Raw genomic sequence first — 110,785 nt, forward strand, 5'->3', positions numbered from 1 at the left:
CAACAGCAAGATCATCATGATGCCGCTGGAAGCAGGCAGCCTGATTGGCTCTGTGGCTGGCATGGCCGAGCTGTTCAACAAAGATGGCAAGGGCAGCAAGTCATGACAGCCCTGTTAGAGGGGCTGACCCACTGGCACTGGCTGGGACTCGGCTTCATTCTGCTGGCCATCGAGGTGCTCGGCTCGGTGGGCTTTTTGCTCTGGACCGGCATCGCCGCGCTGGAAGTGGGGCTACTGCTGCTGATCTGGCCCTTTGGTTGGCAGGCACAGTTGCTTCTGTTTGCGGTGCAATCCCTGCTCACCACCTGGGCCTGGTGGCGCTGGCAGCACCAGCGCGACAACTCGGGTCAGGATGCCGCCAGCACCATCAACGAGCGGATGCAGAGCTATATGGGCCGCGAGCTGACCCTGCTGGATGATGTCACCCAGGGCACCAGCCGGGTGCATCTGGACGATACGGTCTGGACGGTGCGCTGCGACGAGTCGCTGCCTGCGGGCAGCAAGGTCAGGGTAGTGGGGGCCGACTCCCACATCCTGCTGGTTGAACCCCGCAACTGACGCAACTCTGCCGTCGAGTCATAAAAAAGCCCGCGATCGCTCGCGGGCTTTTGTCTCTCTGGCTGCCACTCAGGTACGCAGCCGATCGAGCTGACTGGCGAGCGCCGTGGCCGCTTGCTCCAGCGCCTCGCTCAGTTGATGGCTGGAGCTGGCCTCCTGCCCAATCACGTTGGCGGTATCACCGATCCGCATCAAATTCTTGTTGATATCGTCACTGACGGCGCTCTGCTGCTCGGCGGCGGTAGCCACCTGACTGATGTGGTCGTGGATCTGCTGGATCTGCGCCACCACCCGATTGAGCGCCTCGAACGCCTGCTCGGTGCCCTGCACCGTGGTGGTGGAGCGCTCGATGCCGGTATTCATCAGACGTTGACTGCTGCTCACCTCTGTTTGCAGGCTACCAATCAGCTGGCCGATCTCGTCGGTCGATTCACGGGTCTTGTTGGCCAGCGCCCTTACCTCATCCGCCACCACAGCAAAGCCACGGCCCATATCACCCGCACGTGCCGCTTCGATGGCGGCATTGAGGGCCAGCAGATTGGTCTGCTCGGCAATGGCACGGATCACATCGAGGATCCGGCTGATATTGGTGCTGCGCTGGGCCACCAGCGCCACCGCTTTATCCGCCTCATGCATATCGCCGACCAGAGTATGGATCTCGTTGCGAGCATTGCTGAGGGTCTGCTGGGCGGTATTGATGTGGTGGGTCGCCGCTTCCGACTCCTGCGCCGCCTGCTCGGCATAACCCGCCACGCTGACTGCCGTGGTGCTCATCTGATGCATGGCGCTCACCACGCTCTCCAGCTCCAGATTCTGCTCGTCCAGACTACTGCGCATGGTGTCGGCGGTATGTTTCATCTCCCGCGCCTGCTGGTAGACCTGCTGACCAATCCCCTTGCTCATTTGCACCATGCCCCGCAGCTTGCCGAGGAAGGCATTGAGCTGAGAACCCAGATCGATCAGCTCCTGATGGGTGTCGATCTCCATCTGCTGGGTCAGGTCCCCCTCGTTGCTGGAGAGATGGCCCACATGGCGGCTGATAAGAGAAAGTGGCGCTGTGATGGTCTGGATAAACCAGACCAGCAGCCCCAGCACCAACAGGGTAATCCCGCCCATGGCGATGATCTGCTGCCGCTGGGCATCCACCAGCAGGGTGCCCAGTTCATTGCTGATGGCGTGAGCCTTGCCGAGCGCCAGCGCCTTGGGCACCTTGATCATCAACCACCACTGGGTATTGGCTGCCTCAACCCGGATGGGCTGATGAAGAATGAAGTCACTGTCGCTGCTGACCGGCTGACCGTCAGGCAGGGTCAGGCCCACCTCCTTGAGTGGACGGCCCAGCTTGTCGGCATAGCGGTTGCTGCCCACAATCAGCCCCATCTTGCTGACCAGAGTCACATCCGCCTTGTTGTCATAGAGGCTCTTGCCAAGGTTTTCAGCTAGTTGCTGGAAGATGGGCAGGTTCATATCCACTCCGGCCAGCCCGACAAACTTGCCGTCACGCAGCACGGGCACCGTCAGGCTGGTCATCAGCATCTTGTTGCCCGGGCTGATTTCGTAGAGGTAGGGCTCCATCAGGCAGGGCTGGCGGGTATCGCGGCCACAGAGATACCACTCGCTGTTGCGAATGCCGAACTCGTTGAGGGAGGTATCAAACTTGGCCTCGCTGGCAGCGGCGTCCACCGCTTGCTGGGCGACGGCCCCTCCCTGATCCTTGGTGAAATAGACCTCCAGACTCCCCTTGCTTGCCACCGAGTGGCTGGCCCCGCCCAGCCAGTTGCCATCCTCGCCATCATAGCCATCCGGTTCAAACTGGGCATAAATGGAGCTGATCCCGCTCGCCTGCTGCAGGCTGCTGCCGAGCAGAGACTCCACTTGGGGCCGCGACAAGCGCAGTTCCGGTTTGACCATCCCGGCTTCAATCTGGGCGGTCACGGTCAGGGGGATCTGATAGGAGTTCTGCATCAGCGAGGCAATCTGGATGGCATAGCGCTCTGCCTGATACTGCAGGCTGCGGGAGACCTCCTCTTCCAGTGCATCGCTGGTCTGGGTCATCACCATGTTGCGAAGGGAGCTGAAAGAGGCCGATTGCAACAGGGTCATGGCCAGCCCGGTCAGCAGAAAGAGCCCCATGGTAAGGCACAACAACTTGAACTTGAGGGAACGTTGCTTCATGCGACAACTCCTTATGGCAGAATAACAACGAATTACTTGAGTATATTCGCCCACTTGCGCTTCACCCGATTTGTTGATGGGTTTGTGGCAGGCTTCTGGTTATAATTTTTGCCTTCCCGAGCGTTGATGGAACAGTCGCAATGAGCAATGCACTGAGCAGTGTCCCGCCGGTAGTCGCGATGGACTACCCCTTTCCGGCCAAACCTCTTCCCCTGAGTGCCGAGCAGAGAACGACCTTGACCACAGAAATCAAGGCGCTGCTCAAGGAGCGCAAAGCGGTACTGGTCGCCCACTACTACACGGATCCCGAGATCCAGGCGCTGGCCGAAGCCACCGGCGGTTTCGTCGGTGACTCGCTGGAGATGGCCCGCTTTGGTCGCGATCACGAGGCGCAGACCCTGATCGTCGCCGGGGTACGTTTCATGGGCGAGACCTCCAAGATCCTGAGCCCCCACAAGCGGGTGCTGATGCCGACTCTGGAGGCCGAATGCTCCCTCGATCTGGGCTGTCCCATCGAACAGTTCTCCGCCTTCTGCGATGCCAATCCCGACCATACCGTGGTGGTCTACGCCAATACATCGGCTGCGGTCAAAGCGCGGGCTGACTGGGTGGTGACCTCCAGCATTGCGCTGGAGATCGTCGAACACCTCGACAGTCTGGGTCACAAGATCATCTGGGGCCCGGATCGCCATCTGGGCGCCTATATCGAGAAGAAGACCGGGGCGCAGATGCTGCGCTGGCAGGGCCACTGCATCGTCCACGACGAGTTCAAGGCCCGTGCCCTGCGCGAGCTGAAAGAGCAGAATCCGGACGCCGCCGTGCTGGTTCATCCGGAATCCCCCGCCTCGGTGATCGAGCTGGCCGATGCGGTGGGCTCCACTAGCCAGCTGATCAAGGCGGCCAAAGAGCTGCCCCAGCAGAAGCTGATCGTGGCGACCGATCGGGGCATCTTCTACAAGATGCAGCAGGCCTGTCCGGAGAAAGAGATGGTGGAAGCACCGACCGGTGGCGATGGCGCTACCTGCCGCAGCTGCGCCCACTGCCCCTGGATGGCGATGAACGGTCTGGTGGCGATCAAGGAGGCGCTCACCGACGGTGCCGAGCGCCACGAGATCCATGTCGATGAAGCGCTGCGGGTAAAGGCCCTCATTCCGCTCGACCGAATGCTCAATTTCGCAGCCGAACTCAAGCTCAAGACCCAGGGCAACGCCTGATTGCCACCGTCACGAGATGCAAAGAGGGCTCCCGCGGGAGCCCTCTTTATTTATCTGAACCTCATCCTGCTCAGATGATCACGGTGGAGAGGCTGTGCTCTTCATCCGGCGCAACGGTCACACCCGCCTCGCCAGCGATTGCTGCTTCGACGCAGAGCATGGTGCGATAGCCATCGTCGCTCATGTCGGCCATGGCGGTGGCCCCTTCCAGCCAGGGGGTCCAGACCACCACGCTGTCGTGGTTGCCACTGACAACCCGGATCTCGCGCTCACCATCCTGCACGCTCACCAGCGCCTCTGGCTGCCAGTAGACCCGATCCAGCGGCCCGCTCAGGGTCAATGCCCCCTGCTGCTTGGCATCCTGTCCGGTCAGCTTGTCGGCATAGGGCTCGCCCAGGCCGGTGACGCTTACCGCCTCTGGTGCGCTGATCTGCAAATAGGTGTGCAGCGCACCGCTATAGGTCAATGGCTGAGCACCTGTGTTGCGAGTGGTCAGCACCAGCGAAAGCTCTTTGCCCACCAGCACGTCCAGTTCCAGCTCGAAGGGGTGATCCCACAGGGCGCGGGTTGCATCGCTGTCGCGCAGGGAAAGATGAACAAGCGTGCCGTCAGCGTGATCGGAGACCCCGTCCAGCATCCAGAGGGTGGTACGGGCAAAACCGTGGGAGGGCTTGCCGCTACCGACGCGGGCGGGCGCCGGGCCAAACCAGGGCCAGCAGATCGGGATACCACCACGAACAGGCTTGCTGCCATCCAGCACCGCTTTGTCGCTCAGCCAGATAGAGGCCGACTCGCCATGACGCTGATAGCTCAGCACATGGGCGCCAAACAGGCTGATCTCGGCCTTGGCATAGTCGTTATTAATGGTGAGAACCGGCAGACCGGCCGCATTGTTGGCAAGCTTGCAATTGGCTGTCAGGGGACGAATGGATTGCATGTGGACTCCTGTCATCAGGGGAAACCGAAAAACAAAAAGGCGGCCAATGGCCGCCTTTTTCAAGCTACGCGATTGCGCATCCCAAATTACTTGGAGATGTGAGCGATCAGGTCCAGAACTTTGCTGGAGTAGCCCATTTCGTTGTCGTACCAGGATACAACTTTAACGAATTTGTCGTTCAGCTGGATACCAGCCTTGGCGTCGAATACGGAGGTCTGACGCTCACCCAGGAAGTCGGTAGATACAACTTCGTCTTCGGTGTAGCCCAGAACGCCTTTCATAGCGCCTTCGGAAGCAGCTTTCATCGCTTCGCAGATTTCTGCGTAGGTGGCAGCTTTCTTCAGGTTAACGGTCAGGTCAACAACAGACACGTCCGGAGTCGGAACACGGAAAGCCATACCGGTCAGCTTGCCTTTCAGTTCCGGGATAACTACGCCAACAGCTTTGGCTGCACCGGTAGAGGACGGGATGATGTTCTGAGCCGCACCGCGGCCACCGCGCCAGTCTTTGGCAGACGGACCATCAACGGTCTTCTGGGTAGCAGTGGTAGCGTGAACGGTGGTCATCAGGCCAGACTCGATACCGAAGGTATCGTTCAGAACCTTGGCGATCGGTGCCAGGCAGTTGGTGGTGCAGGAAGCGTTGGAAACGATGTCCTGGCCAGCGTAGGTAGAGTCGTTAACACCCATTACGAACATCGGGGTGGCGTCTTTGGACGGGCCAGTCAGAACAACTTTCTTGGCACCAGCAGCGATGTGCTTACGAGCAGTCTCGTCGGTCAGGAACAGACCGGTAGCTTCAGCAACAACGTCAACACCGATTTCGCCCCACTTCAGGTTGGCCGGGTCACGCTCAGCGGTAACACGTACGGTTTTGCCGTTTACAACCAGGTTGCCGTCTTTAACTTCAACGGTACCGTTGAAACGACCGTGAGTTGAATCGTACTTCAGCATGTAAGCCATGTAGTCAACATCGATCAGGTCGTTGATACCAACAACTTCGATGTCTGCACGCTCGCAAGCCAGACGGAATACGAAACGACCGATACGGCCAAAACCGTTAATACCTACTTTGATAGTCATATTTAGTTACCTAACTGTTCAGTAGTCAAAGAAAATTCCGCTTGTAAATTTACTAGAACTCTCCGGTGAGTCAACCAACATTCTGTCTGAAATTGCGCTATATCATGAAAAACTGTGAAATTAATTTTCTGTTTATGTAACTGATTACCACGTTTTGACGAAAAAAGTGCCAGTTCGTGGCATCGCGCAGATATCAACAATAGTGCCTACTCGGTCACACAACCATTCACAGAGATATGTAAAAATGTGCGCGGTTTAGCATGGCCAAAGAGCCACTGTTCAAGTACCACCCCATAAAAATCAAACAAAATAGTATAGATAGAATCCACAGCGGGAATTCTCAAACTATGACCACCCTGATTGAACAGCTGGCTGCCGCAAAAGGTATCGCCAGCGAGTATGTCGATGCCTGGGGCCACCCGGCCCAGGTATCAGAAGAGAGCAAGGCCGCCATGCTGGGCGCCATGGGCTACCGCGTCGATGACGAGGCCGCACTGGTGCAGCAGCTGGAAGAGGAGCATCGCCAGCACTGGCTGCGGGCGCTGGATCCTGTGATGGTGGTTCGCACCGGCGACGCCGTTACCCTTGAGGTTCGCCTCCCCATCGAATTCGTCAACGACGCCCTCACCTGGCAGCTCCAGCAGGAGCAGGGTGCAGTGCTGTCCGGTCAATTCACCCCCATCGAGGGTGAGCTGGTCGGCGTGGCCGAATTTGAAGAGATGGAGTGCCAGGCCTATCGCGTCACGCTGGATATGGCCCCGGAGCTGGGTTATCACCAGCTGGTGTTGCTGGAAGAGGGCAATGACGAGCCGCTGGCCACCATGCGCCTCATCGTTGCCCCCAAGGCCTGCTACAAGCAGGCGCCGATTGCCGATGGCCGCAAGGTATGGGGTCCGAGCGTGCAGCTTTACTGCCTGCGCAGCCGCCATAACTGGGGTATCGGTGACTTCAGCGATCTGGGCCAGCTGGTTGAGAAAGCCGCCGCCTGGGGTGCCCACTTCGTCGGCCTCAACCCTATCCACGCCCTCTATCCGGCCAATCCGGAGAGCGCCAGTCCCTACAGCCCCTCTTCCCGTCGCTGGCTCAACGTAGCCTATATCAATGTGGAAGCGGTGCCCGAATTCCAGCAGAACGATCGCCTGAAAGCGGAAGTGGCAAGTCCTGCCTTCCAGCAGCATCTGGCCGATCTGCGCGCCAAAGAGAACGTCGATTACACCGGCGTCATCGAGACCAAGATCGGCATGCTGCGTCAGGTGTTCGACGATGCCACCCTGAGCGCCGAACGTCAGGCCGCCTTCGATGCCTTCGTCGCCGCCGGTGGCGACAGCCTGCAACAGCAGGCTGCATTTGATGCCCTGCAGGCCCACTTCTATGCCAAAGGCGAAAATGCCTGGGGCTGGCCGGTATGGCCGCAGGAGCTGCGCGATTACCACAACCCTGCCGTTGCCGCCTGGATGGCCGAGCACCCGCAAGATGTAAACTTCTATCTCTATCTGCAGTTCCTGGCTGATGAGCAATTGGCGCAAGCCGATGCCCGTGCCAAAGCTGCCGGCATGGTGATGGGTATCTACCGGGATCTGGCGGTGGGCGTCTCCGAAGGCTCCACCGAGATCTGGGCAAACCAGGATCTCTACTGCCCGAAAGCCTCTGTCGGTGCGCCGCCCGATATCCTCGGCCCGCTCGGTCAGAACTGGGGCCTGCCCCCGATGAACCCGAACAAGCTGTTTGAAGCGGCCTACCAGCCGATGGTGGACTTGTTCCGTGCCAACATGCGCTCCTGCGGCGCACTGCGCATCGACCACGTGATGGCACTGCTGCGCCTGTGGTGGGTACCGCCCGGAGCGTCCGCCGCCAAGGGCGCCTACATCTACTATCCGGTCAACGATCTGCTGGGCATTCTGGCTCTCGAATCCCACCGCAATCAGTGCCTGCTGATCGGCGAGGATCTGGGCACCGTGCCGGAGGGGATCGACGTGACTCTGAAAGAGAACGGCGTCCACTCCTACAAGGTGTTCTTCTTCGAGCGCTCCAAGGAAGATGGCGGCTTTATCTCCCCGGCGCACTACACCGAGCAGGCGATGTCAGCCCTGACCACCCACGACATGCCGACTCTCAAGGGCTTCTGGCACTGCGATGATCTGGCGCTCGGCCGTCAACTGGGTCTGTATCCGGATGAAGATGTGCTGAAGACTCTGTATGCTGATCGCCACCAGGCCAAACAGCGGATCCTCGACAGCCTGCATGCCCACAAGGTCATCTCTGACAACATCAGTCATGACGTGAACTGGGTCGGCATGAACACCGAACTCAACCACGGTCTGCAGATCCATATGTCCCGCGGCAGCTGTGCCCTGTTCAGTACCCAGCTGGAAGACTGGCTGGAGATGGACAAGCCGGTCAACGTACCGGGCACCAGTTACGAATACCCCAACTGGCGCCGCAAGCTTTCCGCTGATCTGGAAGATATTTTTGCCAATGAGGCACTCAAGGCACTGGCTGGCAAGATGAGCCAAGCCCGTGATGAGGCCAGTCGTTGAGACGCTGTCTCCCACAGCGCTCTCACCTAAATCCACTCCGGCTTCGGCCGGAGTGGATGCTCTGTCATGAAAGGAAATCTCGATGCTCGTTGAACGTTTGGTTGCTGCCCGCTGTTCCGATCCCTTCTCTCACTTAGGCCTGCAGGCCAATCCGGATGGGCCCGGCCTCAAACTGACCGCCTGGTTGCCTGATGCCCTCGAAGTTCGCGTCAAGGATCTCAAGTCGGGCAAAGTCGTTGCCACCCTGGCGCCCACCGATGAATCGGGTCTTTTTGAAACTGTTTTCACCCGCCGCAAAAACTCCTTCCCCTATCAGCTGCTCGCCAGCTACCAAGATGCCACCACCGAGGTCATCGACCCCTATCAGTTTCAGGATGCCGCCTGGGCAGGCCTGGCCGAACTGACCGCCCAGCCGGAAAACCTCTATCACACCCTTGGCGCCCAGCTGCGCACCGTGGAGCATCTTGGCCAGCAGGTGGAAGGGGTGCGTTTTGCGGTCTATGCGCCGAGCGCCACCGCCGTGAGCCTCATCGGCGATTTCAACTTCTGGGATGGCCGCCGCCACCCGATGCAGCGCAGCCTCTGCGGTCACTGGGTGCTGTTTGTGCCGGGCCTCAAGGCCGGGGATCGCTACAAGTTTGAGCTCAAAGACCCCATGGGCAACCGGCTGCCCCACAAGAGCGATCCGGTCGGCTTTTACTGCGAGCAGTATCCGTCGTTCGCCTCCGTGGTCTATGACCACGCCCAGTACCAGTGGCAGGATGCCGAGTGGATTGCCAGCCAGCACAACGACAAACGCGAGCAGCCGCTCTCCATCTATGAGCTGCACGTCGGCTCCTGGAAACGCCACCCCAACGGCGACAGCCTGAGCTGGCGTGAACTGGCAGTGGAGCTGGTCGCCTACGTCAAGGAGATGGAGTACACCCACATCGAGCTGCTGCCGGTCTCCGAGCACCCCTTCAGCGGCTCCTGGGGCTACCAGCCGGTGGGCATGTTCTCCCCCACCAGCCGCTACGGCACCGCTGATGATTTCAAATACTTCGTCGACCAGTGCCACCAGGCCGGGATCGGCATCATTCTGGACTGGGTGCCCGCCCACTTCCCGTCCGATGCCCACGGCCTGGCCCGTTTCGATGGCACCCCGCTCTACGAATATGAAGATCCGCGCCGTGGCTGGCACCCGGACTGGAACTCCTACATCTACGACTTTGGCCGCGACACAGTGCGCCAGTTCCTGGTGGCGAGCGCCCTGTTCTGGCTCGACAAGTTCCACATCGACGGACTGCGGGTGGATGCGGTCGCCTCCATGCTCTATCTGGACTACTCCCGCAACGCCGGTGAGTGGGTACCGAACGTCGATGGCGGCAACCACAACTACGAGGCGATCAGCCTGCTCAAGTGGACCAACGAGGAGGTCTACGGCAAGTATCCCCACGCCATGACCATAGCCGAAGAGTCCACCGCCTTTGCCGGGGTATCCCGCCCCACCTTCCTCGGCGGCCTCGGCTTTGGCTTCAAGTGGAATATGGGCTGGATGCACGACACCCTTACCTATATGCAGAAAGAGCCGATCCACCGTCGCTACCACCACAACGACATGACCTTCTCCATGGTTTACCACTATGACGAGAACTTCATCCTGTCGCTCTCCCACGACGAGGTGGTGCACGGCAAGCACTCCATGCTCTACAAGATGCCGGGCGACGAGTGGCAGCAAGCCGCCAACTTGCGAGCCTACATGGGCTTTATGTACGCCCACCCGGGCAAGAAGCTCAATTTCATGGGCACCGAACTGGCCCAAAGCAACGAGTGGAACCACGATGCCCAACTGCCCTGGCACCTGCTGCAATATCCCAAGCATGCCGGTCAGCAGCGGCTGATCCACGATCTCAACCACCTCTACCGTCATGAGCCTGCCTTGTATCAGGCCGATTATGAGCAGACCGGCTTCCGCTGGCTGGATCACAACGATGCCGACAACAGCATCTTTGCCTGGCTGCGGGCGGACAAAGAGGGCAAGCAGGCTATTGTGGTGGCTTGCAACTTCACCCCGGTGCCCCGTATCGAATATCGGATCGGCGTCCCTGCGGCAGGCCACTATCGGGTGGTGCTCAACACCGACAGCGAGTATTACTGGGGCAGTAACTATGATGTAGGTCTGGTGTTCGCTGCCGAGCCGACCCCCTGGCAGGGGATGGCACACAGCATAGTGCTGGATCTGCCGCCGCTGGCGACCTTGTTTATCAAACAGGAGTCTTGATGCTTGTAATGGAAAAAGGGGTGGGCCACCCGCTGGGGGCCCGCCTTGACGAGAACGGTTGCCACTTCTGCGTCTGGGCCCCCCAGTCGGACAAGGTGGAGATCTGCCTGTACGACGAGCAGGAGCATGAGCTGATGCGGCTGGAGTTGCCCGGCCGCCGTGGCCAGTATCGCTTTGGCTACGTGCGCGGCGTAAAGGCCGGTCAGCGCTACGGCTATCGGGTCTATGGCACCCCGCAGGAGGGGATGCTGTTCGATCCGCAAAAACTGCTCATTGACCCCTACGCCAAGGCGCTCAGTCGTCCCACCTACTGGGATGAAGCCCTCTATCAGGGTGATAGTGCCGGGATGATTGCCAAGTCGGTGGTAGTGGATGACAGTTTTGACTGGCAAGGGGTTGGCAAACCCGGGATCAGTCCGGCCCGCACCATTATCTACGAGACCCACGTCAAGGGCTTTACCAAGCAGCACCCGGGGATCCCCAAAGCGCTGCAGGGCACCTATCTTGGCATCTGTCACCCGCTGGTTATCGAGCACATGAAGAGCCTCGGTATCACCTCGGTGCAACTGATGCCGGTGGCCGCCTTCATGTCGGAACCGCGACTGGAGCAGTTGGGACTGACCAACTACTGGGGCTACAACCCCATTGCCTTCTTCGCCCCGGAGCCACGCTACAGCACCAGGGCCGACGAGGCGGTGACCGAGTTCAAGACCATGGTGCGCGAGCTGCACCGGGCCGGGCTCGAGGTGATCCTGGATGTGGTCTACAACCACACTGCCGCCTCGGGCTTCGACGGCCCTACCCTCTCGTTCAAGGGCTTTGACAACGCCGGTTACTACGCCTTCGAAGCGGGCCCCCACGGCCCGGACTACACCCGTCACGCCAACGTGACCGGCTGTGGCAACAGCGTCAATCTGGATCACCCCAACACCCTGCGACTGGTGCTCGATGCCCTGCGCTACTGGGTTACCGAGATGCAGGTGGATGGCTTCCGTTTCGATCTGGCGGTGACGCTGGCGCGGGAAGCGGGGGAGTTCGAGCCCATGGGCGCCTTCTTCAAGGCCGTGATGGCCGACCCTGTGCTGTCACAGGTCAAGCTCATCGCCGAACCCTGGGATATCGGCCCCTTCGGCTACCGGCTGGGTCAATTCCCGAGCCAGTGGCAGGAGATCAACGACCGCTACCGCGACACGGTGCGCGCCTTCTGGCGCGGTGATGCGGGCAAGATGGGGGACTTTGCCACCCGCTTGGTAGGCTCGCGGGATATTTTCCCGAAGAACTGGCGCTCCCCCCACACCAGCGTCAACTACCTCTGCTATCACGACGGTTTCACCCTGGAGGATCTGGTCTCCTACAACCAGCGCCACAATCAGGCCAACGGTGAAGACAATCGGGATGGTCACGGCAACAACCTCTCCTATAACCATGGGGTAGAGGGGCCAACCCTGGATCCGCGGGTCAACAGCCTGCGCCAGCAGCAGAAGCGCAATCTGATTGCCACCCTGCTGCTGTCGCAAGGGACCCCGCACTTCCTCGCCGGGGACGAGATGGGCCGCAGCCAGCTTGGCAACAACAACGCCTACTGTCAGGACAACCAGATCAGCTGGGTCAACTGGCAGTGGCGACCGGAGGATGAACGGCTGTTCGCCTTCACCCAGCAGATGATGGCGCTGCGGGCGGAGTCGTGCGTCTTCTCCAACCTGCAACTGAGCGACGACAGCTGGAATGGCACCCCGTCCAGCTGCCATCAGGTCAACTGGTATCACCCGGACGGCCACCAGCTCACCGATCAGGATTGGCACGCCCCCATGGGGCAGGCGTTCGCCATGGATATCGGCATGATCAACTGTGTCGGCGAGCGCTGGTACGTGCTGTTCAACGCCAGCGACTACGATATCCAGTTCCGCCTGCCCCCGCCGGGGGAAGGGCTGGAGTGGATCCAGACCATCGACACCGCCACTAACGATGGGCTGCCCTTCCTGCCCGATGACATCAAACGGCAGGTGGCGGTCGGCCGGGCCCACTCCCTCAAACTGCTGGAGCGGGTGGCGCTGGCCAGCACGGCGGAGGATGCCCAGCCACCGCAGCAGGAAATTCTCCCTGCATCCGGTGAGGAGATGGTTGCCACCTCGATCACAGATACAGGCAAAGCATAAGAGGCATGCTGGAGTCAGCTTTACGGAGCCGCTATGCTGGGCTCCGGTATGGATGGCAAGGAGTCGGTATGAGCAGTAACAATCCGGAACAGTGGCGCAGCAAACTGACCCCCGAGCAGTTTCACGTTTGCTGGGAGAAGGGCACCGAGCGCCCCTACAGCGGCGCCCTGCTCCACAATCGCAAGAGCGGCGACTACCTCTGTGTCTGCTGCAAGAGCGTGCTGTTTCACTCAGGAGCCAAGTTTGATTCCGGCTGCGGCTGGCCCTCGTTCGACAAGGCCATCGAGGGGACGGTGGAGTACACCGAAGACAACAGCCACGGCATGAAGCGGGTGGAGATCACCTGCCGCCAGTGCGGCTCTCACCTCGGTCACGTCTTCCCCGACGGACCGACCGAGACAGGCCAGCGCTACTGCGTCAACAGCCTGAGTCTGGATTTCGATCCCGAGGTCTGAACGGCTTACCCATTGCAATAAAAACGGCGCCTCCATCACGGAGGCGCCGTTTTTATCGGGATTTCACCGGCTTCACGCCAGCAGGATAGCAGCCATCACCAACAGGGCCGCGATGGCCGGCACCGGCAACTTCAACACCCGCAGCAGATAAAAGCCGATGGCCGCCAGCGCCAGATCGGTCGGCGCCAGCACCGCACTCTGCCACACCGGCTGATAGAGGGCCGCCAGCAACAAGCCCACTACGGCAGCATTGATGCCGGTGACAGCCCCCGCCAGACGGGGCCGGGCCAGCCACTGTTGCCAGCAGGGGCCCACCGCCCAGAGCAGCAGAAAGCCGGGTGCAAAGAGCGCCAGGGTCGCCAACAGGGCCCCGATCATCGGCATCTCGGGCTGCAACTGGGCGCCAAGATAGGTGGCAAGGGTAAACATGGGGCCCGGCACCAACTGGGCCAGGCTGTAACCGGTCAGAAACTGCTGCTCGTTGAGAGTGTGGCCCACGCTCTCTTGCAGCAGCGGCAGCACCACATGGCCACCGCCAAACACCAGACTACCGGCGCGATAGAAGTCGGCAACCAGCTGGCCAATCGGGCTACCGAGCAGCGGCAGACCGATAAAAAGGATGCCAAACAGCAGCAGGGTCGGCCAATGAGGCTGACTGCTGGCGGCAGAAGGCTGCTCGGCGGAGGCTGGCACACTGCCCGCCCCGCGCTGGCTGCGGGCGCAGATCAGCGCCGCTCCCGCCAGCATCAACAGTTGAGTCAGCAGACTGGGCTGCCACCAGAGTGCAGCAGCGGTCACCACCATAATCCCTTGGGTCATTCCCGTGGCACAGAACTGACGACTCATGGTGAGCACCGCATCGGCCACCACGATAAGCGCCAGCAGTTTAAGGCCATGCAGCGCCGCATCGAGCCACAGATTGCTGCCCAGCTGGCCGATGCCGATCGCAGCCGCCAGTAGCAGAAGAAATGAGGGCAGCGTGAAGCCAATAAAAGCAGAGAGCGCCCCACCCAGACCGGCGCGATGACGACCGATGGCGAAACCAAGCTGGCTGGAGGCAGGCCCTGGCAGCAGTTGGCACAGCGCCAGCAGGCGGGCAAATTCGGCCTGTGTCAGCCAGCCGAGCCGCTGGACGAAGGTGCGCTGGAAATAGCCGATATGAGCGGCCGGGCCGCCAAAACTGATGCATCCCAGCCATAAAAACTGAATAAATACCTGTCCCACGCTCTTCTCCCTCATCCCTATTCTCCCGATGGAGAGGGGATATTATGACAGCGCGATGATCGTTTTATGACAATCAGACTGATTCGGCCGACACCATGGGCACATCACCCGGCAGATAGCAGCGTCCCGCCAGCCAGCAGGCGATGGATTGGCGGCTGGCGTCGAAATGGGGCTCGGGCAACTCGCACGGATCGCACCAGACCCAGCCTTCGCACTTCTCCGGCTCCAGCAGTTGCGGTTCGCCATCGGCCCGGGCGTACAGTGTCACCGAGATATAGTGCAACCCGCTCTCGCGCCAGGTATCCAGATTGTTGGTCACCGCCACGACCTCGGGCCCTTGGATCTCAAGTCCGGTCTCCTCGGCTACCTCGCGGATCGCCGCCGACTCGAAGCTCTCCCCCAATTCCAGATGACCACCCGGGATCGACCAGTAGGGGGCATGGCTCCCTTTGCGTTTGCCAAGCAGCACCTGGCCTTGGGCGTTGGTCAGGATGACGCCGACCCCGACGCGGGGATAGAGAGTGGACATGAAAACGCTCCTTCAATAAGGCAGTAAAACGGCCCCACCTTAGGCCCAAGAAGGGCACAGGGCAAGCCCCGGCTGCACGGTACCTGCACCTGTCGGTGGCCCCTCCCCTTGCCCCTTAACCGGTTATCACTGATGCTGGGGAGTGAAGCCCGGATGGAGAGGTCATCCCAATCCTCTCGGTCCCCCATCACCCCGAGGAGTCCGCCATGAAAAAATTGCTCCCCCTGTGCGCTCTGCTGCTCACGGCTTGCCAAACCACGCCGCCCCCCAACTCGCTCGCCATCGATGATGCCGACGCCTGGCAGGCCATTTGCAAAGATGGCACCCGGGTTCGCGCCGTGGTGGCAGAGGGGATCTGTGGGGATCATCGCGGGGTAGCCATGTGGACGAATAAGCCAAGAGCTGAACGGATGGCAGAAGAAGCCGCCAAATAGTGTGATCCAGACACCATAAAATGACTCTACTGGCCAATTGGCCGGATTTTTTCGCGATCTCGCCAGCACTTTGCCACCTTGTTCATGGTGCGCTCAGTTTTCTGTTCCCATACTGGCCCTACAGTTCCAAAAGAGGAGAGACAAGATGCAAACATCCATCGTCGGGCTCTCCATTCTGTGGGGGCTAGCCAGTTTTGGTGTTCAGGGGGATTTCATCGAGAGCCGTGATTCCGTTGCGCCATCCTGGCAAGCCGAGTCCAGAGTGGAGATGGAAGGTTATCTGATTGAATCGCTTGGCGAAGATCGCTGGCTGTTCGACAACGGCAGCGAGAGCCTGCTGGTCTCCCTGCCCGAGGGGCAGTGGGTGCCGACCGGCGAGCGGCTGCGGGTCAGCGGCGAACCGCAGCAGGAGCAGAGCGGCTGGCTGCTGCAGGTGGAAGACATCAGCCAGGTCAGCGTCTGACAGCGGCAGTCGCCCCGTCACCGCGACAGCTAATCCAGACCCGATAACCACTACCGAATAACCAAGAGCGAATAGCAAAAGAGGAGGCCACTGGCCTCCTCTTTCTGTTTCTATAAGCGGCTTGCGCGGGCTCACCCCAGATGGTTGAGCGGCAGCGCCGTCTTGTGCTTGATGCGGCGCAGCACGAAGCTGGAGCGCACTCCGGTCACCCCCGGAATATGGGTCAGCTTGTCCAGCAAGAAGTGCTGATAGTGCTCCATGTCGCGCACCACCACCTTGAGTTGGTAGTCGGCATCATTGCCGGTGATGAGGTCACACTCCAGCACTTCGGGCAGTTCGCTGATGGCGCGATCGAAGTTTTCGAACCGCTCGGGCGTGTGTCTGTCCATGGAAATGTGAATGTAGGCGGTGAGGGTGAGGCCAAGCTGGCGGGCGTTGAGCAGAGTAACGTGGGTGTCGATGAGACCGGCATCCTCCAGCGCCTTGACCCGGCGGGAGCAGGGGGACGGCGAGAGCCCGACCAACTCGGCCAGTTCCAGATTGCTGATGCGGCCATTCTCCTGCATCAGCTCGAGAATATGTCTGTCTATGCGATCAAGTTTCAGCATTTACCCTTCCTCGTTGCAATGACTAATCCACTTTTCCTAGATTAAGGGTGAACTATTGCAAAAACAACCGAAATAAGTGGTTACTTTGCAACCACTCACCGGCACGGGAGGGATACTATGGTTACATCTTCCGGTGGCAAAGCAGATACCTGACCGGGTCTCTGCGGTGAAGGACCTTACCGGGTCAAGAGCCCCATCAGCCGTCTTACCTTATCGGGAAACGACGGGCTGGAACGAGAGAACCTCCTCCCCGAAGGCAACAAAGCAGGCATCCCGGCGCCTGCTTTGTTGTTTTTGGGCGTTTGACGAAATCAGAGCGCGGGCGGCGTGATGCGATAGAGGCAGCGATGCGCCCCCTCCAGCAAATATTGCTCCCGCTCCACCGTCGCCGGCGCCAGCAGCTGGCGAAACAGCGCCAGTTCGCTGCGACAGAAACCGCGGCAGGTGCGCGCCGCCGCACAGATGGGACAGTGGCTCTCCCACAGCAGCCAGCTGCCATCCTCTTCGCGGCGGATCTCCGCCATATAGCCCTCGCGGCTGCGCAGCTCCTTGAGCGCCGCCAACCGGCCAGAGAGGCCATGGGACCCCAGCGCCTCCTGATAGCGAGCAAGCATCTGCAGCTCCCGCTGCTGGATCAGCCGCTCCATCCCCTCCTCGCCAAACAGCTCGCGCACGTTGTCGATCAGCTGCACGGTCAGGTCGCTATGGCTATCGGGGAAGCGCTGCCAGGCCTGCTCGGTGAGCTGCCACAGCCGCACGGGACGACCGCGCCCGCGCGCCTCGTCGCTGAATGTGACCCACCCCTCCTGCTCCAGTGCGAGCAGGTGCTGGCGGGCGCCCATGGAGGTCATCTGCAACTGCTCCCCCAGCGCGGCGGCGCTCTGCGGGCCATGGCTCTTGAGCAGAAACAGGATCTTGTCGGTGCTTGCGTTCATGATCTCATTATGGGGAGCGCCCTTTATTAAATCAACAATTCACTTTACTTAATCCCGTCTATGAATCAGCATAAATAAACAAATAACTTTACTTAATGGGTGCAACATGGAGAAACACGGGCACAAAAATCCCCTCTGGGTGCTGGTCATGACGGTCACGCTGGCAGTTGCAGGCTTCAGTCTCCCCTCCCCGGTGTTGGCACCTTTGCTGCTGGATCCGGCGCAGGGGATGCTGACGCCGGAAGCCTCCGACTGGAGCCGCAAGGTGTGGCTGGGGGTCATCATGGGGCTCTATCCCCTGTTCCAGCTGGTGGGCAATCCCTGGCTCGGTCGCCTCTCCGACCGCTATGGCCGCAAGCCACTGCTGTTGCTCTCGCTGGCGGGGGTTCTGGCAGGCTATGCCCTGATGGCACTCGGTATCGCCTGGCGCTCCCTCCCCCTGCTGCTGCTCAGCCGGATTGTGGAGGGGCTGTGCAACGGCAACATCGCCATCGTGCAGGCGATGGCGGCGGATCTCGCCGGCAAGGAGCACAAGGCGCGCAGCTTCGCCTGGATCAACATCGGCATGAATCTGGGCTGGGTCGTGGGGCCGATGATCGGGGGCTACGCCGCGGTGATCTCGGGGGATTACAGTCTGGCCGCCTGGCTGGCGGTAGGAATGACCCTGCTCAACCTGCTACTGGTCTACTGGCTGATCCCCTATCGTCCGCCGGTGGCGGCCACCCTTCAGGCCGCGACTCTCTCCAGCCGCCAGCTGTTGCTGCAACCGGCCCTGCTCCCCTACTTCGCACTCACCCTGATCAGCTATGGCGCCGTGCAGCTCTATTTCACCTACTTCAACATCTGGCTGGTAGAGCGGCTGGCCTGGGATCCGGCCCAGCTGGCGCAGGCGGCGGTGCTGGTGAGCCTGCCCATGATGGCGGGCTCCTGGCTCGGCTCCCGCATCGCCCGCCACTGGCGCGGCAGCTCCCTCGGGATTGTCGGCCATCTGGTGATGGCGAGCGGCATGCTGCTCTTTATCCTGCCTGTGCACTGGTGGGGGCTGGCACTCACCTTCGTTCCCGCTGGTATCGGCATGAGTCTGGGGGAGCTGGCCACCTCGGTGGCGATCTCCAACCGCAGTCACCCGGAGCAACAGGGGCAGGCGATGGGGCTCTACCGCGCCCTCGCCGTAGGCAGCGAGATCCTGGCGGTGCTGCTCGGCAGTCTGGTGCTGCTGGCCGGTACCGAGTGGCCCTTCTATCTCGCCACCCTCTGCTCCCTTGCCAGTGCCGCCGGTTTCTATCTGCTGCGCCGCCGTGCCGACCGTCGTCAACAGCTGGCCAGCTGCACCTGAGCCACGAAGGGATCACAGTTCGGCGCTTCGGCTGCGGGCAAAACTTGCATCGGGGCGCCGGGTCTGGGACGGTAAGGCTCTTTGCGGATTTGTTCGATGCTGGAGGAGCTATGAGTGAGTACAAGGCCATCGCGCTCGATATGGATGGCACCCTGCTGACCCGGGATCACAAGATCTCGTCGGCCACCCGGGCAGCCCTGGCGCAAGCCCGCGCCCACGGCATCAAGGTGCTGCTGGTCACGGGGCGCCACTACATGACGGCGCGTCCCTTCCACCACGAGCTGGCCCTCGATACCCCCCTCATCTGCAGCAATGGCGCCTATCTCTATGATCCGGTGCAGAACCGGATCATCAGCGGCGACCCGCTGGCGGCTGCCCCGCTTACCGAGCTGCTGGCCGCGGTCGAGGCACAGCAGATGGGCGCCCTGTTCCATCTGAGCGAGGGGATCGGCTACATCGGCTGTGAAGAGCATGTCACCCGCATCCGCCACTGGTCGGCCAATCAGCCGGACCACCTCAAGATCGCCATCCATCCGGTTGAGGAGCTGGCAGGCTGGCTCGACAACCCGGTCTGGAAACTGGAGCTGTTCAATCAGGATCCGGCGCGCCTGCACACCTTTATGGGCGAGGTGGTCGAGCAGATGCCCTTTACCCGCGACTGGGCGGCCCCCTATGCGGTGGAGCTGGTACAGCCCGGTTGCAGCAAGGGCAACCGGCTTGCCCAGTGGGCCGCCAGCGAAGGGATTGAGATGGATCAGGTGGTGGCGTTTGGTGACAACAACAACGACATCAGCATGTTCGAGCAGGTGGGGCTGGCGGTGGCCATGGGCAATGCGGCCCCGCAGATCCAGAGCCATGCCCATCGGGTCACGGCCGACCACAACGAAGATGGTATCGCACTGGCGCTACAGCGCTGGGTACTGCCCTGAGCTGACAAGATGCAACATGGCCAGCACGCGGGCTGGCCATGAAGAGAGGGATTAACCGCCGAAGGAGAACTGGATCACCCGATCCGGATAACGCAGACGGTTGTACTCCCGGCGCAGGGATTCGTAGTGGCGAATGGCCCGATCGCGCTTGGCGCGGTAATAGTCACGCTGCTCCGTGTTGGTTTCGTTGCGGATGCTGCGCTCCAGCGTATCGATATCACGCTCGGTACGCTCCAGCTCGTCGCTGATCTCCCGCAGGCGGGCAGCCAGTTTGTACTCTTCGTAGCCACGCTGATACTGCTTGAGGAAGCTGGCGTCATTGGGGCATACCCCCAGATAGGCCTGCCCCTCCTTGCCCTTGCTGTAAGCCAGCTCGGGAATGCAGTAGAGCTCCAGCCCCTTGTCGTAGCCCCGTTTCCACTCGGCTTCATCCACTTTGAGGCCATATTCGCTGCAAGACGAAACGTAATCGCGGGTCGCCTGACGGGTTTTGCCTTCCGATCCATCCTGATAACCCAGGTTGTACCAGCTCATGGTGCGGCACTCATCTTCTGACAGGGCACTGCATCCCGCCAGCAATACCGGCAGGGTCAGCAACAGGATTTTGGGGGACATGAACAGACTCCGGAAAAGATAGTGACCGGCATTCTAGAGAGGATAAAAGGCCATAACAAGGGATGCGCTCCCGTGCGGTCTGGCGCGGTTTATTTGATGTTTTTGTCACTATTAAACGCCGTGCCAGACGGGCGGCCAACCCGCTTTCCTTGTTATCAGGCGCAAGGTAAACTGCCCCATCTTTTAACTGGCGCGCAACAAAAACAATGAAAGTCCTGACCGTCGATTACCGCTCACCCGATGCGGCCCAACGCTTCACCGAATCCCTGCGAACCACCGGCTTTGGCGTGCTGACCAACCACCCCATCCCGAAAGAGCTGGTGCAGTCCATCTACGACAACTGGTATCGCTTCTTCATGAGCGAGCAGAAGCAGGATTTCCTGTTCAACCGCGAAACCCAGGATGGCTACTTCCCGCCGTCGGTCTCCGAGGTGGCCAAGGGCCATAGCCAGAAAGACATCAAGGAGTACTTCCACATCTACCCCTGGGGCCAGATGCCGGAAGAGCTGAAAGAGCAGGCGATGGAGTACTATCGCCTCGCCAACGGTCTGGCCGCAGAGCTGCTGAGCTGGGTCGAGCAGTACACCCCGGCCGATATTGCCGCCAACTACAGCTGCCCGCTCTCCTCGATGATCGAAGAGAGCCAGAAGACCCTGCTGCGGGTGCTGCACTATCCGCCGTTCGATGGCACCGAGGAGCCGGGCGCCATCCGCGCCGCCGCCCACGAGGATATCAACCTGCTCACCATTCTGCCCGCCGCCAACGAGCCGGGGCTGCAGGTGAAGGGCTCCGATGGCGAATGGATGGACGTGCCGTGCGACTTTGGCACCCTCATCATCAACATCGGTGACATGCTGCAGGAGGCCTCTCGCGGCTACTACCCCTCCACCACTCACCGCGTCATCAACCCGACCGGTGGCAGCGCCGCCAAGTCGCGTATCTCCCTGCCGCTGTTCCTCCATCCGCGCCCGGATGTAGTGCTCTCCGAGCGTCATACCGCCCACAGCTACCTGATGGAGCGGCTGCGGGAGCTCGGGGTGATCTAGTCCGCCGACGAGCAGTTGTCAGAGACCAAACCGGAGCAATCTCGCTCCGGTTTTTTATTTGGTGGCAGGATTGGGCTAAAAACAGAATTAAATTAGCCAATCATGCCAATAAATCGCATTTACACCTGATAACCGTCGTAGTGATTGCGTAGTGACCTCCGTAACATGAGCGCCATTCTGCCCTGCCAAGGGGCGCTCGATTGGAGTTCTTATGAAGCAGTCCCAATGGTCATCCCGACTCGGCTACATCCTCGCCGCAGCGGGTTCCGCGGTCGGTATCGGCGCAATCTGGAAATTCCCCTATGTCACCGCCGTCAACGGCGGCGGCGCCTTCCTGCTGGTCTTTCTGCTGTTCAGCTTCACCCTGGGGGTGGCGGTACTGATGGGGGAGACCCTGCTCGGCAGCATGAGTCGCCGCGGGGTAGTCGGAGCCTTCTCCGATCTGCTCGGCAAACAGTGGCGCTGGGTTGGGGTAATGGGAGTGATCTCTACCCTGCTCATCTACTGCTTCTACAGCGTGGTGGGCGGCTGGACGCTCGGTTATACCGGCATGGCCCTCTCCGGTCAGCTCAACCATGGGGATGCGGCTGCTCTCACCGCCCGCTTCAATGACTATGTCAGCGGCGACGTCTGGCCAATCCTCACTCACCTGCTGTTTGCCGCCCTCACCTGGATAGTGGTGCAAGGCGGCATTCAGAAAGGAGTGGAGCGCACCTTGCGCTGGATGATGCCGGCCCTGTTCCTGATGATCCTGATGCTGGTCGCCTTTGGCCTCACCCTGCCCAATGCGATGGCGGGAGTACGTCACTTCCTGATGCCCGACTTCAGCAAGCTGGGGATGTCCGGCGTGCTCGATGCCATGGGGCTGGCCTTCTTCTCCCTCTCCATCGGTCTGGGCATTCACACCACCTACGGCGCCTATCTGCCGACCAGCGAAGGGGTTGGTCGCTCCAGCCTCTGGGTGGTGCTGCTGGCCAGCATGGTGGCGGTACTGGCGGGTTTGATGATTTTCCCGGTGCTGGCCTCGACCGGTATCGACCCGGCCTCCGGCCCCGGCCTCACCTTTATGACCATGCCGGCGGTATTTCAGCTGTTGCCCTTCGGTCAGGTGCTTGAGGTGATCTTCTTCGCCCTGCTGGTCTTTGCGGCACTCTCTTCGGCCATCTCCCTGCTGGAGCATTTGCAGTGCTTCCTGTGCGAGACCTGGGGCTGGTCACGCCGCACGGCCTGCAGCGCCATCACTGGATTCGTCATGGTTAGCGGTGTTCCGGTCAGCCTGTCGTTTGGCCCGCTGCAACACGCCACCCTGTTTGGCAAAACCATCTTCGAGCTGCTGGACTTTGTCACCTCCAACCTGATGATGCCGCTGTTCGGCCTGATGCTGACGCTGCTGCTGGGCTGGAAGCTGGGACGCAAGGCGCTGCCGCAGGGGATTGCCAGCCACTGGCATCACTTGCTGATGAACTGCTGGCGCTGGATTGCCCCCTTGCTGATCGGCGGGATCTTGATTCGCGGTCTGGTGTGACGGTTACTCTTCACGGGCGGGCTCATCGGCCCGCCCCTGGGCGGCTCTGACGGCATCCAGGGCATGCTGCCAGCGGGTGATCTCGGCATCATCCGTTCCCTTGGAAAAGACGATATAGAGACCGGCCTGATGGAGCAGTACCCCACTGCTGACAATGCTGCGCCGGGATAACCCCATCTTGTCGAGGGTGGCCTCCATCACCAGCTCCGCCATCGGCAAGGCATCGATCTTGCCCAGCATCAGCCGCTCTATCGCCTCCCCGACCGTCTTGTAGCGCACCAGATTGGTGTAGCCCTCATGGGTCAGCCGCACATCATCGGCATTGCCCAGCACTACCCCCACTCTGGGCAGATCCCGCAGCTGTGCCAGCGAGGTCAGCGGGTGGCGACTATCCGGCGCCTGATAGATAAAGACCCGATTGATAAAGAGCGGGCCAACCCATTTGAAATGGGACTCCCGCTCCGGGAGCCGCTGTACCACGAACAGTCCATAGCCGGGCTCGACCCGTGCCAGCGCCAGCGCCCGCTTGAGCGGGTAAATCCGCACCGGATAGCGGGTGCCAAGCTCCTCCTGCACCTCATCGATCAGGCGAATGGCAAATCCGTCGAGCTTGCCGTCGCGGTATTCGGTAAAGGGGGGTAAGTCATGACTCAGCAGGGTTAATCCGGGCTGCGCCGACACACTCAGGCTGATCAGTAACCAGGGCAACACCATACATCTCATACGACATCCTGTTTCATTGTTGTTCCCGTCAGCGCCATGTAGCGGTCACTAGTTCCAGAAGAAGCTACGTCGATTATCGCCCAGTAAATAGCCACAAGGTAGAAAAGATACGGCCCGGCAACGCGCTCGCCGATTGAGTTGTACGTAAGTCAGAGTGGTGACAGCGGCACACATAAAAAAATTTTGATTTTATGTGTCAATTATTCTTTCCATGGTTTAGGCTGTTTCCTCATTCATAAGTCAGGTTGCCACCTCATGTCTGCCATCCTCGTGCTGTTTGGTCGATTTTTTAGCTCGCAAGAGAGGTGACCTTGCACGCACAGTTTTTCTGAATGTTCATTGCAAAGGTCGCCTCAGGCGGCCTTTTTTATGGTCTGTCGTTTATTGCTACAGAGGAGTATTGCTTCGATGTCGTGTTACCCGGAGGTTGTATGAGCCAGGTTCAGTGGTCTTCCCGTCTCGGTCATGTGCTGGCCGCAGCAGGCACAGCGATTGGCCTTGGTGCCATCTGGAAGTTTCCCTATGTGACCGCCACCAATGGCGGTGGCGCCTTTCTGCTGGTGTTTCTGCTGTTCAGCTTCACCCTGGGGGTAGCGGTACAGGTCGGCGAAACCCTGCTCGGCAGCCATAGCCAGCGCGGGGTGCTCGGCGCCTTTCGCAAACTGGTGGGGCCGAACTGGCGCTGGATGGGGTATATGGGGATCGCCTGCGGCTTCTTTATATACAGCTTCTACAGCGTGGTCGGTGGCTGGACCGTGGGTTACGCCGCGCTGGCGATGGCTGGCAAGCTCAACCTGAGCGAGGGGAGCGCCCTCACCGCCCTGTTCAACGGCTATGTCAGCAACCCCTGGTGGCCGGTGCTGACCCATCTGATCTTCGCGGGCCTGACCTGGTGGTTCGTGCAGGGGGGGATTCAGAAAGGGGTTGAGCGGGCACTGCGCTGGATGATGCCCGCGCTCTTCATCATGATGCTACTGCTGGTGGGGGTTGGCCTCTCCATGCCCGGCTCCATGGCGGGTGTGCGCCAGCTGCTGCTGCCGGACTTCTCCATGCTGACCGGCCAGAGCGTGCTGGACGCGCTGGGACTGGCCTTCTTCTCCCTCTCCATCGGGCTCGGGGTACACACGACCTATGGCGCCTACCTGCCCAATAGCGAAGGTGTGCTGCGCTCCGGCGTCTGGGTGGTCACTCTGGCAAGCCTTATCTCGGTGCTGGCGGGCTTGATGATCTTCCCGGCGCTGGCCTCTACCGGCATAGACCCCACTGCCGGGCCGGGTCTCACCTTTATGACCATGCCTGCCGTGTTCAGCCATCTGCCGTTCGGTCAGGGACTGGGGGTGGTCTTCTTCCTGTTGCTGCTGGTCGCCGCGCTCTCCTCCTCCATCTCCATGCTGGAGCATCTGGTGCGCTTCACCACCGAGGAGTGGGGTTGGTCGCGCCGTGGCGCCTGCCGGGTGTTGACCCTGCTCATCATGGCCTCCGGCATTCCGGTGAGCCTGTCGTTCGGCCCATGGAGCGATCTGACCCTGTTTGGCAAGACCATCTTCGAGCTGCTCGACTACCTCACCTCCAACCTGATGATGCCGCTGTTTGGTCTGGTACTGACCCTGCTGCTGGGCTGGCGATTGGGTGATGCCATATTGCCTGCGGGCCTGTCACCCGCCCTGCGTCTGGCGCTGCTCTGGTGCTGGCGCGTGGTGGCGCCGCTGCTGATCAGCGGGATCCTGATCCGCGGGATCATGTAGCACCTTGCGCATCTTTGCGGGCAGGCCTTGGCCTGCCCTTTTTATTGCTGGCGTTTGCTTTATTACAGGCGTTCATATGAGCAGCATCACGATGGACAGGAGTGCAGTCGGGCAATCTAGGCAGAGCAGAGTAGAGGATGTGCGAAATGACAGAGTGGCAGAGTGGCAGAGTGGCAGAGTGGCAGAGTGGCAGAGTGGCAGAGTGGCAGAGTGGCACTATAAGAGGTGGAGCTTGGCTCGCCACAACGGCAACAGAAGAAGCTGGAGTACTGAATTGCGGGCAAAAAAAATCCCCATCTGAGTGGGGACTTTCTCTGCAACCGCAGCTGATATCTCAGCCTCGCTTGCGAATATGGTGGTCGTTACTGGGATCGAACCAGTGACCCCCTCCTTGTAAGGGAGGTGCTCTCCCAGCTGAGCTAAACGACCTGGGAATTCTGAAATGATGGTGGGTCGTGCTGGATTCGAACCAGCGACCAATTGATTAAAAGTCAACTGCTCTACCGACTGAGCTAACGACCCATCTAAATCATTTTTACAAACTGGTGGTCGTTACTGGGATCGAACCAGTGACCCCCTCCTTGTAAGGGAGGTGCTCTCCCAGCTGAGCTAAACGACCTGGGAATTCTGAAATGATGGTGGGTCGTGCTGGATTCGAACCAGCGACCAATTGATTAAAAGTCAACTGCTCTACCGACTGAGCTAACGACCCATCTAAATCATTTTTACAAACTGGTGGTCGTTACTGGGATCGAACCAGTGACCCCCTCCTTGTAAGGGAGGTGCTCTCCCAGCTGAGCTAAACGACCTGGGAATTCTGAAATGATGGTGGGTCGTGCTGGATTCGAACCAGCGACCAATTGATTAAAAGTCAACTGCTCTACCGACTGAGCTAACGACCCATCTAAATCATTTTTTACAAACTGGTGGTCGTTACTGGGATCGAACCAGTGACCCCCTCCTTGTAAGGGAGGTGCTCTCCCAGCTGAGCTAAACGACCTGGGAATTCTGAAATGATGGTGGGTCGTGCTGGATTCGAACCAGCGACCAATTGATTAAAAGTCAACTGCTCTACCGACTGAGCTAACGACCCATCTAAATCATTTTTTACAAACTGGTGGTCGTTACTGGGATCGAACCAGTGACCCCCTCCTTGTAAGGGAGGTGCTCTCCCAGCTGAGCTAAACGACCTGGGAATTCTGAAATGATGGTGGGTCGTGCTGGATTCGAACCAGCGACCAATTGATTAAAAGTCAACTGCTCTACCGACTGAGCTAACGACCCATCTAAATCATTTTTTACAAACTGGTGGTCGTTACTGGGATCGAACCAGTGACCCCCTCCTTGTAAGGGAGGTGCTCTCCCAGCTGAGCTAAACGACCTGGGAATTCTGTCTCCACCTGGTGGAGAAAATGGTGGGTCGTGCTGGATTCGAACCAGCGACCAATTGATTAAAAGTCAACTGCTCTACCGACTGAGCTAACGACCCTCACCACGACCAGTTCCGACTGCATTACTGCTTCGGCTCTGACGGCGGCCTATATTACGGATTTAAATTTCCGGTGCAACAGAAAATTCGTAATTTAAATCCGTTTGCTCACTGTACGTACAAATGCAGGCTGTTTTTACAGTAGCGTTACGAAAACAGTGACATACAGCAATGTTACAGCTTGGCCAGACTCTGTTTGGCCAACTGGGCTGGCGAGGTGTTGGGATAGCCCTTGATCACCTGCTCATAGAAGGATTTGGCTTCCGCCTTCTTGCCATCCAGTTGCGCCAGCATACCCAGCTTCAGCAGCGCATCGGCTCGCTTGGGGGATTTGCTGTATTTGTTGGCCACGGTCGAAAACTGGGCCGAGGCTCCGGCTCTGTCACCCTTGTTGAACAGCAGCTGGCCGAGCCAGTAGTGTGCATTGGGAACATAGCCCGAATTGGGGTACTGCTTGATGAAGCCCTGGAAAGCCGGAATGGCTTTGTCGTAGTTCTTCTCTTTGAGCACCATGTTGACCGCTGCGTCGTAGGCCTGATTCTCATCCTGATTGGTTGAGTAATTGGCGGCAGCAGCCGGTGTGGCAGCAGCGGGGGCCGGGGCGGCTGGAGCAGCTTGCTGGCTGCTGGCAACCTTGTCGAGCTCCTGATAGAGCTGGCGCTGGCGCTCTTGCGACTGTTCCATCTGGTAGGTCTGCTGCTCCAGCTGACCACGCAGCTCGGAAACCTCCCCTTGCAGGGAGTCGACCTGTTGCTGCAATTCAGCTTGCAGTCGCAGACGGGCATTGAGGGTGCGCTCCAGCAGGGCAACCCGATCTTCCAGGCTACCGGTGGGCACGATGGCGCCATTGTTGCCGCTAAGGACAACCCCACCACTTGAGTCACCGCCCAGATCGCTGACCGGTGCCGCAGCTTGCGCATTCAGAGCAACCATTACGGCCAGCGCAACGACAGCTTGCTTGTACACAGATTTCATTCGGATCAAACCTTAGCGTTTAGTACAGATAAAACGGCCAGCGCCATCGTCGCTCGCATATGCAGATTTCATTCGGATCAAACCTTGGCGTTTAGTGCAAATAAAACGGCCATCGAAATGGCCGCTTGCATATAAACGAACTTCGTTCGGTTCAAACCTTAGTAAACCAGAACCGCGCGGCGGTTTTTGGCAAAGGCATCCTCGGTGTGGGACAGATCCAGCGGCTTCTCTTCGCCATAGCTGACGATGGAGAGCTGCTCGGCCTGCACACCCAGGGTTTGCAGATACTTGGCAACAGCCTTGGCACGACGCTCGCCCAGGGCGATGTTGTACTCCGGAGTACCGCGCTCATCGGCGTGACCTTCGATCAGGACTTTCACGCTCGGGCGCTCGCGCAGGTAGCTGGCGTGGGCATCCAGCAGATCAGCGTACTGACCCTGGATATCGTAACCGTCGAACGGGAAGTAGATCACGTTGTCACGCTGCAGTGCTTCGAACTTCTGACGCATCTGCTCTTCCGGGGACAACATGCCGTTGGCGCCGCCGGTTTGTACACCGCCCATGCCGTCGGTCATACCTGATTCAGCGCCAGCGGCGTCGGAATCAGAAGAAGAACTACAAGCGGCCAGGGTGAACAGTGGCAGTGCGATGGCCAAACCCTTGAGCAGTTTATTGAGTTGCATGCTATTTCCTTAAACCTTTATAACAAAACAAAAAACAATTGGATTTTTATCAATTCAAGAAGGGCGACCAAGCTGGTGCACGAATTTCACCGCTACTGGTCGGAAGCACAGCCTTGAAGCGACCATCAGTCGACACCAACGCGAGACTCTTACGACCCTGATAGATGGTGGCATAAATGATCATGCTGCCATTGGGAGCCACACTTGGCGACTCATCCAGAGCACTCTGGGTAAGGACCAACAGGGCATTGTTTTCCATGTCCTGACGGGCAATACGATACTGTCCCTGAACACGGGTCACCATCACCATGATTTTGCCATCAGGAGTGATGGATGCACCCTGGTTGGATTCACCTTCCCAAGTCATCCGGCGAGTCATACCAGTCGCCAAATTTACGCTATAAATCTGGGGTTTGCCACCACGTTCAGAGGTGAACAACAAATTTTGCCCATCCGGCATCCAGGAGGGTTCAGTGTCGATCACACGGCTGGTTGTGACGCGGGTCAGCTGCTTGCTAGCGACATCAACCACATAGAGGTTCGGTGAACCATCTTTGGAGAGAACGATAGCCAGACGACGACCATCCGGAGACCACTCCGGCGCCCCGTTGATACCGCGGAAACTGGTGATCAGGCTGCGCTGCTGGGTGTAGATATCCTGCACGTAGATTTCGGACTTCTGGTTCTCGAAGCTCACGTAAGCCAGCTTGCTGCCATCCGGCGACCAAGCTGGAGACATCAAGGGCTCGCGGGAGCGCAGCAGGGTCTTCTCGTTGTAACCGTCGTAGTCAGAAATACGCAGCTGGTACGGGAACTGGGTACCCTGCTGTACGGAGACGTAAGCCAGACGGGTCAGGAAGGCACCGCGCTCGCCAGTCAAACGCTCATAGACGATGTCGGAGATACGGTGGGCAAACTGGCGCATCTGGGCACCCGGGATGGTCGCCATACGGCTATCCAGAATGTAACCGTTGCTCTCGCCACCTTGTGCCTTGGCCAGCTGACCCTTCAGCACATCGACCAGCTCGAAGTTCACCTTGTAGGTGCCGTCACCGACTGCCGAAATGGAACCCACCACCACGGCTTCAACCCCTTGGGAGGCCCAGGGAGCGAAGTTGATCTCGCTGCTGCTGCTCGGGGTCTGCGGCATCTGGCCACGGGCCAGCGGCTTGAACTTGCCGCTGCGCATCAGGTCGTTGGAGACCACTTCCGCGATGTCCTGCGGCAACTGCCCGTTGCCTTCCCACTTGAAGGGGGCGACAGCGATGGGGCGTGCGCTATCAATACCGCCGGTGATGACGATGTCCAGGGCCGCCTGGGCACTCTGGCCCAGCAACAAACAGCCAACCAAAGCAAAAAATACTTTTCTGATCATGGCTTAAATACTCGGTTCCAATAAAGATGAGAGGTTAAATTCCTTTCTCGGCGAGAGGTTGCCAACCGGAGGCAAGCAACCTCGTTTTATCACGCTTAGATACTCGGTTCTAACTTCAGGTTAAATTCCTTCAACATCTCGAATGCCGCAGGATCCTTGGGCACTGGCAGTTGATTGGCTTTCAAGACAGCCGCCTTACCCGAACGACAGACCGCCGGGTCACCCTGGCCGTTATCTACCGATATGACAAAGCCACTGCTCGCAAGACGTACGCCGATAGTACATGTTTTGCCCCGCATGGTGGGATCCAAAATCATATACCGCTCAACAGTGGCCTTGATGAGCGCCGCATACTTGTCGACCTCACCTTGTGCCGCTGCAGAGGCAGCCTGGCTGCGGGCATTGGCTTCAGCCGCCAGCTGCTGCTGCATCATGGCTTCCATCTCTTTTTGCAGTCTGGCCTCCTCGGCCGCTTTGCGTTTGCGTTCTGCCGCGATCTTGGCCTGCTTCTCGGCTTCAGCCTTGGCTTTCTTCTCTGCGTCAGCTTTTGCCTTTTTGGCTGCCTCTTCCTTGGCCTTCTTCTCAGCCTCGGCTTTGGCTTTTTTCTCAGCCTCTGCCTTGGCTTTCTTCTCTGCCTCAGCCTTGGCCTTCTTGTCAGCTTCCGCTTTCTTGGCTTTGGCCTCCTCGGCTTTAGCCTTCTCTTCCGCCTGTTTTTTCTCGAGCTCTTTCTTTTTCTTCAGCGCCAGTGCCTTGGCCTCTTCAGCAGCCTTGCGCTCGGCTTCCGCCTTCTTGGCCTTCTGCTCTTCCAGCTTGCGGGCCTCCTCGGCTTTCTGCGCCTTCTCTTCCGCCCGCTTCTGCTCGGCAACTTTTTTCTGCTTCTCAGCCTCGGCCTTGCGGGTCGCCTCTTCTGCTTCTTTCCGCTTGGCCTCGGCAATACGCAGCCGTTCCTGCTGCTGGGCTAGTTCGCGTTTGGCAAGATCCGTATCTTCCTTATCCTTCTCTTTCTCTACCTTCTGCGGCTTGGGCTGAGCTTTCTGCTGCTGGATCTGCTTGGCCTGCTCGTTGAGGAAGTTCTCATCAAGCATGACGGCATTGACGATCTGCCCCTTCGATTCGGGTCGTTTCGGTTTGCTGAAATCGAGCCCGACAAACAGGATGATGCCGATGATCAGGTGCAGCAGAAACGACGCGATGAGATAACCGGAAATACCACGCTTCACATCCATCTCCGTTAGTTCACCGGATCTGTCATCAGGCCAACCTGAGGCACACCCGCATTCTTGAGGGCCACCATCAACAGGATCACCTCTTCGTAGCGCACGGCCTTGTCACCCGCGACCACCACGGGGGCATTCTGGTTGATCGCCAGATAGCCCATGGCTTTTTCGGTGATGTATTGCTGCATCGCCTCTGGCGTGCCACTTGGCACCGGCTCGTCATCGGCTTCGCCAGCCTTGATGACATACTCGCCTTCGGTATTGACGCTGACGATGAAGGGTGGCTTGGCATCTTCCGGCAACTGCTCGGACTCAGCCTGCGGCAGATCCACCTTGACCCCTTGCGTGATCACCGGCGTGACCGCCATAAAGATGATAAGCAGCACCAGCATGACGTCGATATAGGGAACCACGTTGATCTCGGCCACCTTCTTGCGCCGGATCCGCTGATAGGTTTGCATTACTGATCACCCTGCTGCTGAGCAATTTGACGGTTCAGAATGGTGGTGAACTCGTCCATGAAGTTGGCGTAGGCGTTCTCCAGCCGCTCGACCTTGTTGGAGAAGCGGTTGTAGAAGATTACCGCCGGGATAGCGGCAAACAGACCCATGGCGGTCGCAATCAGCGCTTCCGCGATACCCGGTGCCACCATCTGCAGGGTGGCCTGCTGCACCTGACCCAGGGCGATAAAGGCGTTCATGATCCCCCATACGGTACCGAACAGACCGATGTAGGGGCTGATGGAGCCGATGGTCGCCAGCACCGGCAGGTTGGATTCCAGATCATCCACCGCACGGGAGAGGGAGACGCGCATGGCGCGGTAGGTACCATCCATCACCGCATCCTGACCACGGGCCCCGGCCTTGAGCAGGCGGGCATACTCCTTGAAGCCGGAGTAGAAGATATCTTCCATGCCTTCGATATCATCGCGGCGGGAAGAGGACTCCTGATAGAGGCGATTGAGATCGACCCCTGACCAGAAGCGATCTTCAAACTGTTCCGATGCGAGATTGGCCGCCTTGATCGCCTTGGAACGCTGGATAATCAGCGCCCAGGAGACAATAGACATGCTCATCAGGGTGATCATGACCAGTTTTACCAACAGGCTGGCTTGCCAAAACAGGCCAATAAACGAAATTTCAGCGTGCACTTAACAGCACTCCCTTGATTTTTTCAGGTATAGCTACAGGTTTCATTTGCGGATGACTTACACAGGCTATCTGTACCAAAGCCTGGGTGACGAGTCGTCCATCAGCCGCCAGGATCTGCTGCGAAAAACGCAGGGATGCGCGTTTCACTTCAATCACTTGCGTTAATACATTCAATAGTTCATTAAAACGGGCCGCCGAGCGGAAATCGATCTCAGTTCGGCTCACCACGAAGGCATATCCCTCCTGCAGCCAGACGTCCTGTTCGACCCCTTTGGCACGAAGAAACTCGGTGCGAGCACGTTCCATAAACTTGAGATAATTGGCGTTGTAGACGATGCCCCCGGCGTCGGTGTCTTCGTAGTAGACACGCACCGGAAACTCAAAGACTTCCCCCATAACAATCTGTGATCCATTCGACAGTCAGATGGGGGGCTATCATAGCGCAGGGCTGAATAGGAAAGAAGCAGGGGGAGGCAGGGAAATCCTGCCTCCCCCCGTTTTTTATGAAAGGAAATATGAATGTGTCAGCCAGAGGCCATACAACAAACTGGGCCAGGCGAGCCAGGGGTTGAACAGCACACGTCCGGGCAGGCTTTTCAGATGAAAGCCAAGCCCGTTAAGTACGCCACAACAGACGGCCCACATCAGCCAGGGAGCAAGCCAGAGACCATGCTCGCTGGTGTTGGCCGCGATCAGATTGGGGGCCTGTAAAATAGCGACGGCCAACAAGGCCGCCGCGAGTAACATCAACCCCTGCCACGGCTGCCGCTCCAGTGGAGCGGCCAGCCTGGCGAGTCGATCACTTGTTTTCATCGATCTGACGATCCATGTTCTCGGTGTGTTCCAGCCACAGCGCATTGATGATGCCAAATGCACAGGCCAGCAACAGCCCCAGGATCCAGGTGAAATACCACATTGTCAGCGCACCTCTTAATAGAGAGATTGTTGGTTATCTTCGATGTGCTTGTTGGTTACCCGGCCAAACATCTTGATGTAAGTCCAGATGGTGTAACCCAGCACAATCGGTACGAAGATCGCTGCAGCCACTGTCATCACCTGCAAGGTGTTGAAAGAGGCGGTAGCATCCCACATGGTCAGGCTCAGTGACGGCTCAAGGCTTGAGGGCATCACGAACGGGAACATGGAGAAACCGGCAGTGAGGATGACCCCGGCAATCGCCAGCGAGGAGCTGGTAAACGCCAGCCAGCCGATGTTCATGCGGGCAAACAGCGCAGTCAGCAGGCTCATGGCCAGACCCAGTACAGGAGCAGCCACCATCCACGGATAGAGGGTGTAGTTGTTCATCCAGGCACCAGCCTGCAGCACAACTTCCTTGTTCATCGGGTTGGATACCGCGTCAGTCGCGGCAGCCTTGACGATGACATACCCTTCCATACCGCTTACCCACCAACCCGCGGCAGCAAACAGCACCAGGGTCAGCAGTGAGCAGATCATGGCGGCAGTACGGGAACGTGCCAGCACTTCCCCATCGGTCTTCATCATCAACCAGGTTGCGCCCTGGGTGAGCAGCATGAACAGGCTCACCAGACCAGCCAGAATGCCGAACGGGTTAAGCAGGCCAAAGAAGTTGCCGTGATAGGTCAACATCATGAACTGGTTAAACTCGAACGGAACGCCTTGCAACAGGTTGCCAAAGGCCACGCCGAAAACGATGGGCGGTACGGCGCTACCGGCGAACAGGGCCCAATCCCAGTTGCTGCGCCATTTTGCATCAGCACGCAGCGAGCGGTACTTGAAACCGACCGGACGCAGGAACAGCGCCATCAAGGTCAGGATCATGGCGATGTAGAAGCCGGAGAAGGTCGCGGCATACACCATCGGCCAGGCGGCGAACAAGGCACCACCGGCAGTGACCAGCCAAACCTGGTTACCTTCCCAGTGCGGTCCCATGGTGTTGAGCATCACGCGGCGCTCGACATCTTTCTTGCCAACGAACGGGAGCAGTGCGCCTACCCCCATGTCGAAGCCGTCAGTGATGGCAAAACCGATCAGCAGTACGCCGACCAGAGCCCACCAGATGACACGCAGAGTTTCGTAATCAAACATGGTCGCTCTCCTTATGCCTTGATCTGTTCAAAGTGATACTTGCCAGTCTTCAGGCTGCTGGGGCCAAGACGGGCATACTTGAACATCAGGTACATCTCGATAACCAGAAGTACGGTATAGAACAGGCAGATACCGATCAGAGAGAACCAGATCTCGGCTGCAGGCAGGTTGGATGCAGAGAGGGAAGTCGGCAACACCTCTGCAATGGTCCACGGTTGGCGACCATATTCAGCAACAAACCAGCCAGCTTCGATAGCGATCCACGGCAGCGGGATACCCCACAGCAGACCCTTGAGCAGCCACTTGCGCTTGCCGATCTGGTGACGGGCACTGTCATAGAAGGCCATACCAATCAGCACCAGCATCAGCATGCCGACGGCAACCATGATGCGGAAGGCGAAGAACAGCGGCAGTACCTGCGGGATGGAGTCATCCACGGCGGCCTTGATCTGCTCGTCGGTAGCATCGGTCACGTTGCTGGTGTAGCGCTTGAGCAGCAGACCGTAGCCCAGATCCTGCTTCACTTCGTCGAAGCGAGCGCGGGTCTCGTCAGACTTGTCACCGGATTGCAGCTTGGTCAGCAGATCGTAAGCGGTCATACCGTTACGAACGCGCAGTTCGTGCTCGCTCTTCAGATCCTTCAGACCGGTGACCTGACCGTCCAGAGAACGGGTCGCGATAATACCAAGCGCATAAGGGATCTTGATGGCGTAGTCGGTGCGCATCTCTTCCTGATTCGGAATACCGAACAGGGTAAAGGCGGCCGGAGCAGGTTCAGTTTCCCATTCGGCTTCGATAGCGGCCAGTTTAACCTTCTGCACTTCACCGGTCTCGTAACCGGATTCGTCACCGAGGATCAGCACGGACACGATGGAAGCCATACCGAACGCGGCGGCAATGGCGAAGGAGCGACGGGCAAACGCCACATCACGATTCTTCAGCAGGTAGTAGGAGGAGATACCCAGCACAAACATGGCGCCACAGGTATAGCCAGCCGCCACAGTGTGGACGAACTTGACCTGAGCAACCGGGTTGAGCACCACGTCAGCGAAGCTCATCATCTCCATCCGCATGGATTCAAAGTTGAACTCGGCACCGACCGGGTTTTGCATCCAGCCGTTGGCAACCAGGATCCAGAGGGCGGAGAGGTTGGTACCCAGTGCCATCAACCAGGTGGCAGCCAGATGCTGATGCTTGCTCAGACGATCCCAACCAAAGAAGAACATACCGACGAAGGTGGACTCCAGGAAGAAGGCCATCAGCCCTTCAATGGCCAGCGGGGCCCCGAAGATATCGCCGACATAATGGGAGTAATACGCCCAGTTCGTCCCGAACTGGAACTCCATGGCCAAGCCTGTGGTAACCCCCAGGGCAAAGTTGATACCAAACAACTTACCCCAGAATTTGGTCATATCCCGGTAGATGGTGTTGTTGGTCATCACATAGACGGATTCCATGATCGCCAGGAGAAAAGCCATTCCCAGCGTCAGGGGTACAAACAAAAAGTGATAAAGGGCCGTCGCAGCGAACTGGAACCGCGATAGGTCTACCACATGCTCAGCAATCATGATGTTTCCTCACCGATTATTGGCACGGCTATTTTAAGTTTTAAGGACAAAGCTTCCGTTGGGGGTTATCGAATGGGCCCCATTGAGACGCATCACAACAAAACACTTTCAGTAACCACCAATATTAACAACAAGGCAATACAGGAAAACAAATAAAGCTAATGTTTAACAATTACAAAACAATCAGCTTCAATTTATTCTCGCCCATTATGACCGGGTTTTTATATCACCTTTATTTGATTGAAATCAATGTAAAAGGACCCGAAATACATGGCTTTCAAAGCCATGTTTAATCTATTTCACGATTATTGAAGAGAGCCAGATCACAAAAGATGATAAAGCGTAAAATATTGATTTAAATCAATTTAAGAATTTAACATCCGGCTACCTCGTTTAATTTGAAAAGTGTCGATAACGCGCCTTTTTCCATGTTATCCGGGTCAGTCAATCTGATTCAAAAATCCAATTTAAAACTGCAAATAATGCATACTCATGCGAACCAATTTCATCAAGCGAGGCATTAGATAAACTAATTTGAAGGTTGCAATTTTTCTTGTTTGTCCAGGTCGATTCGAACTCCTACAATGCGCCTCGCAGTGAGGGCATCCCCTTGGATACAGGCCGGTTACTCCGGGTTCACGGTACGTATTCGACCATCAATTTGAACCTGTCTATTGGAATCGAAGATGAAAAAGTTTGTTGCTAAAACCATCCGTTACTACAAGCTTTCCTTTGTGCAGCTCTATCAACTGAACCGACTCTGAGAGCTCGCGACGGCTCACCTGTTTATTTTCCGGTCTGTGTCCAGACGCACTCACTGTCTGTGAACATCCATCCTGAATTGTCTTTGCCCACCGCATCCGCCGTGGGCTTTTTTTGGCCCGCATAACAAAAAACCGCCTTTGACGGCGGTTTCATGTTCAAACGACTGTTTTTACTTCTCATCTGGTCGCTGAAGACCGAAATGAGCGTAGGCTCGTGTGGTCGCAATCCGTCCTCTGGGTGTACGTTGCAGATACCCTTGCTGGATCAGATAAGGCTCCAGCACATCTTCGATAGTATCTTTCTCTTCCCCGATCGCGGCGGCCAGATTATCGAGACCCACCGGCCCCCCCATAAACTTGTCTATCACAGCCAACAATAACTTGCGGTCCATAAAATCAAACCCCTCGTTATCGACATCCAGCATATCCATGGCGCGAGCCGCGATGGGACCATCGATGCGGCCATCGGATTTCACCTGGGCAAAATCGCGCACCCGTCTTAACAAGCGGTTAGCAATCCGCGGAGTACCACGGGAGCGACGAGCGACCTCGATGGCTCCATCCTCTGTCATATCGAGTCCCAGACAACGGGCGCTGCGGGAGACGATATCGGTCAAGTCCTTGACGTTGTAGAACTCAAGACGCTGGACGATACCAAAACGATCTCGCAGCGGGCTGGTGAGTGAACCAGCCCGGGTGGTTGCGCCGATCAGGGTGAAGGGGGGCAAATCCAGCTTGATGGAGCGAGCCGCTGGCCCCTCTCCGATCATGATGTCGAGCTGGTAATCCTCCATTGCCGGATAGAGCACCTCCTCCACCACCGGGCTGAGACGGTGGATCTCGTCGATGAACAATACATCGTTCGGTTCAAGGTTGGTGAGCAATGCAGCCAGATCACCCGCTTTCTCCAGCACCGGGCCGGAAGTGGTCTTGATATTGACCCCCATCTCGTTGGCGACGATGTTGGCGAGGGTGGTCTTGCCCAGACCGGGCGGGCCGAAGATCAGCAGGTGATCAAGCGCTTCACCCCGCTGACGCGCCGCTTCGATAAAGATCTCCATCTGTTCGCAGACGGTATCCTGACCGGTGTAGTCAGCCAGCTTCTTGGGGCGGATGGCCCGATCAATAATGTCATCCTCACGGGCGGCACTGGCCGAGATGAGGCGGTCTGCTTCAATCATCAACTACCTCACACAAGGCTACGAAGAGATTCACGGATGATATCTTCCACCGACATCCCCTCTTTGGCGATCTTGCTGACAATCTGGCTCGCCTGTTGCGGCTTGTAACCAAGGGCAACCAGCGCACTGGCTGCCTCTTCGGTCACACCCGGCGCCCGCAATTCAGGCTCACTGGCTGGCAATGTGACCATGGCGGGGGAGAAGAGATCATGGCTGACCCAGCCCTTTAGACGATCCTTCATCTCGACTACCAGCCGCTCGGCGGTCTTTTTGCCGACCCCCGGCAGTTTGACCAGGGAGCTTATCTCTTCACGTTCGACACTCAGCACAAACTGGGTAGCGGTCATACCGGAGAGAATAGCCAGTGCCAGTTTGGGGCCAACCCCATTGGTCTTGATCAGCTCGCGAAACAGCGCCCGCTCCTGTTTGTGGTTGAAACCATAGAGCAGTTGGGCATCTTCCCGCACCACAAAGTGAGTATGGATGGTCGCTTCCCTGCCGATCTCCGGCAAATCATAGAAGCAGCTCATCGGCATCTGCACCTCATAGCCAACCCCACCCACTTCCAGCAGGACCTCGGGGGGCTGCTTCTCAATGACAATGCCTCTCAAGCGACCAATCACAGCTCTCTCCTCACCAATACAGCTATTCGTAAATTGGCTCATAGCATAAAGAATAACTGGATAAGTATCCAGCACATGGCGGCAACCTCAGAGTAGCCAGAAAGCTTTTTCGCCAATTGGCTACCATGCTTGATCTGGTTCAGCCGGAGTGTACGGGATGTTTCTGCACCGGGCCGGACTCCGAACGGGCATGAACACTACACTAAACTCGTTCGGAACCGAAATTGATGCAATGCAGATACCAAGGAAGGCCATCATATGAAAATTGTTACCACCGCCAATCTGGGTCTTGCCATCTTGCTCGGCTGCACGCTGGGGATGGGAGCCGTGGGCTGGTATGGCAGCCAGCGGCTTGCCGATCTGCTCGCCTATGTGTTGGGAAGCGCCTGGCAGACCGCTGACGGGGCCATGGAGGGCTCCATCGAACTGGGCAATCAACAGTTACAGATTCAGAAGATGCAAAACGGCACCCCGCTCAATCGTGCCGAGCTTGATGCCGCCAAAGCGGCAACCGATGAGGCACTGGCTCGGGTCAGTCAGGGGCAGCTCATTGATGGCGCAGCCCTTTCGTCCATGGAGCAACAGAAGCAGGCCTATCAACAGCAACAAGAGAAGCTGTTGACGCTCTATCACGCCTACACAGAGGCGGATCAGGCCCTGCATCATAACGCCGACCTGATGGCCCGTCTCTCGACGCAGCTGGAGGAGATCGGCGATGGGGCGGTAGAGACGCTGACCCAATCCCCCGACCAGACCATCAGCTGGAACAGTGGCCTCTCTACCCGCTGGGAAGCGGCCGACGGGGGGATGGAGTCCAACATCGGCTTTTTGCGCCAGCTCTATGCGCTGGAGAAGATGCGCAGACAGGGGGTCACGGCGGCGATCAAGGCCGAGCTGAAAGAGGCGACCGATTTCTACCACGGAGCGATCGACAGCATGCTCGGCACCGGACTGTTCGATATCGAGGGCTCCGGGGAATTTGCTGGCAAGACACTGTCCGCAGAGTATCGCGCCCTGCTGACCCGACATCAGCAATTGATGGGGCAGTGGATCGAGGCGCTCGGCAACTATCAGGCCCAGCAGGCTCTCTATGAGGCCAGTGCCGACCAGCTGAAACAACAACTGGTTGCCATCGAGGCGAGCGGTGATGCCACCGTCGAGGATCAGGTCGTCCAACTCAACGGCATCATCAGCCAGACTCGCTCCCTGCTGCTGGGCGGCCTGTTGCTGAGCCTGCTCATGGTCACCCTCTGCGGCTTCTGGCTGACCCGCAAGCTGGTCACCCCGCTGCTGCAGGTGGATAAACGGATGCAGGATATCGCCGCCGGCGAGGGAGATCTCAACGCCCGCATCAACCTGCAACGGGATGACGAGATAGGCTCGCTTGCCAACAGCGTGGATCGCTTCATCGAGAAATTGCAGAAGATGATCAGCTCCACCATGGACAATAATCGGCACTTCAGCGAGCACGTCCACACCTCGGTCAACCGGGTGGAGGCGATCAGCCAGAGCAGCCGCCAGACTGCCGAACATGCGCTGGCCCTGCACCACGACAGCGAACAGATGGTACAGGTAGCGACCACCATATCGGACAACTGCAGCATGGCGGCCCACAATGCCAATGAGGTGCGCCAGCTGACCACCGAGAGCAGCCAGTATGTCGCCTCCGCCAGCGCGGGCATGCAGCGGGTGGTGCAGGAGGTGGGCGAGTGCGCCGTCGCCATCAACGCCCTCAAGGAGCAGGCAGGCCAGATTGGCCAGATCATCTCCACCATCAGCGGCATCTCGGAGCAGACCAACCTGCTGGCCCTCAATGCGGCTATCGAAGCAGCCCGCGCGGGGGAGATGGGACGTGGCTTTGCGGTGGTCGCTGACGAGGTGCGCACCCTGGCCAACCGCACCGCGGCCTCAAGCGCCGAAATTAGCCAGGTGATCAGCAGCATCCAGCAGCAGACCGAGAGCGCCTATCTGATGATGCAGCGCAACCTCAAGACGGTGGAGTCTGGCATGCAAGACTCCGAGAACACCAAGCAGATCCTGTTCAAGGTGGAAGGGGCCATCGACCAGCTGGCCGATATGGTGCAGCAGGTGGCCGTGGCCACCGGGCAACTGTCACACACCCTCAGCCACTCCTCCGACAAGGTCTCGGGGATCAGCCTGCAGGCCAGAACCGGCGAACAGGAGGCGCAGGAGTGCCTGTTGCTGGCCTCCTCTCTCCATCAGGCCAGCCTGCAGCAACAGCGCCTGCTCTCCCAGTTCCGGGTATAGCCTCTGTATCGAGAAGCTGTAAAAACACCAGTCCGTAGAACGGACTGGTGTTTGACACTCAATCGCACGGAGCCTACCCTCGCTATCCGCCAATGAGCGTCACCGACATCACCATGGATACAGTCTGGCGGACTAGCCTCCAAACGCCAGCTTGCCCGCCAGACTCAGCATGATGATGCCGACCAGCAGATCGATCCCCCGCTGTACCCCCCCTCTCGCCAGCCAGGGCGCCAATGCTGCAGCTCCCAGCGCAAGTGAGTAGAACCACACCAGCGAGGCGAGCATGGCACCGGCCGCAAAGGCCGGACGCAGGTGCTCGCTCACCTGACTGCCCAGCGAGCCGAGCAGCATCAGGGTATCGAGATAGACATGGGGATTGAGCAAGGTGACCCCTAGCGTCATGGCCAGTACACTTCTGGCTTTCATCCGTTGCGAAGCGTCGGCCAGTCCTCCCTCCTGCCCATACCACGCGCTGCGCAGGGAGCGCACACCAAACCAGCCGAGAAACAGTACGCCCCCCCAGGTGAGCAATATCATGCCGATCGGGCTGGCGGCCAGCAGATTGGCTCCGCCAAATACCCCTATGGCGATCAGAATTAGGTCGCAAAAGCTGCAGAGTGTGGCGCTCAGCAAATGATGGTTGCGATGGATACCCCTGCTCAGCACAAAGGCATTCTGGGCGCCGATAGGGATGATCATGGCAAGACCTATGGTGAAACCTTGCAGGGTCGTGGTCAGCAGCATCGAAAATTCCGTTCGAAATGATGAATGAACGGCACTATAGCGAGTCCGGCTCCTTCTTAGAAATTCATTGATTTACTGGTTCATTCATTTTGCTAATGATGAAGCGCTTCTATTAAATCCCGTGTCAATTACCGGATCTGACAATTGTGACCCTCAGACAGCAGCAGGAGAATCTGTGGTATCTGAGACTCGGACTACTGAAGCACTCTGGGGAAATTGGTGACCACCACCTGCTCCAGATTGGGCAGCAGCAAGCCGGTTCCCACCCCTTTGGCAATGGCCTGGTAGCGGTTCATGGAGCCGGTTTTGCGGGTGACCTGATTGAGATGGTAATTCACTGTGCGCTCCGTGATGCCGAGAATGCAGGCAATCTCGCTGGAGGTCTTTCCTTCACTGGCCCAGAACAGGCACTCTGTTTCGCGCTCGGTCAGGGGCTCTTTGCCCACACTGTCCATCATGCTGAAACGCACCACCCGGATCGCGGCATCGAAGATGTAGTTGGACATCCATGAGAGGATGGGCGACGACTCCAACAGCAGATCGCTCGAGGCCCGTTCCGAGGTAATGAAGGAGAGAATACCGTTCTCCCCGGCGGCACCGTGCAAGGGGAAGGAGATGCCGTTGCGCAGCCCGAACTCGGCTGCCAGCCCCATCACATCCATGCTTCCCTCTTGCAGAAAGCTTGCTCGCTCATCGAGGCGATTCCAGTAGATGGGCAAGGTCTGCTTGCGCGCCAGCTGGATCACCGGATCACATGCCAGCATGTTGTTTTCGGTATAGGCCTGCACCCAGGAGTCAGGGCAGTGATTGAACAGCACCACCTTGGGTCTTTGCATCGACATCGGCAGGATCAGCGCGAAGCGGTAGTAGTCGTAGCCCATCCCGAGCGTGAAGTGACCGATCAGCTCGGCCAGACGGTTGCCATCCGTCACCGAAGTGAAATGTTCGAGATACTCAAGCAGTTGGTCTCTTTTCATATGAAAGCCCCCTTGGCCAGACATGTGATTATAACGGCGAATAGCAAGACAGAGGGCCCATAATGTTGGTTTTCAAAGGAAAATTGAGAGAGCATCCACGAAATGAGGTAGAGGATGAACTCTATCGCTTTCGAAATCGCGTCTTTTCCGACCGGCTCGGCTGGGATGTAGAGTCCCATCGGGGACTTGAGCGTGACAGTTTTGATACGCCAGACACCCATTGGGTGCTGATCGAGGATAAGCAAGGGCTATGCGGCTGTATTCGCCTGCTCAACTGTGCCGATGCCTATATGCTGCCCACCATCTTCCCCACCGCCCTTGCCGGTGAAAGTGCACCGCGTACCCCCGATGTCTGGGAACTGACCCGTCTTGCCATCGATGCCAGCCGTGCTCCGCGGATGGTCAATGGCGTCAGCGAGCTCACCTGCGTCATCTTTCGCGAAGTCTATGCCTTCGCCCATGCTCACGGGATCCGTGAGCTGGTCGCTGTCGTCAGCCTGCCGGTAGAGCGCATCTTCCGCCGCCTCGGCCTGCCCATCGAGCGCCTCGGCCATCGCCAGGCGGTGGATCTGGGGGCCGTGCGCGGGGTGGGGATCCGCTTCCATCTGGATGAACGCTTCGCCCGTGCCGTTGGCAAACCTCTGCTGGGCCACTATCAAACCAGCCACTCTCTACTGCAGCAACCATCACCGGCGCTGGCAACGCAGCCATAAAAAATCCCGGGAAAACAGACCCGGGATAAACAGATCGCTATGAGCCCGCAGGCTAACCCATGGGTCAGCGGGCAGTATCCTCCCTCAACAACCTGATCACTACTGTCAGAAATCACAGCGTAACGGCCCTGTCGCCACCCATTGTTGTCCCCTGCCGAGTGACGTAGAGTCAGCCCAGAAGCAACGCAAGGGAGGGAAGATGAAAGAGCTGGACTACAAACTGCTGCGGGCACTGGATGCGGTACTGCAGGAGCAGAACTTCGAGCGGGCCGCCAAATCACTGCACATGACCCAGTCCGCCATCTCCCAGCGGATCAAACTACTGGAGCAACAGTTTGCCGAGCCGCTGCTCATCCGCAGCCAGCCGTTGCAGGCGACCCAGCTCGGCCAGAAGCTGCTGGCACACTATCGTCAGGTCCACCAGCTAGAGCTGGAACTGGCTGGTGAGCTGGCTCCCGCCACACCACAAGCACCCATCCGGATCAGTATCGCCGTCAATGCCGACAGCCTGGCCACCTGGTTTCTGCCCTCGATTACTCCCTTGCTTGAGCAGCATCCCATCGAACTCAACCTGCTGGTGGATGACGAGTGCCGCACCCTCGACAAGGTGCGCGAGGGACAGGCCTTCGGCGCGGTCAGCCTGAGCCCCCAACCGCTGGCTGGTTGCTGTGTCGACGAGCTGGGTGAGATGAACTATCTGCTCACCGCCAGCCCGGCCTTTGTGGCTCGCCATTTTCCTCGCGGTCTGACCCGGGAAGCACTGGCCAAGGCACCGGCAGTAGCGTTCGATCAGCGAGATGACATGCATGTAAGCTTTATGAGGGAGCAGTTCGGGCTGGAGCCTGGCGGCTACCCCTGCCATACGGTTCATTCGTCGGAGGCCTTTGTCGCCATGGCCGAACAGGGAGTGGCCTACTGTCTTATCCCGGAATTACAGATCAGGAGACAACTGGAGAGTGGCTCACTGGTCAACCTCAGCCCAGAGCGCATCCTGACGGAGCGACTCTACTGGCACCGTTGGGTACTGGAAAAAGGGGTACACAAACAGCTCTCTTTACGGCTCATCGACTATGCCCGCAGCTCTCTGAAACCACGCTGATCAGGCCATTCACCTTGGCTTTGCAGGGCTAAAAACGTATAGTGCTGGGCGTTTCTTCATCAGGTCTCCACTCAGGTTCCCCATTTATGTTCCAAGACAATCCGCTGCTGGCCCAGCTCAAGCAACAAATCCGCGAAAACATCCCGAAGAAAGAGGGTGTGATCCGCGCCTCGGACCGGGGCTTCGGCTTTCTGGAAGTCGATGAGAAGACCAGCTATTTCGTGCCGCCTCCCTACATGAAGAAGGTGATGCACGGTGACCGGGTGACCGCCCTGATCCGCACCGAAAAAGAGAAGGAAGTGGCCGAGCCGGATACCCTGCTGGAGCAGTCCGTCACCCGCTTCGTGGCCCGGGTCAAGATGTTCCGTGACCGCCTCAACGTGGTTGCCGACCATCCGCTGATCAAGGATGCCATCAAGGCCCGCGTCAAGAAGGGTCTGGATGAGAAAGAGTTCAAGGAAGGTGACTGGGTGGTGGCGACCCTCAAGCGCCATGCGCTGGTCGACGGCAACTTCTCTGCCGAGATTATCCAGAAGATCGCCGCCCAAGAAGATCACAATGTGCCCTGGTGGGTGGTGCTGGCGCGCCACAATCTGGCCCAGGTCGAGCCGGCTGACTTGCCGGAGTGGAAGGTGATCGAAGAGGAAGAGCTGCCCCGTCGCGATCTGACCGCAGTCCCCTTCTTCACCATCGACGGTGCCAAGACCAAGGATATGGACGATGCGCTGGCCATCACCAAGCTGGACAACGGCTGGGAGCTGCTGGTCGCCATCGCTGACCCGACCGCCTATGTGGCCGAAGGGAGCGAGCTGGACAAAGAGGCCGCCCAGCGCGCCTTTACCGTCTACATGCCGGGCCGCAACGTGCCGATGATCCCGCGCACCCTCTCCGACGAGCTCTGCTCCCTGAAAGAGGGCGAGGAGCGCAACACCCTGTGCGCCCGTCTGCTGATCGCCGAAGATGGTCTGCTGCTGGAGGAGACCGAGTTCTTCGCCGCCCGCATCTGCTCCCACGCCCGTCTCAACTATGACGACGTCTCCGACTGGGCTGAGCATGGCAAAGAGCTGGCTATCGACGCAGGTGTGCTGGCCCAGCTGCCGATGATGAAGGCAATGACCGAGGCGCGCATCAAGTGGCGCACCGAGCATGCACTGGTATTCCCGGATCGTCCCGACTACGACTTCGAGCTGGGCGAGAATGGCGAAGTGCTGGCCATCCACGTCGAGCCACGCCGCATCGCCAACCGCATGGTGGAAGAGTCGATGATCGCCGCCAACATCTGCGCCGGTCGCGTACTGGGCAAGAGCGTCGGCTACGGCATCTTCAACGTCCACACAGGCTTTGACGAAGAGTCCCTCGACGGCGCCATCGACCTGCTGAAAAGCGCCGAGGCCCCGTTCGAACGTGACGAGATCGCCAGCCTCTCCGGCTTCTGCGCCCTGCGCCGCTGGATCGACAACCTCGATACCCGCTGGCTGGATGGCAAGATCCGCCGCTTCCAGAGCTATGCACTGATGTCCTCCGAGCCGGGCGCACATTACGGCCTGGGTCTGGATGCCTACGCCACCTGGACCTCACCTATTCGAAAATACGGCGATATGGTCAACCATCGTCTGCTCAAAGCGGTCATCGCGGGCAAAACCCCGGGCGAGCGCCCGAGCACCGAGCTCACCGAGCACCTGACCGCCTGCCGCCGCCTGCACCGCATGGTGGAGCGCGACATCGGCGACTGGCTCTATGTCCGCTACCTCAAGGCCGATGCTGGCACCGACAAGGTGTTCAACGCCGAGATCATCGACGTGATGCGTGCTGGCCTCAAGCTGCGTCTGCAGGAGAACGGCGCCGTGGTCTTCATGCCTGCCCGTCATATCCTCGACAACAAGGATCGGCTGGAGTGCAACTGGGACAACGGTCGCGTCTATCTGGACAAGACCGAGGTGGTCTACGAGCTCGGTCAGATCATTGAGGTCAAGCTGACAGAAGCGGTGGAAGAGACCCGCTCCCTCATTGCCAAGCCGGCGGTGGAGCTGGTGCCGGGTCCGGCACCGGAAGCCCCGTTGGCAGAGAGCACGTCAGCCGATAGCAGTGAAACGCCAGCGCAGCCAGCCTCCCAGGCTGAGTAAGCCACGCAGAGTCATCGAATCTGCCCGAGAGCCCGCCATCGTGCGGGCTCTTTTTTGCTCCACATCTGCCATGCACGCTGCTACAGGTGGCGCAACTACGCACAGTTTTCGCCATAATTGGCAATAAAAGCAGTGAATGTTTCCACACATAACCTGGAATGCAACCAATATGTGCGACACATCTCCTTTCTGACATATTAATCAAAGAGAAATATGTTTATACTCGCTTGGGTACAATCCAAGGGATACTGGTATGCAGGAATGGGACCCGGAACACTTCACCAACTTCGCTCAGTTATGCGAAGTGAGCCTCGCCACCATCCGTGAAAAGACCGATGCAGAACGCCTTTACCTCTGGCTGAGAGCTCCTGAAGCACAGCTCTACAGTTTTCAGCTGGATCAGGGCGTGATCGAACTGGATCTAGCCCAGCTAGAACAGCTAACACTACCCCACCACCTGATCGACAAGGCAATGGACAAGGGACAACTGGTGATCGAGCAGCTCCAGCCACCGCCAGATCCTGGCGAAAATGTGGAGCCCGCCCAGCCACAGCTACGCGCCTGTTTCCCTCTCAAACGTCACATGAAACTGGAAGGGGTCATCTATCTGGAGACCCGCCGCCGCATAGACCGCCTCTCCTCCCACCAGCGCCAGGGCATCCAGCTCCTTATTCACTATCTGACTGCCGAGCTCAGCAATCACCTGCTCTCCAGCCAGGTCAATCAGGAGCGGGACCAGCGGCTCCATACCCAGACCGATCTGGTACAGAGTCAGGCACTGCAGGGCTCCTTCCTCACCATGTTGCAGGCGCTGCACATGGTCAGCGTCACCCTCTCCCGCTGTCGCAGCGAGAACGATCTGCTGCGGGACGCCGTGCTGCTGGCCCGCAAGGAGCTGCAGTTCGATCGGGTCGCCATCTTCCTGATCGAACCCGATGGCAAAACCATGCGCGGCACCTGGGGCACCAGTGAAGAGGGAGAGCTGGTAGACGAACACGACTTTGTCAGTCCTATCCCGGATCACCCCACGGTGCAGGAGGCGCTCAAGCGCAAGGATTACGTGCTGGTGCTGGAAGATACCCCTCTCTACTACGAGAAACAGCAGGTGGGACAGGGCTGGAACGCCATGGTATCGCTCTGGGATGGCGCCATCCCCATCGGCTGGATCGCCGCCGACAACCTGCTGTGGCACCGCCCGCTCAAAGCCTATCAGAGCGAGATCTTCAAACAGTACGCCGCCATCCTGTCACAGTTGTTGATCCGCCAGCGCACTCAGGAGCAGCTGGAGCAGCTCAACCGCCAGCTGGAAGCCCGGGTCGCCGAACGCACGATACAACTGGCCGAAACCAATAGGGCGCTGGAAGAGGCCAATCACCGCCTCTCCCTGCTCTCGCTGGAAGATCCTCTGACTGGTATCGCCAACCGGCGCCAGTGGGACATCACCATGCAACGGGAGTGGGAGTGGGCACGGCGCACCCAGAATCCGCTGGCGGTATTGATGATCGATGTCGACGACTTCAAGGCCTATAACGATCACTTCGGTCATACCAAGGGGGATGAGTGCCTGCAGCAGGTAGCCCGCGTACTGCGGGAGGCCGAGCGACGCTCTACCAATCTGGTGGCTCGTTATGGCGGAGAAGAGTTCGTCATCCTGCTTTGCGCCCCACAACCCGGTGAAGCCGAGCAACTGGCCGAGAGGATCCATGCCGGACTGGCGCAATTAAAACTGCCCCATCCCGCCTCGCGGGTTGCTGATTTCATTACGGTTAGCATAGGCTTTAGCTATCTGGTCCCCTCCCTGGACGAGGCGTGGCAGAGTCTGACCGAACAGGCCGATCAGGCGCTCTACCACGCCAAGTCTCAAGGACGGGCACGCACTCTGGCCTATCGGTGATCCCATGCTGTTGCGTCGTTATCCCATTTTCAATCGCCGCCTGGCCCTGGTGGCCTACGGTATCGATTATCTGCTTGGCTCACCGGACGAGTGGCCCTCACTGGCACAGCATTGCCGCCTGCTGGCACAAGGGCGCCAATATCTGGTGCCTTTCACCCACGAGCAGCTCGATGAACAGCGCCCCCTGCTGTTTGATCAGGATGCGATCCCGCTGGTAGAGGCTTCCAGCGAACGGCTGCCCGCCTCCTTTCCGGTGTTGGAACAATGGCGAGACAGTCGACGCCGGCTTGCTGTACATGGGGTCAGTCGTGAGCCACGCTGGCTCGGTGCCAGCCGTCTGCTGGTATTCTGGATGGGGGAAGAGGGGATCTGCCAGCCCACCGAACACAAGCGGATGGCCCTCGATATCGAAACCTGGGAAGATTTTCTCCCGCTGCGAGAGGCCGGAGTCGACTTCTTTGCCGGTGGTTTTCTCGCCCGCCCCGAGCTGGTCAATCAACGTGCCACCCAGCCCGACATGGCACTTGTGCAGCAGATCCTTCAACTTATCTGCCACGAGGAGTTCTCCTTTGCCCAGGTGGCTCGCCTGCTGGAGCAGGATGCCTTGCTCCCGGGCCAGCTACTCACCTATGTCAACGCGCCCGGCTTCGATCATGCAGCCCCTATCACCTCGGTTTCCCGCGCCCTCTCCTATCTGGGAGAGCAGGAGATCCGCAAGTTTGTGCTGATCAACGGCCTGGCCCGGGTGAGCCAGCATATGCCGGAGGCCTCTACCCGAATGGCCATCGCTCGCGGCCGCTTCTGCGAACTTATCGCCCTCACCGCCCTCGACAAACGCGAAGCAAGCTGGGCTTTTCTGGTAGGGCTGGTACTCGATGGTTCCCTGCTATCAGAGTCGCTGAAGGCCCACCTGCCCAACAACGTAAAGCGAGCCATCGAGCGGCACGAAGGGCCGCTGTTCCACCTGTTCCAGCTGGTCAGGACCTATGAACAGGGCAACTGGGCTCTGCTGGAGCAGCTGGCACCGAAATACCAGCTCGACCCGACCAGGCTCACCCCCGTCTATTTTCAGGCGCAAATGTGGGGGCAAGCGTTTCTCACCAGCTAGGTGATGGCAGGCCGGGGAGGCTCTGGCTAGAATGGGCTCCCTTTTTTCAGAGACTGACCCGCACCATGACACTTTCCGGATTCCAAGGCCTGATCTTTGACCTGGATGGCACCCTGGTCGACTCCATGCCGCTGCATCTCGCCGCCTGGGAACACACCGCCTGTGAATTTGGTTTTCGCTTCGATGCCGACTGGTTCTATGAACTGGGCGGTATGCCGAGCCGCAAGATCGCCCTGCTGGTGACACAGGAGCAGCAGATCCCCCTCGACCCGCTCGAAGTGACCCGCTGCAAGACTGCCCACTATGTGGCCAACCTGCACAAGGCGACCGTGTTTCCCGCCATGCAGACACTGGTCGAACGCTATCAAGGTGTCATTCCGATGGGGATCGGTACAGGTTCTCCTCGCATCAACGCCGAAGCGGTGCTGCGCAATACCGGGCTGGATCGCTACTTTAAGGTGGTGGTCACGGCCGACGATGTTGAGCAGCACAAACCCAATCCCGATACCTTCCTGCTGGTTGCCAGCAAGCTGGGGGTCAAGCCGTCAGGCTGTCTGGTGTTTGAAGATACCGGTATCGGTGTACAGGCTGGAGAAGCGGCGGGTATGCAGACCTGCATGGTCAAAGCAGGTAAACCGATCGGCATAGCGATGTAGTGCAGAAGAATATCGCCCAACAAGGGGCGATAACCGGAGCTGGATCTTATACGGGACAGGGTTGAGAATGAGAGCCAGCTCCGTCAGTCGCTGACGCAGGGCGCGTCAACGGGGCGTGCGGGGCAGACGATTACTCGTTGTTGCCGCCGCCCTGATTGTCGTCATAACGACCCGGCGCACCGTGGGGGCGCGGCGCCATGGAGACACGCGGCTTGCGAGCACGCTGGATGTTCACCTGCGGACGGCCGGTGTGCATGGCGATGGTGGAGATCTTGGCCTTGTAGACCAGCTGCTGGTTACCATGAGCATCGGTCAGCAGCACGCTGTACTGGTCGAACCCGCTGATGGTGCCTTCCAGCTTGATGCCGCTCACCAGAAAAATAGCGACCTGACTGCGGTTCTTGCGCAACCAGTTGAGGGCAGAATCTTGCCCGTTCCCGAGGGAGAAGGCTTGCTCAATCGTGGAGTAGCTGGGGGATTCAGTTGTCATAAATTATTGTCCCGCGGAAAAAAAAGTGGCGTTTGATTGTGCTAAATGGGCACTGGCTTGTCAAAGTCATTCTCACTCCCGCCAGCAATAGCGGCCTCCGGGGGCTGGTCGCTGACCAGCACAACTGCGATAATCGCCAGCTCTGGCTCTACCACGGGCCTTATCTGGGGTTTTATCTTGCATCCGGTTTCACACCAACACCACACCACCTATGTCCATGATGCCACTGCCTGCGAAGAGTGTGACCTGCTGATACCGGCCACACCGCTCGAGGTGGGACAGGCCAGCTGCTGCCCCCGTTGCGGACACACCCTGAGTCGCCACCTGCCACAGCAGGAGTTGCGGCCGATCTCCTACGGGTTCGCGGCACTTATCATGTTCGTGCTCGCCAATGCCTTTACCTTTATGTCCTTCTCGGCCAAAGGGGTGGGCCAGGAGATGACCTTTTTGCAGAGCATCACCACCCTGGTGGATGAGGGCTATCTGTTTCTCGGCGCGGTACTGAGCCTGACCCTGATCGGCCTGCCACTGGTTTATATGGGCTCCATCATGCTGGTGCTGTGGCGGATCGATAAAGATCTGCACAGCAATGCCCTGCGCTCCCTCGGCCGTCTACTCTGCCGGATCAAACCCTGGCTGATGGTGGATGTCTTTCTGGTGGGGGTGCTCATCTCGCTGGTCAAGCTGATGGGGATGGCCGACATCAAGATGGGGCTGTCATTCTGGGCTTTCGTCGGCTACACGGTGCTGCTCATCAAGATGATCTCCTCGCTGGATCAGATGTGGCTGTGGCAGCGGCTGTTCGGCCCGACCGAGGCGCGGGAGATCGACCCGGAAGCGGGCGCGCTGGAATCAGGTCTGGTGGGCTGCCATATCTGTGGCGCCCTGAGCGAGGTGGGCTGCCATAGCTGCTCCCGCTGCGGCGGCAAGCTGCATGCCCGCAAGCCGGGCGGCCTGAACCGTACCTGGGCGCTGCTGTTTACCTCCGCCATTCTCTACATTCCGGCCAACGTCTATCCCATCATGGATACGGTGTTTCTCGGTGATGACAGCCCCTCCACCATCCTCGGCGGTGTGGTGCTGCTCTGGGCCATGGGCTCCTACCCCATAGCGGCGGTGATCTTTTTCGCCAGCGTGGTGGTGCCGCTGGTGAAAATACTGGCGCTATTCTGGCTTTGCTATATGGTGCAGCGCGGCAATGTCACCTCCCCCCTCGGCAAGCTAAAACTCTATCGCATGACCGAATTTGTCGGACGCTGGTCGATGATCGACGTCTTCGTGGTGGCCATTCTGGCGGGCCTGATCCGGCTCGACAATCTGATGACCATCTATCCCGGCCCTGCGGCCGTCGCATTTGCAGGTGTGGTGCTGATCACCATGGTCGCCGCCATGAGTTTCGACTCCCGCCTGATCTGGGATTTACAACAAGGAGAACGCGAACGTGAGTGAGCGTAAAAAAAGGTGGAAACCGGGCTCTGACTTTCTGAGCTCTGCCGCCGCAATCTGGATGGTGCCCCTGCTGGCGCTGTTCATCGGTCTCTGGATGCTGTTCCAGCACTGGTACTCCCAGGGCCCCAGTTTCACCCTGACAGTCGCCACTGCCGAGGGCATAGTCGCTGGCAAGACGGTGATCCGTTCCCGCGAAGTGGACGTCGGCCGCATCGAGGCCGTCGAGCTGAGTGATGACTATAGCCATGCCGTGCTGAAAGGACGGCTGACCAATGCCGCCTCCGGCATGCTGCGCGGTGACAGCCAGTTCTGGGTGGTCAAGCCCAGAGTGGGCCGTGAAGGGGTATCGGGTCTGAGCACCCTGCTCTCCGGCGCCTATATCGAGCTCGCCCCCGGCAAGAAAGGTCGGGCACGGGACGAATACGCCATGCTCGACAAACCGCCACTCGCCTCCCTCGATGCCAAGGGGCTGCGTCTCACCCTCAGCAGTCGCGACACCCGCGCGCTGGGGGAAGGCTCCCCCATCAACTATCAGGGCTTCACCATAGGTCAGGTGGAAGAGGCGAAGTTCCTGCCGGAAAAGAGCGAGATGCAGTATCAAATCTTCATCCACGCCCCCTATGACATTCTGGTGAGCAGCAACTCCCGCTTCTGGATGACCCCGGGCTTCGAAGTCTCCATGAGCAGCGAGGGGATGAAGGTGAAGATGGATTCGCTGGAGAGCCTGATCGATGGCGGCATCACCATGGGTCTGCCACCCGGCTGGGCGCCTGGCGAGCCGGTCAAACAGATGGAAGGGTTCACCCTGTTTCAGGATGAGGCGAGCGTGCTGGCCGGTAGTCTGGATCAGTTCATCGACTACGTCTTCCTGTTCGATGACAACGTGGGTGGCCTGCACCCGGGCGCGGCGGTGCAGTATCGCGGCATTCGGGTCGGTACCGTCATCTCCGCCCCCTACCTCATCGAGGACAAGGGCGTGCAGATCTTCAAGAGCCGCCAGATCCCGGTGCTGGCTCGCATCGAGGTACAGCGCCTCTCCCACCGCTATGCCAAGGCGGAGAAGGATCAATGGCGCGCCCTGTTCGGCAAGCAGTTCAAGGAGGGGTTGCGTGCCAGCCTCAAGACCTCGAGCCTGCTGACCGGTGGCAAGATCATCGATCTCAACTTCTATCCGGACGCGCCACGTTTCGAGCAGGCCAAGCTGGCCGGTTATCAGGTCTTCCCCACCGTGCAGGGCGGGCTGGATCAGATCGAGCGCAAGGTGAACCTCATCCTCGACAAGTTTGTCGACATGGACATGGCGACCACCCTGACCAAGGTCAACGGGTCACTCACCACTCTGGATGGCACCCTGAAGAACATCAGTGCAGTCAGCGCCAACCTGAACAAGCTCACTGCCAAGGATTCCACCCAGCAGCTGCCGGCCTCGCTCAACGAGAGCCTCAAGCAGTTGCAGGAGACCTTGCAGGCCTATGATGCCCAGTCGCAGACCAATCAGGACCTGCGCCAGTCGGTGCAGACCCTCAATCAGTTGATGCGCGAACTGCAGCCGCTGGTGCACTCCCTCAATGAGCAGCCCAGCTCGCTGATCTTCGATCGCGCGCATCCATCGGACCCTGAGCCCAAGCGAGGCAAACAATGAAAAAAGAGATCCTGACGCTGGCCCTGCTGGGCCTGCTGGCGGGTTGCAGCAGCCAGCCAAGCCTGCACTACTATTCGCTCGATGCCGACAACCAGCAACCCGTGACGGCACCTGCCCAACCGCAGCACCAGCTGGTGCTGCGCCCGGTGGCGCTGGCCAGCCAGCTCGACCGGATCAGTCTGGTCTATCAGCTGGAAGGGCAAGAGCTGCACTTCACCGAGTACCATCGCTGGGCCGGTGCGCTGGACGATCAGCTCAACCAGCTCACCCTCAATGGCCTCTCCACCCGCCTGCCGGGCTGGGTGGTGCGGCAGGATGGCGCCCGCAAGGGGCCGGTGCTGACCATTCTGGTGGAGCGCTTTCAGGGCCGTCATGACGGCAGCGCCGTGCTGAGCGGCCGCTGGCGCCTGCTGGCGGAAGATGGCACCGTGCTGCGCGATGCCCCCTTCCGTCAGGAGCGGATACTACCGGCCGATGGCTACAACGCACTGGTGAACGAACTGGGTCAGGGCTGGCAACAGCTGCTCGACCAGATTGCCGCCGAGGTGCGCCAGAGCGCCCGCTAATCGGCCATCAGCCGATTGCAGAGATAAAAAAACGACGCCAGCTGGCGTCGTTTTTTTATGTGCGAGTATCAGGCGATGACTCACGCCTTGGCGGGCAGGCTCAGGCGAGCTACCGCTTCCACATGCATGGAGTGCGGGAACATATCGACCGGCTGCACCTCGTCCAGCACGAAGCCCTGCTTGACCAGCCAGGCAAGATCGCGGGCCAGGGTCTGCGGATTGCAGGAGACATAGACCAGACGACGGGGCGCCATGGCGACCAGGGTCTGCAGTACAGCCTTGTCACAGCCTTTGCGCGGCGGATCCATCACCACCACATCAGCGGTCACGCCCTGGGCGTGCAGTTCAGGCATCAGCTGCTCAGCCTTGCCGACGTGGAATTCGGTGTGCTCGATACCGTTGAGGGCGGCGTTGCGACGGGCATCGCTGATGGCGCTCTCGACCGACTCGATCCCCACTACCTTGGCGGCCTTGCCGGCCAGGAACAGGGAGATGGTGCCGATACCGCAATAGATATCGAACACCGTCTCGTTGCCGGTCAGCTCGCAATACTCCAGTGCCTTGGAGTAGAGCACGTCGGTCTGGCTCGGGTTGTTCTGGAAGAATGAGAGCGGCGAGATCTCGAATTCGAGTTCGTGGATCTTGTCGCGGATCACCCCGCTGCCCAGCAGCACCCGGTTGTTGTCGCCCAGAATGCGGTTGGTGCGCGCTTCGTTGATGTTCTGCACCAGGGTAGTGACCGGCAGATCCTGCAGGGCCGCCAGCAGCTCGGCTTCAAACGGCAGCTCCTCGCTCAGGGTCACCAGCACCACCATCAGCTCGCCGCTCTTGAAGCCCTTGCGGGTCATCAGGTTGCGCACACAACCGGTGTGGTTCACCTCGTCATAGGCCGCGATGTCGTGCGCGCGCATCCAGTTGCGCACCCGGGCGTTCAGCTCCACGTGCAGCGAGTCCTGCACCGCGCAATCATCGGCGGTGATGAGGTCGTGGGAGTGCTTGCGATAAAAACCGATCTCGGCACCGGCGTCACAGCCGCGAACCGCGTACTGCGCCTTGTTGCGATAGGCGAACGGGCTCTCCATGCCAAGGATATCCTTGACCGGGGTGTCACCCAGCCCGACCTGTTCCAGTGCGCTCTGCACCAAGGCCTGCTTGAGCTTGAGTTGGGCCGGATAGGCCAGCGGGCGCACCTGACAGCCACCACACTCGGTGTTGGGGCAGAAATCGGCAACCCGGTCGGCAGAGGGCTGGAGCAGCTCGGCGACCTTGCCGTGCAGATAGTTCGGCTTGACCTCGGTCAGCTCCACCAGCGCCTGTTCACCGGGCAGCAGACCTTCGACAAACAGGGGGCGATCGAACAGGCGTCCTTTGCCATCTCCTTTGTCGGTCAGTTCCAGGATCTCGATCTGGTGTTGATGTCCCACTAACGGCATGAGCGGCTCCAAAAGTACTAAAAATGGGGGGTGATGGACGCGGAAAAGCCATGCCCATCGAGAAAAGGTGGCAGAGTTTAGCGGAGATCCGGCCAAATTGCAGGCATAAAAAACCTGCTTGTTGCAATGGTCATTGCCCCAGGCTATCTGCCGGGTGTTGCCACCTTTCGGGTTGCGGCAAATTTAGCCCTTGGGCCATAACGCCCAGCCTGTTAAAATTCCGCCCTTGAAATTATCCTGGGCCCCGCGCCCGTTCTAGCTAAGGTCTACCGCGATGCGTACCAGCCAATATCTGCTTTCCACTCTCAAGGAAACCCCCTCCGACGCTGAAGTTGTCAGCCACCAGCTGATGCTGCGCGCCGGGATGATCCGTAAACTGGCCTCCGGCATGTATGCCTGGTTGCCAACCGGTCTGCGGGTACTGAAGAAAATCGAGAACATTGTTCGCGAAGAGATGAACAATGCTGGTGCCGTTGAAGTCTCCATGCCGGTGGTGCAGCCTGCCGAGCTGTGGCAGGAGTCTGGCCGCTGGGATGACTACGGTCCCGAGCTGTGCCGTCTGACCGACCGCCACAACCGTCCCTTCGTGCTGGGCCCGACTCACGAAGAGGTGATCACTGCGCTGGTGCGTTACGAAGTGAACAGCTACAAGCAGCTGCCGCTCAACCTCTACCAGATCCAGACCAAGTTCCGCGACGAAGTACGCCCTCGTTTCGGCGTGATGCGTGGCCGCGAATTCCTGATGAAGGATGCCTACTCCTTCCACATCGACAAAGAGTCTCTGGTCGATACCTACGAGAAGATGCACGCCGCCTACTGCAAGGCGTTCACCCGCATGGGCCTGAACTTCCGTCCGGTGCAGGCCGATACCGGCTCCATCGGTGGTACCGGTTCCCACGAATTCCAGGTGCTGGCCGAGAGCGGTGAAGATCTGATCGCCTTCTCCGATAGCTCCGATTACGCCGCCAACATCGAGATGGCCGAAGCGCTGGCCCCGGCTGGTGAGCGCGCTGCCGCCACCGCAGCCCTGACCAAGGTTGCCACCACGAACGTCCACACCATCGACGAAGTGGCTACCTTCCTGAAGGTGGCGCCGACCGCCATCGCCAAGACCCTGCTGGTACTGGCAGAGGAAGATGAGCACGGCAAGCAGGCCGTCATCGCGCTGGTACTGCGTGGCGACCACGAGCTGAACGAAATCAAGGCTGAGAAACTGGCTGGCGTTGCCAACCCGCTGACCTTCGCCAACGACGAGCAGATCAAAGCTGCCGCCGGTTGCGATGCAGGTTCCATCGGCCCGGTCGGCTTTGCCGGTCGCATCATCGTCGATCGCAGCGCCGCCCATCTGGCGGACTTCGTCTGCGGCGCCAACGAGACCGGCTTCCACCTGACCGGTGCCAACTGGGATCGCGACATCGCTTCTTACGAAGTTGCCGACCTGCGCAACGTGGTAGAAGGCGACCCGAGCCCGTGCGGCCAGGGTAAGCTGCTGCTCAAGCGCGGTATCGAAGTGGGCCACATCTTCCAGCTGGGTACCAAGTACTCCGAAGCGATGAAGGCGAGCGTGCTGAACGAAGCTGGCAAATCCGTCACCATGGAGATGGGTTGCTACGGTATCGGGGTTTCCCGTCTGGTGGCTGCCGCCATCGAGCAAAACAACGACCAGTACGGCATCATCTGGCCGGATGCCATCGCCCCGTTCGAAGTGGCCATTGTGCCGATGAACATGCACAAATCCGAGCGTGTGGCCGAGCAGGCACAACAGTTCTACGCCGAGCTGAAAGCCGCTGGTGTGGACGTGCTGTTCGACGACCGTAAAGAGCGCCCGGGCGTGATGTTCGCCGACATGGAGCTGCTGGGCATCCCGCACGCCATCGTCATCGGCGATCGCGGTCTGGACAACGGCGTGGTGGAGTACAAGTGCCGCCGCACTGGCGAGAAGCAAGAAGTGGCCATCAGCGATATCGTCGCCATGCTCAAGGCCAAGCTGGGCCGTTAATTCCGCCCTCTTCCCGATATAAGAAAGCGCGCCATTTGGCGCGCTTTTTGTTTTTGTGTGCTGACGACGGCAACCGGATGGTGGGCTTCGCCTCAGGGATTGCGACCGATAAAGAGGTCGGTCACGTGGCAGCTGCTTCTGGCTTCCAGTGCGTCGAGCATATAGGCCGCCGCATCTTCCGGAGTCATGAAGCCACTCGGGTCCACATGATCCGAGTTGTCCCAGAATTCGCTGCGGATCCCGCTCGGGTAGAGGTTGACCAGCCGCAGCTGCGAGCCTTTCAGCTCGGCGCGCAACGACTCCAGAAAGCCACGCATCCCCCATTTGGAGGCGCAGTAGAGGCTCTCGTTGGCTTTGCCCACCTGAGCGGCGGAGGAGAGCACATTGGCCAGTACCCCGCCCTTGTCACCGATAAGCCGTACCGTCTGCTGGGCCACCAGAATGGTGGAGATGAGATTGCTCTCCACCACCCGGCGGATCTGCTCGGCGGTGTAAACACCGACCGGGCCAAACTCGCCCACCCCGGCGCAGTGGATCACCATGTCGGGCAGGCCGCCCCACTCCACCGCCGCGGCGAAGGCGACATCGACCTCTTCATGGTGCGCCAGATCGGCTGCGATGCCGATCACCGCGCTGCCGAGCAGTTGTTCCTGCTCCTGCAGTCGCTGATAACGGCGCCCCATCATGGAGACCTGATGACCCCGCTCAACCAGTCCGATGGTCAGGGCCCGGCCGAGACCAGAACCGGCACCTGTCACTATGATGTGACCCATTATTGCTCCTCGTCATCAGCTGACGCTCAGATTAGAAAGTGAACTCACCACCCATGAACCAGCCATCGATACGCTGGTCAACGCTGTCGAAGTCGATCTTGGCTTCACGCCAACCGGCACGCAGCTTGATCGGCATGGAAGAAAACTTGTAGGAACCACCCAGACGGTAGTCATAGTTGTCTGCATCGTGGGTGCGCAGATCACCGAAAAAGGCGATGCCGGTGCCCGGGATCTTCACTTCGCTGCCGGCATAGGCCATCAGAGTATCTTCGTCATAACCCTTGCGACCGGAGTAAACCTGCTCGCCATCGTAGTGACGACCGGTCATACCCAGATCGATCTTGAACAGATCGTTGTTGAACAGACGGTAGTAGAGGCTCAGATCGTAGGCGGTCAGGTCGTTCTTGAAGTTGCCACCGGAGGTGCTGAAATCAGAGACTTCAAACTTGGCGTTCGGCAGGAGGATGATGCCGTGCTCCAGTTGCAGATAGCCGTTCCAGTTGTAGCTGTCGTCATAGCTGCCATCGGCGCTATGGCCATAAGCCTGACCACTGCCCTTGGCGGCCCATACGTCAGCACCGGCGGCAAAACGCCAGTCGTCAGCGGCCATGGCACTCTGGCTGCACAGAGCCAGCACAAAACCGGCAATCAGCGTCTTTTTCATTACGTCACTTCCTCTTGCATACATGGAAAAGAGCACTATTTTACTCGGTGCAGCCAAAATACCCAGCGTCAATCCTGAACAAACGACGACAAATGTCAGTGCTTCATATGCTTCATCTCTGCCATCGGCTCAATCGGCTTCACTGGCAGTGACAGATCAAGCTTCTGACCATCGTCCATGGTGAGAGTGAGCGGGAAAGGGGTCTGTTCGGAGAGCGTGCCCACCTCGAACAGCATGATGTGCAGGCTGCCCGGTTTCAGCACCGCTTCGCCCTTGGCAGGGATCTCGATACTCTCGACCTGACGCATCTTCATCACACCATTTTCGTGCAGGTGCGTGTGCAACTCGGCACGCCCGGCGGCAGCAGAAGCCGCCGCCACCAGCTTGACTGACTGGTCGGCGTCATTTTTGAGCACCATGAAGGCGGCGGTGTTGGGAGTGCCCGGCGGCAACAGGCGCACATAGCCATCGACGGCCTCGACCTTGGCCAGCGCCGGCGCCGCCATGCCAACCAGCAGCAGAGAATAAAACGCACGTTTAAACATGGTTGAAATCCTTTTATGATGTTGTTAAACGGCCCCAAGGTTACCCCAGCAGAAACCTTTTATGCACCTTTCAATAACAAGGATTTAGACATGGCCCCCATTCTCATTGCCGAGCAGCAGGATGGCTTGCTCACCCTGACCCTCAACCGCCCCGACAAGCGCAACGCCCTCAATACCGAGCTCTATAAGCAACTGGTGGCCGCGCTGCGAGAGGCGGCAGCTGATGAGGAGGTGCATGTCCTGCTGTTGCAGGGGCAGCAAGATTGCTTTACCGCGGGCAATGATCTGGCCGACTTTGTGGGCAAGAGCTCGCTGGAGCCCGACGACCCCATCCTGCAGTTCCTCCACACTCTGGCCGATTTCCCCAAACCCGTGATCGCCGCTGTTGCAGGCCCGGCGGTGGGGATTGGCACCACCATTTTGCTGCATTGCGATCTGGTCTATCTGGCGGATAACGCCCGCTTGCAGCTTCCTTTCGTCGAGCTGGGGCTGGTGCCGGAGTTCGCCTCCAGCCTGCTGCTGCCGCGCTTGGTGGGTCACCTCAAGGCGGCCGAGCTGTTGCTGCTGGCCGAGGCGATTGATGTCGAAGAGGCGCTGCGATTAGGGCTGGCCAACAAGGTGGTAGCGGCCGAAGGAGTGTTCTCCTTTGCCCGCGAGCAGGGGCTGAAGCTGGCAGCCAAACCGCCCAGAGCGCTGCAAAAGAGCAAGGCGCTGCTGAAACAGGAGCTTAAACAGGCGGTGCACTTCGTCATCGATCTGGAGGCGCGCGCCTTCGCCCAGGCACTGCAAGGGGAAGAGGCGCAACAGCGCATCGCCCAGAAACTCAAACGGCGGGGCTGAGCTGCCGCTCAACGCCAGTTAGTTGAGGCGAAAACGGCCGATCAGCTCGCAGCCCTGCACCTTGTCCTGCAGCTGGATCAGCCGGGCAATTTCCGGATTGGGGTGGCGCTTGAGAAAGGCGAGCAGAGCGCCGCGACAGCAACCCAGCTCGCTGATCAGTGCCTCACACTCCCGGTTGGGGCATTGTGGCACCAGCGCCGTGACCAGCTCGGAGGCAAGCTTCAGGTAGCGCAGCTCGTAAGTCGGCTCATCCATCGCCCGCCAGAAGTCGGCCAGCCGGTGACAGGTGGCGACCCGCATGGTGGCCAGTTCGGTCAACTCGACCTGGGTCATCTCGTAAACATCCCCCAGCGCCTGCTGATAAAAGCAGATCGCCGCCCCCAGCGAACCGGCCTGCCAGGCACGCTCCGCCTCCAGCATGTATCGTTGCCAACTTTGCGGTGTCATCTCGCTCTCCCGAATCCGTCATGGTGGGAGTATTATCATGGCTAATTGAGAATAAATATCAACCAGAGGGTTAGTGCAAGATCTCTCATACCTCTGGCGACCTTGCCAAAACCATCATGCGCAATACTCACCTCCAGACAGAAAGAGGGCGACACAAGGGGCGCCCTCTTTTATCCTCGGCAGCTCTGGATGCCGTCATCGCGCATCCGCTCACTGCGCGCTTTTGGACTGGTTGAGACTGCACTGCTTGCCAGGATAACCGGGCAAGTCACTGGCATCGCTGCCGCAGGCGAGCCGTTTGGCCTGTTGCAGCCGTGCCGCCAGATTGGTGCTATCTACCGGCATCCACTGCATCTGCTTGCCGAGCCAGCTGGCCCAGGCAAACTCGACGAAATAGACCTGTTTATCCTTGCGAAAGTAGCCCGAATCCTGCAACAGTCCGGCGAGGGTGCGATAGGGGTAATCAGGCAGCTTGTCGATGCTGGTCGGCAACTGCTCCGGGGTCAGCGGCTGCCCCTTCTCATCCTTGAGCCAGGCCCAGTGGTTGTTCTGCATCTGGCTCCAGAAGTTGGCTTTGTCCTGCAGACGGCCAATCACCTTGACCCGGGCATCCTTGACGCCCTGCTGCCACAACGCCTTGGTGAGATGGTGGCGGTCCACCAGCCAGTAGCTGCCATCCGGCGCAATGACCACGGGGATCTCTTTCTTTTTCATCAACTTGTCGAGCTGCTTTGCGCTCATGCCCGCCACTGTGGCCTGGGTCTCATCGACCTGGATCTGGCCGACGCCCCCCTGAGTCGGGTGCAAGGCATCGATGCCGATCTCGCACCAGTTGCCCACCGCCGTGTCGCTCTGGCACGGGGCCAACGCCCAGGCCCCCTGGCTCAGCACACCGGCCAGCAATAACCATGCTTTCATCGTTTGACACTCCTCACCACATTGAACTGCACAGACGCCGGGAACGCTCTTCTACCCCGATGGGGAGTGAGAGTCGAATGCTGGCGGTCAGACCAGCAAACGGGATATCATGATTTCCCATCTGTCGGCGATATTTTCTCGCCGAGTTTTCTCTCCGCTTCACACTATTTGAAGGATCCGACCCATGAAAGGATGGAGCCCCTTGCTGGCCCTGCTGGGCTGTGCTGCTGTCCAGGCTGCCGATATTCCCGCCGGAACACAACTCGCCGCCGAGCAGATTGTCGTTCGCCACCTCAAGGATGAACCTGCCAGCCTGAGCCCGCTCAAGCTGGTCGGCCTGCCGGAGTTGCAGGTACTGCGGGATCTGTTCGAGGGGCTGCTGACTCAGGGGCCGGATGGCAAACCGGTTGCCGGGGTGGCGGCCAGCTGGGAGAACAAGGGCAACCAGTTCTTTACCTTCCATCTGCGCCCGGATGCGCGCTGGTCCAACGGCGATCCGGTCAAGGCCGGCGACTTCGTCTACAGCTGGCGCAAGCTGGTCGACCCGAAAGAGGCGGCCACCTTCGCCTGGTTTGCCCAGCTGGCCCGTTTCGACAAGGTGGACGAGATAGTCGCTGGCAAATTGCCTGCCAGCGAGCTGGGGGTCAAGGCCCTCGATGACCACACCCTGCAGGTGACCCTCTCCCAGCCGGTGCCCTACTTCCTGAACCTGCTAAGCCACCCCAGCCTGTCGCCGCTCCATCAGGCCAGCATCAAGCAGTACGGCAACCAGTGGACCCAACCCGGCAAACTGGTGGGCAACGGTGCCTTTGTGCTGAATAACCGGGTAGTCAACGAGAAGCTGGAGCTGACCCCCAACCCTTATTACTGGGATCGGGCCCATACCGTATTGACCAAGGTGATCTTCATGCCAATCAATCAGGAGAGCGCGGCCACCAACCGCTACCTGGCTGGCGATCTGCATATCACCGAATCCTTCCCCAAGGAGCAGTACGACAAGCTGAAGCAGCAGATCCCGAATGAGGTCTATACCCCGGATCAGCTCGGCACCTACTACTACGCCTTCAATACCAAGCAGGCACCACTGAACGATGTGCGGGTGCGCAAGGCGCTCTCATACACCATCGACCGCGCCCTGATCGCCAACAAGGTGCTCGGTACCGGCGAGAAACCGGCTTATCACTTCACTCCGGATGTGACCGCCAGCTTCACCCCAACCGCCAACCTGCTCTCCACCAGCAGCCAACCGGAGCTGGACAGCAAGGCCAAGGCCCTGCTCAAGGAGGCCGGTTACGGCCCGGACAAGCCGCTCAAGCTGACCCTGCTCTACAACACCGCGGAAATTCACAAGAAGATGGCACTGGCGATTGCCAGCATGTGGAAGCAGAAGCTGGGCGCCGAGGTCGAGCTGACCAATCAGGAGTGGAAAACCTATCTCGACAGCCGCCAGAGCGGTCAGTTCGAGGTGATCCGCTCCTCCTGGGTCGCCGATTACAACGACCCGTCAGCGTTCCTTGGCCTGTGGGGCTCTCGTCACAGCGGCAATATGGCTGGCTTTGCCAATGCCCGTTATGACCAGCTGCTGGCAGAGGCGGCCAGCACTCAGGATGCAGCCAGTCGCAGCAAGCTGTTTGGCGAGGCTGAGACGATCCTGCTGGATCAGGCTCCCATCGCCCCCATCTACCAGTACACAAATGCCCGCCTCATCAAGCCATGGCTCAAGGGCTACCCCATCAACAACCCGGAAGATGTGGCCTACAGCCGCCAGCTGTACCTCGTCAAACACTGAGACCGGCCACAACGATGCGAGGCCCCGCAGGGCCTCGCTATTGATACTGTTCACAGCTCGATTTCCAGCCTAAAATGCCGCCCCTTCTGTTCAATTAATCTTCAATACCCAGTCAGACATGCGTTATTTGATACTGCTCTCGTTGTTGTGGACCCTGCCTGCCCAGGCCAACAGCGAATCCCAATGCCAGCAAGAGTTTGTCGGCTGGATGCTGCATCAGCAGCAACAGTTCAGCGATCGCAAGTCTGACAAGATGGAGCGGCGCCGGGCCGAGCGGGCCATCGAGTTGGCTCGTCAGGAGTACGACAAGCAGGCCAGCTTCTGCAAAACCATGCAGCTTGTACATGAGTACAAAGATGATGATCCTCGCCTCGCCCCAAGAAAGGGTGAAGTTCACGATTTCACACCGGCCAGCTGACCCTCACTTCATCAATTCATTGTGTTGATTAATTGACCCAAGCCAAGTTCGGGTCACTGAAGAGCCTTAGAATGATTAACTGAGAACGACAATAAAAAATATATTTATCAGTTATTTGGCTTTTTCAGGAACGACACATGACCAGACTCCATCAGGAGGGGGAGATACACTTCCCCGACAACATCGCACTCATCTCGACCACTGATCCCGCCAGTCATATTACCTATGCCAACCAGCACTTCTGTGATGTGGCCGGGTACGGTGCAGCCGAAATGGAAGGGGTACCCCACAATCTGGTGCGACACCCCGACATGCCCAAGGTGGCCTTCGCCGACATGTGGCAGCGGCTGCGACAGGGCAAAAGCTGGATGGGGCTGGTCAAGAACCGCGCCAAAAGCGGTCAGTTCTATTGGGTAAACGCTTACGTCACCCCGATCCTCAACGCCCAGAAGGAGATCGTCGAGTTCCAGTCGGTGCGCACCAAACCCGCCGCCAGCGATGTGGCCTGGGCCGAGCAGCTCTATGGCCTGCTGCGCAGCGGCAAGGCGCTTCCCTGGCTGAGCCGTTTTCACTTTGAACCGGGTCAGCTGACCCTCTGGCTCTCCGTTTCTGCGTTGCTCACTACCCTTGCTACTTTTGTCACCGGCAACCTGTTATGGCTGCTGCCCACCGCCTTGTTGCTGTTGGCACAGGCAATCCACGGCTGGCGATTGCAGCAACGGCTGGCTCATCTGCTCACCCTTGCCGATCAAGACAAGGGAACCCGCCTCTGTCAGGTGCTCTACACCCGACGGCGCGACACCCTGGCGGCCGTCGAACTGGCCCTGCGGATGAAGCAGGCCGAGCTCAAGGCCGTGGTCGGGCGCAGCGCCGACACTAACCAGCAGATCCTGCAGGCAGCCGAAGATGACCGGGGCAATATCCAGACCATTGATACTCATCTGCAGCAGCAGCGCGCCCACAGCGAGCAGCTGGCGACCGCCATCACCGAGTTGAGCCACTCCATTCGCGATGTGGCCCACAGTGCCCATGAGGCGAGCAATCTGGTTATAGAGGTACAGCAGGTCTCCGATGAGGGGCTGCAAGCATTGGCGACCACCCGATCCGCCGTCAACCAACTTCATCAGGAGCTGGATGCCAACCATGCCGTGCTGGCCCAGCTCACCAGCGACAGCCAGAAGATCAGCGGTATTCTGGAGGTGATCAGCCAAATCGCCGACCAGACCAACCTGCTCGCCCTCAATGCGGCCATCGAGGCCGCTCGGGCGGGCGAACAGGGGCGTGGTTTTGCCGTGGTGGCGGACGAAGTGAGGGCGCTGGCCCAGAAGACCCGAGCCTCGACCAGCGAGATCCACGAGATGATCCAGGCGCTGCAACAGACTACACGACAGCTGTCAGACGGGATGACACAAGGGGCGCAGACCTCGGTACGCTGCCAGCAGCACGCGGGCACCACCGCCGACGTGCTCACCCAGATCAACCGGATGCTGGGGCAGGTAACCCGCACCAGCGACGAGATCGCCCAGGCGGTGAGTCAGCAGGCCGACGTCACGGCGACCCTCGATGAAGGGGTACACCAGATCCACCAGCTGGCCAGCCACACCGCCGACAACAGCAGGCAGGCGCTAGATGGCATCACCCTGCTGGTAGAGCGGCTGCAGGATCTCTCGCGGCTGATCAACCAGTTCAGATATTGAAGCGACAGCGATCAAAAAAGCGCGTCAACTGACGCGCTTTTTGTTGCTCTTGCCTTGGCACAACTGGCTTATTCTGCCGTCTCGCTGGCGGCAAACTCCGGCACCTTGGCCATGGCATCCAGCACCACCTGAATACCGGCGCCCGGCTTGCAGGCGTTCTCACTCAGGTGACGACGCCAGGCGCGGGCTCCCTGCATGTTCTGGAACAGCCCCAGCATATGGCGGGTCATGTGGGAGAGGTAGTTGCCCTTGGCCAGCTCCTGCTCGATATAGGGCAGCATCATCCGAACCACTTCATGGCGGCTCGGCACAGCACTGTTCTGGCCGAACACCAGGTTGTCTACCTGCGCCAGAATGTAGGGGTTCTGATAGGCTTCACGCCCCATCATAACACCATCAACGTGTTGCAGGTGCTCAAGGGTCTGCTCCATGGAGATGACGCCGCCGTTGAGGGCAATGGTGAGCTCCGGGTAATCCTGCTTGACCCGATAGACCCGAGGATAATCGAGGGGCGGGATCTCGCGGTTCTCCTTGGGGCTCAGACCACTCAACCACGCCTTGCGGGCATGGACGATAAAGGTATCGCAACCGGCATCGCGCACCTGCTCGATAAAGGCCTGCAGAAATTCGTAGGAGTCCTGATCATCGATACCGATACGAGTCTTCACCGTCACCGGAATATCGACTACATCGCGCATCGCCTTGACGCAGTCAGCCACCAGCGCCGGTTCGCCCATCAGGCAGGCGCCAAAGCGGCCGTTCTGCACCCGATCGGAGGGGCAACCGACGTTGATGTTCACCTCGTCATAGCCGCGCTCCTCGGCCAGCTTGGCACAGCGCGCCAGATCGGCCGGATTGCTGCCCCCCAGCTGCAGGGAAATGGGGTGCTCCTGCTCGCTGTAACCCAGATAATCCCCCTTGCCATGGATGATGGCGCCGGTGGTCACCATTTCGGTATAAAGCAAGGTCTGGCGACTCATCAGTCGATGAAAGTAACGGCAATGCCGATCAGTCCAGTCCAGCATGGGGGCGATGGAAAAACGCTGCGCCTGCATAAAAATCATCCGGGTTGGCTAAAGAAAGGGGCGGATTTTATCACAACGTGAAGCAACCCCAGAAAATGAATTTTGTCGCCGCGCCATGCGAGGCCCTGTGATAGTATCCGGCTAATAGAAAGGGTATCTGCGTGATCATGAATCAAGACCAACTTTTACAACGAGCCGAGCGACTCTGTATACAGCGAGGGATCCGCTTCACCCCGACCCGACGTCAGGTATTTCGCCTGCTGGCGGCACACGGCAACGCCATCAGCGCCTATGATTTGTTAGCCCAGCTGCAACAAACCGAAGCCAATGCCAAGCCGCCAACCGTCTATCGGGCACTCGATTTTTTGCTCGAGCAGGGTTTTGCTCACAAGGTGGAATCTCTCAACGCGTTTATCTTCTGCTGCCACTTCGATCACGCTCACCCGATGCAGCTACTGATCTGCGATGAGTGCGGTGATGTGGTCGAGCTTCACGACTCGGCGATCGATAGCGCGTTTTCCGAGCAGGCCCACTTGCATGGTTTTACTATTACCAATAAGACGATAGAGGCACATGGCCAATGTGCCCGTTGTACGCCCACTGTAGGAAGTCATCATGAAGGCTGATTTTGTAAATCCGTTCCTGCTATCCCTGCTCAATGTGCTCTCGACCATGGCACAGCTGGAACTCAAACCGGGCAAACCGAAACGCAAGATGGATGAGTTGGCGCGCGGCGACGTCTCCGGCCTGATCGGCATGGTCGGCCCGCAGACCCGTGGTTCCCTCTCCATCAGCTTCGAGAAGGGGCTGGCGCTGGAGATCATGCGCCGTATGCTGGGGGAAGCGCCCGCCTCCATCAACGAAGAGGTGACCGACATGGTCGGTGAAATCACCAACATGGTGACCGGCGGTGCCAAGCGGATGCTGGGTGAGAAGGGCTACGAGTTTGACATGGCGACCCCCATCATCGTCTCAGGCCCCAACCACACCATCACCCACCGTGCCGATGGCACCAAGATTATGATGCCGTTCGAATCCGATTTCGGTCGCGCCACCATCGAAATCTGCTTCGAGTAATCCTATGTGGAAAGCATTGAAATGGATTTTCATCTGCTGGGCCCTGCTGTTGATCCTATCGGACATTCAGATCAGCACCTCCCTCTACAAATACGAGGATAACCGGGTACTCATCAACTTCCCGCGCTGGGAGACCAAGCAGCCTTGGGGCACCTTCGAGTGGCATGCCGGACGGGTGGAAACCCACTGGTATGGTCTGGAGGGTAAACCCAAGCCGTCAGGCCCGCAAATCTGATCCGGTAACGGATCCGGCAGAAACAGAAGAGGCCAGCAGATGCTGGCCTCCTTGCTATCTCGTTGTTTCTGAATCAAGCCGCCTCGGCAGCCAGCTTCTCGGGCGGGCGAACCACCATCCCTACCACGCAAGCCAGCAGGGTCGGCATCAGCCAGGCAAGGCCATTGTCGAACAGCGGCAGGAAAGCAAACGCATCCATCTTCATACCGGCAGCTCGCAGCCCATCCAGACAGCCAAACAGAAAGGCGACCGCCAGCACGCCGCGAAACACCCGCCGTGGATGGGCAAACCACCCCTTGAGGAAGGTGAGCAGCACCAGCGCGATGGCGACCGGATAAATGGCCACCAGCACCGGGATGGAGAGGCCGATCAATTCGCTCAATCCCACATTGGCCACCAGTGCACAGAGCGCCCCCAGCAGCATCACCCAGTTGCGATAGGCCCAACCTGTCAGGCCATGGAAGTAGTCAGCACCGGCACAGAGCAGGCCGACCGCACTGGTAAAACAGGCCAGGGTGATGATGGCAGCCAGAATAAACTGACCCGGTTGGCCAAACAGGCTCAGGACGTAGGCATTGACGATAGCGCCGCCATTGCTGATATCGCTCGCAACCCCACCGGCGCTGTTGCCCAGCTGAAAGAGTGAGACATACACCGCCGACAACCCGACCGCCGAGATCAAGCCCGCAATGGTCAGATATTTGAACTGGCTGCGATAATCCTCAATCCCCTTCTGGCGCAGCAACCCGATGATCAGGGCGCCAAACATCAGGGAGGCCAAGGTATCCATGGTGTTGTACCCCTCCAGCATCCCCTTGGTCAGGGCTGCATCTATGTACTCACCGCTGGCATCAGGCATGGTGCCCTGCGGCGTCATAAAGACCCCGACCGCCAGAATAAGCAGCATCGCCATCAGGGCTGGGGTCAGATACTTGCCGACCGCATCGAGCAGTTTGCCCCGATCGAGCGCCACTAGGATCACCAGCGCAAAGAAACTCAGGGTGTAGATCAGCAGCCCCTCATGACCGGCATCGCCGAGCCAGGGCTTGAGCCCCATCTCGTAGGCGACCAGACCGGTGCGGGGAATGGCAAAGGCGGGCCCCATGATGATATAGATGACGATGGCCAGCGCCGTCGCCACCCCGGCGGGCAGATAGCGGGTCATTCCGGTCCAGCCACTCGCACCGCCCCCCGAACTCCCCTTGGCCACCGCAATCAGGGTGATCAGCGGCAAGCCCACTGCCGTCAGCAAAAAGCCGCACATGGCGGCCAGCAGATGCTCACCAGCCATAAAACCGGCCAGCGGCGGAAAAATGATATTGCCAGCCCCCAGATAGAAGGCAAACGTCATAAACCCCAATCCGAATACGTCGGACAACTTCAATGATTTCGTCAAACTCAACCTCATCTGCCTTATCAGCTTGTTATTGATTGCACCCACTGCCTGGCAGATAACCGGTAACAATACCTCTCGCCCCCACACGGCCCTCGGACCGGATGAGGCGCACCACCTTTAGCATAAAGAAGAAGAGTTCGATCTCAATCACCAATTAATATCTTGAAACAATTTACTGCTGCGGAATTAATCGCCGAACAACTCGGCGTTCCATAAACAGGTGTCACACGTGGCGTATGGGAGGTAAGAAGGGGGGAACAGGTTATAGCGGCCAAATACGGCTGCTCAGATGCTATCTGCGAACGGTGACAACTACGGCAGTGTAAAGCGAGGCGAGAAACGAAGCTCACAGAAAACAAAAGAGCCTGCACGGGGCAGGCTCTTGCTCTTGGCAATATCACATCGGGCGTGATCAGGCAGCTTCGGCAGCCATCTCGGTCGGACGCACCATCATGCCAACTACGCAGGCCAGCAGGGTCGGCATCAGCCAGGCGAGGCCCTTGTCGAACAGCGGCAGGAAGGCGAACGCATCCATCTTCATGCCGGCAGCACCCAGACCATCCAGGCAACCGAACAGGAAGGCAACCATCAACACGCCACGGAACACCAGACGGGGACGGCCGAAGTAACCCTTCAGGAAGGTGACCAGTACCAGCGCCACGGCAACCGGATAGATGGCAACCAGCACCGGAATGGAGAGGCTGATCAGCTGGCTCAGGCCCACGTTGGCCACCACGGCACAGATAACGCCCAGCAACACCACCAGCTTCTTGTAAGCCATGCCGGTCAGATTGTGGAAGAAATCGGAACAGGCGGAGATCAGACCGACTGCAGTGGTAAAGCACGCCAGAGTGATGATGGCCGCCAGAATGAACTGACCCGGCTGACCAAACAGGCTCAGTACGTAAGCGTTGACGATGGCGCCACCGTTGCTCACATCGGTCGCCACACCGGCTGCAGTGTTGCCCAGCTGGAACAGGGAGACGTACACCACGCTCAGACCAACGGCAGAGATGAGGCCGGCAATGGCCAGATACTTGAACTGGCTCTTGTAATCGTTGATGCCTTTCTGGCGCAGCAGATCGACGATCAGGGCGCCAAACATCAGGGACGCCAAGGTGTCCATGGTGTTGTAGCCTTCCAGGATCCCTTTCACGAAGGGGCTGTTCTGATAGTCACCGGACGCATCAGGCATGGAGCCTTGCGGTGCTACGAATACACCGATCGCCAGAGTCAGCAGCAGCAGCATCAGTACCGGAGTCAGGTATTTGCCGATGGCGTCCATCAGCTTGCCCTGGTTCATGGAGACCAGAATGGCCACACCAAAGAAGATCACGGTATAGACCGCCAGACCCGCTTGCCCCATATCACCGATGAACGGCTTGAGGCCCATCTCGTAGGCAACCAGACCGGTACGGGGCGCGGCAAAGGCCGGGCCGATGATGATGTAGATGGCAACGGCCAGCGCAGTCGCGACACCGGCAGGCAGCAGTTTGGTCATGCCATCCCAGCCGTTACCGGCTTTCGCCACGGCCAGAATGGTCACCAGAGGCAGGCCCACGGCAGTGACCAGGAAGCCAAACATCGCCAGGGAGAGGTGCTCACCAGCCATGTAACCGGCCAACGGCGGGAAAATGATGTTACCGGCGCCCAAGTAGAAGGCGAAGGTCATAAACCCTAATCCGAGTACATCGGACAATGTGAGTGATTTCGTCAAGTTCAACCTCGTCTGTCTTGTAAATTATTGCTTGTTATAGTTTTTATCGGTCGATGACCGGGTGTGTTCAGGGGGTATAAAAAAAGAGCCCCGCATGTTTTTTCATCGCAACCAGTGGTTTTAGCTGGTCTGGAGCGGGCGCTCGATCTGGAACCAGCATAATGGCGTGAAAAAATAGTTCAAGACGAAATTTACATCTTCAAATAGAAGGGGTTGGTCAGTTGGATATATCTGTCGGAATAGGCCCCATCAGCAGAATGGATCACAATTTCACCCCTCTCACACCTGTTTAATCCTCTGCCAAGTAGCAATAAAACACGATTTGCCTCTTTACCCTCTCTGGTGATAACAGCTGTATAACAAATGCCATGCAGATCATAATTCGCCGAAATGCATAAAATTTCATCGGCCATCGCAGTCGGCAGCACCAGCGCCACCTGCCCGTTCGGGCTCAGCAAACGATCGCAGGCCGCCAGTAATGCGTGGCTGTCGAGGGCGCCGGTATGGCGGGCCAACGCCCGCGCCGGATCGCTAAATGACTGGCCTGCCACGAAATAGGGAGGGTTGGAGACGACAAGATCGTAAGGGGCGGCCTGATAATCCTGAATGGCACTCTCTATGACGGTCACCCGATCGGCCCAGGGAGAGGCAGCCGCATTCTCCCGCGCCTGACTGGCCGCATTAATATCCAGCTCGACCGCATCAAGACGGCAGTCAGATCTGCTGCGCTGGGCCAGCATCAGGGCAATCAGGCCGCTGCCGGTGCCGATATCGAGCACTCGACGCGCCTGTTCGACCGGCGCCCAGGCACCGAGCAAAATGCCATCGGTGCCTACCTTCATGGCGCAGCGATCGTGATTAATATGGAACTGTTTGAAGGTAAATCCGCGACTACGTCCCATCTGGCCCCCGTCATCTGCAAAAATGGTGGGCGATTATAGCGGCTAAGACACACTCACCAATAGGAGCCGACGAGATAATCGCCTATAATCTGCCGTTTCCTTAATGACCGAGTATTGCCATGAGCCAGTCCTTTGATGATTTCGACCTGCACCCCGCCCTCAACCGGGCCTTGGCCGAGATGGGATTCACCCGCCCCACCACCATCCAGCAGATGGTGCTGGAGCCAGCCCTGGACGGCCGCGATATTCTGGCATCCGCACCGACCGGTACCGGCAAGACAGCCTCTTTCCTGCTGCCGGCACTCCAGCACCTGCTGGACTTCCCGCGCCGCAAGCCGGGCCCCTGCCGCATGCTGATCCTGACCCCGACCCGCGAGCTGGCGCTGCAGGTGACCGCACACGCCAAGGCGCTGGCGGCTCACACCGACCTCAGCATCGAGACCATCATCGGCGGCGTCAGCCATGAAGAGCAGCTGCCTGCCCTGACCAAGACCACCGACATAGTGGTCGCCACCCCGGGCCGTCTGCTCGAATACATCGAGAAAGAGGAGTTCGAGAGCCACGACATCGAGGTGCTGGTGCTGGACGAAGCGGACCGCATGCTGGACATGGGCTTTATCAAGGATGTGAACCGCATCGTGGAAGAGGCGCGCTACCGCAAGCACACCATGCTCTTCTCCGCCACCCTGGAAGGGGCCGGCCTCGAGAAGTTCGCCAACGAGATCCTCAAGGATCCGGTGGAGCTGCACGCCGAGCCGCCCCGCAGCGAGCGTCGCCCCATCACCCAGTGGATCCATCTGGCCGATGACGCCGCCCACAAGCTGGCGCTGCTGACCCATATCCTGAAAGATCCGGAAACCCAGAAGGCGATCATCTTCGTCAAGACTCGAGAGCGTCTGGCGGAGCTCTCCGGCCAGCTGCAGGCTGCGGGTATCTCCTGCGCCTGGATCCGTGGCGAAATGGAGCAGAGCAAGCGTATCGAGTCGATCCGCAAGTTCCACGAAGGGGAAGTACCCTTCCTGATCGCCACCGATGTCGCCGCCCGCGGCATCGACCTGCCGAACGTCAGCCACGTCATCAACTACGACATGCCCTACGGCGCCGATGTCTACGTCCACCGGATCGGCCGTACCGGCCGCGCTGGCAACCGTGGCTGTGCCATCAGCCTGGTGGAAGCCCACGACATGGCGATGGTCGCCAAGATCGAGCGCTACACCGAGGAGCGCCTCAAGCGCCGGGTGATCGACGAGCTGCGCCCGAAACACAAGGAAGCGCGGGTTCCGGTGAAGAAGAAAAAGCCGGTCGACAAGAAGAAGTCCGCCAAGAAGAAAAAGAAGAAGTGATCGCCTGGCGATAAAGAGAAGGGCCATCCCGCGGGATGGCCCTTCTGCATTCTGAATCACTCTGACGAGTGGTTATGCCGCCACTCTGCGCATCCCCATATGGGGGATATCGTCTTCGAGATAGCCTTCCCCTTCCGCTACAAAACCGTGTTGGCCATAGAAGCCTTGCAGATGGGCCTGAGCCCCCAACCAGATGCTGTGAGTCGGCCAGCGCGCCTCACACGCCTTGACCGCCTCGCTGATCAGCTTATGACCAAGACCACCGCCGCGCGCCTTGGGTGAGGTCACCACCCGGCCGATGGCGGCGCCGCTCTCATCGCCGATGCCGGGCGCCATAATCCGCGCGTAAGCAGCAAGCTGGTCGCCCTGATACCCTAGCAGGTGCCAGACCCCTTCGCGGCGATCCAGCCCGTCCAGATCCTGAAAGGGGCAGGTCTGCTCCACCACGAACACCTCAGCCCGCAGCGCCAGCAACTCATACAACTCGTCTGTGGTCAGTTCAGACCAGGGTTTCAGGATCCAGTTCATCGGCAACTCCTTATCAGTTCGGCCTGCCAGCATAATCGTGGCGCCAGCGCCCTGCATTAACCTTTGTTAAGTTCTTTCAGCCGTTTGCGAATGCGGCTCAGGCTGATGGGTGTGATACCGAGATAGGCGGCGATCTGGTGGTCTGGCACTCTGGCATCGAGCGCGGGAAAGCTGTCGAGAAAGTGCTGATAGCGTGCCTGCGGGCTGCCGGTCAGCAGCAACTGCTCCTTCTCCTCCTTGATGCGCAGCTGCACCTCCAGCAGGTGCTGGTACCAGCGCGGCCAGCCGGGTAGCTGGCGCAAGTCGGCCAGACTGAACAGCTGCAGACGGCAGGGCTCCAGCGCCTCCACGCTGTAGCGGGCCGGCTCACCACTGAGCAGGTGGTGGAAGTCGAGAAACTCGTCTCCCTCCCAGTAGAACTCCTTGATGTACTCGCGGCCATCCTCCAGCACCAGCTTGGCCCGCAGCAGCCCCTGCTCCACCCTGACCAGCAGATCCGGGCTGTCGCCGGCATGCCAGAGGCAGCTTTTCGGGCTGAGGGTCAGCGGGCGGGCAAAAGAGAGGAGGCGCGCGGCCTCCTCTTTATCTGCGACCTGCGCCCAATCGAAGGGGGGTCTGTCAGTCAGCATGATTAACCGCGACGCTGACGCACGGCTTCAAACAGGCAAACGCCGGTTGCCACCGAGACGTTGAGGCTGGATACCGCCCCTGCCATCGGGATGCTCACCAGCTCGTCGCAGTGCTCGCGGGTGAGGCGACGCATACCCTTGCCCTCTGCCCCCATCACCAGCGCCATCGGGCCGGTGAGTTTGGCCTGGAACACGTCGTGATCCGCCTCGCCGGCGGTACCAACGATCCAGACGCCACGCTCCTGCAGCTCGCGCAGGCTGCGGGCCAGGTTGGTGACCTGAATGAGCGGCACCACTTCGGCGGCGCCACAGGCGACCTTGCGCACGATCGGGGTCAGACCGGTGGCCTTGTCGCGCGGCACGATCACCGCATGCACGCCGGCCGCATCGGCGCTGCGCAGGCAGGCGCCGAGGTTGTGCGGATCGGTCACGCCATCCAGCACCAGCAGGAAGGGTTGAGTCTGTTGCTCGGCCAACTTGTCCAGCAGGCTGGCCAGATCGTGCTCGGCGAGCTTGGGCGCCTCTTTCACCCGGGCCATGATGCCCTGGTGATTGTTGCCCTCCGCCTTGTCGTCGAGCGTCTTGCGGTTCACGCTCTGCACCTTGAGGCCGAGCGCATCCAGTTCGGCCAGCAGGGGTTGCAGCCGGTCGTCATCGCGCCCCTTGAGGGCCCACACTTCGATGAAACGCTCCGGGGTGCGCTCCAGCAGCGCGGATACAGCGTGAATGCCGTAGATCAGTTCAGTACTCATTTAGTGCTCTTGGCCTTGTCGCGAGCTTTTTTGCTCGGTCGTCTGTTGCTGGGTTTGGCACGGCCACCCTTGTCGGATTTGCCGTGATCCTTGCCCTCTTTACGTTTTTCGTGACGCTGTGCGCTCTTGGCCTTCTCTTTCTTGATCTCGGCCTGCTTGCGCGCCATCTCTTTGGCGTTCTTGCCGGTTGCCTTGAGCGGCTCTTCCACCATCACGAAGTCGATCTTGCGATCATCCAGATTGACGCCCATCACCTTGACCCGCACCTTGTCGCCCAGACGGTAACGGCGGCGGAAGTTCTCGCCGATCAGCTGCTGGTGCAGCGGGTCGAACTGGTAGTAGTCGTTGGTGAGGGTGCTGACGTGCACCAGACCGTCGATGTGGATCTCCGCCAGGCGGACAAAGAAGCCAAAGCCGGTGACGCTGGCGATAACGCCGTCAAACTCGTCACCCACATGATCCAGCATGTACTCGCACTTGAGCCAGTCGGCCACATCGCGAGTGGCATCGTCGGCACGGCGCTCGGTCATGGAGCAGTGCTCGCCCATTGGATCCACTTCTTCCAGCTGGTAGTGGTAACCACCGCTCGGGGTCCACTTGTGGCGCAGGTTGGCCTGCTGCTCCTTGGCGGTCTGATACTTGATCGCGCGGTGCAGGATCAGGTCTGGGTAACGACGGATCGGCGAGGTGAAGTGGGCGTAGGACTTCAGGGCCAGGCCGAAGTGACCGATGTTGTCGGCCTGATAGATGGCCTGACGCATGGAGCGCAGCAGCATGGTGGAGAGCAGCTCCGCATCCGGTCGCCCTTCAAACTTGGCAGCCAGCTCGGCGAAATCTTTCGGCTCGGGCTCGAGACCGCCCTTGAGCTCCAGACCCAGTTCGGCCAGGAAGTCACGGAAACCGGTCAGACGCTCTTCACCCGGACGGTCGTGCACGCGGAACAGGGCAGCAGCTTCGTTCTTCTCGATGTAGCGGGCGGCAGCCACGTTCGCCTGGATCATGCACTCTTCGATGATCTTGTGGGCGTCGTTGCGCACCAGCGGTACAATGCGGTCGATCTTGCGCTGGGCGTTGAAGATGAAGCGGGTCTCTTCGCTCTCGAACTCCACCGCACCGCGCTGATGGCGGGCATGCTTGAGCGCCTTGTAGAGGTTGTTGAGCTCCTCGATGTGGCCCACCAGCGGCTCGTACTGCTGGCGCAGCTTGGGATCGCCATCCAGGATCGCCGCCACCTTGGTGTAGGTCATACGGGCGTGGGAGTTCATCACCGCTTCGTAGAACTTGTAGCCGGACATGCGGCCGGCGGCGGAGATGGTCATCTCGCACACCATGCAGAGCCGGTCAACCTGCGGGTTGAGCGAGCAGAGGCCGTTGGAGAGCACCTCCGGCAGCATGGGCACCACGAATTCGGGGAAGTAGACGGAGTTGCCGCGCTGATAGGCTTCGGTGTCGAGGGCGGTGCCCGGCTTCACGTAGGCGGAGACGTCGGCAATGGCCACCCACAGGCGCCAGCCGCCGCCGCGCTTGGCTTCACAGAAGACGGCGTCATCGAAGTCACGGGCATCTTCCCCGTCGATGGTAACCAGCGGCAGAGCGCGCAGGTCGATGCGACCTTCTTTAGCCTTCTCCGGCACCTCTTCGCCCAGACCGGCAACCTCTTTAGTCACTTCCTCGGGCCAAGTGTGCGGGATACCGTGGGTACGCAGGGCGATTTCGATCTCCATGCCGGGCGCCATGTTTTCACCCAGCACCTCCAGCACGGTACCCACCGCGTTGAAGCGGGCGGTGGCACGCTGGTTGATGCGCACGACCACCACCTGGCTCTGGCGAGCCCCTTTGTTTTCCCCTTCAGGGATAATGATGTCCTGGCCGATACGGCTGTCGTCGGGTACCACAAACCCGACACCGTTCTCGACGAAGTAACGACCGACGATATCCGCTTCGCGTGACTTGAGCAGACGCACCAGACGTGCCTCCTGACGTCCTTTGCGGTCGATCTCGGTCGGTTGCACCAGCGCATAGTCGCCATGCATCAGACGCTGCATTTCACGGTTATTCAAAAACAGATCCGGACCACCACCTTCCGGACGCAGAAAACCGAAGCCATCCTTGTGACCCAGCACATAGCCTTTCACCAGATTCAGGCGATCCGGCAGGGCATAGCACTGGTTGCGGGTAAAGACCAGCTGACCATCGCGCTCCATGGCGCGCAGGCGGCGGCGCAGGGCCTCCAACGGCTCTTCTTCTGTCAGCTTGAGGACCTTTGCCAGCTCTTCCCGTGACATCGGCTTTTCATGGCCCTTGATGAGGTCGAGGATAAGTTCACGACTTGCAATGGGGTTTTCGTATTTTTCGGCCTCGCGTTCGAGGAAAGGATCTTTTTGAGACATAAGCAGGCCTTAGGGTTGGTGGTAACGGTGCCATTATATCGGAGGGGGGGGCGAATGGCATCCATCGGCTGCCTTTTGGCCAATCTCTCTGTCATACTATGTGCAGTTCGCTGGCATGATGAGACATAGAACTCATGAGTAAGGATACATTTGCCCAATCTGCCGCTTATCTCAAGCAGGCAGTTCCCCTGATGATCAAGTACCAAATCCCAACTACGCCGGACAATTACCATCTCTGGTACAACTATGTCTCGGCCAGCATGCCCGAACTCAACCAGGCGATCGATCAAGCCATCAAGTTGCAGGGAACCTGCTCGCTCACTACCTGCGAGCGGCTCTATCACCAATATCTGGCTGCGCAGGACGAACAGCAGATGGAAGCCATGAAGCTCAACCTTGCCGCCATGGCCAATGAACTGGGTCACTCGATGCAGGATGCCATCTCCGACACCGGCATGTTTCAGGAAATGCTCGACAAAAGCTTCGACAAGTTGAGCAAGATCGACGATGAGGGTTTAAGTCTGGAAGATACCATGGGCATCTTGCGAGACTTGGTACGCGAGTCACGGGATGTACGCATGTCCACCATGCACTTTCGCAGCCAGCTCAGCAATGCGGAGAAAGAGATCAAGGAGCTGCGTGCCGCACTAAACGAGACCCGCAAACTGGCCAACGAGGATGCCCTCACCAACCTGCTTAACCGCCGGGCCTTCGATCTGGAGCTGGAGGGATTGATCCGCAGTCAGCACCCCTTTTCACTGATCCTCGCCGATATCGATCGGTTCAAAAATTTCAACGACGAGTACGGTCACCTGCTCGGCGATCAGGTACTGCGCGCCTTCAGCAAACGGCTGCGCGATGCATGCAAAGAAGGTGTCACTGCATATCGACTGGGTGGGGAAGAGTTCGCCATGCTGGTGCCCCATCGCTCGCTGGCACTGGCCAGACAGATGGCAGAGAGCATGCGCCGTTCCATAGAGCGGATGTCGATTCTGGATCGCAAGTCGGGCCGCCGCATCGACCACATCACCGCCTCGTTTGGCGTAGGTGAATTCAACGGTCAGGAGAGCGCAGACTGTCTGGTCGAACGTACCGACAAGCTGCTCTACAAGGCCAAGGAGCTGGGGCGCAACCGGGTGATGCCGCTCCCTTCCTGATTTGTCCCCTGCCCGACCGCAATGCCAATGTAAAAAGCCAGTCAGCTCAACTGACTGGCTTTTTGGTCTCTCTTGCACCGACAGGGGCTGTTCATTCCAGCCCCAGTGAAGAGCAGCTCAGTGTGAAGGATTACTCCTGCACCTCGCTGACACCTTCGACTTTCACATCAACACGGCGATCCGGAGCCAGGCAGACGATCAGCTCACGCTTGGACTTGCTGACGCAGCTGTCGCCGGTAACCGGTGAAGATTTACCACGCCCTTCCACATTGATCTTGGCGGCCGGAATCCCTTTACCAACCAGATAGTTGGCAACGGTCTGGGCACGCTGCTCGGAGAGTTTCTGGTTGTAGGCATCGGAACCGATACGGTCGGTGTGACCAATTACGGTTGCCACGCCATCTTTGGGTCGTGCTTGTTCAATCTGACTATAGAGGCTATCAAGTGCCTGACTGGCCTCTGGCTTGAGAGTCGCCTTGTTGAAGTCAAACAGCACATCGGAGCTCAGGGTGAACTGCTTCTCAACCATCACAGGTGCAGGAGCAGGTTCCGGAGCTGGGGCGGGCGCCACAGGGGCAACCTGACCAAAGCGATAAACCGCAGCCAGCGAGAGCAGGCCGTTATCCATTCTCAGACCGGTATCATCGCGGCTGCCATACGGGGTGGTGTACTGGTACTCCAGGCGAGCAGCCCAGTCGAGGTTGAATGCATACTCGGCACCCAGTGCTCCGACCATGACAAAGCGGCTGTCATCTTTGTAGACATCGCTCTTGGTATCAGCCCAGCCATAACCGCCACCGACACGACCATACAGATCCAGATTATCGGTAACTGGGAAACCCAGTTTCAGGGTCAGTTGAGCCAGCTGTGCAGTCACCTCATCGCTAAAAGCTGCACCGCTCTTCACTGCGTCGTATTTATATTTGCCCAGGTAGTCGTAACCCAGCTCCAGTCCAAGATTCTTGTTGATCTGATAACCGCCAAACACGCCTGCACCCAAGGCATCGTTGGTCTCATTGCCAAGGGTCAGGGCATTGCTTTCATCAATGCCGTAGAAGTTGGACCAACCCAGTTTGGCACCGCCATACCAGGTGTTGTCTTGACCGGCAGCCTGGGCATTGGCCGCCAGCAAGCCGGTAACCAGCAAGGTAATCAATGATTTTTTCATGTTTGAGCCTCTGCAACTTTATGTAGGAGGAGGTTGATTGATATCACCTCGTCTTATAGGTGCAACCACCCAAAAGCGATCGCAGCATATCAACGTTAGCCTATTTTCAAGTCACTGATATCAATTAACAAAAAACACTCTAACGCAACCACGTTACAAAAACAGCAACAAGCGTTTGTTATTTGAACTGAATGTGACGTAAAAAGACGCACAGATGAGGGCAGATATGAGAAAAAGGCCAGCAACATACTGGCCCGAAGCGATATCAGTGACGAACAAACTCGTAGTGCTGATCGATAAAGTCAGCAACACGCTGGCTCAGTACCTTGTGCACCGTCTTGGTCGGATGCACCTGATCCCAGAACATATGCTCATCGCAGTTGAGAGTCGCTGCTCGCCCTTTTGCCTGCCCGCTCACCACCGCCTGCGCCAGGATCGGGTTACCGGCAATAGCCACTCTTTCGGAGACACTCAAAGCCGGGGTCGCAGCCACCTCGGCGGCGCTGCCGGAGAACGGCTTCCATGTATAGCCACCACCGTAGCAGGCGTGTTCTGTGTCACTCAGCCCGAACTGCTGAGGATCGCGCATCATCTCGTCAAACTGCTTGTCCACTTCGAACAGCTTCACTATGCCGAGGGGAGCCAGCTCGCGAGTGAGGTTCTGCAACTTCTGGTTGTGGTAGCTGGCCACATGGCGCACCTTCTCCACCACCTTCATGCTGCGGGCTGACGGGGTCTGCCCCAGATCAGGAATGTTGAACAGCAGGATCTGCTGCGCGCCGTTGAGCACCAACCGGTTGGATGCCAGCCGGATGGTATCGATCACCCGATCCGCATCCCGCTCGGTGTTCCAGCCATAGGCCAGATAATCGTTGGCACCGACCCAGATCACCACCAGATCATCGGGGCGGAACTTGTCCTTTTTCAGGAACTGGTCGATCTCGTAATCGAGGTTGTTGATCACCTGATATTTGGGATCCCAGGACCAGAAACCGAGCCAGCCATTCAGGGCACCCAGATGGTTATAGGCCACCGCCGTTGCACCGCCTTCCGCCTCGTTGGCCACGACCAGACCGGGGAAACGCTCGTCACCCAACTGCTCCAGCCACACCGGGCCGTTGCTGAAGCGCCCGTTGAAGTAAGGTGGGCTGGAGGGGAGATACCCCCGCATCTTCTTGTACATCTTGCCGGTATCGGAGAGGCTGTCACCAAACATCACGACCCGGGAAAAAGGTTGGCGTCCCTCTGCCGCTTGCGCGGTCAATGCCATTAACCCCAATAAACAAACAAGCCATTTTTTCATATTGTTATGCTCTTCGATTAAGCAGGTGAGACCTGCGGACTTCTCCTCGAATGGCGACAGGCATGGGAAGAGTCTGCTGCCACTGACTTCTGGTGAAGGCGACAGATTACAGTTCCATATGAAATCACACATGTTCCGCCATCGATGAAATCGCTTGCGCTCACAAAACAGCCAATCACAATGGGTTTATCTTTCACGCTTGTTTCACGCCCTGCACAGCACAATGCCCTCATACCAACGACAGGAGTATGAAATGAACAAGGCAAGCGCAAGCGTAATCGGACTGTTAACCCTGATGTCTGTCTCCTCTTTTGCCATGGCGGCCTACACAGGCCCGCAGGAGCAGAACAAGGTCTCCGTTGCTCAACTGAAAGATCTGGCCGATGACAGCTGGGCCACCCTGGAAGGGAAACTGGTCAAGCATCTGGGCGGCGAGAACTATCTATTCCGCGATGCCAGTGGCGAGGTTGAGGTCGAAGTGGATCAGGATGTGTGGCGCGGCACCGAAGTGGGTCCGGACGACCTGATCCGCATTCGTGGTGAAGTGGACCACAGCTGGAACAAGACTGAAGTGGAAGTAGAAACCCTGGAAAAGGTGGGCGCCGCGCCCAAGGCCAAAGGCGGCTTTATTGCCAAATAAGGCCACTTCTACGATGAACTGGCCAGTGTCTAGTCCTGAAATAGGTTTACACATTTTCAACTAGCATTTCTCTACTCAGAACCCCCTATGTACCGCATCGGGGGTTCTGTATTTCAACGCATGATGCGGCCGCTCCGCGTTGTAAATATCTACTGCTTCACGCACCATCTCCCGCGCTTGCGCCAAATCCTGCGGGCTTTGCAACAATAACTCTCCTTTCAAAATCCCGTTCACCCGCTCCGCCAACGCATTCTGATAACAGTCATACCCATCCGTCATCGAGCATTTCACCCCGTACCGTTCATGTAATGACTGATACAGTCCCGAGCAATACTGCACGCCACGGTCTGAGTGATGGATTAGCTCCCCGCTGCCACACCGTTGCTTCAGCGCTTTCTTGAACGCCATCGCCACCGACTCCGCGTGCATCCCTTCGTGCACGTGATGGCCCACTATCTTGCGTGAGTAGGCATCCGTCACCAGGCTCAGGTACAGCGGCCCGCTCCTGGCTGGCAGATAGGTGATATCAGCGACCCAGACCTGCTCCGGGGCCACCGGCGTAACCTGCTCTGGTCCCGCTTTGAGCAAGTTGGGATGACGGTAGAAACGGTGAAAACTGTGGGTGGTCTTGTGATACGCCCGCTTAAGCTGCACCAGCAGGCGGTGCTCGGCCAATATCCGAAACAGCCTGTCCCGCCCGACCTTGAGCCCGCCATCATCCTGACCCTGCAGCAGATAATGCAGCTTGCGAGTGCCCACCCGAGGTTGTCGCAGTCGAACCTGACGCACGAAGCGCACCACCTGCAAGCCCTGTGCATGGCGCTCGTCGGCGACCCGATTGCGCTTGTAGTAAGCCTGCCGGCTTATCCCCAGAAACAGGCAAGCCCTGACAATGGTCAGCCTCTCGACTTGCCGCTGCGAGAGGACTTGCCGGGTCGCTTTTTTACGATAGAGACGCCGTAGTCATTCTTCAGTACATCGACGACGGCCTCAAAGAACTGGGCTTTCTGACTCATCAGCGCCAGCTGTTGCTCGAGTTCCTTGATACGCTGCTCGGGCGTCTGGTTGTCGGGGTCTGGCATGGTGATGCTCCTGCCGGCACGAACAGAAGCCCCCTGGCTCCAATCTTGCCGACCATGTTTACGCAACCATACCAGAACGGTGGAGCGGCCCTGAATGCCATAACGCACCTGAGCCTGTTTGTAGGTGAGCTCGCCTTTTTCAATCTGCTCGACCAGCGCCAGTTTAAAAGTCAGCGAGTAATCGCGCTGTGTCCGTTTCACACCTTGCCCCATCCGGTTCTCCATTTATTGGGAGGAAAGGTGTAAACCATATTCAGGACGGGACACCAGACGTAAAAAGGGCGCTGTTGAAAGCGCCCTTTTCTTTTTTCTGTCGACGACTGCAACCAGTTAACCGGAGCGGCTGGCAAAACTGCGTTTGAATCCCTTCTCGGCCTGATTGACCTTGTAGAGATAGCGCCGTGCCTCTGCCTTGGGATGCTGTTCGGTCAGTACCTGATAGACCGCCTCGGGGGAGAGCTGGTTGATCATGCCGGGGGCCGCCTTGCGATCGCTGGAGAAGGTGTTGAGCACCCCGCCAGCACCGCCGTTATAGGCGGAGATCACCGCATAGCGGCGGGACTGGGGATCCTGGATATCTGCCAGATAGACGGTCTGCAACAGGTGCAGATAGGCGGTACCGACATCGATGTTGTAAGCCGGATTAAACAGGTCTTCCCGGGTAGGCTGACCACTCTTACCCTTGACCCGCACATAGACATCACGACCCGCGGTAGCCGGGATCACCTGCATCAGTCCATAAGCATTCGCATGGCTCACCGCATAGGGGTTGAAGCTGCTCTCGGTCTTGATCACCGCATAGATCAGGCTTTCAGAGACCCCGTATTTGCGGGAAGCTTCACGGATCAGGCTGGCATACTTGTAGCCCCGCCTGTCTTCGTGGTTGGCCACCATGGGAATATCGACGAAGAAGATGGTGCGAATCCCCAGTGTACGCTTCTTCATCGCAGTGTTGAGCAGATAGTCGGCGTAGCGCTCGGCACGCCAGGATGAACGAATAGGCTGGCGCTGATTGTCCAGCACCTGACCGTAGAGGAAAGGCTCGCCACCGGGCATGATTTCCCGATCGGAGTAAAGGTCCACTTCGGCTGGATCGTCCGGAGTAAGCAGGGTCTCGATAATGGCGCGACGCAGGTGAGCGCGCGGGTCGATGCCGGAGACAGTCTCGACCATGATATGGCCGCTGGAGAAGTCAATATGGGCCCGGCTCTTGTACTGATCCGTGTATTTGACGTAGTCAAACTTGCCCGCAAACAGCGCCTCTCGTCCCCATATCTCGTTCACATTATGGGAAAGCGCACTGATCATGTGTTCAAAACCGCGGATGTCCTTGCCGTTGACGAGATCGTCATCCTCACTCCCGCTGGGCTTGGGGGAGGATGAGCAGGCAGAGAGAAATAGCAGGGTGCACAGCAGCCAGAAAATTCGGCCCATAGGATCCTCAAACCGGGCGGCACTGCCGCCCATCATTCATATGCCGCGAGTCAACAAGGGGAGGCTAGCCACCTTTGGCCCACTCCCCGCTCACAGGTACTACAGTTCAATCGTTTACTGGCTGGGAGGGGTGTAACCTTCGATCTGCACTTCACCTGCATCAAACAGATAGCTGACCATCTCTTTTTCCAGCAGTTGGCGATGCTCAAGATTCATCATGTTGAGCTTTTTCTCGTTGATCAGCATCACCTGCTTCTTCTGCCACTCGGCCCAGGCTTCCTTGCTGATGTTGTCAAAAATCCGCTTGCCGAGCTCACCGGGATAGAGTTGGAAATCCAGACCCGGGCCCTCTTTTTTCAGGCGTTGGCAAAATACAGTACGGCTCATGTTGACCTCTATGGTTGTAACTCTGGATAGGCGAGCAGACGGGCCGTGGCGGCCGCCAGCCCCACCTCGGCAGGATGGCGTAAGTTATACCAGAGTCGGTTATCTGCTTCCATGAGCCGCAGCGGCTGCGCCTCATCAATGTCAATCAGCAACGGCTGGATATCGAGGTGGAAGTGACTGAATGTATGGCGAAAACCGGCCAGTTCACGATAACCGTGATAACTCAGGCCAAGGGACGCCAGCAGACCCTCCACCTCCGCCAGCGAAGCCGCCTGCGGGAAGCAGTAGAGCCCGCCCCAGATCCCCTGTGGCAGCCGCTTCTCCAGCAGCAACTCATCGCCATGGCGGATCAGCAACATGATGCCATCCCGTGCCGTAATGCTCTTTTTCGGCTTGCTATTGGGGTAGGCGGTGGGCTTGCCTTGCGACAGCCCCTGGCAATCGGTCCGCACCGGACAGCGATCACAGGCAGGCTTGCTGCGGGTGCAGATCGTCGCTCCGATATCCATCATTGCCTGATTGTATTGCGCCACACCCAGCTTGGGAGTGAGCCGGATGGCGATCTCCCACAGCTCGTTCTCCACCTGTTTCTGGCCGGGCCAGCCCGGCAGCGCAAGCCAGCGGGTGAGCACCCGCTTCACGTTGCCATCAAGGATGGCGTGAGGCTGACCAAGAGAGAGCGACAACACGGCCCCGGCGGTTGAGCGACCAATGCCCGGCAGCGCCACCACCTCGTCAAAGCGCTCGGGAAAGAGGCCGTGGTGGTGATCGCGGATCTGCTGGGCCGCCTTGTGCAGATTGCGGGCCCGGGCATAGTAGCCAAGCCCGGTCCAGTGGTGCAGCACCTCGTCGACGGGGGCATCAGCCAGTGCCACCACATCGGGGAAGCGTGCCATAAAACGTTGGTAATAGGGGATCACGGTAGCGACCTGAGTCTGCTGCAGCATGATCTCTGAGACCCAGACCCGGTAAGGGGTCTTCTCCTGCTGCCAGGGCAGGGTTTTGCGGCCATGAAGCTGGTACCACTCCAGAACCCTGCTTGCGAAGGTTGATTGATTCACGTTGTTCTCATGTCGTTGATATATGGGGAACTCTGCGGTTCCTTCGGCTCATCTGGCCTGCACGGGCATAAAGTCATCCGGCACGCCAGCTGTCTTGTGCGGCAGCGTAAGGCCTCGCCACGCCCAAGTCAAAGCCCTGCTGACTGGCGCTGTGGGCAGGTGGTGGTCAGGCAGCAAAGCGGTCACAAAGACGATATACTCGGCCCCACGATTGATGACGGGAGAGACGGTTTGCAGACTTATCTGGTTGGGGGCGCAGTGCGGGATCGCCTGCTGGGATTGCCGCAGGGCGACAGGGATCATCTGGTGGTCGGTGCCACCGTGGAGCAGATGCTGGCGCTGGGTTTTACCCAGGTCGGTCGCGACTTTCCGGTGTTTCTTCACCCCAAAACCCAGCAGGAGTATGCCCTCGCCCGTACCGAACGCAAACAGGGTCAGGGCTACACCGGCTTTGTCTGCCACGCCGCCCCCGATGTGACGCTGGAACAGGATTTGCTGCGCCGGGATCTCACCATCAACGCCATCGCCGAGGATGATCAGGGCCAGCTCCATGATCCCTACGGCGGCATCAAGGATTTGGAAAAGCGGCTGCTGCGCCACGTCTCCCCCGCCTTTGCCGAAGATCCATTGCGCATCCTGCGGGTTGCCCGCTTCGCCGCCCGCTTCCACGCTCAGGGCTTTACCGTAGCACCGGAAACCCTCGCCCTGATGAGCGAGATGACGGCCGCTGGCGAGCTGGCCCACCTCACGCCGGAGCGAGTCTGGAAGGAGCTGGAAAAGGTGCTGATGGGGCCAACCCCGCAGATCTTTATCGAGGTGCTGCGCAAGTGCGGCGCCCTCAAGGCGCTTTTCCCCGAAATCGATGCCTTGTTTGGCGTCCCCGCCCCGGCCAAGTGGCACCCGGAGATCGACACCGGCATCCACACCCTGATGGTGCTGGAGCAGGCGTGCCGGATCTCCCCCGAGCTGACCGTCCGCTTTGCCGCCCTCTGCCATGATCTCGGCAAGGGAGTGACCCCCAAGGAGTTCTGGCCCAGCCATCATGGTCACGGCCAAAAGGGGCTGCCGCTTATTCGCGCCCTGTGCGAACGGTTCCGGGTACCCAACGAGTGCCGGGATCTGGCGCTGCTGGTGAGCGATCTGCACACCCACATCCACATCGCCTTTGAGCTCAAGCCCGCCACCCTGCTCAAGGTGTTCGACAAGGCAGATGCCTGGCGTCGCCCCGAGCGCTTTGCCCAGCTGCTGGATGCCTGTCGCGCCGACTTCCACGGTCGTACCGGTTTCGAGGAGCGGGTCTACGCCGAGCCGGACTACGTGGCCGAAGCGCTGGCTGCCGCCCAAGCGGTGCCGGTGAAAGAGATAGTGGCAGCCGGTTTCAAAGGGGAAGAGATCAAGGAGCAGCTCGCCAAAAAGCGGACCGATGCCATCAGCCGCATCAAGGATGAGTGGACCTTTATCGAAGAGTAACCTCGGCCCCATAACAGACGGCCGCCCTGATGATGAGCTCCGCAAGGAGAGCATCGCCAGGGCGGCCGTTTTGCATCCAGGTTTGCATAGGAAGGGGTGTCAGCCCCCTTCTGATGCCGTTATGCGGGACCAATTCGCTCCATCAGGCTCATATGGGATGAGCCATCGTGGCGCTTGAGGTTCTGACGATACTCGAACTGGCGCTGGCTCTCTTGCTTGAGCCCCAGTATCAGCGAATAGCACATGGCCAACATGATCACCGAGAACGGAAGCGCGGCTATAATGCTGGCCGCCTGCAAGGCTGCCAGGCCGCCGGAGACCAGCAGGATGGCCGCAACCAGCCCCTGCCCAAGACCCCATACTGCGCGGTGCAACACCGGCGGCTCCTGATCACCGATGGAGAGCAGAGTGGTGATGACCAGCGTGCCCGAGTCACTGGAGGTGATGAAGTAGGTGCAGATGAGCAGGGTCAGCACAGCCTTGGCGATCCAGCCGAAGGTATCCCAGTGCAGCAGTTCGACCGTCTTGTAAAGCGCCAGCGTCACATCCTGATTGACCGCAGCCACCACACCGCCACCACCAAACAGCTCCAGATTCATCGCCGTACCGCCAAACACGGTGAGCCAGAACATGCCGAGCAGCGAGGGCACCAGCAGCACGCCGAGCACAAACTCGCGGATAGTACGCCCCTTGGAGATGCGGGCGATAAACATGCCGACAAACGGCGCCCAGGCAATCCACCAGCCCCAGTAAAACGCCGTCCAGCTCGACTGCCAGGCCGAAGTGCCGTTGGCCTCGGTGTTGGTCCAGAAGCTCAGTTTGACGATGTTCTGCAGGTAATCACCAATGTTCTGCACATAGGCGTTGAGGATATAGGTGGTCGGCCCCAACACCAGAAAGAGCGCAAGCACGAACACGCTCAGCCAGATATTGAGCTCAGAGAGGATCTTCACCCCGCGCCCGACCCCGGAGACTGCGGACAGAGTGGCGATCAGGCTAATGCCACCAATCAGCCAAAGCTGGTTGGATTGCGATACGTCCATGCCGAACATCTGGTTGAGACCGGTATTCATCTGGGAGACCCCCAGACCGAGGGAGGTCGCCACCCCGAACACGGTACCGAACACAGCCAGCACATCGGCCGCATGGCCCCAGAAGCCGTAGATCCGCTCGCCAAGGATGGGATAAAGCACAGAGCGGATCGCCAGCGGCAACTTGCGGCGATAACTGAAGAAGGCCAGCGACAGGCCAACGATCACATAGATTGCCCAAGGGTGCAGACCCCAATGGAAGAAGGTGAGGCGCATAGCGATCTGGGCCGCTTCCGGGGTCATCCCTTCGGTAATGAATGGATTGCCCTGCAGATGGTTCATCGGCTCGGCAATGCTCCAGAACACCAGACCGATACCCATGCCCGCGCTAAAAAGCATGGAGAACCAGGCGAAGTAGCCGAACTCCGGTACCTGGTCGTCGTCACCCAGCCGGATGCTGCCAAAACGGCTGAACATCAGGTAGACAGCGAAGAACAGGAACAGGGCGACTACCAGAATGTAGTACCACTTGAACCCGGCAATAATCTGATCCTTGGCACCGACAAACCAGGCGGCTGCGGTATCGGGAACAAAAACGCCAAACAGTAAAAACAGGGTGATAACGGTGAGGGCCGTCATGGCCATGGTGGGGTTGAGGCCTTTCAATAGCCCTTTGCTTGCTCGCATCCAGCCTCCTTAGTCGTTGTTGAAAAAGTCTTCGCCCACATGATCACCGGCCCCGCCGATAGCGCGATAGACCAGCTTGCCAGCTGCTTGTTCGCGGTGATCCACCAGCGAAACCGAGGGCTGGCCATTCACGGCGTGACGCTTGCCGAGGAAGATGGCCATGGGGACGCCCAGATTGGAGATACCGCTGGTGATCCAGAGCCGGTTGAAGTCGTAAGAGCCACCGATGAACTCCAACTGGGCCAGGCCGGTATCTAGGCCGGTCAGATAGAAGTTCATGGCACTTTCGTCAGGAAAGAGGTGCACCAGCACATAGGCGTAGCGCAATTCGTTCACCAACTCCTTTAGGTTGAAAGTACCTGTCTCACTACAAGAGAGGGGTAACTCACCATCATAGTGGTGTACCTTGAGGTTGTTCGGGTCTTCATCATAGGCAGGCTGATAGCGCACAAAAGCCGAGGTATCCGGCAGTTCGTAGCGCACTCTGACCACACGTAACTCGGCCACCAGAGACTTGATATCCAGCTCGTCATTCATCATTTCGCTCCTCAAATGTCAGGGTGAATTCCGTGAAATGCCCGTCAACCTAACACAAAATTAATTAGAGCAAAAATCATTACAACAAAAACCATATTGACCTTGTAACGAATTAGGCGGAAAATTTTGCGCCTCTCCATAGCCCTCTAATGACGCACACCCCATGGAAAAACATGATGAAGTGCTGGTTGCTCTGCGCCAGATTATTCGTGCCATCGACATGCACTCCAGGCGCCTGATCAAAGAAGCCGGGCTCACCTCTCCGCAACTCTTGCTGCTCAAAGGGATCGACGAGCTGGGACAGATCTCCATGCGCCAGCTGGCCGATCACACCAACATGAGCCAGGCCACCGCCACCACCATCATGGACCGATTGGAGAGCCGCCAACTGGTGCAGCGCATTCGCAGCAATACCGACAAGCGCAAGGTTCACGCGACACTGACTGACGCAGGCCGCGCCCTGCTGGCTCAGGCCCCTACCCCGCTGCAAGAGCGCTTCATCCAACGTTTTCAGGCGCTGGAAGCGTGGGAGCAGACCCTGCTGCTCTCCTCCCTGCAACGCATCTCCACCATGATGAATGCAGACGAAATCGACGCTGCCCCGGTGCTGAGCGTCAGACCCCTGACCGAAGAGCAAGCTTAAACAGCCACAGAATGACAGACATAAAAAAAGCTCCCGACCGGGAGCTTTTGTCTATCAGGCACCGGAGATAATTACTCTTCCAGGCTGATACCGATATTGGAGACACCATCCTGAGAGGCGAATGCTCTGATGGCCAGGATACGATCGCTGTCGCGCTCATGGGCAACCCGCTTGAGCAACTCGACCTGAAACTCCAGCTCGGCCTCCATGTACTCGTGCTCGTAGAGCTCCTCTTCTGTCAGATCCCGCTCCTCCAGCAGCTCGATAAAACCGGCCACAGTGCCAACGGAGGCATGGCTGGCATCGTTGGCCTCTTCGCCAACCCGGCAGATCACCGAGTTGTAGGCGCAGCCCAGTGCCACACAGGCATCCAGCGCCGGATAGGCGCCGTAGGATTCAAACTTGCGGGGATCCGGAATATGGGCTTCGAACTCTTCGAGAATGGCTCCCAGATTGACACGTGAGCCCTTGACGGTCAGATAGTTCCACATCTGATCCAGCGCGTGCCGGAAGGCATCTGCATTGCCAAAACCGGAAGCCTGGCTGAACAGGGCATAGTTGGGGTACATGCGCTCTGCCAGCGCCAGGGTGTAGACGGTCTGTTGCCAAGGCTGTAGCTCGGCCAGTCGCTTATAAAACTTGTCACCAAACACTGGAGTCGGATCCTTTGCAAAATGTGGGGCAGATTGTAGCCCACGAGGGGCGTGGCGAAAACGAAAAAGCGCCCTGGTCGGCTATGTTGCGCTGGCAACTCGGGTAAGATGGGACGAGAGCGGCATCTTGTCGCGCCGCAAATTCTGATAAGGAACAAGAGTATGAGCCAACGTACCCTTCTTTTGCTCAGCCAGGATAATGCTCACTACGAACGTCTGCTCAAGGCGGCCAACCTCCCTCATCTGCGCATTCTGCGGGCCGACAACCCGAGCGATGCCGAACAACTTATCGGCGAGGCCCATATTCTGCTGGCAGAGCCAGCCCGCGCCAAGCCACTGCTGCCCAAAGCCAACAAGCTGAGCTGGTTCCAGTCCACCTATGCCGGGGTCGACGTGCTGCTCGATCCGGACAGTCGTCGCAACTATCAGCTCACCAACGTGCGCGGCATCTTCGGCCCGCTGATGAGTGAGTATGTCTTTGGTCATCTGCTCAGTCTGACACGCCAACTTCCTCTCTATCGGGAACAACAAAGACAACGACTCTGGCAGAGTCACCCCTATCAGGGGCTCAAAGGGAAAACCATGCTGATCCTGGGTACCGGCAGCATTGGCCAGCATATCGCCCACACCGGCAAACATTTTGGTATGAAGGTGCTGGGCATCAGCCGCAGTGGTCGGGAGCGTCCCGGGTTTGACCAGGTTTATCAGCTGCCTGCGCTCAACAAGATGCTGGCGCAGGCCGATGTCATCGTCAGCGTGCTGCCTGCCACCCGCGATACCCGTCATCTCTTCAATGCCGCCCGCTTCGAACACTGCAAACCGGGCGCCATCCTGTTCAACGTCGGTCGTGGCAGCGCTGTACACTCGGGCGATTTGCTCACCGCACTGCGTACCGGCAAGCTGGCAATGGCGGTGCTGGATGTATTCGAGCAGGAGCCGCTGCCCGCCGACAGTCCACTGTGGGGACAACCCAACCTAATCGTCACCCCCCACAACAGCGCCTACAGCTTTCCAGAGGATGTGGCCCAGATATTTGTACGCAACTACATTCGCTTTATCGATGGCCAGCCACTGGATGGCAAGATTGACTTCGACAAGGGTTACTGACGCATGCAAAAAAGGCCCCGCCAGTCTGGCGGGGCCTTTTCATTTCAGCTAGTGGCTACAGCGATTAGCCGGCGGCCAGCTCCTTGCGGTAGCTCTTCACCTTGGCCAGGAACTGGCGACGCTCCTTGCCACTGAGCGGTTCAGCCATCGGCAGCTTGGCGGTCATGGCATTAACCGGACGGTTGTTGATCCGCAGTTCGTAATGCAAGTGAGCACCAGTCGAGCGACCGGTGTTGCCGGAAAGGCCGATCTTGTCGCCCATCTTCACCCGCTGACCGGTTTTGACCAGCAACTTGCTCAGGTGCAGATAACGGGTAGAGAGGGTTCGACCGTGCTTGATTACGATATAGGTACCCGCCAGCGGGTGGCTGGTCGCCTTCTGGACCACACCGTCACCCGTGGCCAGTACCGGGGTACCCACCGGAACGGCAAAGTCGGTCCCCTCGTGGGGACGGATAGCACCAGTCACAGGATGCTTGCGAGCGGGGTTGAAGTTTGAGCTGATCCGGTAACGACTGTGGGTCGGATAACGGCGGAAACCGCGCTCCAGGCTGTTGCCCTGACCATCGTAATAGTTGCCATCATCGGAGAGCCAGGCCGACACCGTCTTGCCCTGACTGATCATTTCCACACCCAGCAGCTGGCTGTTACCGGTGCTCTTGCCCTCGACCGTCTCCTGGCGTACCAAAACCTTGAATTTATCGCCCTTTTTCAGATCCTGAGCAAAGTTCATCCGCCACTGGAACAGGTTGGCAATCTTCTGGATATGAGTGGCAGGAATGCCTGCATTGCGGGCACTGACATAGAAACTGCCGTTGATCACGCCATTGTAACGCTGCGGCTGCCACTCGACCTTCTCGTTGATCATGGAGGCAGTATAAGCATCGTCACTGCGCGACATCACCAGCGTCTGCTTGATGTTCAAGCGGATCTTGAGTTGTTGCAGAATGTTGTCCTGATCGATCAGCAGCTCTATGGTCTGGCCCGGTTTCAATCTGGCCAGATAGTTCTTGCTGTCCGCATCAAGTACTTTGTAGAGAGTAGTGGTAGAGAGTCCCAGATTGTTAAAAATGGCGGTCAGGTTCTCACCATTACGCACTCGGTAATCCTGCCACTGCGGTGCGGTATCAACAGGGATATCGTCCTCTGCCGCACTCTGATCAACCAGTTCGTGGTCGGGGATTTCGTTAAAATCGGTGTTGTTTTCGTTGGTTGCTGTACCGGCGGTATCAATGGGCAACTCAAGGCGAAGAGGCCGCTCCAGGATATCCCCCGGCGCTGGCAGCAATGCCACTGCTGACAGGGTCATGGCCGTCAGCATCAGCATGGCGTAAAAATGTTTGCGGGGAACCGGTGGTTCCCAATTGGCAGCCTGTGCTACCAAGGGACGGAGACGTTTCATCCGCTATCCTGTATTTAGATCCAAGAGAGAGTATTGCGATGTCAGTTGTGACAAAACCGTATAAAACTGTTTTTTGGACAAAACAAATTACAAATAGTTCATCACAATCTGCATGAACCTCACATTTTATGCATAACACGCCCTGATGGGCAGAAATGATCGCCTTTTTTAACTATTTTTTCCTATTTTTAAGAGCCGGGTCGGACTCGATTCGGCATTAAAAATTCAAATGTTGCGATAATTTTTCCATGGAGTGGATATGACGTTATCAAAACTGTTGCGCTGGATAATCCTTGTACTGTTCCTGATTGGTGCAGTTATGTTGTTCGTTCTTGAAGTCTCCACGGTCCGCCAGTCAATCCTTGATCAGATGTCGGCCAATCTGGAGACCGCCATCACAGCCCTTGGACTGGTACTTCAAGGCACCCTGCTCAATGATGATCAGGTGCTGGCCGAAACCATTGTCAATGCCATGTTTGACGGCGGCTTCGTCAGCTCGGTTATTCTGGTTGATCCGGATGGCCAATTGCTGTTTCAGAAGGTATTCCACTCTACCCAGCAAAATGTCCCTGGCTGGCTCCCTTCTGTTATCGGCATGCCACCCGTCAAAATTGAGCAAGAGTTGACAGATGGCTGGCGCATGCTGGGCACTCTGACCCTTGAGGGGCATAGCGGCTACGCCTATCAGCACCTGTGGAATGCCATCAGTCGCACCGGTCTGGCGCTGTTGGCGGGCCTCGTCGTATTTACCCTGATCATCTCCCTGGTGTGCAAACGCCTGCTGCAGCCCCTGGAGCAGATCAACCTGCAGCTGATCCGTATCCGCAAACACCAGTTCAACAGCACCCTGCCCACTCCCTGGTTGCAAGACCTCAAAGAAGTGGCACTTTCCATCAACCAATTGGTTTCCGAACGCAAACGGGATCTGCTGCAACAACGACTCAAAATCACCCAGCTGGGAAAACAGCTGCCACTGACGCCCCCACAGCCGCTGCAAGGAGTGAGCCCACTGCCGGAAGGCGGGCAACTGCAAAAATTTGTCTCCACACAAGGGGAGATCGCGCTCTATCAGCGTTTCTTGCCCAGTCAGCCCCTCGGAGCCGACAGCGATCTCGCGACCATCCATAGCACCCTGGAGTTATGGCAGCGCTCCCATATAGAGGGGATCTTGCTGCCCCTCTCCCTGCTCAATCACCCGCAATGGTCCGAAATCGCCCCTCTGCTAAGCCAGGGGCGAGGAAAAACACTGGATTGGCGCTGGGATGTAGCCACATTCCCCGCCCACGGCCAGTCTACCTTGGCTGCGTTGCAGGAACAGGGGTGTGAGCTCGCCTTCAGCGCCATTCCCCTCAATGCGGATACCTTCAATCAACTTGACCCGCTCAATCCCATTTTTATCAGCTGCCAGCTGACCGATGCACCGCTCTACTGGAATCTGCTCTCCCAGACCATGCATGCCGCCGGTTATACCCTGCTGGCAGAATCGGGAGAGTGTCGCGACATCGACAAACTGCGGACCTGGGGTATCGATGGTTATGCCAAGGAGACGCAATCATGAAGAAGCTCGCCATGCTGTTGCCCCTGCTGTGGCAACCCTGCCTGATGGCTGAAACCGTCACTATCGCCACCGGGGGTGAGCAGGGGATTTATCACCAGATAACCAAAGAATTTTGCCGTCTGGCTCATGAGGTCGACGAGCAACTTGCGTGCAAACTGCAGAGCTCATCGGGTTCAATAGAAAACCTGAAGCGACTGAAGAGTGGCGAGTCCTCCTACGCCATGGTGCAGTCAGACTGGCTGTATCAGGCAAGCAAGGGCTTGGGCCCTTTTGCCACGCAGCCGCAACCTGAGCTGCGCGCACTATTTGCCACCCATGCAGAGCCCTTCACCATAGTGATACGTGCCGATGGAGATATCACGTCACTGGAACAGCTCAAGCTCGCCCCCATCGATATGGGGTTGAAAAACTCGGGTACCCGCCAGACGGCGCTGGCCCTGTTCAACATCTTGGGAGCGAAAGAACAGGATCTCGATCTGAAGAGCATGGCCAACCTGCCGGATGCGCTCTGTAGCAAGCAGATCGATGCATTTGCACTGGTGATGGGACACCCTAACCGGATTGTGCTCGACACCGCCAAACGTTGCGCGGTCAGTTTCCTCCCCGTCGATGGGGCCACCCGGGATCAGCTACTCAAGGGTGTCAAATATTACCAACGCAGTCAGGTGCCTGCCCGCATCTACCCCGGCAATCTGAAGGCGACGCCCACCTTTGCTATTGCCGCCACCCTGGTTACCAATGCCACCATGCCGGAAGAGTCTGTCTATCGCCTGACCAAGGCCATGCTGACCCAGCAAACCAAATTCAATGAGCAAACTTATGGCTACGCCAATATGTTTCACCGGGCACGCAATAAAACCGGCCCTGTGCTGAGCATTGAACAGCATCCGGGCGCGGCGAAATATTTCGATGAGTTGAAGGCGGCGGGCAAGCTATAGCTGACGACGAGGAGAGCGCAGTTGCTCGCTGGAGAAACGGGTCTTCATCGATGTCCACTGCGCCAGCCGATCGGCACTCCCCGCCAGCGTCCCTTCCCGCCGTGACTTCATGATCCAGATGCTTTTGGCATCGAAACTGTAAACGGGAATGAGATCGGTACGCTTGCTACCCGGCAGGATCCGGCTGTTGATGTTGTCGAGCACCAGTGGATCAGCCTTGGGTGTCGGGAAGTAGAGCGTCACCATGTGGAACTGGTTGTAACGCACCGCCTTGACGTAGGCTAACCGCAGCTTCTTCTCATCCACCCCCAGCTCCATCAGGGTGTAGTACTTGGAGATGCTGTAATCCTCGCAATCCCCACCCCGGGCACCGATGAACTCCAGCGGATTGGCCCAGTAATCCTCATCTCCCCACAGCTTGGGGTCTTCACTGTAGGTGAGATTGTTGAAGTAGTTGTTCACCAGCTCGATCTTCTGCTGATCCGTGGTTCCCGCTCTGGGAGTGAGCAGACGAGAGAATGCCTCGGCCCGCTGGATGGCGCGGCCACCGTACACCTCCTGCAGTTTGGCCCGCAGATCGGGGCTGGCAATATATTCGGAAAGGCGCGAAGCCTGCACACTGGCGCAACATAGCGCCAGTGTGCAGGCCGGGATCAACAACCATTTCATACCGGACACTCCATGTCAGATGCTGGAGGTCAGTATAGTCCGTCCGGATGAGAGACTCAGCCGCTAATCAGCGACATTGGGCAAATGCGTCTGCCAGTTGTTGCATGAATTGGGGATAACCATCCGGGCCGAGCGGCACCTGTTCACCCACCTCATCAAGCAACAGCACCTTGGCGCCAGTATTGCGTGCCACCGATTCGATCACTGCCGGTGAAAATTGCGGCTCGGCATAAATGCAGCTCGCCTGCTTCTCTTCCAGTGCCTTGCGGATATCCACCAGGGTCTTGGCGCCCGGGCGACGCTCAGGGCTCACGGTAAAGTGACCCTTTGAACTCATGCCGTAGTGGCGCTCCCAGTAGCCATACGCCTCGTGGAAGACAAAGTACCCCTTCTCATTCACCGCCTTCATTTGGCCAGCAATCACCTTGTCTTTGGCATCCACCTTGGTATCAAATGCCGCGAGGTTGGCGTCATAGCGAGCCTGATTGACCGGATCCAGCTTGCCCAATTCACTTGCGATCGCCTTGGCAATCACTTTGGCCTGCGTCGGGCCAAGCCAGATATGGGGATCGACCCCTTCGTGATGATGTCCTTCATGCCCTTCATCATGGTCACCGTGCTCGTGGGCGGCATGATCGTGATCATCATGGTCATGGGAGTCATGACTATCCTGAGTCGCGTAGTTGAACAGCGGCATTCCCTCAACCTGAGTCAGGGCCAAAGCATGGGAATGATTGGCCAGCGGCTTGGCCATAAACCCTTCCAGCTCGGGGCCAACCCACACCACCAGCCCAGCACTGTTGATGCTGCGAATATCGGACGGACGCAGGGAGAAATCGTGGGGAGAGGCACCGGTCGGCAGCAATACCTTGGGCTCGCTCACCCCGTCAGTGATCGCCGCAGCGATGAAGCCAAGGGGCTTGATGGTGGTCAGTACCTCAATGGCACGAACAGGCAAAGTCACCGCCAGCAGGGCAGTGAAAAGCGCAATAATTCTCATTGGTGAATCTCGTCAGGGGATGAGTATGTGATAATATAACAGCCGCTTTTTGTTATATTATAACTCTCACTGGCTGTAAACCCCGGAGTTGTCATGAGCCAACTGGTAGAGCTGAAAGAGGTCTCTCTCTCGTTTGATGGACGCTCTGTGCTCGACAAGGTCTCCTTTACCCTCAATAAAGGCAAAATCACCACGCTCGTCGGCCCCAACGGGGCGGGCAAGAGCACCCTGAGCAAGCTGGTGCTGGGTCTGCTCACGCCGGATTCGGGCAAGATCACCCGCAGCCGCGATCTGAGAGTCGGCTATGTGCCCCAGCGCCTCTATCTGGATCCCACCCTGCCGCTGACGGTGCGCCGCTTCTTGCAACTGGGCAAAAACAGCCGCCTCTCCATCGAGGAGGCGCTGACCCGGGTGGGCGCAGAAGGATTACTTGAGAACCGGATGCAGAAGCTCTCCGGAGGCGAGATGCAGCGGGTGCTGCTGGCTCGCGCCCTGCTGGTCAAGCCCGAGCTGCTGGTGCTGGATGAGCCAGTGCAAGGGGTCGATATCACCGGCCAGATCGAGCTCTACGCCCTGATCGGCCAGCTCGCCGCCGAATTCAATTGCGCCGTGCTGATGGTCTCCCACGACCTACATCTGGTGATGGCCAGCACCCACGAGGTGATCTGCCTCAATCGCCACGTCTGCTGTCATGGCGAGCCGGAAAGCGTGGCCCGCCATCCCGAATTTGCCCGCCTGTTCGGGCGCCCGGAGCAGGAGGTGCTGGCGGTCTATACCCACCATCACCACTGCGACGGCGAACACCATCATCATGAACCGCAGGCCCCCGTCATCCGCCTGCCTTCTCGCAACAACGCTCACAGTAAATAGCGCAAGCAACAGGACATTCAAGTGGACAGCTTTCTGTTATACGCCCTCGCGGCCGGTCTCGGCATTGCCCTGCTGGCCGGCCCCCTAGGTAGCTTCGTGGTATGGCGCAAGATGGCCTACTTTGGCGACACCCTCTCCCACGCCTGCCTGTTCGGCATCGCGCTGGGCATTCTGCTGCAGGTCGATCTCACCCTGGCGGTAGTGGTCTGCTGCCTCGCCATGGCAATGCTATTGGTGATCATGAGTCGCAACCAGCAGGTGGCGACCGATACCCTGCTCGGCATTCTGGCCCACAGCGCCCTGTCTCTCGGTCTGGTTACCTTGAGTTTTATGGATAACGTGCGGGTGGATCTGATGGCCTACCTGTTCGGCGACCTGCTCTCGGTACAACCGATGGACCTGCTCTGGATCTACGGCGGTGGCGCGCTGGTGCTGCTCACCCTGTGGCGACTTTGGGATCCCCTGCTCTCCATGACCATCTCGGAAGAGCTGGCGCGGGTCGAGGGGATCCGGGTCGACGTGTTGCGCTGCGTGCTGATGCTGCTGATCGGGCTGGTGATCGCCGTAGCGATGAAGTTTGTCGGGGCGCTGATCATCACCTCCCTGCTGATCATCCCTGCCGCTACCGCCCGCCGCTTTAGCCAGACACCGGAGCAGATGGCCGGCTTTGCCGCGCTGATTGGCTGTCTCGCCGTGCTGGGTGGATTGACCCTCTCCTGGTATCAAGATACTCCGGCAGGCCCCTCTGTCGTCGTCTGCGCCACCAGCCTGTTTGTCCTAAGCCAGTTCAAGAAAGCTTGATGCCGCGCTAGAGCGGCATACTCTGGCGTGTCTCCATCATCAGCCACTGGCGCAACCGGCTGATGGCGGGCTCATGGGCCCGCGAGCGCTTGCAGGTGAAATAGAAGGCATCCCCCGTCTCCAGCTGGTGTACCGGCAAAGCCACCAGCTGGGGATCATCGGGCCGCAACATGTAGTCATTCACGAACGCCACCCCCTGATCCCAGGCCGCCGCCTCCATCGCCAACAGCACATGGCTGAAGTGGTGCATCCGTGCCTCGTCCGGAATAACCAGCCCGCCGGCCTTGGCCCAGCGCTGCCAATCCTCCCCCCGCGCCTTGTAGATGGACTGCACCGACAGCAGCGGCAACTGCCAGATGGCCTCAGGCCACTCCCCGCTGATCTGCTGCAACAGGCGGCGACTACAGACCGGAAAGAGCCGCTCCTGATAGATAAGATCGTGGCAGTAGCCCCGTCCGTGGGGTGAGACTGTGATAAAGCAATCCGCCACCCTATCAGATAGCTCAGGATCTTCCGCCACCATCTCCAGACTCAAGTCCAGCTCGGGGTAGAGCTGGCGCAATCCAGCCAACCGCGGGATCAGCCACTTAACCGCAAACGAGCTGTAGACCGCGAGGCGCAACCGCATCTCGCCGCCACCGCGCAGCTGTTCGCTGCTCTGGGCAATCTGGCTAAGCCCGGCAGCAATCCCTTCGAAGTAGCTCTCCCCCTGGGTTGTCAGCGAGAGCAACCGCCCCTGACGCAGCAGCAAGCGCTCACCCAGAAAATCCTCCAGCAGACGGATCTGGTGGCTGACCGCACTCTGGCTGACGTTCAGTTCCAGAGCGGCGCGGGAGAAGCTGAGCAGCCGGGCCACCACCTCGAAATATTGCACCGCACGCAGGGGAGGAAGCTTCATTATCTAAATATCTCATGAATGGTCATTTTTTATCATTTTACTGGATATCAACCGGCACGCTACCCTCCCCTCATCTGAAGTGGGAGGTGGTATGAATGCAGTAGGGATCGGCATCCTTTATCTGGTGCTGGGCAATATGGTGGCGGTTTTTTCCGATGCGCTGGTCAAGGTACTGGAGCCGGATCAGCCCATCTTCCAGTTTGTCTTTTTCCGCCAGCTCTCGGCCGCCATTCTGCTGATGCCCTGGCTGCTCTGGTCATGGCGCCGCAATCCACCGGTGGCCATCAAGTGGCACCTGCTGCGGGCCCATATCTGGGCGGTCGGCGTCTGTCTGATGGTAGTGGCCCTCACCCGCTTGCCGCTCGCCACTGCCAACGCCCTCTTCTATGCCGCGCCGCTGATGATGGTACCGCTGGCGGTGTGGATGGCGGGGGAAGCGATCTCGCGCCAGAAGGTGCTGACCGCAGTCATCGGATTTATCGGGGTACTGATCGTGCTGCGCCCGACCGAAGTGAACTGGGCCGCACTGGCGGCGCTCGGGGTAGCGCTGTCGATGGCGCTCAACAATCTGCTGATCAAGCGGATCCCGCTCAAGCAGCCCATCGCCCAGACCCTGTTTTTCACCAACGTGCTGAGCATGCCCTTCATTATGGCGCTGGCACTGTGGGAAGGGGGCGACTGGCAGTGGCAGATGTGGTGGCCCGCCTTCGGATCTTCGGCGCTGATCATGGTCTATGCGGGATTGTGCGTGGTGGCCTATCGCAAGGCGGAGGCTAGCAAGATCGCCTCGGCGGAGTACACCGGTCTGCTGATGGCGGTGGCCATCGGGGTATGGCTGTTTGACGAGCAGCCGGGTCTGCCGCTGCTGCTGGGCTGTATCTGTATCGTCCTGCCGCTTATCGCCATGGCGCGCAGCAAGCCAAAGCCGCTGGCCGAGCCAGCGGTCTAATACTCAGGGTCGTTTCAGCAAAGGGGCGACCCTTTGCTGCAGATGAGGGATGACCTCCTGCTCGAACCAGGGATTCTTTTTGAGCCAGAGGGTGTTGCGCGGTGAAGGGTGAGGCAACGGCAGCCAGCCTGGGCCATAGTCAGCCCAGCTGCGCACCGTGTCGGTGAGCGATCCCTTGGCAGCTCCCCGCAGGTAATGGGCTTGTGCATACTGGCCGATCAGCAGGGTCAGTTCGATATTGGGCAACAGCATCAATACCTTGTCGTGCCAGGTGGGCGCACATTCTGGGCGCGGCGGCAGATCGCCGGATTTTCCCCTGCCGGGATAACAGAGCCCCATCGGCATGATGGCGATGCGGGATTCGTCGTAAAAGGTGGCCTTATCGACCCCGAGCCACTGACGCAGCCTGTCACCGGAGGGGTCATCCCACGGGATACCGCTGGCATGCACCCGGGTGCCGGGCGCCTGACCGATGATCAGCAAGCGGGCACTCTCGGCCCCGCGGATCACCGGACGAGGCCCCAGCGGCAGATGAGCCTCACACAGACGGCAGGCCCTGATTTGCTCAAACAACTTATCGATTCGCTGCATGACGTTGATAGTACCAGCATTTCCCTGTTTTCCCTCTTGTGGAAACAGGGCGCGCCCCATACTATCGCCATGAGTGTTTAATTTAATAAACGGACAATAATGAAAAACTGGCTAGGTACCGGCACCGCGACCCTCTCCTTCATCCTGTGGGGGATGCTGCCGCTCTATTATCAATTCATGCCTGAGGTCAACATGTGGGAGCTGATCTCCCACCGGGTGCTCTGGTCTGTGGTGCTGCTGGGTGCCCTGTTTTTGCTGCTTGGCCACAAGGTGCCCTGGGCACAACTGCGCAGCGAGCCGCGCCAGCTCGGCCTCATTCTGCTGGCGGGCCCCGTGATGTCCATCAGCTGGTGCATGTTCACCTGGTGCCTCACTACCGGGCAAGTGCTGACCACCAGCCTCGCCTTCTTTATGACCCCGCTGTTCAATATCGTATTCGCCGTCATCTTCCTCAAAGAGCGACTCACCCCGCAAAAGCATCTGGCGGTCGCCCTGGCACTAGCGGGGCTCGCCTACATGCTCTTCTGCTACGGCCAACTCCCCTGGTTCTCCCTCATCATGGGGGCCAACTTCGCCTGCTATGGCCTTATCAAGAAGAAGATCCACTACGACACCGGCACCAGCCTCTATCTGGAAGCCATGGTGCAACTGCCCGTCGCGCTGATCATCATCGGCACACTGGCGTGGCACGGGGAAGGGGCATTCGTGAACGGGGATTTGGCCGACAAGCTGCTGCTGATGGGCAGTGCGCCCGCTACTCTGCTGCCGGTGGGGCTCTTCTGCTATGCGGTGGCGAGAACCCGGATGAGCACGGTGGGGCTGCTGCAATATATCGAGCCCAGCCTCGCCTTCCTGCTTGCCATCTACTGGTTTGGTGAGGCGCCGGACCCCATCAAGGCGGTCGGTTTCGCCTTTGTCTGGGCAGGTCTGCTGGTGAGCCTGTTGCCGCTGCACCGACTCAAGCGCCGCCCTCAGGGCTTACCGCGATAGGACTCCAGCACCTTGTGCCAGCGGGGATCCTTGTCCATCTGCTCGGCGATGTCGTTAAGGGTGGCATGCAGCTCGGGACGGGATTTGGGCAGCAGGATATGGCGGGTATAGCTGGATTGGGGGAAGGGCGAGATAAACAGCTTACCCTGATAGTGGTTTGAGTCGATGAAAAAGCCCAGCGCGGAGCCAGGCACCATGGTCACATCGATGCGGCCGCGCACCAGCAGCTCAAGATTGGTCTTCACCTTCTTGGCATCGTGACGCTCCAGCTCTCCCCTTGCTGCCGCATCGTCGATCCCCTGATAGCGGTAGCCCTCCACCCCGCCGAACACCAATCCCTTGAGGGAGTCGGGTCCGCGATAGGTGATCGGCTTGTCGATGTTCGAGATTAGCTCGTTGGTGTCGCGCATCACCGGAAAGGTCCAGAGATAACGCTCGCGATGGGGATCCCCTACCCAGGCGGGATTGACCCAGACCACCAGACCGTCAAAGTCGGGATCCGCCATCTCCAGCGCCAGCCGGGCGCGATTAACCAGCCAGAGCTCGATTCTGGGTTCCCCCCCCAACTTTTCATTGAGATACTTGACCAGCTCGCGGCTCAGTCCGGCATCCACTCCGGTATTGAAGGGCGGATGCTGATGGTAATCGTAGAGACGGATCGTCTCCCCCAGAGCCGGAACCGACAACAGTAACCACAACCAGAACCAGACTCTCATCGCACCTCCTTGCACTGCTTTTGAGTTTGGCACAGAGAAGTACAAATGATAAAACCTCCTGACGGGATATCCCCGCACGCCTCTCCCCCCTCTTCTCGCTGGTTTATCTATATGGTGCGCACCGCCACCGGCCTGCTCTATACCGGGGTCAGCACGGATCCTCAACGTCGTCTGCGTCAGCACCAGAGCGGCAAGGGGGCTCGCGCCCTGCGCGGCAAGGGCCCCTTGACGCTGGCTTGGCAGCAGGAGGTCGGCGAGAAGGGGGCAGCCCTGCGCCTCGAATATCGCCTCAAGCAGCAGCCAAAATCCTTCAAGGAGCAGCTGATCCACAGCCCGGCACTCTGGCAGAGCTGGAGCCCGCAGTGGTTACCCGAAACGACCCGACCTTAAGGGTTACAGCTAAAAAAAGGCCACTCGATGAGTGGCCGAAAAGGGGAAATCAGGGAGCATTTCATAACTTGTTGCACAACTACAGATAGGTATTGTTGCGCTGACGACGGTGGCTGATGAGCCAACAGACTGCCAGCGCGACCAGCAGCCAGGGGGCCAACTTGACGATCAGGGCAAGCATGCCGCTCAGCAGCCCCAGTAGTACAAACACGCCGCTGACCAGCAGCATGGCCACCAGGGTAAAGCCGGTCAGCGCCATGACCAGCAACACTCCCAGCAAGATGAAAAATTCCAGCATAACTTGCTCCTTACGGGCTCTCTGTGCCGCGGGGCTGCCTTGCGGTCAATCCAGCCAGCGTTTCAATTCATAACGGGGCGGCATCACCAGCACCGCCAGCAGATAGGCAGCCAGTGCCAGCGGTGGCACCAGGATCAGGGCGAGCAGGGCTACCACTCGCACCGTCACTCTGGAGATCCCCAGCCGTTGGGCAATGCCGGCGCAAACGCCAGTCAGCTTGCGATGGACAAGATCCTTGGGCCAGGGAGTCATGGTTATACCTCCACCTTCTGCCCCTTGAGACGGGCCAGCTCGCGCTCTATCTCGTCATTGAGCTCCAGCTCGCGGAACTGGGCCTCCAGCGAGGGATTCTGCCCCAAAATGGCCGCCTCCAGCTGGGCTTCCAGCTGATCGACCCGGCCTTGAAAACCGTCAAAACGCGCCATCAGCTCATGCATGCGCTGGTTGTCCACCTGGGCGCGGGCACGAATGCGGCTGTGGGCTGTCTGCTCGCGCAGGGTCAGCAGTTTCTGCTTCTCCCGCGCCTCGGTCAGCTTGGCTGCCAGTCGCTCGCTGTCGGCGGTAAGCTGGGCCAGCACCTCGGCCACCCGGGCCTTGTCCTGTTCCAGCTGTTCACATTTCCTGGCCTCCGCCAGCTTCTCGGTGAGGGCGGCACGGGCCAGATCCTCACGGCCTTTCTGGATGGCGAGCTCGGCCTTGGCCGACCACTCCAGGATCTGCGCCTGCAACCCCTGCTGGTGACGCTCCAGCTGTTTCTGTTCAGCAATCACGCGGGCGGCCTGGGTACGCATCTCGACCTGCACCTGCTCCATCTCTTCGATCATCAGGCGCAGCATCTTCTCCGGCTCTTCACTCTTGTCGAGCAGGCTGTGCAGGTTGGCATTTATCACGTCGGTCAGGCGGCTGAATACGCTCATGGTCTGGCTCCTTGTTGATGGGATTGCTATCTCTTCCCATTGCATTACAAGAGCCGTGCCAAGAAAGATTATTGTTGTTTTACATATAGATGGGAATTTACCGAGGAAATTCAAGAAGGGTTTATTGGTGAAAATAGCCAACCAGGTGGTGATTTTTACCAATAAAAAAGGGAGCCTGAGGCTCCCTTGTCGATTCATCTGCGATATCTAGTCAAGCTGCGTGGCTGTGGCCCAGCTTGCTGTCCAATTCGGCCAGCTTGGCCTCCATCCGGGCGCGGCAGGTGTCGGAGAGATCGCGAATGCCGCTGGCACCGTGCTCCTTGCTGCAGACAGGGGCCATCACTTCCACCAGCACTTCGCCGTTATCCCAGCGATTGAGGTCGACCTGACCGAAGTAACTGGAGCAGACGATGGGCACCACGGGCACTTCAGCCTGTACCGCAGTGTGGAAAGCGCCCGCCTTGAACGGCAGCAGGCCACGTCCCTGGGAGCGGGTCCCTTCCGGGAACATCCAGATGGAGGTGCCGCGGTTCTTGATGCGATCAACTACCTGACCTATGGTGCCGATGGCACGGGAGCGGTTGGAGCGGTCGATCAGCACGTTGCCGGAGAGCCAGAAGATAAGGCCGAACAGCGGCAGCCAGAGCAGGCTCTTTTTGCCCACGGCCACCACACCGGGCTGCACCGCACCGGTCACGGTGAAGATGTCGAAGTTGCTCTGGTGGTTGCAGACGTAGACCGCCGGGCCGACCGATTTGACCTCGTCGGCCACCGTCACCTTGACTCGCAGTCCGATCAGCGGGCAGACCGCGTGATACATGCGGGCGAAAACATAGACGTTGTTGGGATGGCGCGGACGAACCAGACAGAGCAGCAGGCCGAACAGGAACCAGAAAATGAGCAGCAGACCAAGCAGCAGCACACGGGCAATTTTGAGCATCGAACACCTCGAGTTTTAACTCGGCGCAGTATACTGATCCCCCTTTTAGCGAACAAGCGTTCGCCAAACAGAACCGACCACCCTCCCCGTCGCGCCACCCACAGTACTGCTCATCAATACGCCGCCGACTTGCCCCACCCGCCATTGGTCGTTAGGATGGCCCCATCTTGATGGACGGGGCGAACATGATTTTGCAACAACGGGTAGCGAAACATCTCCTGCTGCTGGTCTGCCTGCTGCTGCTCAATTGTGCGGCCCAGCCGCTGGCCCGGCTTGCCCTGCTTGATCAGGCGCTCAGCTGTCAGGCGCTACCCGTTCAGAACTCGACAACGGATCTGGGGGATGCCAAACCGGCCAGCCCGCAGCCAGGCAGTTGCCAGCTCAACGGCAAGTGGCTGAGCGCCGCCCCCCTGCTCTGCATCGAACAGCTCTTCTTTGCCGTGGCGGTGCTGATCGCCCTGCTGGCCCCCCTTTGGCGCTACACACCGCCACTGCCCCCACCCATAGTCATCTCGCCACCCGAACGGCGTCTGCACCTCACCCTCTGCATCTGGCGGGAATGATTCCGGCTCTTTGCCATTGGTCATGACTCATGTTTGCGAGACCATCGCCGCCTTCTTGCACCAACGGGGCACGACTGCGGAGTACTGAAAACAGATTTACGGCATGGCGTTGTTGCAGGGGAATACCTTGCTGCCCCGACGCAACCACGACGACTGCCGACTAGCTTGCACAAGGCTGGCCACTTCAGGCTGGCACTACCCGATTTTAAGGAGTATCCATGAAACCGACTCTGAGCGCCCTGCCCCTGCTGGCCTCTCTCTGCGCAACCCTGCTGGCTCCGACCCTGCACGCGGCCCCCTTCACCCCTGAACAGGAAGCACGCATCAAGGAGCTGATCCGCGAGACTCTGATCGCCAACCCCAAGATCCTCGACGAGGCGGCCGAGTCCTGGGAGAAGCAGAATGCCGCAGCCCAGGAGGCCCAGCTTGGCAACTTCATCAAGGGCAACAAGGATGTGCTGTTCAACAGCGCAACCAGCCCGCGCCTGGGTGCCAAAAACCCCAAGCTGACGCTGGTGCTGTTTACCGACTACAACTGCCCCTACTGCAAGCAGTTCGATCCCCAGCTGACCAGGCTGCTCAAGGCCTATCCGAATGATCTGGGGCTGGTGATCAAATTGCTGCCGTTCAAGGGGCAGAGCTCCGCCAAGGCAGCCCAGTACAGCCTGACCCTGTGGCAACAGGATCCCGCCCGCTTCTTCGCCCTGCACGACAAGCTGATGAGCAAGCAGGGGATGCTGACCGAGGCGGACATCAACAAGGCGCTGGCGGCCACCGGCAATGTGGCACTCAAACCGGAGGGTAAAGCCACCGAGGAGCTGCGCAACAGCCTGCGCATTGGTACCCTGCTGGGTGTACAGGGCACACCGGCGACCCTGATCGGCAACCAGCTGGTGTCGGGCGCCATCCCCTATGAGGAGCTGGAGCAGCTGGTGAAGGCAGAGCTGGCCAGGCAGAGCTAAGGTCGGGGTCGCCCGCAGGGGCAGGAAGCGCTCGCACTGCGGCAATGGTGAGCCCTCAGGTCACCCCGTCTCCATGCAAAGAGCCCGGTATCACTACCGGGCTCTTTTTTCAGGAAGGAAAGGTGACAAACCAGCTCTATTGGGCGGGCGCCATCATCCCCTGCCCGAGCCGCCCTCTGGCACTGGTACGCTCGGCTTCGTCAAGCACACCATCTCCGTTCTTGTCCATTTGGGTAAAGAGAGCCTCATGATGCGCCATGAACTGTTCCCTGGTCGTGTCCTGCATCGGCCTCATGTTGCCCATGTTCCCCATCTTGCCAGGCATGGCCTTGCCTGACTGCTGCATTGCCTCGTGCATCTTGGCCATGGCTGCCTCTCTCTCGGCAATCGAGAGGGTGCCATCCTTGTCACTGTCCTGCCGGGTGAAACGCTGCTCGGCTCTTTCCATAAACTGTGCCTTGGTAATGTCCCCCTTGATGAACATCAAGGGCTCATCGATGCTCTCATCGGCAGCGATGGCGAAACCGCCAAGCAGCACCATAGGCAGAAGATAAAATTTGAGCATGGCTGTCCATTCCTTAGTAAGGGTCTCGGTACGGCCGAGGCCAACTGACGATCGCCAGGGTAATCCCCGACGCCTCCTGTAGTGTAGTCCCAGGGTCATTCCAGACAGAGAGGCAGATCCCAAGGTGCACAGTCACGCTTTTCTGCCGGTGACTTTGCGTCCTATTCATGGCGATGAGGGGAGGTTTCCGTTAAAATGACGGGTTTTTGCCGTGCCTGGTTTGCCAATCCCCACCATCAGGCACTCGCAGCGTGAATCCTATGATGCCAGTGATGCAGGATCTGCCATGAACAACTACTTTCGGGTGCTGGGCGTCAAGTCCAACGCCAGCGAAAACGACATCAAGAAAGCCTATCGTCGGCTGTCGAACCAGTACCACCCCGACAAGCTGCACGGGGCCAGTGAAGAAGAGAAAGAGCAGGCAGCCATCAAGCTGCACCAGGTAAAGCAGGCTTATGAAGTGCTGTCCGATCCGAAACAGCGGGCCGCCTTTATCAAGGATTTCAACAACGTCATCGTGACCGACCCCGCCTCCGCCATGCAGGAGATGTGGGATCAGTTCTACCCCTGAAACAGCAGGCAGAAAGAGCAACTATGCAAAAGAGATGGGACCAGGCGCGGCTCAAGTCGCTGCAAAGCGATGCCAGCGAAAACATCGAATCCTACCGGGATCAGGACGACCCCAAGGGGCTGGAACAGTTCACCGACCAGATGAAGAGCCTGCTGCTGGCCGATATGAGCATGCTGGAGTTTATGCCCGAGTATCTGCCGCTGGCCCTCTATGGCCGGGTGCAGTTCCCGGCCAAGGCCAAGTCGCTGTGGAACAAGTGGCTCACCAGCGGCGAGCAGCCAAGCTGGGACGAGTTCAAGGTGAGCGTCGGCTTCAACAACGCCGCCCTGCCGCTGGTCAAGGCGGTGCGGGCCCAGAGCGAAGATCAGCTGATGGAAGCCTGCGCCGTGCTGTTTCTGCTCGACAACCCGCTGCCGCGCGGCAGCCACCGCGGCGATGACGACTATGAGCTGCGCGACGAAGAAGAGGAAGACGGGGAAGATGCCGACGCCGACTACCATGGCGGCAGTGACCGCTATGGTGATGACGACGGCGATCAGGATATGTACGACGAAGTCCGTTTCTAATTGGGGCAAGGCATGAGCAACAGTCTGATAGAAATTACCGCCATCGAGATCAAAGAGCTGGCCGTTATCGAGCCGAAGCAGGCCAGCGAGAAGTTCGAGCTGATCGCCAAGACCATGTCTGACGACCAGCTGGCAGAAGTGATTGAAAACATTGATATCGTTACCCTGACCCAGATTAACGGCCAGCACGATATCTCCTTCCCCTCCATCATCTCCGAGCTGATGACCCCGGAGCGGATCCGCGACATCGTCTGCCAGCAGCCGCTCTATTGGGAAGAGGCGATCAAGAACAACGCCGACGAGCTGCAACAGCACACCTTCGACTTCCTCAACTACCTGATCCGCACCCAGGATAGCGAAGCCAAGCAGCGCGAGATCCTCGAGTGCGTGGCCGAAGATCCGGCCGGTCTCTTCTACCTCGCCATCCCCTTTATCGAGTTCTATCGCGGCGATCGCTATGAAGAGGACGAAGGCTATCGCGACGTGCTGCACGCCGAAGAGGAAGACCTCGAAGAGTCCCTGCGCTACAGCGAGCGCCAGCAGAGCGAGGATGTCCACGACTACGCGCTGGATGACCCGCGCAGCCTCTTGATGCTCATTCGCGAGCTGGCCCCCGAGGTGGAGAAAGCCATCAAGGCACTGCTGCGCAACGAGCACTCCAGCTGGGACGGCATCATCAACAAGTTTGCCGCCGAGCTGGTGATGCAGGCCAAAGAGAAGAACAAGGTCGAGGAAGACGAGTACGGCGACGTCGACGACATGTTCAGCTTTCTGGATTAAGGAGCCCATTCATGCAGTTAGTCATTCGCGATGCCAACCAGGGCCCCTTTCTGAGCCAGGTGCTGCGCTTTGGCCGCGACAACGAACTCTTGAGTCAGCAACAGCTGGCCGCCATCAAGGGCAAGGCGGTTCTGATGAGCCTCAAATTCGCCGACAAGTACTACAACAAGTACAAGATGCACCTGCTGGAGCAGGCGGCCCACGACGTCATCGGCGTGGTGAGCCTCGGTCTGCAGGAGCTCTCGGCGCGGGATCCGGCCAAGGCGCTGGCGCTGCTGCAGGCGCCGGAAGGCCCCATCAAGCCGTTCCAGAAGGGCTGGTCGATGCTCATTACCGTCAGCCCCAAGCAGGCTGGCAACAGCCTCTACGGTGACGTGGATGCCCGGCTCTTGGACAAGATCTCGAGCCCGCCCGATGTGGAGGAGTGGCAAGGGTGGCAGGAGTACGAGAAGGCGCTGACCGAGCACAACAAGAGCCGCCTGATGGCACTCATCGACCAGCACTTCTTCGCCTGCGAGAGCGACCACCCCACCATGGAAGACAAGCTGGCCGAAGCGCTGCTCTACCGCATCCTCTGCGGCAAGGGCAGTGGCGCCGCCCCGCTCAAGGTGAAGCAGGATCTCAAGCGCAAACTGGCGCGGGAGATTGAGCTCGACGAGACCTGGT

110 protein-coding genes and 12 tRNA genes (2 of these 122 cut by a window edge) are annotated in these 110,785 nt (G+C 58.8%); 51 read left to right on the plus strand and 71 right to left on the minus strand.

Annotated elements, in window-relative coordinates; genetic code table 11:
- Positions 1 to 106 carry the final stretch of an SPFH domain-containing protein gene (locus I6L35_RS02715; RefSeq protein WP_159164778.1) on the plus strand. Its footprint begins 818 nt before the window's first position, so the window shows 106 of its 924 coding nt (coding positions 819-924); its start codon lies beyond the left edge, outside the window; it ends in the stop codon at positions 104 to 106.
- Complete coding sequence (locus I6L35_RS02720) at positions 103 to 558, plus strand: NfeD family protein (RefSeq protein WP_005335704.1); 456 nt, start codon at positions 103 to 105, stop codon at positions 556 to 558. Before I6L35_RS02715 ends, I6L35_RS02720 begins: the two co-directional genes overlap by 4 nt.
- A gap of 69 nt (positions 559 to 627) precedes the next feature.
- On the opposite strand, the gene I6L35_RS02725 is transcribed toward I6L35_RS02720, so the two are convergent.
- Entirely contained in the window at positions 628 to 2,733 is a 2,106-nt protein-coding gene (locus I6L35_RS02725) for a methyl-accepting chemotaxis protein (protein WP_216979480.1), read from the minus strand.
- Between the two features lie 140 nt (positions 2,734 to 2,873).
- Here I6L35_RS02725 and nadA point away from each other — a divergent pair, with 140 nt between their 5' ends.
- Complete coding sequence (gene nadA, locus I6L35_RS02730; protein WP_005343233.1) at positions 2,874 to 3,947, plus strand: quinolinate synthase NadA; 1,074 nt, start codon at positions 2,874 to 2,876, stop codon at positions 3,945 to 3,947.
- A 70-nt stretch (positions 3,948 to 4,017) separates the two neighbouring features.
- Here the strand turns inward: nadA and I6L35_RS02735 are convergent, their stop codons facing one another.
- The gene (locus tag I6L35_RS02735; protein ID WP_216979481.1) at positions 4,018 to 4,884 is read right to left on the minus strand and encodes a D-hexose-6-phosphate mutarotase; all 867 of its coding nucleotides are present in this window, start codon (positions 4,882 to 4,884) and stop codon (positions 4,018 to 4,020) included.
- A gap of 86 nt (positions 4,885 to 4,970) precedes the next feature.
- On the minus strand, positions 4,971 to 5,966 hold the full coding sequence (gene gap / locus I6L35_RS02740) for a type I glyceraldehyde-3-phosphate dehydrogenase (RefSeq protein WP_158112746.1): 996 nt from the start codon (positions 5,964 to 5,966) through the stop codon (positions 4,971 to 4,973).
- 347 nt (positions 5,967 to 6,313) lie between these two features.
- Here gap and malQ point away from each other — a divergent pair, with 347 nt between their 5' ends.
- From malQ to msrB, 4 genes are all read left to right on the plus strand, one after another.
- The gene (gene malQ, locus I6L35_RS02745) at positions 6,314 to 8,503 is read left to right on the plus strand and encodes a 4-alpha-glucanotransferase (RefSeq protein WP_216952049.1); all 2,190 of its coding nucleotides are present in this window, start codon (positions 6,314 to 6,316) and stop codon (positions 8,501 to 8,503) included.
- A gap of 82 nt (positions 8,504 to 8,585) precedes the next feature.
- Positions 8,586 to 10,763 carry a 1,4-alpha-glucan branching protein GlgB gene (gene glgB, locus I6L35_RS02750; protein ID WP_216979482.1) on the plus strand — a complete coding sequence of 726 codons (2,178 nt, stop codon included), beginning with the start codon at positions 8,586 to 8,588 and terminating at the stop codon, positions 10,761 to 10,763.
- Positions 10,763 to 12,919: a glycogen debranching protein GlgX gene (glgX, locus tag I6L35_RS02755; protein ID WP_216952050.1), complete on the plus strand. Its 2,157-nt coding sequence runs from the start codon at positions 10,763 to 10,765 to the stop codon at positions 12,917 to 12,919. The genes glgB and glgX overlap by 1 nt, the downstream gene beginning before the upstream one ends.
- A 68-nt stretch (positions 12,920 to 12,987) precedes the next feature.
- The gene (gene msrB / locus I6L35_RS02760; RefSeq protein WP_005362957.1) at positions 12,988 to 13,374 is read left to right on the plus strand and encodes a peptide-methionine (R)-S-oxide reductase MsrB; all 387 of its coding nucleotides are present in this window, start codon (positions 12,988 to 12,990) and stop codon (positions 13,372 to 13,374) included.
- Positions 13,375 to 13,446: 72 nt separating this feature from the next.
- On the opposite strand, the gene chrA is transcribed toward msrB, so the two are convergent.
- Together chrA and I6L35_RS02770 are read right to left on the minus strand one after the other, a co-directional pair.
- Positions 13,447 to 14,613 carry a chromate efflux transporter gene (chrA, locus tag I6L35_RS02765; RefSeq protein WP_216979483.1) on the minus strand — a complete coding sequence of 389 codons (1,167 nt, stop codon included), beginning with the start codon at positions 14,611 to 14,613 and terminating at the stop codon, positions 13,447 to 13,449.
- 58 nt (positions 14,614 to 14,671) lie between these two features.
- Positions 14,672 to 15,127 (minus strand): NUDIX hydrolase, encoded by a 456-nt coding sequence (locus tag I6L35_RS02770; protein WP_216979484.1) that lies wholly within the window; start codon positions 15,125 to 15,127, stop codon positions 14,672 to 14,674.
- A 206-nt stretch (positions 15,128 to 15,333) separates the two neighbouring features.
- Here I6L35_RS02770 and I6L35_RS02775 point away from each other — a divergent pair, with 206 nt between their 5' ends.
- Positions 15,334 to 15,561: a hypothetical protein gene (locus I6L35_RS02775; RefSeq protein ID WP_005335715.1), complete on the plus strand. Its 228-nt coding sequence runs from the start codon at positions 15,334 to 15,336 to the stop codon at positions 15,559 to 15,561.
- 145 nt (positions 15,562 to 15,706) lie between these two features.
- The gene (locus I6L35_RS02780) at positions 15,707 to 16,024 is read left to right on the plus strand and encodes a hypothetical protein (protein ID WP_005343224.1); all 318 of its coding nucleotides are present in this window, start codon (positions 15,707 to 15,709) and stop codon (positions 16,022 to 16,024) included.
- Between the two features lie 131 nt (positions 16,025 to 16,155).
- Here I6L35_RS02780 and I6L35_RS02785 read toward each other — a convergent pair whose 3' ends face one another.
- Both I6L35_RS02785 and I6L35_RS02790 read right to left on the minus strand, forming a co-directional pair.
- Complete coding sequence (locus tag I6L35_RS02785; protein WP_005304871.1) at positions 16,156 to 16,632, minus strand: Lrp/AsnC family transcriptional regulator; 477 nt, start codon at positions 16,630 to 16,632, stop codon at positions 16,156 to 16,158.
- Between the two features lie 311 nt (positions 16,633 to 16,943).
- On the minus strand, positions 16,944 to 17,567 hold the full coding sequence (locus tag I6L35_RS02790; protein WP_216979485.1) for a metalloregulator ArsR/SmtB family transcription factor: 624 nt from the start codon (positions 17,565 to 17,567) through the stop codon (positions 16,944 to 16,946).
- A 106-nt stretch (positions 17,568 to 17,673) separates the two neighbouring features.
- On the opposite strand from I6L35_RS02790, the gene I6L35_RS02795 reads away from it, so the two are divergent.
- Together I6L35_RS02795 and I6L35_RS02800 are read left to right on the plus strand one after the other, a co-directional pair.
- A complete protein-coding gene (locus tag I6L35_RS02795) occupies positions 17,674 to 18,903 on the plus strand; it encodes an MFS transporter (RefSeq protein ID WP_216979486.1) in 1,230 nt (409 codons plus the stop codon).
- 110 nt (positions 18,904 to 19,013) lie between these two features.
- Positions 19,014 to 19,832: a Cof-type HAD-IIB family hydrolase gene (locus I6L35_RS02800; protein WP_216979487.1), complete on the plus strand. Its 819-nt coding sequence runs from the start codon at positions 19,014 to 19,016 to the stop codon at positions 19,830 to 19,832.
- A gap of 51 nt (positions 19,833 to 19,883) precedes the next feature.
- Here the strand turns inward: I6L35_RS02800 and I6L35_RS02805 are convergent, their stop codons facing one another.
- A complete protein-coding gene (locus tag I6L35_RS02805; RefSeq protein WP_005362971.1) occupies positions 19,884 to 20,447 on the minus strand; it encodes a DUF2799 domain-containing protein in 564 nt (187 codons plus the stop codon).
- A gap of 206 nt (positions 20,448 to 20,653) precedes the next feature.
- Here I6L35_RS02805 and I6L35_RS02810 point away from each other — a divergent pair, with 206 nt between their 5' ends.
- Both I6L35_RS02810 and I6L35_RS02815 read left to right on the plus strand, forming a co-directional pair.
- Complete coding sequence (locus tag I6L35_RS02810; protein WP_216979488.1) at positions 20,654 to 21,493, plus strand: isopenicillin N synthase family oxygenase; 840 nt, start codon at positions 20,654 to 20,656, stop codon at positions 21,491 to 21,493.
- Positions 21,494 to 21,704: 211 nt separating this feature from the next.
- Complete coding sequence (locus tag I6L35_RS02815) at positions 21,705 to 23,018, plus strand: sodium-dependent transporter (protein ID WP_201938701.1); 1,314 nt, start codon at positions 21,705 to 21,707, stop codon at positions 23,016 to 23,018.
- A 3-nt stretch (positions 23,019 to 23,021) separates the two neighbouring features.
- Here the strand turns inward: I6L35_RS02815 and I6L35_RS02820 are convergent, their stop codons facing one another.
- Entirely contained in the window at positions 23,022 to 23,741 is a 720-nt protein-coding gene (locus I6L35_RS02820; RefSeq protein ID WP_216979489.1) for an ABC transporter substrate-binding protein, read from the minus strand.
- Between the two features lie 431 nt (positions 23,742 to 24,172).
- Between I6L35_RS02820 and I6L35_RS02825 the strand changes: the two genes are divergently transcribed.
- On the plus strand, positions 24,173 to 25,486 hold the full coding sequence (locus I6L35_RS02825) for a sodium-dependent transporter (RefSeq protein ID WP_058056587.1): 1,314 nt from the start codon (positions 24,173 to 24,175) through the stop codon (positions 25,484 to 25,486).
- 353 nt (positions 25,487 to 25,839) lie between these two features.
- Here I6L35_RS02825 and I6L35_RS02830 read toward each other — a convergent pair.
- From I6L35_RS02830 to ruvA, 25 genes are all read right to left on the minus strand, one after another.
- Positions 25,840 to 25,915: transfer RNA gene (locus I6L35_RS02830), tRNA-Val, on the minus strand.
- Positions 25,916 to 25,932: 17 nt separating this feature from the next.
- A tRNA-Lys gene (locus I6L35_RS02835) sits at positions 25,933 to 26,008 on the minus strand.
- Positions 26,009 to 26,029: 21 nt separating this feature from the next.
- Positions 26,030 to 26,105, minus strand: a tRNA-Val gene (locus I6L35_RS02840).
- Between the two features lie 17 nt (positions 26,106 to 26,122).
- Positions 26,123 to 26,198 (minus strand) — tRNA-Lys (locus I6L35_RS02845).
- A gap of 21 nt (positions 26,199 to 26,219) precedes the next feature.
- Positions 26,220 to 26,295 (minus strand) — tRNA-Val (locus I6L35_RS02850).
- Positions 26,296 to 26,312: 17 nt separating this feature from the next.
- Positions 26,313 to 26,388: transfer RNA gene (locus I6L35_RS02855), tRNA-Lys, on the minus strand.
- Positions 26,389 to 26,410: 22 nt separating this feature from the next.
- Positions 26,411 to 26,486, minus strand: a tRNA-Val gene (locus tag I6L35_RS02860).
- Between the two features lie 17 nt (positions 26,487 to 26,503).
- Positions 26,504 to 26,579: transfer RNA gene (locus I6L35_RS02865), tRNA-Lys, on the minus strand.
- Positions 26,580 to 26,601: 22 nt separating this feature from the next.
- Positions 26,602 to 26,677 (minus strand) — tRNA-Val (locus I6L35_RS02870).
- Between the two features lie 17 nt (positions 26,678 to 26,694).
- Positions 26,695 to 26,770, minus strand: a tRNA-Lys gene (locus I6L35_RS02875).
- A gap of 22 nt (positions 26,771 to 26,792) precedes the next feature.
- Positions 26,793 to 26,868 (minus strand) — tRNA-Val (locus I6L35_RS02880).
- 31 nt (positions 26,869 to 26,899) lie between these two features.
- Positions 26,900 to 26,975 (minus strand) — tRNA-Lys (locus I6L35_RS02885).
- A gap of 174 nt (positions 26,976 to 27,149) precedes the next feature.
- Positions 27,150 to 27,950, minus strand: a complete 801-nt coding sequence (gene ybgF / locus I6L35_RS02890) for a tol-pal system protein YbgF (protein ID WP_064339412.1) — start codon at positions 27,948 to 27,950, stop codon at positions 27,150 to 27,152.
- A gap of 158 nt (positions 27,951 to 28,108) precedes the next feature.
- Positions 28,109 to 28,633 (minus strand): peptidoglycan-associated lipoprotein Pal, encoded by a 525-nt coding sequence (gene pal, locus I6L35_RS02895; protein ID WP_005313284.1) that lies wholly within the window; start codon positions 28,631 to 28,633, stop codon positions 28,109 to 28,111.
- 49 nt (positions 28,634 to 28,682) lie between these two features.
- Positions 28,683 to 30,008, minus strand: a complete 1,326-nt coding sequence (gene tolB / locus I6L35_RS02900; protein ID WP_005335728.1) for a Tol-Pal system beta propeller repeat protein TolB — start codon at positions 30,006 to 30,008, stop codon at positions 28,683 to 28,685.
- Positions 30,009 to 30,103: 95 nt separating this feature from the next.
- Positions 30,104 to 31,234: a cell envelope integrity protein TolA gene (tolA, locus tag I6L35_RS02905; RefSeq protein WP_216979490.1), complete on the minus strand. Its 1,131-nt coding sequence runs from the start codon at positions 31,232 to 31,234 to the stop codon at positions 30,104 to 30,106.
- Between the two features lie 5 nt (positions 31,235 to 31,239).
- Positions 31,240 to 31,686: a protein TolR gene (tolR, locus tag I6L35_RS02910; protein WP_005335733.1), complete on the minus strand. Its 447-nt coding sequence runs from the start codon at positions 31,684 to 31,686 to the stop codon at positions 31,240 to 31,242.
- On the minus strand, positions 31,686 to 32,375 hold the full coding sequence (gene tolQ / locus I6L35_RS02915; protein WP_005343213.1) for a protein TolQ: 690 nt from the start codon (positions 32,373 to 32,375) through the stop codon (positions 31,686 to 31,688). The genes tolR and tolQ overlap by 1 nt, the downstream gene beginning before the upstream one ends.
- Positions 32,365 to 32,772: a tol-pal system-associated acyl-CoA thioesterase gene (gene ybgC, locus I6L35_RS02920; protein WP_005343212.1), complete on the minus strand. Its 408-nt coding sequence runs from the start codon at positions 32,770 to 32,772 to the stop codon at positions 32,365 to 32,367. Before ybgC ends, tolQ begins: the two co-directional genes overlap by 11 nt.
- Before the next feature lie 105 nt (positions 32,773 to 32,877).
- Complete coding sequence (locus I6L35_RS02925) at positions 32,878 to 33,189, minus strand: cyd operon YbgE family protein (protein WP_041202810.1); 312 nt, start codon at positions 33,187 to 33,189, stop codon at positions 32,878 to 32,880.
- On the minus strand, positions 33,176 to 33,292 hold the full coding sequence (cydX, locus tag I6L35_RS02930) for a cytochrome bd-I oxidase subunit CydX (protein WP_005304933.1): 117 nt from the start codon (positions 33,290 to 33,292) through the stop codon (positions 33,176 to 33,178). Before cydX ends, I6L35_RS02925 begins: the two co-directional genes overlap by 14 nt.
- Positions 33,293 to 33,306: 14 nt before the next feature.
- Positions 33,307 to 34,443, minus strand: a complete 1,137-nt coding sequence (gene cydB, locus I6L35_RS02935) for a cytochrome d ubiquinol oxidase subunit II (RefSeq protein WP_005335741.1) — start codon at positions 34,441 to 34,443, stop codon at positions 33,307 to 33,309.
- A gap of 11 nt (positions 34,444 to 34,454) precedes the next feature.
- Positions 34,455 to 36,011 carry a cytochrome ubiquinol oxidase subunit I gene (locus tag I6L35_RS02940; RefSeq protein ID WP_005335743.1) on the minus strand — a complete coding sequence of 519 codons (1,557 nt, stop codon included), beginning with the start codon at positions 36,009 to 36,011 and terminating at the stop codon, positions 34,455 to 34,457.
- 934 nt (positions 36,012 to 36,945) lie between these two features.
- Complete coding sequence (ruvB, locus tag I6L35_RS02945) at positions 36,946 to 37,956, minus strand: Holliday junction branch migration DNA helicase RuvB (protein WP_005335744.1); 1,011 nt, start codon at positions 37,954 to 37,956, stop codon at positions 36,946 to 36,948.
- A gap of 8 nt (positions 37,957 to 37,964) precedes the next feature.
- Complete coding sequence (gene ruvA, locus I6L35_RS02950; RefSeq protein WP_216979491.1) at positions 37,965 to 38,579, minus strand: Holliday junction branch migration protein RuvA; 615 nt, start codon at positions 38,577 to 38,579, stop codon at positions 37,965 to 37,967.
- A gap of 258 nt (positions 38,580 to 38,837) precedes the next feature.
- Here ruvA and I6L35_RS02955 point away from each other — a divergent pair, with 258 nt between their 5' ends.
- Positions 38,838 to 40,847: a methyl-accepting chemotaxis protein gene (locus tag I6L35_RS02955; RefSeq protein WP_216979492.1), complete on the plus strand. Its 2,010-nt coding sequence runs from the start codon at positions 38,838 to 38,840 to the stop codon at positions 40,845 to 40,847.
- Positions 40,848 to 40,979: 132 nt separating this feature from the next.
- Here I6L35_RS02955 and lysE read toward each other — a convergent pair whose 3' ends face one another.
- Complete coding sequence (lysE, locus tag I6L35_RS02960; RefSeq protein ID WP_085945988.1) at positions 40,980 to 41,588, minus strand: L-lysine exporter; 609 nt, start codon at positions 41,586 to 41,588, stop codon at positions 40,980 to 40,982.
- A 197-nt stretch (positions 41,589 to 41,785) separates the two neighbouring features.
- Positions 41,786 to 42,568, minus strand: a complete 783-nt coding sequence (locus tag I6L35_RS02965) for a LuxR family transcriptional regulator (protein ID WP_005343205.1) — start codon at positions 42,566 to 42,568, stop codon at positions 41,786 to 41,788.
- Between the two features lie 62 nt (positions 42,569 to 42,630).
- Here I6L35_RS02965 and I6L35_RS02970 point away from each other — a divergent pair, with 62 nt between their 5' ends.
- The 6 genes from I6L35_RS02970 (at position 42,631) to I6L35_RS02995 (ending at position 50,161) form a co-directional block, all read left to right on the plus strand.
- Positions 42,631 to 43,281 (plus strand): acyl-homoserine-lactone synthase, encoded by a 651-nt coding sequence (locus I6L35_RS02970; RefSeq protein ID WP_216979493.1) that lies wholly within the window; start codon positions 42,631 to 42,633, stop codon positions 43,279 to 43,281.
- A 199-nt stretch (positions 43,282 to 43,480) separates the two neighbouring features.
- Complete coding sequence (locus I6L35_RS02975; protein ID WP_216979494.1) at positions 43,481 to 44,380, plus strand: LysR family transcriptional regulator ArgP; 900 nt, start codon at positions 43,481 to 43,483, stop codon at positions 44,378 to 44,380.
- Between the two features lie 86 nt (positions 44,381 to 44,466).
- A complete protein-coding gene (locus tag I6L35_RS02980; RefSeq protein ID WP_216979495.1) occupies positions 44,467 to 46,503 on the plus strand; it encodes an exoribonuclease II in 2,037 nt (678 codons plus the stop codon).
- Between the two features lie 253 nt (positions 46,504 to 46,756).
- Positions 46,757 to 48,397, plus strand: a complete 1,641-nt coding sequence (locus I6L35_RS02985) for a diguanylate cyclase (RefSeq protein WP_216979496.1) — start codon at positions 46,757 to 46,759, stop codon at positions 48,395 to 48,397.
- Positions 48,398 to 48,401: 4 nt separating this feature from the next.
- Positions 48,402 to 49,505: an EAL and HDOD domain-containing protein gene (locus I6L35_RS02990; RefSeq protein WP_216979497.1), complete on the plus strand. Its 1,104-nt coding sequence runs from the start codon at positions 48,402 to 48,404 to the stop codon at positions 49,503 to 49,505.
- A 65-nt stretch (positions 49,506 to 49,570) separates the two neighbouring features.
- The gene (locus I6L35_RS02995; protein ID WP_216979498.1) at positions 49,571 to 50,161 is read left to right on the plus strand and encodes an HAD family phosphatase; all 591 of its coding nucleotides are present in this window, start codon (positions 49,571 to 49,573) and stop codon (positions 50,159 to 50,161) included.
- 130 nt (positions 50,162 to 50,291) lie between these two features.
- On the opposite strand, the gene hfq is transcribed toward I6L35_RS02995, so the two are convergent.
- Positions 50,292 to 50,651 (minus strand): RNA chaperone Hfq, encoded by a 360-nt coding sequence (gene hfq / locus I6L35_RS03000; protein WP_005335772.1) that lies wholly within the window; start codon positions 50,649 to 50,651, stop codon positions 50,292 to 50,294.
- Between the two features lie 177 nt (positions 50,652 to 50,828).
- Here hfq and I6L35_RS03005 point away from each other — a divergent pair, with 177 nt between their 5' ends.
- Genes I6L35_RS03005 through I6L35_RS03015 form a run of 3 tightly spaced genes read left to right on the plus strand, consistent with a single transcriptional unit; the run spans position 50,829 to position 54,308 of the window.
- Positions 50,829 to 52,100 (plus strand): paraquat-inducible protein A, encoded by a 1,272-nt coding sequence (locus I6L35_RS03005; RefSeq protein ID WP_204481315.1) that lies wholly within the window; start codon positions 50,829 to 50,831, stop codon positions 52,098 to 52,100.
- Positions 52,093 to 53,742: an intermembrane transport protein PqiB gene (gene pqiB / locus I6L35_RS03010; protein WP_005335774.1), complete on the plus strand. Its 1,650-nt coding sequence runs from the start codon at positions 52,093 to 52,095 to the stop codon at positions 53,740 to 53,742. The genes I6L35_RS03005 and pqiB overlap by 8 nt, the downstream gene beginning before the upstream one ends.
- Positions 53,739 to 54,308: a membrane integrity-associated transporter subunit PqiC gene (locus I6L35_RS03015; protein WP_216979499.1), complete on the plus strand. Its 570-nt coding sequence runs from the start codon at positions 53,739 to 53,741 to the stop codon at positions 54,306 to 54,308. Before pqiB ends, I6L35_RS03015 begins: the two co-directional genes overlap by 4 nt.
- A gap of 80 nt (positions 54,309 to 54,388) precedes the next feature.
- Here the strand turns inward: I6L35_RS03015 and rlmD are convergent, their stop codons facing one another.
- On the minus strand, positions 54,389 to 55,741 hold the full coding sequence (gene rlmD / locus I6L35_RS03020; protein ID WP_216979500.1) for a 23S rRNA (uracil(1939)-C(5))-methyltransferase RlmD: 1,353 nt from the start codon (positions 55,739 to 55,741) through the stop codon (positions 54,389 to 54,391).
- 274 nt (positions 55,742 to 56,015) lie between these two features.
- Here rlmD and I6L35_RS03025 point away from each other — a divergent pair, with 274 nt between their 5' ends.
- Complete coding sequence (locus I6L35_RS03025; RefSeq protein WP_216979501.1) at positions 56,016 to 57,740, plus strand: proline--tRNA ligase; 1,725 nt, start codon at positions 56,016 to 56,018, stop codon at positions 57,738 to 57,740.
- 92 nt (positions 57,741 to 57,832) lie between these two features.
- Here I6L35_RS03025 and I6L35_RS03030 read toward each other — a convergent pair whose 3' ends face one another.
- The 3 genes from I6L35_RS03030 to I6L35_RS03040 all read right to left on the minus strand — a co-directional run bounded on the left by I6L35_RS03030 (position 57,833) and on the right by I6L35_RS03040 (position 59,722).
- Positions 57,833 to 58,513 (minus strand): SDR family oxidoreductase, encoded by a 681-nt coding sequence (locus tag I6L35_RS03030; protein ID WP_005343191.1) that lies wholly within the window; start codon positions 58,511 to 58,513, stop codon positions 57,833 to 57,835.
- A gap of 31 nt (positions 58,514 to 58,544) precedes the next feature.
- Entirely contained in the window at positions 58,545 to 59,177 is a 633-nt protein-coding gene (locus tag I6L35_RS03035; RefSeq protein ID WP_216979502.1) for a TIGR04219 family outer membrane beta-barrel protein, read from the minus strand.
- A 95-nt stretch (positions 59,178 to 59,272) separates the two neighbouring features.
- Complete coding sequence (locus tag I6L35_RS03040; protein WP_005343188.1) at positions 59,273 to 59,722, minus strand: copper chaperone PCu(A)C; 450 nt, start codon at positions 59,720 to 59,722, stop codon at positions 59,273 to 59,275.
- Positions 59,723 to 59,812: 90 nt separating this feature from the next.
- Between I6L35_RS03040 and I6L35_RS03045 the strand changes: the two genes are divergently transcribed.
- Entirely contained in the window at positions 59,813 to 60,562 is a 750-nt protein-coding gene (locus tag I6L35_RS03045) for an enoyl-CoA hydratase-related protein (RefSeq protein ID WP_216979503.1), read from the plus strand.
- A gap of 18 nt (positions 60,563 to 60,580) precedes the next feature.
- Here I6L35_RS03045 and I6L35_RS03050 read toward each other — a convergent pair whose 3' ends face one another.
- Together I6L35_RS03050 and I6L35_RS03055 are read right to left on the minus strand one after the other, a co-directional pair.
- Positions 60,581 to 61,009, minus strand: a complete 429-nt coding sequence (locus tag I6L35_RS03050) for a DUF2753 family protein (protein ID WP_005335785.1) — start codon at positions 61,007 to 61,009, stop codon at positions 60,581 to 60,583.
- A gap of 210 nt (positions 61,010 to 61,219) precedes the next feature.
- On the minus strand, positions 61,220 to 61,927 hold the full coding sequence (locus tag I6L35_RS03055; RefSeq protein WP_216979504.1) for a ParB-like protein: 708 nt from the start codon (positions 61,925 to 61,927) through the stop codon (positions 61,220 to 61,222).
- A gap of 184 nt (positions 61,928 to 62,111) precedes the next feature.
- Here I6L35_RS03055 and I6L35_RS03060 point away from each other — a divergent pair, with 184 nt between their 5' ends.
- From I6L35_RS03060 to I6L35_RS03070, 3 genes are all read left to right on the plus strand, one after another.
- Positions 62,112 to 63,716, plus strand: coding sequence for an ABC transporter substrate-binding protein (locus I6L35_RS03060; RefSeq protein WP_216979505.1), 1,605 nt, complete (start codon positions 62,112 to 62,114; stop codon positions 63,714 to 63,716).
- Between the two features lie 118 nt (positions 63,717 to 63,834).
- Positions 63,835 to 64,134 (plus strand): hypothetical protein, encoded by a 300-nt coding sequence (locus tag I6L35_RS03065; protein WP_013723462.1) that lies wholly within the window; start codon positions 63,835 to 63,837, stop codon positions 64,132 to 64,134.
- Positions 64,135 to 64,271: 137 nt separating this feature from the next.
- On the plus strand, positions 64,272 to 65,831 hold the full coding sequence (locus I6L35_RS03070) for a PAS domain-containing methyl-accepting chemotaxis protein (protein ID WP_216979506.1): 1,560 nt from the start codon (positions 64,272 to 64,274) through the stop codon (positions 65,829 to 65,831).
- Positions 65,832 to 65,899: 68 nt separating this feature from the next.
- Here I6L35_RS03070 and dusA read toward each other — a convergent pair whose 3' ends face one another.
- Entirely contained in the window at positions 65,900 to 66,886 is a 987-nt protein-coding gene (gene dusA, locus I6L35_RS03075) for a tRNA dihydrouridine(20/20a) synthase DusA (protein WP_216979507.1), read from the minus strand.
- A 137-nt stretch (positions 66,887 to 67,023) separates the two neighbouring features.
- On the opposite strand from dusA, the gene zur reads away from it, so the two are divergent.
- Genes zur through I6L35_RS03090 form a run of 3 tightly spaced genes read left to right on the plus strand, consistent with a single transcriptional unit; the run spans position 67,024 to position 68,168 of the window.
- Positions 67,024 to 67,482 (plus strand): zinc uptake transcriptional repressor Zur, encoded by a 459-nt coding sequence (gene zur / locus I6L35_RS03080; RefSeq protein ID WP_160882369.1) that lies wholly within the window; start codon positions 67,024 to 67,026, stop codon positions 67,480 to 67,482.
- Positions 67,472 to 67,933: a chemotaxis protein CheX gene (locus tag I6L35_RS03085; protein ID WP_005343179.1), complete on the plus strand. Its 462-nt coding sequence runs from the start codon at positions 67,472 to 67,474 to the stop codon at positions 67,931 to 67,933. Before zur ends, I6L35_RS03085 begins: the two co-directional genes overlap by 11 nt.
- Positions 67,934 to 67,937: 4 nt before the next feature.
- Complete coding sequence (locus I6L35_RS03090) at positions 67,938 to 68,168, plus strand: hypothetical protein (RefSeq protein WP_157161479.1); 231 nt, start codon at positions 67,938 to 67,940, stop codon at positions 68,166 to 68,168.
- Between the two features lie 73 nt (positions 68,169 to 68,241).
- Here I6L35_RS03090 and brnQ (I6L35_RS03095) read toward each other — a convergent pair whose 3' ends face one another.
- The 3 genes from brnQ (I6L35_RS03095) to I6L35_RS03105 form a co-directional block, all read right to left on the minus strand.
- Complete coding sequence (brnQ, locus tag I6L35_RS03095) at positions 68,242 to 69,519, minus strand: branched-chain amino acid transport system II carrier protein (protein WP_254204564.1); 1,278 nt, start codon at positions 69,517 to 69,519, stop codon at positions 68,242 to 68,244.
- Positions 69,520 to 69,976: 457 nt separating this feature from the next.
- Entirely contained in the window at positions 69,977 to 71,236 is a 1,260-nt protein-coding gene (gene brnQ / locus I6L35_RS03100; RefSeq protein ID WP_254204517.1) for a branched-chain amino acid transport system II carrier protein, read from the minus strand.
- A 236-nt stretch (positions 71,237 to 71,472) separates the two neighbouring features.
- Entirely contained in the window at positions 71,473 to 72,183 is a 711-nt protein-coding gene (locus I6L35_RS03105) for a tRNA1(Val) (adenine(37)-N6)-methyltransferase (RefSeq protein WP_139408756.1), read from the minus strand.
- Between the two features lie 119 nt (positions 72,184 to 72,302).
- Between I6L35_RS03105 and srmB the strand changes: the two genes are divergently transcribed.
- The gene (gene srmB / locus I6L35_RS03110; protein WP_216979510.1) at positions 72,303 to 73,526 is read left to right on the plus strand and encodes an ATP-dependent RNA helicase SrmB; all 1,224 of its coding nucleotides are present in this window, start codon (positions 72,303 to 72,305) and stop codon (positions 73,524 to 73,526) included.
- A gap of 72 nt (positions 73,527 to 73,598) precedes the next feature.
- On the opposite strand, the gene I6L35_RS03115 is transcribed toward srmB, so the two are convergent.
- From I6L35_RS03115 to rnr, 4 genes are read right to left on the minus strand one after another with little or no spacing between them, the layout of a single operon-like run.
- On the minus strand, positions 73,599 to 74,054 hold the full coding sequence (locus tag I6L35_RS03115) for a GNAT family N-acetyltransferase (protein WP_216979511.1): 456 nt from the start codon (positions 74,052 to 74,054) through the stop codon (positions 73,599 to 73,601).
- Between the two features lie 56 nt (positions 74,055 to 74,110).
- A complete protein-coding gene (locus I6L35_RS03120) occupies positions 74,111 to 74,683 on the minus strand; it encodes a Crp/Fnr family transcriptional regulator (protein WP_108612042.1) in 573 nt (190 codons plus the stop codon).
- Between the two features lie 2 nt (positions 74,684 to 74,685).
- Positions 74,686 to 75,435, minus strand: coding sequence for a 23S rRNA (guanosine(2251)-2'-O)-methyltransferase RlmB (rlmB, locus tag I6L35_RS03125; RefSeq protein WP_216979512.1), 750 nt, complete (start codon positions 75,433 to 75,435; stop codon positions 74,686 to 74,688).
- Positions 75,432 to 77,825: a ribonuclease R gene (rnr, locus tag I6L35_RS03130; RefSeq protein ID WP_216979513.1), complete on the minus strand. Its 2,394-nt coding sequence runs from the start codon at positions 77,823 to 77,825 to the stop codon at positions 75,432 to 75,434. Before rnr ends, rlmB begins: the two co-directional genes overlap by 4 nt.
- Positions 77,826 to 77,959: 134 nt before the next feature.
- Here rnr and I6L35_RS03135 point away from each other — a divergent pair, with 134 nt between their 5' ends.
- Positions 77,960 to 78,982 (plus strand): GGDEF domain-containing protein, encoded by a 1,023-nt coding sequence (locus tag I6L35_RS03135; RefSeq protein ID WP_005343157.1) that lies wholly within the window; start codon positions 77,960 to 77,962, stop codon positions 78,980 to 78,982.
- Positions 78,983 to 79,112: 130 nt separating this feature from the next.
- On the opposite strand, the gene ompA is transcribed toward I6L35_RS03135, so the two are convergent.
- Both ompA and I6L35_RS03145 read right to left on the minus strand, forming a co-directional pair.
- Positions 79,113 to 80,150 (minus strand): porin OmpA, encoded by a 1,038-nt coding sequence (ompA, locus tag I6L35_RS03140; RefSeq protein ID WP_216979514.1) that lies wholly within the window; start codon positions 80,148 to 80,150, stop codon positions 79,113 to 79,115.
- 265 nt (positions 80,151 to 80,415) lie between these two features.
- Positions 80,416 to 81,453 (minus strand): SGNH/GDSL hydrolase family protein, encoded by a 1,038-nt coding sequence (locus tag I6L35_RS03145; protein WP_069526899.1) that lies wholly within the window; start codon positions 81,451 to 81,453, stop codon positions 80,416 to 80,418.
- 253 nt (positions 81,454 to 81,706) lie between these two features.
- On the opposite strand from I6L35_RS03145, the gene I6L35_RS03150 reads away from it, so the two are divergent.
- Complete coding sequence (locus I6L35_RS03150; protein WP_216979515.1) at positions 81,707 to 82,093, plus strand: YgiW/YdeI family stress tolerance OB fold protein; 387 nt, start codon at positions 81,707 to 81,709, stop codon at positions 82,091 to 82,093.
- 75 nt (positions 82,094 to 82,168) lie between these two features.
- On the opposite strand, the gene I6L35_RS03155 is transcribed toward I6L35_RS03150, so the two are convergent.
- From I6L35_RS03155 to mutY, 4 genes are all read right to left on the minus strand, one after another.
- Positions 82,169 to 83,388, minus strand: a protein-coding gene (locus I6L35_RS03155) for an IS3 family transposase (RefSeq protein WP_216978836.1) whose coding sequence is annotated in 2 segments (ribosomal slippage) — positions 82,169 to 83,040 and positions 83,040 to 83,388 — 1,221 coding nt in all. Because the reading frame shifts where the segments join, the coding sequence is not laid out codon by codon here.
- A gap of 117 nt (positions 83,389 to 83,505) precedes the next feature.
- Positions 83,506 to 84,609, minus strand: coding sequence for a membrane-bound lytic murein transglycosylase MltC (gene mltC / locus I6L35_RS03160; RefSeq protein ID WP_216979516.1), 1,104 nt, complete (start codon positions 84,607 to 84,609; stop codon positions 83,506 to 83,508).
- A gap of 114 nt (positions 84,610 to 84,723) precedes the next feature.
- Positions 84,724 to 84,996 (minus strand): oxidative damage protection protein, encoded by a 273-nt coding sequence (locus I6L35_RS03165; protein WP_005343152.1) that lies wholly within the window; start codon positions 84,994 to 84,996, stop codon positions 84,724 to 84,726.
- An 8-nt stretch (positions 84,997 to 85,004) separates the two neighbouring features.
- Positions 85,005 to 86,057, minus strand: coding sequence for an A/G-specific adenine glycosylase (gene mutY / locus I6L35_RS03170; RefSeq protein WP_216979517.1), 1,053 nt, complete (start codon positions 86,055 to 86,057; stop codon positions 85,005 to 85,007).
- Between the two features lie 231 nt (positions 86,058 to 86,288).
- On the opposite strand from mutY, the gene I6L35_RS03175 reads away from it, so the two are divergent.
- Positions 86,289 to 87,527 carry a multifunctional CCA addition/repair protein gene (locus I6L35_RS03175; protein WP_216979518.1) on the plus strand — a complete coding sequence of 413 codons (1,239 nt, stop codon included), beginning with the start codon at positions 86,289 to 86,291 and terminating at the stop codon, positions 87,525 to 87,527.
- A 119-nt stretch (positions 87,528 to 87,646) separates the two neighbouring features.
- Here the strand turns inward: I6L35_RS03175 and I6L35_RS03180 are convergent, their stop codons facing one another.
- Positions 87,647 to 89,245, minus strand: a complete 1,599-nt coding sequence (locus tag I6L35_RS03180) for a BCCT family transporter (protein ID WP_216979519.1) — start codon at positions 89,243 to 89,245, stop codon at positions 87,647 to 87,649.
- 9 nt (positions 89,246 to 89,254) lie between these two features.
- Positions 89,255 to 89,782 (minus strand): hypothetical protein, encoded by a 528-nt coding sequence (locus tag I6L35_RS03185; RefSeq protein WP_005335836.1) that lies wholly within the window; start codon positions 89,780 to 89,782, stop codon positions 89,255 to 89,257.
- Positions 89,783 to 89,945: 163 nt separating this feature from the next.
- On the opposite strand from I6L35_RS03185, the gene I6L35_RS03190 reads away from it, so the two are divergent.
- On the plus strand, positions 89,946 to 90,425 hold the full coding sequence (locus I6L35_RS03190) for a MarR family winged helix-turn-helix transcriptional regulator (RefSeq protein WP_005343146.1): 480 nt from the start codon (positions 89,946 to 89,948) through the stop codon (positions 90,423 to 90,425).
- A gap of 71 nt (positions 90,426 to 90,496) precedes the next feature.
- Here I6L35_RS03190 and I6L35_RS03195 read toward each other — a convergent pair whose 3' ends face one another.
- Positions 90,497 to 91,078 (minus strand): YjaG family protein, encoded by a 582-nt coding sequence (locus tag I6L35_RS03195; protein ID WP_216979520.1) that lies wholly within the window; start codon positions 91,076 to 91,078, stop codon positions 90,497 to 90,499.
- A 162-nt stretch (positions 91,079 to 91,240) separates the two neighbouring features.
- Here I6L35_RS03195 and I6L35_RS03200 point away from each other — a divergent pair, with 162 nt between their 5' ends.
- Positions 91,241 to 92,185 carry a D-2-hydroxyacid dehydrogenase gene (locus I6L35_RS03200; RefSeq protein WP_216979521.1) on the plus strand — a complete coding sequence of 315 codons (945 nt, stop codon included), beginning with the start codon at positions 91,241 to 91,243 and terminating at the stop codon, positions 92,183 to 92,185.
- A gap of 64 nt (positions 92,186 to 92,249) precedes the next feature.
- On the opposite strand, the gene mepM is transcribed toward I6L35_RS03200, so the two are convergent.
- Positions 92,250 to 93,587, minus strand: coding sequence for a murein DD-endopeptidase MepM (gene mepM, locus I6L35_RS03205; protein WP_005343143.1), 1,338 nt, complete (start codon positions 93,585 to 93,587; stop codon positions 92,250 to 92,252).
- A 259-nt stretch (positions 93,588 to 93,846) separates the two neighbouring features.
- On the opposite strand from mepM, the gene I6L35_RS03210 reads away from it, so the two are divergent.
- Both I6L35_RS03210 and I6L35_RS03215 read left to right on the plus strand, forming a co-directional pair.
- Positions 93,847 to 95,145, plus strand: a complete 1,299-nt coding sequence (locus I6L35_RS03210; protein WP_216979522.1) for a LapD/MoxY N-terminal periplasmic domain-containing protein — start codon at positions 93,847 to 93,849, stop codon at positions 95,143 to 95,145.
- Positions 95,142 to 96,083 carry a TAXI family TRAP transporter solute-binding subunit gene (locus I6L35_RS03215; protein ID WP_216979523.1) on the plus strand — a complete coding sequence of 314 codons (942 nt, stop codon included), beginning with the start codon at positions 95,142 to 95,144 and terminating at the stop codon, positions 96,081 to 96,083. Before I6L35_RS03210 ends, I6L35_RS03215 begins: the two co-directional genes overlap by 4 nt.
- Here the strand turns inward: I6L35_RS03215 and I6L35_RS03220 are convergent.
- Positions 96,078 to 96,752, minus strand: a complete 675-nt coding sequence (locus tag I6L35_RS03220) for a transglutaminase-like cysteine peptidase (RefSeq protein WP_042052461.1) — start codon at positions 96,750 to 96,752, stop codon at positions 96,078 to 96,080. The two genes, I6L35_RS03215 and I6L35_RS03220, sit on opposite strands and share 6 nt — an antisense overlap.
- A 67-nt stretch (positions 96,753 to 96,819) precedes the next feature.
- A complete protein-coding gene (gene znuA, locus I6L35_RS03225; RefSeq protein ID WP_216979524.1) occupies positions 96,820 to 97,752 on the minus strand; it encodes a zinc ABC transporter substrate-binding protein ZnuA in 933 nt (310 codons plus the stop codon).
- Between the two features lie 93 nt (positions 97,753 to 97,845).
- Between znuA and znuC the strand changes: the two genes are divergently transcribed.
- Complete coding sequence (gene znuC, locus I6L35_RS03230; RefSeq protein ID WP_005363049.1) at positions 97,846 to 98,622, plus strand: zinc ABC transporter ATP-binding protein ZnuC; 777 nt, start codon at positions 97,846 to 97,848, stop codon at positions 98,620 to 98,622.
- A 21-nt stretch (positions 98,623 to 98,643) separates the two neighbouring features.
- The gene (znuB, locus tag I6L35_RS03235; protein WP_033115078.1) at positions 98,644 to 99,423 is read left to right on the plus strand and encodes a zinc ABC transporter permease subunit ZnuB; all 780 of its coding nucleotides are present in this window, start codon (positions 98,644 to 98,646) and stop codon (positions 99,421 to 99,423) included.
- A gap of 7 nt (positions 99,424 to 99,430) precedes the next feature.
- Here the strand turns inward: znuB and I6L35_RS03240 are convergent, their stop codons facing one another.
- Positions 99,431 to 100,321: a LysR substrate-binding domain-containing protein gene (locus I6L35_RS03240; protein WP_040067029.1), complete on the minus strand. Its 891-nt coding sequence runs from the start codon at positions 100,319 to 100,321 to the stop codon at positions 99,431 to 99,433.
- A gap of 91 nt (positions 100,322 to 100,412) precedes the next feature.
- On the opposite strand from I6L35_RS03240, the gene I6L35_RS03245 reads away from it, so the two are divergent.
- Positions 100,413 to 101,270, plus strand: coding sequence for a DMT family transporter (locus I6L35_RS03245; protein WP_216979525.1), 858 nt, complete (start codon positions 100,413 to 100,415; stop codon positions 101,268 to 101,270).
- A gap of 3 nt (positions 101,271 to 101,273) precedes the next feature.
- On the opposite strand, the gene I6L35_RS03250 is transcribed toward I6L35_RS03245, so the two are convergent.
- Positions 101,274 to 101,861: a uracil-DNA glycosylase family protein gene (locus tag I6L35_RS03250; protein ID WP_043826081.1), complete on the minus strand. Its 588-nt coding sequence runs from the start codon at positions 101,859 to 101,861 to the stop codon at positions 101,274 to 101,276.
- Positions 101,862 to 101,960: 99 nt separating this feature from the next.
- Between I6L35_RS03250 and rarD the strand changes: the two genes are divergently transcribed.
- Positions 101,961 to 102,851, plus strand: a complete 891-nt coding sequence (rarD, locus tag I6L35_RS03255) for an EamA family transporter RarD (protein ID WP_216979526.1) — start codon at positions 101,961 to 101,963, stop codon at positions 102,849 to 102,851.
- Here rarD and I6L35_RS03260 read toward each other — a convergent pair.
- The gene (locus tag I6L35_RS03260) at positions 102,833 to 103,567 is read right to left on the minus strand and encodes an ABC transporter substrate-binding protein (protein ID WP_216952096.1); all 735 of its coding nucleotides are present in this window, start codon (positions 103,565 to 103,567) and stop codon (positions 102,833 to 102,835) included. The genes rarD and I6L35_RS03260 overlap by 19 nt on opposite strands.
- Before the next feature lie 45 nt (positions 103,568 to 103,612).
- Between I6L35_RS03260 and I6L35_RS03265 the strand changes: the two genes are divergently transcribed.
- Positions 103,613 to 103,957 (plus strand): GIY-YIG nuclease family protein, encoded by a 345-nt coding sequence (locus I6L35_RS03265; RefSeq protein WP_216952097.1) that lies wholly within the window; start codon positions 103,613 to 103,615, stop codon positions 103,955 to 103,957.
- Positions 103,958 to 104,036: 79 nt separating this feature from the next.
- Here I6L35_RS03265 and pspG read toward each other — a convergent pair whose 3' ends face one another.
- The 4 genes from pspG to I6L35_RS03285 form a co-directional block, all read right to left on the minus strand.
- Positions 104,037 to 104,255 (minus strand): envelope stress response protein PspG, encoded by a 219-nt coding sequence (gene pspG / locus I6L35_RS03270; RefSeq protein ID WP_216952098.1) that lies wholly within the window; start codon positions 104,253 to 104,255, stop codon positions 104,037 to 104,039.
- A gap of 45 nt (positions 104,256 to 104,300) precedes the next feature.
- Positions 104,301 to 104,507: a PspC domain-containing protein gene (locus I6L35_RS03275; RefSeq protein WP_124241612.1), complete on the minus strand. Its 207-nt coding sequence runs from the start codon at positions 104,505 to 104,507 to the stop codon at positions 104,301 to 104,303.
- A 2-nt stretch (positions 104,508 to 104,509) separates the two neighbouring features.
- Complete coding sequence (gene pspA / locus I6L35_RS03280; protein WP_216979527.1) at positions 104,510 to 105,172, minus strand: phage shock protein PspA; 663 nt, start codon at positions 105,170 to 105,172, stop codon at positions 104,510 to 104,512.
- Positions 105,173 to 105,383: 211 nt separating this feature from the next.
- Positions 105,384 to 106,112, minus strand: a complete 729-nt coding sequence (locus I6L35_RS03285) for a 1-acylglycerol-3-phosphate O-acyltransferase (protein ID WP_019446682.1) — start codon at positions 106,110 to 106,112, stop codon at positions 105,384 to 105,386.
- Between the two features lie 185 nt (positions 106,113 to 106,297).
- On the opposite strand from I6L35_RS03285, the gene I6L35_RS03290 reads away from it, so the two are divergent.
- Complete coding sequence (locus I6L35_RS03290; RefSeq protein ID WP_216979528.1) at positions 106,298 to 106,675, plus strand: hypothetical protein; 378 nt, start codon at positions 106,298 to 106,300, stop codon at positions 106,673 to 106,675.
- Between the two features lie 218 nt (positions 106,676 to 106,893).
- Positions 106,894 to 107,637 carry a DsbA family protein gene (locus tag I6L35_RS03295; protein ID WP_216952101.1) on the plus strand — a complete coding sequence of 248 codons (744 nt, stop codon included), beginning with the start codon at positions 106,894 to 106,896 and terminating at the stop codon, positions 107,635 to 107,637.
- Between the two features lie 136 nt (positions 107,638 to 107,773).
- Here I6L35_RS03295 and I6L35_RS03300 read toward each other — a convergent pair whose 3' ends face one another.
- Complete coding sequence (locus I6L35_RS03300; RefSeq protein WP_216952102.1) at positions 107,774 to 108,202, minus strand: EF-hand domain-containing protein; 429 nt, start codon at positions 108,200 to 108,202, stop codon at positions 107,774 to 107,776.
- A gap of 286 nt (positions 108,203 to 108,488) precedes the next feature.
- Here I6L35_RS03300 and I6L35_RS03305 point away from each other — a divergent pair, with 286 nt between their 5' ends.
- The 4 genes in view from I6L35_RS03305 to I6L35_RS03320 are tightly spaced (at most 23 nt apart) and all read left to right on the plus strand, a layout consistent with a single transcriptional unit that may run on beyond the window.
- Positions 108,489 to 108,773, plus strand: coding sequence for a DnaJ domain-containing protein (locus tag I6L35_RS03305; RefSeq protein ID WP_005343121.1), 285 nt, complete (start codon positions 108,489 to 108,491; stop codon positions 108,771 to 108,773).
- A 23-nt stretch (positions 108,774 to 108,796) separates the two neighbouring features.
- On the plus strand, positions 108,797 to 109,339 hold the full coding sequence (locus I6L35_RS03310) for a hypothetical protein (protein WP_216979529.1): 543 nt from the start codon (positions 108,797 to 108,799) through the stop codon (positions 109,337 to 109,339).
- A gap of 12 nt (positions 109,340 to 109,351) precedes the next feature.
- Positions 109,352 to 110,119 carry a hypothetical protein gene (locus tag I6L35_RS03315; RefSeq protein ID WP_005343119.1) on the plus strand — a complete coding sequence of 256 codons (768 nt, stop codon included), beginning with the start codon at positions 109,352 to 109,354 and terminating at the stop codon, positions 110,117 to 110,119.
- Positions 110,120 to 110,130: 11 nt separating this feature from the next.
- Positions 110,131 to 110,785 carry the 5' portion of a hypothetical protein gene (locus tag I6L35_RS03320; protein WP_216979530.1) on the plus strand. 248 nt of this gene lie beyond the right edge of the window, so only the first 655 of its 903 coding nucleotides appear in the window; it begins with the start codon at positions 110,131 to 110,133; its stop codon lies beyond the right edge, outside the window.

Source organism: Aeromonas sp. FDAARGOS 1405 (assembly GCF_019048265.1).
Classification (GTDB): domain Bacteria; phylum Pseudomonadota; class Gammaproteobacteria; order Enterobacterales; family Aeromonadaceae; genus Aeromonas; species Aeromonas veronii_A.

What these genes read in the sequence shown, in the direction of transcription:
- I6L35_RS02720 (WP_005335704.1), top strand. Translation starts at nt 103, where the DNA reads ATGACAGCCCTGTTAGAGGGGCTGACCCACTGGCACTGGCTGGGACTC.
- I6L35_RS02725 (WP_216979480.1), bottom strand. Translation starts at nt 2,733, where the DNA reads ATGAAGCAACGTTCCCTCAAGTTCAAGTTGTTGTGCCTTACCATGGGG.
- nadA (WP_005343233.1), top strand. Translation starts at nt 2,874, where the DNA reads ATGAGCAATGCACTGAGCAGTGTCCCGCCGGTAGTCGCGATGGACTAC.
- I6L35_RS02735 (WP_216979481.1), bottom strand. Translation starts at nt 4,884, where the DNA reads ATGCAATCCATTCGTCCCCTGACAGCCAATTGCAAGCTTGCCAACAAT.
- gap (WP_158112746.1), bottom strand. Translation starts at nt 5,966, where the DNA reads ATGACTATCAAAGTAGGTATTAACGGTTTTGGCCGTATCGGTCGTTTC.
- malQ (WP_216952049.1), top strand. Translation starts at nt 6,314, where the DNA reads ATGACCACCCTGATTGAACAGCTGGCTGCCGCAAAAGGTATCGCCAGC.
- glgB (WP_216979482.1), top strand. Translation starts at nt 8,586, where the DNA reads ATGCTCGTTGAACGTTTGGTTGCTGCCCGCTGTTCCGATCCCTTCTCT.
- glgX (WP_216952050.1), top strand. Translation starts at nt 10,763, where the DNA reads ATGCTTGTAATGGAAAAAGGGGTGGGCCACCCGCTGGGGGCCCGCCTT.
- msrB (WP_005362957.1), top strand. Translation starts at nt 12,988, where the DNA reads ATGAGCAGTAACAATCCGGAACAGTGGCGCAGCAAACTGACCCCCGAG.
- chrA (WP_216979483.1), bottom strand. Translation starts at nt 14,613, where the DNA reads ATGAGGGAGAAGAGCGTGGGACAGGTATTTATTCAGTTTTTATGGCTG.
- I6L35_RS02770 (WP_216979484.1), bottom strand. Translation starts at nt 15,127, where the DNA reads ATGTCCACTCTCTATCCCCGCGTCGGGGTCGGCGTCATCCTGACCAAC.
- I6L35_RS02775 (WP_005335715.1), top strand. Translation starts at nt 15,334, where the DNA reads ATGAAAAAATTGCTCCCCCTGTGCGCTCTGCTGCTCACGGCTTGCCAA.
- I6L35_RS02780 (WP_005343224.1), top strand. Translation starts at nt 15,707, where the DNA reads ATGCAAACATCCATCGTCGGGCTCTCCATTCTGTGGGGGCTAGCCAGT.
- I6L35_RS02785 (WP_005304871.1), bottom strand. Translation starts at nt 16,632, where the DNA reads ATGCTGAAACTTGATCGCATAGACAGACATATTCTCGAGCTGATGCAG.
- I6L35_RS02790 (WP_216979485.1), bottom strand. Translation starts at nt 17,567, where the DNA reads ATGAACGCAAGCACCGACAAGATCCTGTTTCTGCTCAAGAGCCATGGC.
- I6L35_RS02795 (WP_216979486.1), top strand. Translation starts at nt 17,674, where the DNA reads ATGGAGAAACACGGGCACAAAAATCCCCTCTGGGTGCTGGTCATGACG.
- I6L35_RS02800 (WP_216979487.1), top strand. Translation starts at nt 19,014, where the DNA reads ATGAGTGAGTACAAGGCCATCGCGCTCGATATGGATGGCACCCTGCTG.
- I6L35_RS02805 (WP_005362971.1), bottom strand. Translation starts at nt 20,447, where the DNA reads ATGTCCCCCAAAATCCTGTTGCTGACCCTGCCGGTATTGCTGGCGGGA.
- I6L35_RS02810 (WP_216979488.1), top strand. Translation starts at nt 20,654, where the DNA reads ATGAAAGTCCTGACCGTCGATTACCGCTCACCCGATGCGGCCCAACGC.
- I6L35_RS02815 (WP_201938701.1), top strand. Translation starts at nt 21,705, where the DNA reads ATGAAGCAGTCCCAATGGTCATCCCGACTCGGCTACATCCTCGCCGCA.
- I6L35_RS02820 (WP_216979489.1), bottom strand. Translation starts at nt 23,741, where the DNA reads ATGAGATGTATGGTGTTGCCCTGGTTACTGATCAGCCTGAGTGTGTCG.
- I6L35_RS02825 (WP_058056587.1), top strand. Translation starts at nt 24,173, where the DNA reads ATGAGCCAGGTTCAGTGGTCTTCCCGTCTCGGTCATGTGCTGGCCGCA.
- ybgF (WP_064339412.1), bottom strand. Translation starts at nt 27,950, where the DNA reads ATGAAATCTGTGTACAAGCAAGCTGTCGTTGCGCTGGCCGTAATGGTT.
- pal (WP_005313284.1), bottom strand. Translation starts at nt 28,633, where the DNA reads ATGCAACTCAATAAACTGCTCAAGGGTTTGGCCATCGCACTGCCACTG.
- tolB (WP_005335728.1), bottom strand. Translation starts at nt 30,008, where the DNA reads ATGATCAGAAAAGTATTTTTTGCTTTGGTTGGCTGTTTGTTGCTGGGC.
- tolA (WP_216979490.1), bottom strand. Translation starts at nt 31,234, where the DNA reads ATGGATGTGAAGCGTGGTATTTCCGGTTATCTCATCGCGTCGTTTCTG.
- tolR (WP_005335733.1), bottom strand. Translation starts at nt 31,686, where the DNA reads ATGCAAACCTATCAGCGGATCCGGCGCAAGAAGGTGGCCGAGATCAAC.
- ybgC (WP_005343212.1), bottom strand. Translation starts at nt 32,772, where the DNA reads ATGGGGGAAGTCTTTGAGTTTCCGGTGCGTGTCTACTACGAAGACACC.
- I6L35_RS02925 (WP_041202810.1), bottom strand. Translation starts at nt 33,189, where the DNA reads ATGAAAACAAGTGATCGACTCGCCAGGCTGGCCGCTCCACTGGAGCGG.
- cydX (WP_005304933.1), bottom strand. Translation starts at nt 33,292, where the DNA reads ATGTGGTATTTCACCTGGATCCTGGGGCTGTTGCTGGCCTGTGCATTT.
- cydB (WP_005335741.1), bottom strand. Translation starts at nt 34,443, where the DNA reads ATGTTTGATTACGAAACTCTGCGTGTCATCTGGTGGGCTCTGGTCGGC.
- I6L35_RS02940 (WP_005335743.1), bottom strand. Translation starts at nt 36,011, where the DNA reads ATGATTGCTGAGCATGTGGTAGACCTATCGCGGTTCCAGTTCGCTGCG.
- ruvB (WP_005335744.1), bottom strand. Translation starts at nt 37,956, where the DNA reads ATGATTGAAGCAGACCGCCTCATCTCGGCCAGTGCCGCCCGTGAGGAT.
- I6L35_RS02955 (WP_216979492.1), top strand. Translation starts at nt 38,838, where the DNA reads ATGAAAATTGTTACCACCGCCAATCTGGGTCTTGCCATCTTGCTCGGC.
- I6L35_RS02965 (WP_005343205.1), bottom strand. Translation starts at nt 42,568, where the DNA reads ATGAAAAGAGACCAACTGCTTGAGTATCTCGAACATTTCACTTCGGTG.
- I6L35_RS02970 (WP_216979493.1), top strand. Translation starts at nt 42,631, where the DNA reads ATGTTGGTTTTCAAAGGAAAATTGAGAGAGCATCCACGAAATGAGGTA.
- I6L35_RS02975 (WP_216979494.1), top strand. Translation starts at nt 43,481, where the DNA reads ATGAAAGAGCTGGACTACAAACTGCTGCGGGCACTGGATGCGGTACTG.
- I6L35_RS02980 (WP_216979495.1), top strand. Translation starts at nt 44,467, where the DNA reads ATGTTCCAAGACAATCCGCTGCTGGCCCAGCTCAAGCAACAAATCCGC.
- I6L35_RS02985 (WP_216979496.1), top strand. Translation starts at nt 46,757, where the DNA reads ATGCAGGAATGGGACCCGGAACACTTCACCAACTTCGCTCAGTTATGC.
- I6L35_RS02990 (WP_216979497.1), top strand. Translation starts at nt 48,402, where the DNA reads ATGCTGTTGCGTCGTTATCCCATTTTCAATCGCCGCCTGGCCCTGGTG.
- I6L35_RS02995 (WP_216979498.1), top strand. Translation starts at nt 49,571, where the DNA reads ATGACACTTTCCGGATTCCAAGGCCTGATCTTTGACCTGGATGGCACC.
- hfq (WP_005335772.1), bottom strand. Translation starts at nt 50,651, where the DNA reads ATGACAACTGAATCCCCCAGCTACTCCACGATTGAGCAAGCCTTCTCC.
- I6L35_RS03015 (WP_216979499.1), top strand. Translation starts at nt 53,739, where the DNA reads ATGAAAAAAGAGATCCTGACGCTGGCCCTGCTGGGCCTGCTGGCGGGT.
- rlmD (WP_216979500.1), bottom strand. Translation starts at nt 55,741, where the DNA reads ATGCCGTTAGTGGGACATCAACACCAGATCGAGATCCTGGAACTGACC.
- I6L35_RS03025 (WP_216979501.1), top strand. Translation starts at nt 56,016, where the DNA reads ATGCGTACCAGCCAATATCTGCTTTCCACTCTCAAGGAAACCCCCTCC.
- I6L35_RS03030 (WP_005343191.1), bottom strand. Translation starts at nt 58,513, where the DNA reads ATGGGTCACATCATAGTGACAGGTGCCGGTTCTGGTCTCGGCCGGGCC.
- I6L35_RS03035 (WP_216979502.1), bottom strand. Translation starts at nt 59,177, where the DNA reads ATGAAAAAGACGCTGATTGCCGGTTTTGTGCTGGCTCTGTGCAGCCAG.
- I6L35_RS03040 (WP_005343188.1), bottom strand. Translation starts at nt 59,722, where the DNA reads ATGTTTAAACGTGCGTTTTATTCTCTGCTGCTGGTTGGCATGGCGGCG.
- I6L35_RS03045 (WP_216979503.1), top strand. Translation starts at nt 59,813, where the DNA reads ATGGCCCCCATTCTCATTGCCGAGCAGCAGGATGGCTTGCTCACCCTG.
- I6L35_RS03050 (WP_005335785.1), bottom strand. Translation starts at nt 61,009, where the DNA reads ATGACACCGCAAAGTTGGCAACGATACATGCTGGAGGCGGAGCGTGCC.
- I6L35_RS03055 (WP_216979504.1), bottom strand. Translation starts at nt 61,927, where the DNA reads ATGAAAGCATGGTTATTGCTGGCCGGTGTGCTGAGCCAGGGGGCCTGG.
- I6L35_RS03060 (WP_216979505.1), top strand. Translation starts at nt 62,112, where the DNA reads ATGAAAGGATGGAGCCCCTTGCTGGCCCTGCTGGGCTGTGCTGCTGTC.
- I6L35_RS03065 (WP_013723462.1), top strand. Translation starts at nt 63,835, where the DNA reads ATGCGTTATTTGATACTGCTCTCGTTGTTGTGGACCCTGCCTGCCCAG.
- I6L35_RS03070 (WP_216979506.1), top strand. Translation starts at nt 64,272, where the DNA reads ATGACCAGACTCCATCAGGAGGGGGAGATACACTTCCCCGACAACATC.
- dusA (WP_216979507.1), bottom strand. Translation starts at nt 66,886, where the DNA reads ATGCAGGCGCAGCGTTTTTCCATCGCCCCCATGCTGGACTGGACTGAT.
- zur (WP_160882369.1), top strand. Translation starts at nt 67,024, where the DNA reads ATGAATCAAGACCAACTTTTACAACGAGCCGAGCGACTCTGTATACAG.
- I6L35_RS03085 (WP_005343179.1), top strand. Translation starts at nt 67,472, where the DNA reads ATGAAGGCTGATTTTGTAAATCCGTTCCTGCTATCCCTGCTCAATGTG.
- I6L35_RS03090 (WP_157161479.1), top strand. Translation starts at nt 67,938, where the DNA reads ATGTGGAAAGCATTGAAATGGATTTTCATCTGCTGGGCCCTGCTGTTG.
- brnQ (WP_254204564.1), bottom strand. Translation starts at nt 69,519, where the DNA reads ATGACGTTTGCCTTCTATCTGGGGGCTGGCAATATCATTTTTCCGCCG.
- brnQ (WP_254204517.1), bottom strand. Translation starts at nt 71,236, where the DNA reads ATGACCTTCGCCTTCTACTTGGGCGCCGGTAACATCATTTTCCCGCCG.
- I6L35_RS03105 (WP_139408756.1), bottom strand. Translation starts at nt 72,183, where the DNA reads ATGGGACGTAGTCGCGGATTTACCTTCAAACAGTTCCATATTAATCAC.
- srmB (WP_216979510.1), top strand. Translation starts at nt 72,303, where the DNA reads ATGAGCCAGTCCTTTGATGATTTCGACCTGCACCCCGCCCTCAACCGG.
- I6L35_RS03115 (WP_216979511.1), bottom strand. Translation starts at nt 74,054, where the DNA reads ATGAACTGGATCCTGAAACCCTGGTCTGAACTGACCACAGACGAGTTG.
- I6L35_RS03120 (WP_108612042.1), bottom strand. Translation starts at nt 74,683, where the DNA reads ATGCTGACTGACAGACCCCCCTTCGATTGGGCGCAGGTCGCAGATAAA.
- rlmB (WP_216979512.1), bottom strand. Translation starts at nt 75,435, where the DNA reads ATGAGTACTGAACTGATCTACGGCATTCACGCTGTATCCGCGCTGCTG.
- rnr (WP_216979513.1), bottom strand. Translation starts at nt 77,825, where the DNA reads ATGTCTCAAAAAGATCCTTTCCTCGAACGCGAGGCCGAAAAATACGAA.
- I6L35_RS03135 (WP_005343157.1), top strand. Translation starts at nt 77,960, where the DNA reads ATGAGTAAGGATACATTTGCCCAATCTGCCGCTTATCTCAAGCAGGCA.
- ompA (WP_216979514.1), bottom strand. Translation starts at nt 80,150, where the DNA reads ATGAAAAAATCATTGATTACCTTGCTGGTTACCGGCTTGCTGGCGGCC.
- I6L35_RS03145 (WP_069526899.1), bottom strand. Translation starts at nt 81,453, where the DNA reads ATGAAAAAATGGCTTGTTTGTTTATTGGGGTTAATGGCATTGACCGCG.
- I6L35_RS03150 (WP_216979515.1), top strand. Translation starts at nt 81,707, where the DNA reads ATGAACAAGGCAAGCGCAAGCGTAATCGGACTGTTAACCCTGATGTCT.
- mltC (WP_216979516.1), bottom strand. Translation starts at nt 84,609, where the DNA reads ATGGGCCGAATTTTCTGGCTGCTGTGCACCCTGCTATTTCTCTCTGCC.
- I6L35_RS03165 (WP_005343152.1), bottom strand. Translation starts at nt 84,996, where the DNA reads ATGAGCCGTACTGTATTTTGCCAACGCCTGAAAAAAGAGGGCCCGGGT.
- I6L35_RS03180 (WP_216979519.1), bottom strand. Translation starts at nt 89,245, where the DNA reads ATGCGAGCAAGCAAAGGGCTATTGAAAGGCCTCAACCCCACCATGGCC.
- I6L35_RS03185 (WP_005335836.1), bottom strand. Translation starts at nt 89,782, where the DNA reads ATGAATGACGAGCTGGATATCAAGTCTCTGGTGGCCGAGTTACGTGTG.
- I6L35_RS03190 (WP_005343146.1), top strand. Translation starts at nt 89,946, where the DNA reads ATGGAAAAACATGATGAAGTGCTGGTTGCTCTGCGCCAGATTATTCGT.
- I6L35_RS03200 (WP_216979521.1), top strand. Translation starts at nt 91,241, where the DNA reads ATGAGCCAACGTACCCTTCTTTTGCTCAGCCAGGATAATGCTCACTAC.
- mepM (WP_005343143.1), bottom strand. Translation starts at nt 93,587, where the DNA reads ATGAAACGTCTCCGTCCCTTGGTAGCACAGGCTGCCAATTGGGAACCA.
- I6L35_RS03210 (WP_216979522.1), top strand. Translation starts at nt 93,847, where the DNA reads ATGACGTTATCAAAACTGTTGCGCTGGATAATCCTTGTACTGTTCCTG.
- I6L35_RS03215 (WP_216979523.1), top strand. Translation starts at nt 95,142, where the DNA reads ATGAAGAAGCTCGCCATGCTGTTGCCCCTGCTGTGGCAACCCTGCCTG.
- I6L35_RS03220 (WP_042052461.1), bottom strand. Translation starts at nt 96,752, where the DNA reads ATGAAATGGTTGTTGATCCCGGCCTGCACACTGGCGCTATGTTGCGCC.
- znuA (WP_216979524.1), bottom strand. Translation starts at nt 97,752, where the DNA reads ATGAGAATTATTGCGCTTTTCACTGCCCTGCTGGCGGTGACTTTGCCT.
- znuC (WP_005363049.1), top strand. Translation starts at nt 97,846, where the DNA reads ATGAGCCAACTGGTAGAGCTGAAAGAGGTCTCTCTCTCGTTTGATGGA.
- I6L35_RS03240 (WP_040067029.1), bottom strand. Translation starts at nt 100,321, where the DNA reads ATGAAGCTTCCTCCCCTGCGTGCGGTGCAATATTTCGAGGTGGTGGCC.
- I6L35_RS03245 (WP_216979525.1), top strand. Translation starts at nt 100,413, where the DNA reads ATGAATGCAGTAGGGATCGGCATCCTTTATCTGGTGCTGGGCAATATG.
- I6L35_RS03250 (WP_043826081.1), bottom strand. Translation starts at nt 101,861, where the DNA reads ATGCAGCGAATCGATAAGTTGTTTGAGCAAATCAGGGCCTGCCGTCTG.
- rarD (WP_216979526.1), top strand. Translation starts at nt 101,961, where the DNA reads ATGAAAAACTGGCTAGGTACCGGCACCGCGACCCTCTCCTTCATCCTG.
- I6L35_RS03260 (WP_216952096.1), bottom strand. Translation starts at nt 103,567, where the DNA reads ATGAGAGTCTGGTTCTGGTTGTGGTTACTGTTGTCGGTTCCGGCTCTG.
- I6L35_RS03265 (WP_216952097.1), top strand. Translation starts at nt 103,613, where the DNA reads ATGATAAAACCTCCTGACGGGATATCCCCGCACGCCTCTCCCCCCTCT.
- pspG (WP_216952098.1), bottom strand. Translation starts at nt 104,255, where the DNA reads ATGCTGGAATTTTTCATCTTGCTGGGAGTGTTGCTGGTCATGGCGCTG.
- I6L35_RS03275 (WP_124241612.1), bottom strand. Translation starts at nt 104,507, where the DNA reads ATGACTCCCTGGCCCAAGGATCTTGTCCATCGCAAGCTGACTGGCGTT.
- pspA (WP_216979527.1), bottom strand. Translation starts at nt 105,172, where the DNA reads ATGAGCGTATTCAGCCGCCTGACCGACGTGATAAATGCCAACCTGCAC.
- I6L35_RS03285 (WP_019446682.1), bottom strand. Translation starts at nt 106,112, where the DNA reads ATGCTCAAAATTGCCCGTGTGCTGCTGCTTGGTCTGCTGCTCATTTTC.
- I6L35_RS03290 (WP_216979528.1), top strand. Translation starts at nt 106,298, where the DNA reads ATGATTTTGCAACAACGGGTAGCGAAACATCTCCTGCTGCTGGTCTGC.
- I6L35_RS03295 (WP_216952101.1), top strand. Translation starts at nt 106,894, where the DNA reads ATGAAACCGACTCTGAGCGCCCTGCCCCTGCTGGCCTCTCTCTGCGCA.
- I6L35_RS03300 (WP_216952102.1), bottom strand. Translation starts at nt 108,202, where the DNA reads ATGCTCAAATTTTATCTTCTGCCTATGGTGCTGCTTGGCGGTTTCGCC.
- I6L35_RS03305 (WP_005343121.1), top strand. Translation starts at nt 108,489, where the DNA reads ATGAACAACTACTTTCGGGTGCTGGGCGTCAAGTCCAACGCCAGCGAA.
- I6L35_RS03310 (WP_216979529.1), top strand. Translation starts at nt 108,797, where the DNA reads ATGCAAAAGAGATGGGACCAGGCGCGGCTCAAGTCGCTGCAAAGCGAT.
- I6L35_RS03315 (WP_005343119.1), top strand. Translation starts at nt 109,352, where the DNA reads ATGAGCAACAGTCTGATAGAAATTACCGCCATCGAGATCAAAGAGCTG.